Below are 111493 nucleotides of genomic sequence, written 5' to 3'. Positions count from 1 at the left end.
ATCGTGTTGTCGAGCCCGACGATGAACAGGCTCAGGCAGCAGATCGCGAGGACCGCCCGCCGTCGTACCGGCTGTCGCACGGCCGTCGTCAGGCCGGGAACAGCTCGGTGAGCCGCGCGAGGGTCTTCTCGATGCCCTCGGCGTTCTTGCGCGGGAACGGGCTGAGGCTGATCGCGAGCGGGAACTTCGCCGTCGACCAGTCGAACGTCTCGGTGACCTCGGTGCGGCCGTCCTCGAGCGGCTCGAGGCGCCAGCGCCAGCGGTGGCCGTTGAAGTGCCGCCAGGCGATGAGCCGGCCCTCTTCGAACTCGACGACGGTGTTGAGGATCTTGTACGGCGCGCCGATCTTCATGTCCATGCCGAACCGCGCGCCGAGCGTGAGCCGGTCCGGGCCGCCGGACTGGGCGGCCCGGACCGTGCCGGATCCGTCGATGAGCGGGTGCTGGGCCGGATCGGCGAGGAGCCCGAAGATCTTCTCGGGCGGCGCGGCGACGATCGCGGTGCGTGAGACCTGGCGGCTTCCCATCACCCGAGCCTAGGGCAGGGTGATCACTTCGGCGGCGTGGTCTTCAGCACGACCGTGCGCTGGTCCAGCGGCGCGGCCACGGCGACCGAGATCACCGGGTAGCGGATGTCCATGGTGCACATCTGGCCGGTCTGGGCCTTGGTCTCGCTCAGGTTGACGACGACGCGGTCGCCCGCCTGCTCGGTCGCCTCGCCGAGGGCGTGGCCGCAGCCGCCCTCCTGGGCGCGGATGTTGAGGATCGTGCCGCCGTTGGCCGTCCACACCTCGTGCGGGTAGTTCTGGGGCAGGGCCGTGGCGTCGATCTTGTCGGGCGGCACCGGCGCGCTGCCTTCGGGCACGGTGAGCCGCGGTTTGCCGGGCGGGTTGGCCGACGGCGACGTCGGCAGCACCGACTCGGTCGGCGACGTCGAAACGCTCCCGGTGGGGGCGGCGGAGTCACCTCCGGCCGCGGGCTGGCTGGTGGGCATGTCCTGGCCGGCGCAAGCCGTCGCCATCAGCAGGAACGCGCCTGTCCCGACCACCTTCGCTGAGTACCTCATACCCCGAAGACGGAACGGACGGCGCTCGGGTTGCACGGAAGATCGACTGGTTCGTGCTTTTCCCACGAAGCCCCCGGACGTGGTCTGGGAGGGCGACCCCGGGCATCCCGGGGCGGCCCTCCCAGCGTCCGCGGGAGCTCCTCAGCCCTGGCGGAGCACCACCGTGCGCGTGCCCAGCGGCTCGGCGAGGGTCAGCGGGAGGGTGATCTCCTTGATGTAGTCCGGGCACATCTGGCCCTTCTTCGCCGCGCTGACGGCGACCAGCACGACGACCTGCTGCGGCGTCTGGTCACCGACGTGCGCCGAAACGTGCCGGCAGCCGCCCTCCTCCGCCTGGAGGATCAGCGTCTTGCCGTCGAGGCTGCGGGTGAGGCTCCGGGGGTAGCCCTCGGGCAGCCCGCGCGCGTCGATCTGGGACTCCGCGATCACGTCGTCGCCCGGGGCGATGCCCTGCGTCGGGCGGCCGACCGTCTGCGACGGCGGTGGCGCGACCGTCGGCGAACCCGGCACCGAGGACGAAGCCGACGTCGTGGGGGTCTCCGGTCCGGTGCTGCCCGGAGCGCCCGCGGTACCCGCCGCCCCGCACGCCGTCAGCGTGAGGAGCAGCAGGCCCGTACCCAGCAGTGTGCGCATATCTGCCAGACGGAGCGGACGCCGATTCGGTTGCACCTACCGGTGCGCCGCCCGGCCGCGGACCAGGCCCAGCAGCACCACCCCCGCGAGGGTGACCCCGAGCAGCACGACCGTCGCCGCCGAGGCGAGGAACACCTGGCCGCGGTCGGTCAGCGCGAAGATGCTCGCCGGCAGCGTGCGCCAGTCCGGCGGGTACAGCATCATCGTCGCGCCCAGCTCGCCCATCGACATCGCCAGCGCCAGGCTCGCCGACGCCGTCATCGCCGGGAGCAGCACCGGGACGCGCACCCGCAGCAGCACCCGCACCGGGGACGCCCCGAGCGACGCCGCCGCCCGCGCGAGCAGCGGGTCGACGCGGGCGAGCGCCGCCGAGACCGTGCTGTAGGCGAACGGCAGCAGGATCAGCAGGTGCCCGAGCAGCACGATCCAGCGGGTGCCGTTGAACGCCAGCGGCGGCCGGCTGAACGCCACCAGCAGCGCCAGCCCCAGCACCACCGACGGCACCGCGATCGGCAGGTGGAACAGCGTGTCGGCGAACTGCCGCAGCCGCCGCGGCGCGGTTTCGGCCGCCAGCGCCGCCCCCGTGCCGAGCAGGACGGCCGCCGCGCCCGCGATGACACCCGTCTGGACACTCACCGAGAGACTCGCGAACGTCTCCCCCGACACCGCGTCGGCGTAGTGGGCGAAGGTCAGCCCGCCCGGCAGCACACCCGTCCAGTGCCCGGCGAACGACGCGAGCACGATCATCACCAGCGGCGCCGCCACCACGACGGCGAACACCACGCCGAACACCAGCCACAGCAGCACCTTGCTACGCCGCGTCCACAGCAGCACCGCGACCCCTTCCCGCGAGAACCCGGTAACTCCCGTACAGCAGCAGCGAAATCGCGACGTCGACCAGCGCGACGACGCTCGCCGCCGGGAAGTCGAACGTGACGATCCCCTTGCCGTACACCAGCATCGGCAGCGTCGTGACGCCCTTCGCGCCGAGGAACAGCACGATGCCGAACTCGTTCAGCGCCAGCAACAGCGTCAAGCACGCCCCGGACGCCAGCGACGGCAGCGCCGCCGGCAGCACGACCCGCCACAGCACCCGCCCCGGCCGCGCGCCCAGCGACGCCGCGACGTCCAGGTGCACGCCCGGGACCTGGCCGAACGCCGCCAGCGCCGGCCGCATCACGAACGGCGTGTAGAACGTGATCTCGGCGAGCAGCACGCCCCACGGCGAGTAGAGGAAACCGCCGGCGCCGAAGACACCCGCGCTGCCGTAGAGGAACGTGAACGCCAGCGCGATGAGGAACGACGGGAACGCGAGCACGGTGTCGACCAGCCGCGACAGCGTCCGCGCGCCCGGGAACGGGACGAACGCGACGACCAGCGCGAGGAACGTCCCGAGCAGCACGCAACCGGTCGTCGCGCCCAGCGCGAGCACCACGGTCTGCCCGGCCGCGTCCCGGAACTCGGCCGAGCCCAGCACGTCGGCCCAGACGCCCAGGCCGAAGCCCGTGTTCGTGGTCAGCGACTGCCCGGCCACCAGGACCAGCGGGTAGCCGAAGAACACCGCGACGACCACCAGCGGCGGCAGCAGCCACACCCAACCCCGTCGTGAGCGGGAAACAGGGTGGGAACGCTGTTTCCCGCTCACGAGGGCCACCGCGGTCATGTACCGACCCCGACCAGCGGGCAGCCGTCGGGGATCGAGACACCGACCGCCGACCCGACGGGGAACGCCTCGGGCACCTCGGCCCGGATCGTCTCGCCGGTCGCCAGGACCAGGTCCAAGCGGTAGCCGGTGCCGCGCCACTGCACGGCCCGGACCAGCGCCGGGAGCGTGCCGGCACCGGGTTCGCCGACGCCGACGCGGTGCGGGCGGACGCCGAGGGCCACCGGGCCGGGCCCGAGGGCGCCGGTCGGCTCGGCGGTCAGCACGCGCTCGCCGAGCCGGACCGTCGCCGGCGTGCCGTCGCTGACGAGGTCGACCGGGATGAGGTTGGCCGCGCCGAGGAAGCTCGCGGTGAACTCCGAGGCGGGCCGTCGGTAGAGCTGTTCGCACGGACCCGTCTCGACCAGCCGCGAGTCGCGCATGACGGCGATGCGGTCGGCCAGCGCGAGGGCCTCGCCCTGGTCGTGGGTGACGTAGACGAGCGTGGTGTCCGGGAGCTCGGCGCGCAGCCGCAGCAGTTCGGCGAGCATGTCCTCGCGCAGGGTGGCGTCCAGCGCGGACAGCGGTTCGTCCAGCAGCAGCACGTCCGGCCGGATGGCCAGCGCCCGCGCGAGCGCGACGCGCTGCTGCTGCCCGCCGGACAGCTCCCGCGGGAACCGCCGGGCGTACGTCCCCATGCCGACGAGGTCGAGGACTTCGGCGACGCGCCGGGTGACTTCGCCGCGCGGCGCCCGTCGCGCCTTGAGCCCGAAGGCGACGTTGGCGTCGACGCGCAGGTGCGGGAACAGCGCGTAGCTCTGCACGACCACGCCGAGGCCGCGCCGGTGCGGCGGCCGGTCGGTGACGTCCTCGCCGCCGAGGAACACCCGGCCCGCGCCGGGCCGGACGAACCCGGCGAGGGCCTTGAGCGCCGTCGACTTGCCCGAGCCGGACGGCCCGAGCAGCGCCAGGGTTTCGCCGCGGCCGACCGTCAGGTCGAGGGAGTCGAGCGCGGTGGTGCGTCCGAAGTGGACGGACACGCCACGCCACTCGACGGCCGGGGTCATCGGCCGACGGCCTTCTTGTACGCGGCCAGGTCGGCGTCGAGCTTGCCGAGCACGGCGGCCCAGTCCGGGTGCCAGATCTCGACGCCGTCGAGCGCGGCCTTGATCTTCGCGGCGTTCGCGCCGGTGGCCGTGACGTCGGCACGGGCCGGGATGCCGTACGCGTCGGCGGCCTTCGCCTGGACCTCGGGCGAGAACAGGAAGTCGAGGAGCTTCTTCGCGTCCTCGGCGTGCGGCGCGTTCGCCACGAGCCCGGCGTAGTACGGCAGCGCGAACGTCGAGCGCTTGCCCTGGGCGTCGGCCGGGAAGAAGACGTCGAAGCCGCCGCTCTTGGCGATCTCGGCGAGGTTCATCTGGACGTCGCCGTTGGCCACCAGCAGCTCGCCCTTGGCCACCTTCGGCTGCAGCTTGCCGGTGGACGACGACGGCCCGGCGTTGTTCGCCTCCAGCTTGCCGAGGTAGCCGAGCGCGCCCTGCTCGCCGAGGACGTGCTGCAGCTGCAGCAGGACGGCGGTGCCGTCGCCGGCCTCGCCGGGCGTCGAGTACTGGACCTTGCCCTTGAGCTTCGGGTCGAGCAGGTCGTCCCAGGTCTTCGCGCTGGACTGCGGGTTGCGGATGAAGCTGAGGTAGTTGTCCATCATGGCGAAGTAGCGGCCTTGCGGGTCCTTTTCGGACACCTGGCCGGCGCCCTGCGGTGAGTACGGCTGCAGCAGGCCGGCGACGCGCTGGATGAACGGCGGGAGCGTGACGAGGACGTCGGCCTGGGTGTTCGCCTTCTCCTTCTCGACGCGGGAGGCGACCTCGCCGGACCCGGCCGTCACGGCCTGGACGGTGATGCCGGTCTGCTGCTTGAACTCGGCGAAGCGAGCGGTGTACCAGTCTTCGAGGCCGTCCACTGTGTACACGGTGACGGTCTTGCCGCCGGCGCTCGCGGCGCCGGTGCCGCCGCAGGCGGACAGGACGGCGGTCAGCGCGACCGCGAGGACGGTGGCCAGGGTCTTCTTCATTTCGTTCCTTCGAGCAGGGTGGGGAGGTCACGGACGGAGTCGAGGACGTGGGTGGCTTCGAGGAGGTCTTCGCGGCGGCCGGCGCCGGTGAGGACGCCGGCGACGACGGACGCGCCGGCGCGGAGTCCGCAACGGACGTCGGACGCGGTGTCGCCGACGACGGCGGTGCGCCGCACGTCGGTGACTTCGAGCCGCAGCGCGGCGGCGAGGACGAGATCGGGGAAGGGTCGGCCGCGGACGCCGTCGCCGGGCGCGAGCGCGAGGTCGGCCAGGTCGCGCCAGCCGAGCGCGTCGAGGATGGCCTGCTGGGTGGCGGGCGCGAAGCCGGTGGTGAAGGCGACTTTGACGCCGTCTCCGCGCAGGCCGCGGATGACGTCTTCGGCGCCCGGGATCGGCTGGCACTCCCCCGCTCGCACCAGGTCGCCGTACGCGGCTTCGAAGGCGGAATTGGCTTGCTGCGCCCGGGTGTCTTCCCGCAGGAGAGCCCGGAAGACCGTGATCTTCGACTGGCCCATGGTGTCGACGACGTACTGGAGCATTTCCGGGTACTTCTCTTCGGGCACGCCGATGGTTTCGATGGCGGCGGTGAAGGCCTTCACGACGAGTCCGTCGTCGGCGACGGTCGTGCCCGCCATGTCCAGGACGACGAGTTCGGGGGTCACAGGCCCAGCTCCTCGGCGGTGTCTTCGGCGATGGCGGGTGCGCAGGTCATGCCGCGGCCGCCCGGCCCGGTGACGAGCCAGGCGTTGCCGGCGACGCGGGCGCGGTGCACGATCCGGCCGGGGTCGGCGGTCTGCGCGTAGACCCCGGCCCAGCGGCGCCGGATCCGCGGCAGCGGGCGCCCGAGCAGGGCGCCGGCGACGGTTTCCAGGTGGTCGTAGGGGTCTTCGGTGACGTCGAAGGCGAAGGGCTCGTCGTACTCGTGGGTGTCGCCGATGGTGAGGGAGCCGTCGAGCCGCTGGACGAGCAGGAGCTGCATCCGGTGCGCCCGGGCGGTTTCGGTTTGCGGCTGCGTCTTTTCGAGGGTGTCGAGGGCTTCGCCGCGGTAGGCGGGGTAGTAGCGGAAGCTGTCCCCGTCGGCGACGCTGGTGGTGAGCGTTTCGCCGAGGGGCTCGGTCTGGGCCATCTGGAGCCGGACCCTTCTCACCGGCGGTTCCCCAGCGAGCTCCCGCACGAGCCCGCCGGTCCAGGCGCCGGTGCAGAAGAGGACGAGGTCGCCGTCGTGGCGCTCACCGCGGTCGTCGACGACGCCCGTGCCGGTGAGGTGGCGGACTTCGCGGCCGGGACGCCAGGTGTAGCGGCCGGTCCCGGCGAGTTCCGCACGCAGGGCCGGTTGCGCGGTGCGCGGTTCGACGGCGGCGTCGCGTTCGCACCAGAGGGCGCCTCGGAACTCGCCGCGGAGAGCCGGGTTGAGTTCGCGGGTCTCGGTGGCGTCGAGGAGCTTGTAGCCGCGGTCGGCTCCGGCTTTGACGGCTTCCTCGGCGACGGCGAGTTCGGCGCCGGTCCGGGCGACGGTCAGCGAGCCGTTGGGCCGGAAGCCGAGCCCGGGGACGCGCGCGCCGATCCGCTCCCAGAGGTGCCGGGCCCGCAGCGCGGTCGCCAGCTCGGCCCCGGCGGCCCGGCCGCCGACCCAGACCAGGCCGAAGTTGCGGACGGACGCGCCGCGGGCCTCGGGTTCGCGTTCGAGCTGGACGACGTCGTGGCCGCGCTCGACGGCCTGCCAGGCGTGCAGCGTGCCGAGCACGCCACCGCCCACGATGAGGATTCGCACGCGGCCCACGCTGTCGGCCGCGCGCCAACGGGCGCTGGCCCCTCGGCGAACGCGGAGTGAAGCGCCTTCGAATATTGGACCGGATGAGTTACCGTCTCGTTATATTCATGGTCGGCCGGCGGCGACGAACATGCAGGTGGGGGACTGGCAGTCCCGGCCGTGGCTCGCGCCGGAAGGGACTCTTCAGCCGGTGAAACTCAGGACCGCGACCGCGGCAAGCTCGTCAGGCGCGGCCCAGCCGGGTCATGAAGCTCAACCGGTCACCCCGGTACAGCGACCGCACCCGTTCGAACGGCGCCCCGTCCGGACCCCACGAGATCCGGTGCATCAGCAGCATCGGCAACGCCGGGTTCGTCCCGATCAGCAACGCCTCGCGCGGCGTCGCCAGCACCGTCTCGACGCGCTCTTCGGCGCCGTCGAACACCACCCCGAGCTTCTCGCTCAAGCACGCGTACAGCGACTGCTCGGGGTTGAACACCTCCAGCAGCGTCGGGAACCGCTCCGCCAGGAGATATGTCGACTCCAGCCCGACGCGCTCCTCGTCGGCCAGCAGCACGCGCTCGATGTGGATCACCTCGGCGTCCGACGTGACCTGCAGGTCCGCCGCCAGCGCGCTGCCCGCCACGCGCCGCTCCAGGGTGATCACCGTGCGGCCGGGCCGGATCCCCTGGCGGCGCAACCCTTCGGTGTAGCTCACCAGGGCCAGCGGCTGCACCAGCTTCGGCCCCGCGACGAACGTGCCGCTCCCCTGCCGCCGGCTCAGCCTGCCCTCGAGCACCAGCTCGCCGACCGCCTGCCGCACCGTCGCCCTCGACACCTCGAACCGCTCGCACAGTTCCCGTTCCGTGGGCAGCACCGATCCTTCGCCGAGTTCCGCGATCACCGCCAGCAGCTCGACCTTCACCGCGTAGTAGCGCGGGACGCGGCCGTGCTCGGGAATCCCGTCCAGGACGGGACCGTCGGCGGACAGGCGGGAATGGCGCGAAGGGGCGGGCACGGAATCGACCCTATTCGGTTCCCGGTGCGCGGTGGTTCGCTGTGGCGCGCAACACGGCCGTAACAGCGAGGATCACCCGGATGCACCCGACGCCGCCGGGCCGGATTTACGACCGGGAAAAGGCCTGGTGAACTCCGCTCGTCGGCACTGGGCGCATCGGCCTACGGCGTTCGCCGGTCCGGCGGTGAGAAATCACCCAACCGCCCGAAAGATCCGAAGAAAGTCGGTTGTCCGGGTATGCGACCACCTGGTGTAGTCGTGGGGCCGCCCTCGGCAACGGCTTCCACTGTGGACACTGGAAGGACTGATCCCCTTGGCTCCCAAGCGCTGGTTCACCCTGCTCAGAAACGCCACCACCGCACTGGCCGCGGTCGCCGCGGCCGCGGCGTTCGCCACCCCGGCGGTCGCCGCGCAGCCGCCGTCCACCGACGTCGTCGGCGGGACCCGGGCCGCCCAGGGCGAGTTCCCGTTCATGGTGCGGCTGTCCATGGGCTGCGGTGGCGCGCTCTACACCAGCCAGATCGTGCTGACCGCCGCGCACTGCGTCAGCCGGACGGGGTCGAACACCTCGATCACGGCGACCGTCGGCGTGGTCGACCTGCAGAGCACGAGCGCCAAGAAGATCAAGTCGACCTACGTCTACCAGTCCCCCACCTACGGCACCTCGACCGGCGGCGACTGGGCGCTGATCAAGCTCGCGAGCCCGGTCACCGGCCTCTCGACGCTGCCGATCGCGACGACGACCACGTACAACACCGGCACGTTCACCGTCGCCGGCTGGGGTGCGGCGACCGAGGGCGGCTCCCAGCAGCGCTACCTGCTGAAGGCGACCGTCCCGTTCGTCTCGGACAGCACCTGCCAGGCCCAGGGCGGCAGCTACCCCGACCTCATCCCGAGCGCCGAGATCTGCGCCGGCAACCTGACCGCCGGCGGGGTCGACACCTGCCAGGGCGACTCGGGTGGCCCGATGTTCCGCCGGGACAACGCGAACGCGTGGATCCAGGTCGGCATCGTCAGCTGGGGTGACGGCTGCGCGCGGCCGCACGCCCCCGGCGTCTACACCGAGGTGAGCACGTTCGCGTCGAAGATCGCCGCGGCCGCCGCTTCGCTGTAACCGCTTCCGCGAAGAGGGGGCCCGCCGCGGCGGGCCCCCTTCAGCGCGTCTTGTCCAATCGCGACAGTGCTTCTTCGTAGCCGTTCACCAGGTCCGCGACGACGTCGGCGACCGGCCGCACCGCGTTCATCCGGCCGACGATCTGCCCGACCGGCATCGACACGACGCTCGGGTCGTTCGCCGCGTGGATCCGGTTGTGGGCGTGGGAAACCAGCAGGTTCTGCAGCGGCATCGGCAACGGCTCGGGCGCGTCCGCCGCGGCCCACGCCTCGGTCCAGCGGGTCTTGAGCAGCCGCGCGGGCTTGCCGGTGTAGATCCGCGTCCGCACGGTGTCCGACGACGTCGCGCCGACGAGCGCCTGCTGCATCGCCACCGACTCGCCCATCGTCTGCAGGTACTCCTCGGTGGCCAGCCACATCGAGCCCATCCAGACGCCGGACGCGCCGAGCGCCAGCGCCGCGGCCACCTGCCGGCCGGAACCGATCCCGCCGGCGGCGAGCACCGGGACGTCGACCGCGTCGACGATCTCCGGCACCAGCACCATGGACGCGATCTCGCCGGTGTGGCCGCCGGCTTCGTAGCCCTGGGCCACCACGAAGTCGACACCGTTCTCGACGTGCCGCACGGCGTGCTCGGCCTTCCCGGCGAGCGCCGCCACGGGCACCCCGCGATCGTGGCACTGGGCGATGACGTCGGCCGGCGGCGAGCCGAGCGCGTTGGCGATCAGCTTGATCGGGTGGTTGAGCGCGACCTCGACGTGCGAGCGCGCGACCGAGTGCAGCCAGCCGAGCACCCCCGCGCGTTCGTCGGTGTCGTCCGGCAGCGGCGGCACCGACAGGTCGCGCAGCACCTTGTCGACGAACGCGCGGTGGCCGTCCGGGATGTGCTTCGAGAGGTCGACCTGGGTGCCCTCGGCGGGGATCTTCGCCGGCATCACGATGTCGACGCCGTAGGGCTTGCCGCCGGTGTTCTCGTCCATCCAGGTCAGCACCCGGTCGAGCTCGGCGGCGTCGTTGAACCGGACGCAGCCGAGCACGCCGAGCCCGCCGGCGCGGCTGAGCGCCGCGGCGACGTGCTCCGAGGGCGTGAACCCGATGATCGGCAGGTCGATGCCGAGCCGGTCGCACAGGGGTGTCCGCACTTGCGATGTCCTCTCAGACGGGCTGGGCCGTGGCCGGTTCGTGCTCGGCCGCGTAGCGCTGGGCCCACGGGTAGTCCGGCTTGCCGCTGGGCGACCGGCCGATCTCGCCGGCCAGCCAGATCGTGCGCGGCACCTTGTACCCGGCGATCTCGCCGCGGACGTGCTCCTCGAGCGAGGAGAAGTCCGGTGAAGCGCCTTCGCGCAGCTGGACGACAGCCGCGACGCGCTGGCCGAGCCGGTCGTCCGGGACTCCGATGACGAGCGCGTCGAAGACGTCGGGGTGCGACTTCAGCGCGCCTTCGACCTCTTCCGGGTAGACCTTCTCGCCGCCGGTGTTGACGCACTGCGAGCCGCGGCCGAGCAGCGTGACGGTGCCGTCCTCCTCGTAGCGGGCGTAGTCGCCCGGGACGACGTACCGGACGCCGTCGACCTCGACGAAGATCTTCTTGCTCTTCTCGGGATCGCCGTAGTAGCCGAGCGGGACGTGCCCGCGGCGGGCGATCAGGCCGACCGCGCCGGGCTTCTTCTCGACGAGGTTGCCGTCGTCGTCGACCAGGATCGCGTCCTTGCCGAAGCTGACCCGCGGGCCGGCGCTGTGGTCGGAGTCCTTGCCGACCATGCCGATCCCGGTGAAGCCGCTTTCCGACGAGCCGATCGCGTCGGTGATCACGGCGTTCGGCACGAGCTCGACGAACTCCTGCTTCACCGACTGCGAGAACAGCGCGGCGTGGCTGGAGACGGCGACGACCGACGAAGCGTCGTAGTCGCCCTCCCGGAAGGCCTCGATCAGCGGCCGCGCCATCGCGTCGCCGACGATCGTGAGGACCTGGACCTTGTGCTCCTGGACGGCCTTCCAGATCTCGTGGGCGTCGAAGCGCGGCACGAAGACCACCGGGCTGCCGGTGAACAGCGCGCCGAACGCGGCCCACTGCGCGGCGCCGTGGATGAGCGGCGCGGCGGGCAGCCGGGTCAGGCTCCCGGCCTTGCCCTGCTCGGCGAGCGTCCACTCGTCCGGGATGTACTCGCCGGTGACGAAGTTGATGCCGCCGCCGAGCGCGCGCCAGACGTCCTCCTGCCGCCAGAGCACGCCCTTCGGGTAGCCCGTGGTGCCGCCGGTGTAGAGGATGTACAGGTCGTCGCCCGAGCGCTCCTCGAAATCGCGCTCCGGGCTTTGCGCCTCGAGCGCGGCTTCGTAGTCGACGCCGCCGTAGCTCGCGTAGTCACCGTCGCTGCCGTCGTCGATGACGACAACGTGTTTCAGTTTCGGCGTCTCGGGCAGGACGGCGGCGACCTTGTCGGCGTAACTTCTCTCGTGCACGAGGGCGACGAGCTCGGCGTCGGTGAAGAGGTAGACGAGCTCGCCGTGCACGTAGCGGTAGTTGACGTTGACGGCGATCGCGCGCAGCTTGTACGCCGCGATCATCGCCTCCAAGGCCTCGATCGAGTTGCGGGAATAGACCCCGATGTGGGACCCGCGTCCCACGCCGTGCGCGGCGAGGTGGTGGGCGAGCCGGTTGGCCCGCGCCTCCAGTTCGGCGAAGGTGACCCGCCGGTCGCCGCACACGACCGCGACGCGCTCCGGCACGGCGTCGACGGCGTGCTCCAGAAGATCCGCGATGTTGAGTGCCACGCCCTCAAAGTAGAACATGTTATCGTTCTGGGCAATGGCACTGCTCCTTCAGGAGGTCTCCCGTGGGTGAACCGCACGCGCTGGTTTCGCAAGAGGGGCAGACCCTCGTCGTCACGATGAACCGGCCCGAGGCGCGCAACGCGATCACCGGCGAGATGATGTCGATCATGGTCGAGGCCTGGGACCGCGTGGACTCCGACGACTCGATCCGCAGCTGCGTCCTGACCGGGGCCGGCGGCGCGTTCTGCGCGGGCGCGGACCTGAAGTCGATGTCCCGCAACTCCCCGTCGGAGTCGTTCGCCTCGGGCAAGTTCGACCCTTCGCGCATCCCGGGCCTGCTGAAGGGCCGCCGCCTGACGAAGCCGCTGATCGCGGCGGTCGAAGGGCCGGCGATCGCAGGCGGGACGGAGATCCTCCAGGGAACGGACATCCGGGTGGCCGGTTCTTCCGCCCGGTTCGGGGTCTCGGAGGCCCGGTGGGGACTGTTCCCGATGGGCGGCTCGGCGGTGCGGCTACCGCGTCAGATCCCGTACACGGTGGCCGCGGACATCCTGCTGACCGGGCGCCACTTGAGCGCTTCGGAGGCGTTGGCGATCGGCTTGATCGGGCACGTGGTCCCGGACGGGACCGCGCTCGAGAAGGCCCTGGAGCTGGCTTCGCTGGTGAACGCGAACGGGCCGGTCGCCGTGCGGGCCATCCTGCGGACGATCCGCGACACCGAGGGCCTGCACGAGGAAGAGGCCTTCAAGCTCGACTCGCAGTACGGCATCGAGGTCTTCGCTTCCGCGGACGCCAAGGAGGGGCCGCGGGCGTTCTCGGAGAAGCGGAAGCCGGAGTTCAAGGGCCGCTGACATAGAACGCGTTCCACTGATATCGGACCGCTCTGCGGAGGAACCTTGTCGACAGAACAAGAACATGTTTCACTCATGGATGTGACCGAGACACCACTGGCGGCGCCCCTCAACGTCGGCTTCGACTACACGCGGTCCACCGGGCCCGTGCTCGGCCGGTTCGTCACCTCCCTGCGCGACCGCCGGATCGAAGGCGTCCGGGGCAGTGACGGCCGCGTGCACGTCCCGCCCGTCGAGTACGACCCCGGTACCGCCGACCAGCTCGGCGAGTTCGTCCCGGTGGCCGAAGAGGGCACCGTCGTCTCGTGGTCGTGGTGTCCCGAACCCTTCGACGGGCAGCCACTCAGCCGGCCGTTCGCCTGGGCGCTCGTCAAGCTGGACGGCGCCGACACCGCCATGCTCCACGCCGTCGACGCCGGCTCGCCCGGGAACATCCACAGTGGACAGCGCGTGCGCGTCAAGTGGGCCGATGACACCGTCGGGCACATCCGGGACATCGCCTACTTCCTGCCCGTCGACGCCGAGGACACCGCGCCGACCGAAGCCGCTCCCCCGGTCGCCGAGCGCGAAGAAGGCGCCCCGGTCAGCGTCGTCATCACCCCCGTGCACCTGAAGTACATGCACTCGGCGTCGCCCGAGGAGAGCCGGTACCTGCGCGGCCTCGCCGAAGGCAAGCTCATCGGCCAGCGGTGCCCGAAGTGCGAGAAGGTCTACATCCCGCCGCGCGGCGCGTGCCCGACCGACGGCGTCCCCACCACCGACGAGGTCGAACTGCCCGACACCGGCATCGTGACGACGTTCTGCATCGTCAACGTCCCGTTCCTCGGCCAGCGCCTCAAGCCGCCGTACGTCGCCGCGTACATCCTGCTCGACGGCGCCGACATCGCCTTCCTGCACCTCGTCCTCGGCTGCGACGCCCAGGACGTCAAGATGGGCATGCGCGTGCGCGCCGCGTGGAAACCGCGCGACGAGTGGTGGACGTCGCTGGAGAACATCAGCCACTTCGAGCCGACCGGCGAGCCGGACGCGGCCTACGAAACCTTCGCCCACCACCTGTGAGGTCCTGATGCCAGACGTCGCGATCGCGGGCTTCGCGAAGGCCCCCAACGTCCGCGAGACCCCGGGCACCACCAACGGCGTGGAGATGCTCGTCCCGATCTTCGCCGAAGTCTTCGAGAAGACCGGCTTGTCCAAACAGGACATCGGTTTCTGGTGCTCCGGCTCGTCGGACTACCTGGCCGGACGCGCCTTCAGCTTCATCGCCGCCGTCGACGCGATCGGCGCGTTCCCGCCGATCCACGAGTCGCACGTCGAGATGGACGCGGCCTGGGCGCTCTACGAGGCCTGGCTGAAGATCAAGATGGGCGAGGTCGAGACCGCGCTCGTCTACGGCTTCGGCAAGTCCAGCGCCGGGCAGCTGAGCCGGGTGCTCGCCCTGCAGCTCGACCCGTACGTCGTCGCCCCGCTGTGGCCGGACTCGGTCTCGATCGCCGGGATCCAGGCGCGCCTGGGCCTCGAAGCCGGGCTCTGGTCCGAAAAGGACCTCGCCGAGGTCGCCGCGCGCGGCACCGGCAAGGACGTCGCCGAGCTCCTCGACACGCCCTACTACGCGGACCCGCTGCGGCGCCACGACATCGCGCCGATCACCGACGGGGCCGCGGTCGTCATCCTGTCCACTGTGGACCGCGCGCGCGACATCGTCGACCGGCCCGCCGTGATCACCGGCATCGAGCACTGCGTCGACTCCCCCGTCCTCGGCGCCCGCGACCTGACGCGGTCGCCGTCCACCGAGGCCGCGGCGAGCGCCTTGGACCTCGACGGCGCCGACCTCGCCGAGCTGCACGCGCCCTTCACCCACCAGGAGCTCATCCTGCGGACGGCGCTGAAGCTCGACGACGGCGTCAAGATCAACCCGTCGGGGGGCGCGCTCGCCGCGAACCCGATGTTCTCCGCCGGCCTCGCCCGCATCGGCGAGGCGGCGGCCCGGATCCACAGCGGCGAATCCCGCAAGGCCGTGGCGCACGCGACGAGTGGCCCGGTCCTGCAACAGAACCTGGTGACCGTGCTGGAGGCCCGATGACCAAGCAGCTCACCGCCGTGCTCGGCACCGGCCAGACGCACCACCGCGCCAAGCGCCAGGACGTCTCGATGCCGGGCCTGCTGCGCGAGGCGATCGACCGCGCGATGGCCGACGCCCAGGTCGGGTGGAACGACATCGACGCCGTCGTCCTCGGCAAGGCACCGGACCTGTTCGAGGGCGTCATGATGCCCGAGCTGTTCCTCGCCGACGCGCTGGGCGCGACCGGGAAACCGCTGCTGCGCGTGCACACCGCCGGCTCGGTCGGCGGGTCGACGGCGCTGGTCGCCGCGTCGCTGGTCCAGTCCGGCGTGCACCGCCGGGTGCTGACCGTGGCGTACGAGAAGCAGTCCGAGTCGAACGCGATGTGGGGCCTGTCGATCCTGCCGCCGTTCCAGATGCCGGTCGGCGCCGGCGCGGGCGGCTACTTCGCGCCGCACGTGCGCTCTTACATCCGCCGGTCGGGCGCGCCCGAGCACGTCGGCGCGATCGTCGCGGCCAAGGACCGCCGCAATGGCGCCCTGAACCCCTACGCGCACCTGCAGCAGGCCGACATCACCGTCGAATCGGTGCAGAAGTCGCAGATGCTGTGGGACCCGATCCGCTACGACGAGACGTGCCCGTCGTCCGACGGCGCGTGCGCGATGGTGCTCGGCGACGAGGCCGCCGGGGACGCCGTCGAGGGCGGCGCCGCCTGGATCCACGCGACGGCGATGCGCACCGAGCCGACGACGTTCGCCGGCCGCGACCAGGTCAACCCCCAGGCCGGGCGGGACGCCGCGGCCGCGTTGTGGGCCGAAGCCGGGATCAAGGACCCGATGTCCGAAGTGGACGTCGCCGAGATCTACGTGCCGTTCTCGTGGTTCGAGCCGATGTGGCTGGAGAACCTCGGGTTCGCGCCCGAAGGCGAAGGCTGGAAGGTCACCGAGGCCGGCGAGACCGCGATCGGCGGCCGGCTGCCGTGCAACCCGTCCGGCGGGGTGCTCTCGTCCAACCCGATCGGCGCGTCCGGCATGCTCCGCTTCTCCGAAGCCGCGAAGCAGGTGATGGGCCGGGCCGGGGACTACCAGGTCGACGGCGCGCGGATCGGGCTCGGGCACGCCTACGGCGGCGGGTCGCAGTACTTCTCGATGTGGGTCGTCGGCGCGGACAAGCCGCGTTGATACGCTCGACCCACCATGCCGAGACTCGCCGACCACGAGCAACGCCGCCGCCAGATCGCCGAAGCCGTCTGGCGGATCGCGAGCGCGCGCGGCCTCGAAGACGTGTCGCTGCGCAAGGTCGCGGCCGAGGCCGGCGTCTCGCTGCGGCTGGTCCAGTACTACTTCGGGACGCGGGACGACCTGCTGCTCGGCGCGCTGGAGATCCTCAACGCCGACGCCGGGGAGAGCATCCGCGCGGAGCTCGGCCCGGAGGAGGACGCGACGCCGCGCGAGGTGCTGCGCGCCATGCTCGTCGGGATGCTGCCGGTCGGTGACGAACGGCGCACGCGCTACCTCGTGCACCTCGCCTACTTCGTCCGCTCCCTTTCGGACCCCGGGCTGGCGTCGGCGTTCAGCGGCGCGCCGCCCGAGCTGGAACGGCTGACCGCGGACCTGCTGGCGTGGGGCCGCGACCGCGGGGAGGTCGCGCCGGATCTGGAGCTGATGCCGGAGGCCGAGCTGCTGCTGTCGAGCGTCGACGGCTTGCAGACAAGCATCATCCTGGGCCAGCGAACGCCGGAAGCGGCGATCGCGCTGATCGACCACCAGCTGGACCGGCTGTTCCCCATCCGGCCGAAAGCAGGCGGATACGGCCCGCAGGCGATCAGCGCAAGCCGCCCGTTTCCGCCGTGACTGCTGCCGGATCGGGAACGAACAGCACCGTCAGCCTCGCGAACGTCGCCACTTGAGCGCCAGCAGCGTCCCGATCACCCCGGTCACGACGCCGACGGTGGCCGGCACCGCGACCGGCGGGTCCACCACGACCACCGGGTTCAGCACCACCGGCGCCGGCGGCTGGACCGGCTTCGGCGGCGCGTCGGAGCCGGTCGCCGTCCACGCCGTGACGTAGACGAGCAGCCGCGCGACGAGCGAGATGAAGAAGATCAGGCCGATGACCGAGCCGAACGCGATGCCGGTCGGCGAGTCGCCGATCAGGCGCAGGTAGAAGCCGCCGGCCAGCTTGAGCGCCTCGAACCCGACGGCCAGCGCGATGGCGCCGCGCACCGCGCTGCGCACGCCGACCTTCTGCCGCGGCAGCCGCGTGAGCACCCACAGGAACACCAGCCAGTCGGCGGCCAGCGACAGCGGCACCGAGGACGCGGAGACGAGCTGGTGGCCCCAGCTCGTGTCGTCGAGCCCGGCCAGCCGCAGCAGGTAGCCGCCGAGCGCGGTGCCGGAGATGGTGAGCGTGAACGACACGAGCAGCGCGGCGCTGAGGCCGAGCAGCGCGAGCAGGTCGACGGCGATGAGCCGCGGGAGCGACTGGTCGGACCGGTTCTGCCCCCACAGCGCCGTCAGCGAGTCCCGCAGCGCGTTCATCCAGTTCCAGCCCGAGTAGAGGCCGATGGCCAGGCCGAACACCCCGACGCTCGTGCGCTGCTCGACGAAGCCGGTGAGCAGCTTGGTGGCCTTGTCGCCGAGCCCGCCCGGCAGCGTGGACACGATCGCGTGGACCATCGTGTCGAGCAGGTGCGGCTGGCTGGCCAGCACGAACCCCGCGACCGACGACGCCACCATCAGCAGCGGCACCAGCGAGAGCAGGCTGAAGTAGGTGATGGAGGCGATGTAGTGGTAGCCGCCGGCGTCGATGTAGCGGTCGGCGGCGCGGGCGATGTGGTCCAGCCACCGGTACCGGGCGCGGGCCCGGGCCCAGGGGCTCGGGGCCTTGGGGGAACTCTTCACGCACTCTGTCTACCCAGCCGGAGGCCACTTCGCGCAGGCAACACGCGGTCGGACCATCAGCTCAGGACGACGAGCCCGGTGCCGTCGTCCACGGGGAGCGCCGCGTCCGTCGTCGCGAAGACCGTGCTGCCGAGGAAGTCGAGCTCGCAGCCGAGGGTGGCGAGGAAGGACGTGTCCGCGGCGTCGCGGCCGGTGGAGATCCGCAGCATGGTCTGCCGCGGCGCGAGGCGGGTGGCGTCGAAGACGTACCAGTGGCCGTCGATCGCGGCCTCGAAGACGGCGTGGAAGTCCATCGGGGAGAGGCCGGGCGCGTAGACGCCGACGTAGCGGGCGGGGATGTCGAGGGACCGGCAGAGCGTGACGCAGACGTGCGCGAAGTCGCGGCAGACGCCTTCGCCGGCCAGGAGCGTGTCGATCGCGTCGTCGGTGGGCCGGCTCGAACCGACCACATAGGACAGTCGCTCGTGGACGTTGCGGACGATGGCGTCAACTTTCGCCTTGGTGTCCTTGGCTTTGATCGCCGCGGGCGGGACGAGCCCGGCGACGCGGTCGGACGGGCAGTACCGGCTCGGCCGGGTGAAGACCGCGACGTCGGCGAGCGTGACGGGCTCGGGTTCGGGGTCGGCCAGCGCGCGTTCGGCGTGGTAGGTGACGCGGTGTTCGCCCTTGGGCAGCGTGAAGACCTCGGCGCGGGTGCCGTGGTCGAACTCGGCGAGCTCGCTGTCGCCGTGCCAGGAAACGGTGAGCTCTTCGGTATCGGCGTGCGCCGCGGCGACGGAGATCGCCGCGAGCCCGGGTTCGGTGACGTGGATCGAGAACTCGACGTCGACGGTCGCTCGCGGGGCCATCGCCTCATGATGTCACCCTTTGGCAGAATCGCCGCGCGGCCGAAATCGTGGTGTTCCACCCGGCGCTGGGGCTCCGGCCCGTCGAACTCGGCTTCGCCGGCCGCCGATGCCCGGGTGCACACCTACCCGGGCATCGGCCACTTCTACACCGACGCCGACGGCCACGACTTCGACGAGCGCGCGGCCGCGCTCACCTGGGACCGCGTCGCGGAGTTCCTCAGGCGTACCGGACCGGGTAGTGCTTGATCCCGTTCAGCCAGCTGGACCGCAGCCGCACCGGGGGCGCCGCCTCGGTGATGGCCGGCATCACGTCCGCGATCGCGTTGAAGATCAGGTCGATCTCCAGCCGGGCCAGGTTCGCGCCGATGCAGTAGTGCGACCCCGTGCCGCCGAAGCCCACGTGCGGGTTGTCCTCGCGGAGGACGTCGAACTTCTCCGGGTCCTCGAACACCTCGTGGTCGAAGTTGGCCGAGCTGTAGAACATCCCGACGCGGTCGCCCTTGCGGATGTGCGCGCCGCCCAGTTCGGTGTCGCGGGTGGCCGTGCGCTGGAACGCCACCACCGGGGTCGCCCAGCGGACGATCTCGTCGGGCGCGGTCTTCGGCCGCTGTTCCTTGAACAGCTCCCACTGGTCGCGGTGGTCGAGGAACGCCTTCATGCCGTGGCTGATCGCGTTGCGCGTCGTCTCGTTGCCGGCGACCGCGAGCAGGATGACGAAGAAGCCGAACTCGTCGGAGCCGAGCGACTCGCCGTCGACGTCGGCGTGGATCAGCTTCGTGACGATGTCGTCCATCGGGCACTTGCGCCGGTCCTCGGCCATGTTCCACGCGTAGCCGATGAGCTGCGCGGACGCTTCGAGCGGCTCCACCTCGTACTCGGGGTCGTCGTAGGCGACCATCTGGTTCGACCAGTCGAAGATCTTGAGCCGGTCCTCCTGCGGGATGCCGATCAGCTCGGCGATCGCCTGCAGCGGCAGCTCGCACGCGACGTCGGTGACGAAGTCGCCCGACCCCTTCTTGCGCGCCTCCGCGGCGATCCGCTCGGCGCGGTCGCGCAGGGTGTCCTCCAGCTTCGCGATGGACCGCGGGGTGAAGCCCTTCGACACGATCCGCCGCAGCTTGGTGTGCTGCGGCGCGTCCATGTTGAGCAGCACCAGGCGGTTCGCGTTGAGGTTGTCCTCGGTCATGCTCTCGTCGAAGCGGATGATCGCCGTCTTCTCGCTCGACGAGTACAGCGTGCTGTCGCGGGACACCTCCTTGACGTCCGCGTGACGCGAGACGACCCAGTAGCCGTCGTCGCGGAAGCCCGCGGTGTTGTGCTTCTGGGGGTTCCACCACACGGGGGCGGTTCGCCGGAGCTCGGCGAACTCGTCCACGGGCAGCCGTTGGGCGTAGAGGTCCGGGTCCGTGAAGTCGAAACCGGCGGGGATGAGCGGAGCGGCCACGGTGCCTCCCACGTTTCGCCTTTGAAACACGTTCTAACGGCGATTGAAGCATACGGTGTTAACTTGCGGAAGACCGTTCAGTGAAACCCGTTAACTTGACCGATGAGGCCAGGTGAGCGAGCGCTCACTCGACGTAGATCAAGTTCGGCCCGACCCTGCGGACGCTTGCCTCAAACGATAACTTGTTCTAGTTTTTGAGGTACAGGACAGCGTTTCCCGACGAAAGGGACGACATGGGCGGGCCGGTCATCGTCGAAGCCGTGCGGACCCCGATCGGCAAGCGGGGCGGGCTGCTGGCTGGCCTGCACGCCGCCGAGCTGCTGGGCGCCGCGCAGCAGGCCCTGCTCGACCGCGCCGGGATCGACCCCGCGCTGGTCGAGCAGCTGATCGGCGGCTGCGTCACGCAGGCGGGCGAGCAGTCCAACAACGTGACGCGCACGGCGTGGCTGCACGCGGGCCTCCCGGAGACGGCGGGCGCGACGACGATCGACGCCCAGTGCGGCTCGGCGCAGCAGGCGACCCACCTGGTCGCGGGGCTGATCGCGGCGGGGGCCATCGAGGTCGGCGTCGCGTGCGGCGTCGAGGCGATGAGCCGGGTGCCGCTGGGTGCCAACCGGGCCGGCGCGTCGCCGCGGCCGGCGTCGTGGTCGATCGACCTGCCCAACCAGTACGGCGCGGCGGAGCGGATCGCGGTCCGGCGCGGGCTGACGCGCGCCGACGTCGACGCGTTCGGCGCTTCGTCGCAGCAGAAGGCCGCGGCGGCGTGGGACGCGGGGCACTTCGACCGCGAAGTCGTGCCGGTGAAGGCACCGGTGCTGGCCGAGGACGGCTCCGCGACCGGCGAAACGCGCCTGGTCAGCCGTGACCAGGGCTTGCGCGAGACGACCGTCGAAGGCTTGGCGCGGCTGAAGCCGGTGGTCGAGGACGGGATCCACACGGCGGGGACGTCGTCGCAGATCTCCGACGGCGCGGCGGCGTTGCTGCTGATGGACTCCGCCCGGGCGTCGGAGCTGGGACTGCGGCCCCGGGCGCGGATCGTGGCGCAGGCGCTGGTCGGCGCGGAGCCGTACTACCACCTGGACGGCCCGATCCGCGCGACGGAACGGGTGCTGTCCCGGACCGGGATGACGGTGGGTGACGTGGACCTGTTCGAGGTGAACGAGGCGTTCGCGTCGGTGGCGCTGTCGTGGCAGCAGGTTCTGTCGCCGGATCCGGCGCGGGTGAACGTCAACGGCGGCGCGATCGCGCTGGGGCACCCGGTGGGCAGCACGGGCGCGAGGCTGCTGACGACGGCGTTGCACGAGCTGGAGCGCCGCGACGCGTCGACGGCCTTGGTGACGATGTGCGCCGGCGGCGCACTGGCGACGGCGACGGTCATCGAACGGCTCTAGCCGGCCAGCGCGCCGGGCCTGCGCGTCATCTCGACGAAACCGGCGGCCAGCGCCTGGGCCGCCGCTTCGGCGGAGAACGACCAATGCACGGCGAACCCCTGCCCGGTCGAGAGGCTCACTTCGCCGTAGCGCATGACCGGCAACCGGCGGTTGTTCTTGAACCGCCGGTCCGGGCCACCCCGCTTGTTCACGTACTGCCAGGTCGTGTCCACCTGGACCGCATCGGGTGGCACCGCCCCGTCCTCGATGAACCGGGTGGTTCCCGGAACGACGGAAACGGATGGGTAAGCCAGCTCCGCGTAGGTGTTCCGATCGCGGACCAGGATGCGATCCGGGAGGAAGTAGACCGACCTCGAAGCAGACTGCAAGGACGGAACGGCGATGTTCGACTTCAGGTGAGCCGAACCTTCCAGACCTCGGCGCAGCGCCTCACGCCGCACCAGTGAACCCGCACCCGCGTTCACCTTGCGCTGGTAGGTCGTCTGCAGGTCTCCGCGCGCGAGTGTGCTCCACGCGCTGTGCGACCGGCAAACATCGTCAAAAGATCCGAGGAGGCGTTCGAACTGCGCCTGAGCCGGGCCGTCCACCTCGTAGAAGGCCACCACAGTCCGGCGGATCCGGTCTCGCCAGCCGATCCAGAGAGTGAGCGGAAGACCGGCCAAGAGGATCCACGGAGTCACGGCGACGAGGAGGAGGCTCACCACGAGCACCCAGGGCCAGATCCGGTGCGCTCCGGCCGCGGCGTTGAGTTGCGCGACGAGCGTGCTGGGGGATGCCGGCAGGAGCTCCTCCGCGCGTTTCCCGGTTACGTCGGACAGCACGACGTCGCCGGGATCCGGCAGAGCCGAAGCCGGGGTCGGCACCGGTCCGCCGGCGGCGGGACGCTCGGCACGGCGCACGCCCCCGGTCGCTCGGTACGACACCCCGGCGACACCGACCCGCACGTAGCTCCCGCGCGGTCCGGCACCCACGCGCAGCCCCGGGATCCCCGCCGAAACTCCGATGCCCGACTTCGAAACGCCCACCCGGACCGGCCCCAGCCGGATGCTGGTGCGAAGGTACATCGACATGCGTCCCCTTCCGTCGGACACCGAGTCGCACCGGAAGCCGGGATCGCTACGGACGAGTGCCGACCGCAATCGGGCCGAGACCCGCGCGAGACTGAAACCCGCTGCGAAGTCAGCTCGGCAAGTGGCCGCGTTCTCGGCAACGTCGTCCGCGGTCGTCAACGTCGTGCACTCGAAGCCGAGCGGCCATGCCGCGCATGTCAGGGATCGACCACCACGCCGTCGGGTGAAGCGGCTGTGCTTGACTTCGGTGCATGATCTCGGAAAGCCGTTGCCCGGTGGAGAACGGTGAGCTCCTGGTCCGCCGCGGCGGCGAGGGTCCGGCGCTGCTGCTGATCGCGGGCGGCACCGGGTCGGGTGACTCCTACCGAGCGCTGGCGAAGCAGCTGTACGCGGACTACACGGTGATCACGTACGACCGCCGCGGCCACTTCGGCAGCACGGACTCGACGACGGGCCCGGTCCCGGTGTCGCTGCAAGCGGACGACGCGCGGGCGGTCCTGGACCACACGGGCCTCGGCCCGGCGATGGTGTTCGGCTCGAGCGCGGGCGCGCTGATCGGGCTGGACCTGGTGGCCCGGCATCCGGCCCACGTGACGACGCTGGTGGCGCACGAACCCCCGGCGGTCCACTTGATGCCGGACGCGGGCGCGTGGCTCGAGGCGGCGGCGGAGCAGGTCCGGCTGGCCCGATCGGGCGAGCTGATGACGGCGGTGACCCGTTTCGCGGACGCGATCGCCGGTGCGGCGCTGCCGGATTTGCCGAACCTGCGGCTTCCGCACGAGGTCGACTGGATCCGGCTGTTCGACCGGGAGCTGACGGAGTTCTTCGATTACTTGCCGGACTTGCGGGCGTTGCGGAAGGCGAGCACGGAGATCATCCCGGTGGCGGGCGAGGGCAGCCGCGGGCGGTACCACTACCAGCCGGCGAAGATCTTGGCTTTGGAGCTGGGGTTGCCGTTCACGGAGATGCCGGGGGCCCACCTGGCTCCGCAGCGGAACCCGGCGAAGTTCGCGGTGGCGTTGAAGGAACTGCTGAGCCCGGAGCTTTGATCGGCCCACGCAGCACCCCGCCCTTCCCTGGGGGCGTGCCCATGCCCAGTTTACCGGCGGACCACGACAAACCACCCGAGCCGAGCCTCCGCAGCCGCACTTGTCCACATCCGGCTGGGGATGTGCACAACTGGTCGTGCGCCGGTCGGCAGGCGTACGTGCGGACCCGGTACCGGCGGGAGACGGGCTGGTTCGGGGACGCGCTGAGATCACGCCGGGTGCGGATCCGCGTGCCGGGCTTGCAAGCCGAAGTCACCATCGAGGACATCGGCGCTGAGGTCACGGCGGAAGTCGACGCCGCTTACCGAACCAAGTAGAGCGGCGGCGGCACGGACGCCATGGTGACGCCCGAGGCCGCGGCAACCACCCTGCGGCTCGACCCGCGGTAGCTCAGGCAGGAAGCCTGCGCGGCGGGGGGCGGCCGGCAGCCGCGGCCGAAGGCGGCGCAGGGGCGATGACCCGGCTCACACCACCCGGACCCCGTCCTTCCAAACCTCCCGGATGTTCCCCGCCAACCCCGGGAAGTCATAAGGATCACCGGCCACCACGACCAAATCCGCCCGCAGCCCGGCCTCCACCCGCCCCAGCTCCCCGTCCAAGCCCATCAACCGCGCAGCGGACGACGTGGCCGCCTCCAGGACGTCCCCCGGCGTCATCCCGCAAGCCGCCATCAAAGCCAGCTCCTCGAGGTTCGTCCCGTGCGGCCCGACCCCGCTGTCCGTCCCCATCGCGATCCGGACCCCCGCCGCATACGCGCGGCGGACCGAATCCCGGTGCACCTCCACCACTTCACGCGCCTTGGCCACCACCGCGGCGGGCAGATCCACCCCCGCGTCCGCCGCGCGCACGACGTTCACCGGGGCGATCAACGTCGGGACCAGCCACGTCCCGTGGCCCAGCATCAGCTCGATCGCCTCGTCGTCCAGGTAGATGCCGTGCTCGATCGAGCGCACCCCCGCGCGGACCGCGTTCTTGATGCCCGCCGCGCCCTGGGCGTGGGCCATCACCGGGCGGCCCTGGGCCGCCGCCTCGGCCACCAGGACCTCCAGCTCCTCCGGCGTGTACTGCGAATGCCGCGGGTCGTCGCGCGGGGACAGCACGCCGCCCGTCGTGCACACCTTCAGCACGTCCGCGCCCGCTCGCAGCAGCGTCCTGGCCACCCGGCGCATCTCGTCGGGGCCGTCGGCCGTCGCGTCCGGGCGGCCCGGGTGCGGGACCAGCAGGGGCACGCACAGACCCGACGGGTTCCAGCTGTCGCCGTGGCCGCCCGTCTGGCTGATCAGCCCGATCGAAATCTGCAGCCGCGGCCCCGGGATCAGGCCGTCGTCCACCGCCTGCTTGATGCCCAGGTCCGCGCCCGACGCGTCACGGACCGTGGTGATGCCCAGGCCGAGCGTCGCCCACAGGTTCCGCGCCGCTTCGTAGAACTGGTAGGAAAACGGCTTCTGCACGCGGGCCAGCAGCCCGATGTCCGACACCGTGACGTGCACGTGGCAGTCGAAGAGCCCCGGCAGCAGCACCGCGCCCGAACAGTCGACGCCCTCGTCGCCGTCGAGGTCCGTGCCGACGTCGACGATCCGGCCGTGCTCGACGACGACGTCGGCCGGCGCCGGGTCCGCGCCCGTGCCGTCGAACACCGAGCCGCCGGTGAAAACCGTGCGCGTCACGCCGCCTCCACGAGAGAAGTCCGTCGCGGCGCCACCACCGCGGCCAGGGCGAGGACGACGACGTTGACGCCGAGCCCGACCAGTCCCACGTTGACCGTGCCGACGAGATGGGTGTCCACAAAGGTCAGCCAGACGACCACCAGCTCGCCCGCGATCAGGCCGGCGAACACCGGTCCCTTGCCGACCGGCACGCGCCGCAGGAAGCCCAGCAGGTTGGCCGGGGCCAGCTGGACCGACCCCGAATAGGTGAGCAACAGCAGGTTGGCCAGCAGGTCCGGCCGGAAGATGCCGAGCACGAGGGCAAGAGTACTCGCGAGCACAACCGTGCCGTGGTTGATCCAGAACTGCTTGCGGCCACTGCGGACGCGGACGATGTTGCGCGCCACCAGTGACGAGATGCCGATCAGGATCCCGGCCGCGGGGACCATCGCGGTGGCCGTCGCGGCGACCACGATGATGCCGGTCACCCAGGGCGGCAACGCGTCTTTCGACAGCGTCAGCAATACGCCGTTCGGGTCACTCTTCTTGGGCACCACGATGATCGCGGCGAACCCCACGATCATCGGCAGCAGCAGGCACAGCTCGTAGATCGGCATCCAGGTGTAGTTGCGCCGCAGCACCTTCGGGTCGCGCGCGGACATCAGCGCCGGCCACGAGTGCGGCAGCGTCATCAGCCCGACGCCGATCGCGCTGACCAGCATGCTCGTCACGAACCACACGTGGTCGTTTGGTCCACTGTGGACGATCAGCTTCTCCGGGTGCAGCTGCTCGATCTTGTGGAACACCCCGCCGATCCCGCCGGCGAAGTGCGTCGGCACGGCGATGATCAGCACCACCAGCGCGACCAGCATGATCCCGTCCTTGAAGTAGGACGTCGCCGCGACGCCGCGCAGCCCGGCCCACAGCACGAACGCGACCACCAGCACGCTGCCGGTGACCATGCTCAGCGTGCCGGACGCGCTGTCGCCGGTGACCAGCCGGACGATCAGGCCGAGCCCGGTGATCTGCAGCTGCAGGTACGGCAGCACGAAGATCACGCCGAGCACCGCCGACAGCGTCCCGAGCGCCCGGCTGGAGTAGCGGTCCTCCAGGAAGTCGCCCTGGGTGAGGTAGCCGCGCTCCTTGCCCATCGTCCAAAGGCGTTTCGCGAGGAAGAACAGCACGACGTAGGCGATCGGCACGTACGGCAGCGCGTACATCGCCGCGACGCCGCCGGAGAACGCGAGGCCGGCCATGCCGAGGAAGGTGAAGGTGGTGAACACCTCGCCCGCCTGCAGGAACCACATGGTGAGCGCGCCGAAGCGGCGGCCGCCGACGGTCCACTCGGCCAGGTCGGCGACGGGCTTGCGCCGGCCGAGGAAGCCGAGGACACCGATCAGGACGATGCCCACGAGGGTGAAGGTGAGGATCACGACTCGTCCTCCCGCCCGCGCATCAGACGCTCCGACAGCAGCAGCGCCGGGGTGAACATGAGGCACCAGAACGCACCCCACACGACCATCCGCGGCAGCCCGAGCCACAGCCCGGTGGTGTTGACGAACGGCAGGAACGGCATCAGGACCAGCGCGACGACCGGGAGCACCGGGGGCCAGTGGTAGCTGCGCACGCCCGTCACCCGGCCAGGAGCCCGAGGCGGCGGACGGCGAGCTCGGCCAGCAACGCGGCGCCGTCGCCGAGGACGCTGTCGTCGAAGCGGGCGCGCGGCGAATGGTTGTCCGGTGCGGACTCCGGGTCCGTCGGGCAGGCGCCGAGGAACAGGTACGCGCCGGGAACGCGGTCGAGCACGCGGGAAAAGTCCTCCGAGCCGGTGATCGGATCGGCCATCTCGGTGAACCGCTCTTCGCCGAAGACGTCACGGATCGTGTCGGCGACGAAGTCGTACGCCGCGGCGTCGTTGACCGTCGCCGGGTACTCCGGCTCGTAGGTGACCTCGATGTCGAGACCGTGCGCCTGGGCGATGCCGCGGCAGACCTGGACGGCGCGCTCCCCCACCCGCGCCGCGACCTCCGGGGAGAACGACCGCAGCGTCGCCTCGAACTTCGCGTCGTCCGGGATGATGTTGCGCCGGGTGCCGGCGTGGAACTGGCCGACGGTGATCACGACCGGGTCGAAGACGTCGAAGGTGCGCGTCACCATCGTCTGCAGGGCGGTCACCATCTCGCAGGCCGCGGGGATCGGGTCACGCGCGTCGTGGGGCGAGGAGCCGTGGCCGCCGTCGCCGAGGACGCGGACTTCGAGGGCGCCCGAGGCCGCCATCAGCGTGCCGGGCCGGGCGGCGAAGTGGCCCTTCGCGTAGGTGGCGGCCGAAACGTGCAGGCCGTAGGCGGCGTCGACGTGCTTGCCGGACGCGGTCAGCACGCCTTCCTCGATCATGTGACCGGCGCCGTCCCAGCCTTCTTCGCCGGGCTGGAACATGAAGACGACGTCTCCGGGGAGTTCTTCGCGGCGGGCGGCGAGCAGGCGGGCCGTACCGACCAGGCCCGCGGTGTGCAGGTCGTGGCCGCAGGCGTGCATGGCGCCGTCGAGGGTCGAGCTGAACTCCTCGCCGCTGGCTTCGGTCACCGGGAGGGCGTCCATGTCGCCGCGCAGGAGCACGGTGCCGCCGGGTTTGCCGCCGCGGAGGACTCCCGTGATCGACGAGAGGTTCTTGCCGAGGCTGATTTCGAGGGGCAGGCCGTCCAGCGCGGCGAGCACCCGCTCCTGGGTGCGCGGGAGGTGCAGGCCGATCTCGGGGATGCGGTGCAGGTCGCGGCGGAGGGCGACCAGGTCGGCGAGGAGGGCGGCGGCGTCCGAACGCAGGGTCATCCGCAGATCATGCAAGTGTCGAGCACAATGGCCGCAGGAATTCCCCGAAACCACCGCTGCGAGTGCCGATGAGCGAAGAATCCGCCATGTTGACCGAGCAGGACCTCAAACTGGTCGACGCGCTGCAGGCGGCGCCGCGGGCGTCGTGGTCGACGCTCGGCCGCGCGCTCGGGCTCGGCGCGGTGACCGTCGCCCGGCACTGGGACACGCTGGTCGAGCGCGGGGACGCGTGGCTCACCGCGTACGTCGGCGGCGAGCTGAGCGCGCGGCTGACCCTGGCGTTCGTCGAGATCGACTGCGTGCCCGGGACCGCGCTGGCCGTCGCGGGCGCGCTGGCCGCGGACCCGCACGTGGTCACCGTCGAGTACGTGGCCGGGCCGTGCGACCTGCTCGTCCACGTCGTCGCGCCGACGCTGCGCGAGCTGGGGGCGCACGTGCAGGACCGGGTGGCGGCGGTGCCCGGGGTGGCGCGGGTGCGGACGGTGCTGTCGCCGCGGATGTTCACCGAGGGCAGCCGGTGGCGGGTGCGGGCGATCTCGCCGGGGCAGCGGGAGGCGTTGTCGGCCAAGCCGGCGAAGAACCGCGCGCCGCTGCGGTTCGACGACGCCGACCGCGCGCTGGTCCTGGCCCTCGGCGTGGACGCGCGGGCGTCGGCGGCGGCGCTGGCGACCGAGCTGGGCGTCGGGGCGACGACGGTCCGGCGCCGGCTGGACGCGTTGCTGGCCCGGGGCGCGATCCGCGTCCGGTGCGAGATCGCGCGGTCGGTGTCGCCGGCGCCGGTCACGGTGACGCTGTGGCTGCGGGTGCCGCCGGACAAGCTGGAGACGACCGCGCGGTCGCTGGCGATGCTGCCGGAGGTGCGGATGTGCGCGGCGCTGACGGGGGCGGCGAACCTGATGCTGGTGGTGTGGCTGCCTTCGCAGCACGAGACGCTGGGTCTGGAGGCGGTGCTGGCGGCGAAGCTGCCGTGGCTGGAGGTGGCTGCCCGAGCGGTGACGCTGCGGAGCGTGAAGCTGATGGGCCGCCTGCTCGACGCGGCGGGGCGCGGGGTGGGCCGGGTGCCGCTGGACTTCTGGGCCGCGGTCCCCGTGCCGGAGCACGGGGACCGCGGCGTAGGCCGGTCCGGGGGATGAGGGGGGTGAGGTGGAGGGAAGCATCCACCGGACCGGGTCTTCGGGGCCGGCTTCGGCGCGCTGTGCTCGAGTGCGGTGCCTTCGGGGCACGGGCTTCGGGACGCTGGCTCCAAGGCTGAGGCCTCAGGGCAGGCTCCGAGGCTGAGACTTCGGACCGTCTGGCTCGGGTGGCAGTTTTCGGCCGCCTCCCGAGGGTGGGCGCCGGGCCGGGAAGTTAGGGAGCGGATCTCATCTGATCGGAGCCGTAGCTCGCGTGGTCGGAGGCGAGTCTCGCCCGGGCTGGAACGGCTCTGACTCGATCGGCTCGGGAGACCCGAGGCTGGACTCGTCGGCGGTGCGGGGAGGAGTTCCGGCTCGGTGGACTCGGGGGGTGAGGTGGAGGGAAGAACGTCCACCGGCCGGAACTCGCGGGGCGGGAACTGCTCCCGCCGTCTTCCTCCTTCGCTGATCCGGCGAACCGGATCGGTGTGGGGTGAGGAATCCCGGCCCGGGGGACATGGGGGGTGAGGTGGAGGGAAGTGTCCACCCGGGCCGGGGCTCGGGGCGCGGGACGGGGGTCCCGCGGTTCTTTCGGGTGGTGCGACCGGCCCGGCGGACTCGGGGGGTGAGGTGGAGGGAAGTGTCCGCCGGGCCGGGGTTCGTGGGGCGGGTCAGTACCCGCCGGTCGCCGCTGCCGGCCGGCGCGACGGGTCCACCTTGCAGCCGTTGGGTTCCATGGCGTACCAGGTGTTCCCGGCGCCGTGGCCGGTCGCCTCGCCGGGCGCGCCGTCCTTGGCGTAGGTGTAGACCGGCCAGCCGCCGACCGTCACCTGCTCGCGGCCGTCGGCTCTCGTGATCCGGCCGACCAGGCCGGTGTCGATGTCCTGGGCGACGGTGATCCGGCCGTCGACGAGCAGCGGTGGCCACGTCTTCGCGCAGCTACCGTCGCAAGTGGACTGTCCGGAGCCCTTGCCGTCCTTGGTGAACAGGTAGAGCGTGCGGCCGGCCTGGTCGGTCAGGACCGGGCCGAGGCCGCCGATTTCGGTGGTGCCGAGGGTGGTCGCGGCAGCCGCCTTGACCTTCTCCCCCGTCGGCGTGATCGCCGCCCAGTCGTCGCTGACGTTCTGGCCGAGCGCGACGCCGGTGCCGGTGTCCTTGGCGTAGGTGTACACGGGCCAGCCGGCGACCGTCACCTGCCGCCGCCCGTCGGGCCGGGTGACCTCGCCGATGAGCTGAACGTCCACACCGGACGCCGTCACCGGGGTGTCGGAGACCACCGGCGGCCACGCCTGCTCGCAGGCGCCGACGCAGGCGGTCCGCGACGGCTTCGCGGAATCCTTGGCGTAGCGGTAAAGCGTGTGGCCCGCCGCGTCGGTGAGGACCGCGCCGAGACCCTCCACTGTGGACGTGCTCAGCTGCGCCGAGCCGGTGGCGGGAGCCGCCTGAACCGTGCTCGCCGAGAGCTGCTGCGCGGCCGGCTGGACCGCACCGGACGTGGCGTACGGGTTGGTCCCGCAGGCCGCGACCAGCGCGAGACCGGCGACGGCGGCCACGGCAGCGGCACTCGGACGAGCACGGTTCATCGGACGTTCTCCCTCCTGGTGTGGAGTGACCGGACGGGTGGAGCTACTCCGCGCAAGCCTTTCCGGAGTTGATGCAGTTGACCAGGCGGCCCATGATCCTGCGGCTCATCACGTTCGCGAAGTCGTCGTGGTCGGACCGCGGGTTGTGCTTCTCCTGGGCGAAGGCGTCCACTTTGTACTGGCCCTTCTGCTGGACGTCCTGCGGGACGTCGTAGACCAGCGTCACCTGCAGCTGCGGCACGTTCTTGAAGCCCTGCGGGCACTTGCCCTGCTGGTTCGCGAACACGATGTGCGTGCGGTGGTTGGCGCTGTCGGTGTTCTTGCCGTCCCAGCAGTTCGGGAAGGCGTGGATGCGCTCGACCTTGCTGCCGGCCGGGCAGATCGGGTAGAGGTCGGTCAGCCGGTCCTCGAACCCGGTGCAGGTCCAGCTCGGCCGGGCGTTGGCCGGGCCGTTGGTGCTCTGCTTGGCGTCGCCGTAGAGGATCTTCAGGCCGAGCGGCATCGCGACGACGTTCTGCGCGCCGCCGCCGATGAACTTCAGCGTCGCGGACTCCGGCTCGATGATCTGGCCGTCGTTGTCGCCGACCTCTTCGTTCGCGCCCTGCGGGCCGCCGAGCTCGGTGGCCGGCGGTGCGGCGGCGGAGCTGCTCTGGTTGTTCTGGCCGCCGTTCTGGTTGTTCTGGCCGCCGTTCTTCCCGCCACGACGGCGGTCCTGGGCCTGCTGCTGGTTCTGCTGGTTCTGGCCGTCCTGCTGCTGGGCACTCTGGTTACCGCCGCGGGCCGCGCCGCCACCGGTGCCACGCTGCTTCTGCTGCTGGCCGTTCTGCTGCTGCGCATTCGGATCCTGCGCGTTCGGGTCCTGCGCCGCGTTCGGGTCCTGCGCGTTCTGGGCGTCCTGCTGGCCCTGACCGGCGTCCTTGGCGGCCTGCGCGTCCTTGGCGCTCTGGTCCTGCTGGACGTCACCGGTCTTGCCCTGCTGGGCCTGCTGGGCCTGCTGGTTCTTGCTCGCCGCGGCCGCGTTGTCTTCGCGGTCGATGCGGATCACCGGCCAGAAGTACGCCGACTTGTCACCGTTCTTGCAGGTGGTGCCGCCGGCGAGGAGGCTCTTGAGGCTCGAGTCGGCGTCGGTGGTCACGTTGCCGACGTAGTCGTGCAGGTGCTGAGCACCGTTCTTGATCCCCGGCTGAGCGATGAAGTTGTCCGGGTTGTGGTGCGCGCCGTCCGCGTTCGTTCCGCAGTTGACGGTGAAGGAACCCTGCGCACCCTTCTTCTGCAAGGCCGCGTTGACGTTGTTGCCGGCGGGAACCTTGTTGATGTCGATGAAGAACGACGGGTCCGCGGGGTCCGCGCTGGCCTCGCCCGTGCGGCCCGCGGTGACCGCGACGGCGAGCGCGCCGACGGCGATCGCCAGGCCGATCGCGCCCATGGCGATCTTGGTACGGCGGGCGACGCGATGCTTGCCCGTCACGGGGGACCGAGAATTCCGGGCCATAGACTAGTTCACCTCGTTCGTTATTCCGGGCACGCCGATTACCGCGGTGGCCCGGGCAAGAACTCCGTTGGTTTGAGGTCGAGATCGCACGGAACCCGGGGGATGCTTGCGGTTCCGGCTGTCGGGATGCATCGGGGGATGCATTGGGGGATACGGACGCCGACGCGGCGAGGTTCAAAAGCGACCAGCCCGTTATCTGTTCGTTATCAAGTGGAACGCAACCGCGCGCCATTGACCCAGGTCAAAGCGGTGCGCGAGAAAAAAGAAGGCGATGAACCGCGGCGAAGACACAGCCGTGGTTCAGACCAGCAGGAGAAAAGGAGTCAGCGCTGCACGACGACGAGCACCGTGCCGTCGTCGCCGCGGACCTCGAAGCGGCTGATCTGCTCCACCGCCAGCGAGGTGGAACCCTGCAGCCGCAACGGGTCCGGCGAGCCGGGGATGCCGAACCCCTTGGGCGGCACCGACCAGCCGGACACGACGCGGTCGTCGCCCGTGGTCGAGATGGCGACCAGCTGGCACTTGAGCGGTCCGACGATCCCGCGCAGCTCGAGGTCGACGCGGCTGCCCCACTCCACCGGGGACACCGTGACGACGGCGCTCACGGCCGACCCGCCGCTGCCGCGGCCGTAGGTCTGGCCGCCGCCGGGCTGGTTCGGCGCGCCGGTGGACGGCGGGGGCACGGACGTCGCCAGGACGCTCGTCGCGGGCGGGGGCTGCTTGCCGGACGGCGCGGCGAGGGAAGCGGGCGGGACGGCATCGGCCGGCTGGACCGCGAGGGTCACCAGCGGGCCCGCGATCACCGCGGCGGCGGCCGCGGCACCGGCGAGGAGGCCGATCCGCTTGCGGCGGCGGCGCTTGACGGCGGCCTCTTCCATCAGGCCGCGCAGCACGCGGGGCCCGGGCGCGAGGGTGCGCGGGCCGGGCGCCGGCATCGGCGGCTCCGGCCAGCTGCGCTTGACCAGGTCGAGGACGTCCGGCAGCTGGTAGAGCTCGATCAGGTCGAGCTGGCAGTGCGGGCAGTTCATCAGGTGGGCTTCGAACTGCGTGCTCTCGGCCTCGCTGAGGACGCCGAGCACGTACGCGGCGACGTCGGTGTGTGCGGACCCGGCCACCCTCACCTCACCCCCGCTCCCGGAGAGCCCGGCGCAGGGCGCGGACGGCGTGGTGGATGCGGGACTTGATGGTGCCCGGGGGCACGCCGAGGGTCGCCGCGACCTCGTTCACGGTGCGATCGCGCAGGTAGGTCTGCTGGATGGCTTCCCGCTGCTCGGGCGAAAGGCCCTGCAGCGCCTCGTAAACGATCATCGCGGCGAGCGTCCGGTCCGATTCGTCGGACACCGCGATCGCGTCGGATTCGATCTCTTCGAGCTCCTGGGGCCGGACACTGCGGCTGCGCCAGCCGTCGATGACGGTCCGCCGGGCGACGGTGAACAGCCACGCGCGCAGCATCTCCGGCTGGCGGTCGAGCTTGTCCGCGTTCCGCCACGCCTTGATCAGGGTCTCCTGCACGACGTCTTCGGCCCACTGCCGGTCGTGGCCGGTCAGCCGCAGCGCGAACGCCATGAGGGACCCGCCGAACTCCTGGTAAAGCGCCTTCGCCAAGTCATCGGAGGCGTCGTTCGGCTCGACAACGACTTCCTGATCTTGAACGGGTCTCAGCGCTCGGGTGTGCCGTCCCACGCGGGACATCCTGGTGCTCCGAAGGGGCTACGTCCAGTACCAAACGGTCCCGAAACTTTTTTGAACCGTTTCCGGACCGTGTCCGTATCCCCTACCGAAGACCCCGACAAAGCGTTGTCCCCCGCAACGCTCCGCATCCACTCCGGACCGATTGTCCACTGTGGATCATTCGCGCGCATTTTCGCCTCACCCCAGGCTACTGCGCGTAGTCATGCCCTCGGAGGAGCAGTGATACGCATTCCCCGTACGGTGGTCCCCGCCGCCGTGTGCCTCACCGCACTCGCCCTGCTCACCGCCTGTACCGCCGGCGCGGCCACCACCTCGGGCGGCTACGCCGCGGGTGGCGGTGCCGGGATGCAGATGCCCGGTATGCAGCAGCAGGCCCCGATGACGATCGCGATGCCGCAACCCATCACGGCCAACCCGAACGACCCGCTGAAGAGCCAGCTCAGGGCCGCGAAGACGTTCGACCTCGGCCTGATGCTCGTCGACGGGACCGGTTACACGCTCTACCGCTACGACCGCGACTCGACCGACCCGTCCCGCTCGAACTGCAACGACGCGTGCGCGACCAAGTGGATCCCGGTCAAGGCCGGCGGCAACCTGGCCCCGATCGACGTCGACCGGTCGCTGATCGGCCAGATCACCCGCGACGACGGCACCCAGCAGGCCACCCTCGCCGGCTGGCCGCTGTACCACTTCACCGGCGACAGCGAACCGGCCGACACGTCCGGCCAGGGCGCTGACCAGGCGTGGTACCCGATCGCGCCGGACGGCAAGAAGATCACGATGACCCAGGACCAGTGGAGGGAAAATGCTTTCGGCCTCTGAGCTCGCGGGGCTGGAGCTCGCTCCGCCGTCCCCGCTCGAGCGGTCACGCCCGCTGGTCCGGATCCTGTTCGTGCTGGTCGCGGTGCTGACGCTGCTCGCGTCGGTGTCCCCGGCCTCGATCGCCCAGACCACCGCGGTCTCGCCCGAAGACGCCGTGCTGCTGACCAAGGTCCGCCAGGCGGGCCTGTGGGAGATGCCCTCGGGCATGATGGCGATGCAGAAGGGCAGCCCGAAGGTCCAGGCCGTCGGCTTCGCGATCATGATGGACCACGGCCGGCTCGACGTCGCGACGCGCGCGCTGTCGCAGAAGCTGAACTCGCCGGTCCCGGACCAGCCCTCGGCCGAACAGATGGGCTGGCTGGCCGAAGAGATGGCGGCGCCCCCCGGGGCGTCGTTCGACAGCGTCTTCGCCAACCGGTTGCGCGCGGCGCACGGCCAGGTCTTCGCGATCCTCGCGCAGCTGCGCGCCGGCACCCGCAACGACGACGTGCGGGCGTTCGCGACCGTCGGCAACCAGGCCGTCATGCGGCACATGACGATGCTCGAGAGCACGGGCATGGTCGACTACACCGCGCTGCCGACGCCGGCCGTCTCCACGACCGCCGCGCCCGTCGGGCAGCCGCTGGGCCTCGACTCGTCCCAGATCGCCGTGGTGGGAGCGCTGTTCCTGCTGGTCGGCGGCGGCCTGTTCTACGTGCTGCGCCAGATCAAGGGCAACCGCGGCCGGGGCTCGCGCCGGCCGGCCACCGTCAGAACCGGGGGCAGCCATGGTTGAGACCTGGCACGACGCGACGATCTTCCTCACGCAGCAGTTCCAGCCCAAGACCGACCCGGCAGCCCGCGGTCTCGCGGCCTTCGCCGCCCGGGCGTCCTACGCGGCGATGATGCTGACGCTCACCTGGGGCGTGCTCACCGCCACCGGCTGGGTGCGGTCGGTCACCGGCCGCAAGGCACTCCGCAGCTCCCACATGGTGCTGGCCACCGCCACGCTGATCTTCGGCGGCATCCACGCACTGGGCTTCTTCTACCTGACGATCCAGCCCTACAGCCTGCAGTACCTGTTCCTCCCCTTCCTGTCGGGCCAGGAGACCCGGCACAGCATCGGCATCGTCGGCTTCGAGGTCATGCTGGCCATCGCGCTCACCGCGGGCCTGCAGCGGTTCACCTCCTACCGCCGCTGGCTGTGGCTGCACCGCTGCGCGTACCCGGCGGTCGCGCTGACCGCGCTGCACGCGTGGTTCGGCTCGATCGCCAACGGCCACCTCGCGGTCGTCTGGCTGGGCGGCATCACGCTGCTCGTCCCGGCGGTCACGACGTCGCTGCTGCGGTTCATGCCCGCGCGGACCCTCGAACGCATCGGACTCGTGGAAGAGCAGGTGGCCTGACATGCCCTTCCGTTTGCCCGGTGGCGGGCCCCGGATCAGCGTCGACAACGACCGGTGCGAGCTCTACGGCATCTGCGCGATGGAGGCCCCGGACGTGTTCGACCTCGGCCAGGACGGCCGCCTGCGCTTCCACACGCGGCTGCTGGACGAAACCACGATTGAACAGGCGAAGATGGCGGCCCGCTGCTGCCCGATGCAGGCGGTCGTGATGAGAGGAGAGCTCGATGGCTGACGGCGACCGGATCGTCATCGTCGGCGCGGGCGTCGCCGGGCTGCGCGCGGCGGAGCGCCTGCGCGAGCAGAAGTTCGACGGCGAGATCGTCCTCATCGGCGACGAGGCGCGGCGCCCCTACCACCGGCCGATGGTCTCCAAGGCGCTGGTGATGGGCACCGAACGGCCCAGCGACGTGGGCCTTTCGCACTACCTGCCGGACCTCGACGTGCACTGGCGCCTCGGCGCCCGGGTCACGCACCTCGACACCACCGAGCGGGTCGTGCACCTGCCCGGCGGCGAGTCCCTCTGGTACGACGGCCTGATCGCCGCGACCGGCGTCTACCCGCGGCACCTGCCCGGGGCCCCGCGGCACGACCCGCGGGTGCGGATCCTGCGCACGGTCGAGGATTCGATGGCCGTGCGGCGCTGCCTGCACGCCAGCAAGAAGCCGGCCGTCGTGATCGGCGCCGGCCTGATCGGCAACGAGTTCGCGGCGAGCATGCGGCACATCGGCCGGGACGTCACGCTGGTCGGGCACGCCAAGGCGCCGCTGCACCGCTTCGGCGACCGCGTCTCGAGCGGCATCGTCGAGGCGCACCACGAGCACCGCGCGAAGCTCGCGATGAAGAGCGAAGTGCGGCACTGGATCAGCACGAAGGACACCGTCGGCCTGCACCTGACGAACAACCAGCTGCTGGTCGCCAGCGTCGTCGTGCTCGCCATCGGCAGCGTCCCGTCGGTCGACTGGATGCGCGGCTCCGGCCTCGACATCAGCGACGGCGTGCTCTGCGACTCGAAGCTGTTCGCCGAGGGCGCTTCCGACGTCGTCATCGCCGGCGACATCGCGCGCTGGCCGAACCTGCGGTTCGACGAGACCCCGCGGCGGGTCGAGCACTGGATCAACGCCGTCGAGTCGGCCCGGCACGCGGCGGACAACCTGCTGATGGGCCAGTCCAGCGCGAAGCCGTTCACCCCGCTCCCCCGCGCGTGGTCGACGCTGTACGACACGCGGCTGCAGATGTGCGGCATGCCGTCGCTGGCCGAGGACACGGTGACCCTGGCCGACGGCATCACCGGCTTCATCCGCGACGGGCGGCTCGTCGGCATCTCCTCGTGGGACAAGCCGCGGGCGATGCTGGACTGGATGGCCGAGCTCGACCGCCGGCTGCCCGCGCCCGACTACGTGCCGGAGCCGGAGCCCGCTCCCGCCCCGGAGGTCGCGGAGGTCCCGACCGTCGACCCGGCGATCGCCGCGCTGGCGGCCGACGTGCCGACGGAGTTCGACAGCGGCTTCGACCACCAGGCTTTCGAGCGCGAGTTCGAGAGCGAGTTCGCCAACGACATCCCCACGACGGCGTTCCCCGCGCTGGCGGCCCCGCCGACCACGGCGTTCGCCGCACAGCCCGGGGCCGCGGCGCCGCCGACCATGGCCATCCCGATGGGGAGGTAGTGAAGCCGGGACGTGGCTGCGCGCGGCGGCCATCGTCCCTTCGCCGGTCACCACGCCCCCTCCGCGGCTGGGCGGTGTGGTGACCGGCCCCCTGCGACAACCGGGGCTCCGCCACCCGGAGCCCCCGAACGAAGAACGTCCCCCTGCCCGCCTCGCGTCCGGAACGGACCGAGCGCCCGGCGGGCCAGGAGAGGGCCATCCCGAGGGAACCCGACGCCCCCGGGGTGGCCTTCTTCCGGCGCACCGGGCGGGGGCCCGGGGTCGAGCGCCGCGGCGGTCTCCGCCGCCACGGCGTGCACGTCCGTACCGGCCTTTCCCGGGGGAAGGGTATGCCGCCGGGAAGGCCGGTACGGGCGAACAGTCGGGTTCGGGGTTGCACCGGCGAAGGCCGTCTCGAGGGAAACGGGAACCCTCGAGGCGGCCTTCACCTCGTCCGCCGCCAGGACTCCCCCACGACCAGCGCGCCGAGCACCAGCACCACCACGCCGACCACGCGCAGCCCGGTGTCCGCGCCTTCGACGAACGCCGTCACGGCGTCGGACCCGCGGCTCGTCGCGGTCATGACCGTGCCGATGACGGCGACGCCGAGCGCGCTGCCGAACTCGCGGGTGGTGGCCTGCAGCCCGGTGCCGACACCCGCCTGCTCGGGCGGCAGGGAACCGGTGATGACCCCCGACAGCGCCGGCAGCGCGAGGGTCACGCCGATCCCGGTGACCACGAGCCAGGCCGCGTAAGCCGCGTACGGCGTCCGGGCGTCGCTTGTGGACAGTCCGAGCAGGCCGCCGCCGACGGACGCGAAGGCGAGCGCGACCGTGGCGTCGAGGCCGATGCGCCGGGTCAGCCGGCCGACGTGACGGCCGCCGAGGATGATCGGGACGGTCAGCGGGACGATGCCGAGCCCGGTGCCCAGCACGCCGAACCCCTTGGCGTACTGGAGGAAAGACGCGTTGACGTAGAACAGCGCGAACATGCCGAAGAAGACCGTCGTCAGGCCGAGGCAGGCACTGCGCAGGCCCGGGATCCGGAACAGCCGCGGGTCCAGCAGCGGGTGTTCGGCCTTCAGCTCCCGGAGGACCCAGGCCGTGAACAGCACGGCGGCGCCGGCGAACCCGGTCACGACGACCACGCTCCCCCAGCCCGCCTCCGGGCCCTGCACGATCCCGACGAGCAGGGCGACCGACGCGCCGACGAGCAGCAGCGCGGCGACGGGGTCGAGCCGGCGGTCGTGCCGCGACGACACCGGGGCGGTCCGCGCGACCAGCGCGGCTTCGGCGAGCGCGATCGGCACCGCGGCGGCGAACAGCCAGCGCCACGACCCGGTCGTCAGGACGAGCCCACCGCCGACGTTGCCGAGGACGCCACCGATGCCGGTCATCGACGCCCAGGTGGCGATCGTCGCGCCCTTCTTCTCCGGCGGGACGGCGTGCAGCAGGACGGCGAGCGAGTTCGGCAGCACCGCGGCCGCCCCGACGCCGGTGAGCGCGCGGCCGGCGAGCAGGAGGACGACGTCCGGGGCCAGCGCCGACAGCAGCGCGCCGGCGGCGAAGAGCCCGAGCCCGGCCAGCAGGACGCCCTTGCGGCCGTACCGGTCGCCCGCGGCGCCGCCGGGGATCACCAGGCAGGCGAACACGATGACGTAGGTGTCGACGATCCAGACCAGCGTGGCCGCCGACGGGTGCAGCTCGCCCGCGGCGAGCATCGGGACGGCGAGGTTGACCGCCGCGACCATGCCGACGACGAGCGCGACGCAGGCGCACATCAGCGTCAGCAGGCCGCCGGTCCGTTGCTTGAGGTGCATGGGACCGACGGTAGGAAGCCGCGGCTGTGGCGCGCCACGCAACTTCGGCAAAGGTGAGTTGCGTACGCTGCAACCATGGCGGACCAGCTGGATCTGAACCTGTTGCGCGTGTTCGACGCGCTGCTGCGGGAAGGCAGCGTGACGGCGGCGGCCGAGCGCCTCCACCTGTCCATCCCGGCGGCGAGCCGCGCGCTGGGCCGGCTGCGGCGGGCGATGGGCGACCCGATCCTGGTGCGGGCCGGGCGCGGGATGGCGCCGACGCCGTTCGCGCTCCGCACGGCACCGCGGGTGCGGTCGCTGCTGGAGGAGGCGGCGTCGCTGGTCAACGCGGACTTCTCGGTCGCGGGTCTGGAGCGCACGTTCACGATCCGCATCAACGACGGCGTGGCGGCGACCTTGGCGACGGCGGCGGTCGAGGCGACGACGGCGGCCGCCCCGGGCGTCACGCTGCGCTTCGTCGCGGAGGGTACCGAGAGCACGGAGGCGCTGCGCGACGGCTCGGTCGACCTCGACATCGGCGCGGGCGACGTCCCGGCGCCGGACATCCGCACGGCGGTGCTGTACCGCGAACGGCTGGTCGGCATCGTCCGCGCGGACAGCCCGCTGGGCCGCGCCCGCCGCCCGACGCTGGCGCAGCTGTGCCGCCACCCGCACGTGTCGGCGTCCCGCCGCGGCCGGGCGCGCGGTCCGCTGGACGACGTCTTGGCGGCGGCGGGCCTGCAGCGCCACGTGGCGGCGGTGGTGCCGACGTCCGCGCTGGCACTGCTGCTGGTGGCCTCGAGCGCGCACGTCGGGCTGGTGCCGGAGCGGCTGGCCGAGCAGCACGGCCCGGCGCTGGGCCTGCGCTGGTTCCCGATCCCGGCGGAGCTGCCGGAGGTCGAGGTGGGCTTGTTCTGGCACGCGCGCCTCGACGCGGACCCGGCCCAGCGCTGGCTGCGCGACACGCTCCGCACAGCGCTGCGCTGACCCGATGCGTGCCGCGGAAGCCGTCCGGTGTGGCACGATCGTCGGCGTGAGCAGCACGTCCGCCTCCGAGCAGTACCTGCGCGACCTCGCGCTGCTGCGTCGCGTCAAGGACCGGATCGACCGGGAGTACGCGCAGCCGCTGGACGTCGAGGCGCTCGCCAAGGGTGCCGGCATGTCCGCCGGGCACCTCAGCCGCCAGTTCCGCAAGGCCTACGGAGAGTCACCGTATTCGTACCTCATGACCCGGCGGATCGAACGCGCGATGGCACTGCTGCGCAAGGGCGAGCTGAGCGTCACCGAGGTCTGCTTCACCGTCGGCTTCTCGTCGCTGGGCACCTTCAGCACCCGGTTCGCCGAGCTGGTCGGCGCGCCGCCGAGCGTCTACCGCGAAGAGCAGGCCCAGGCGACCGTCGGCATGCCGCCGTGCGTGGCCAAACAGGTCACCAGACCGATCAGGAATCGAGAAGCGCGGCCCTCGACGGCCACCTAGGGTGACGACCATGGACGTCACCATTCACTCGAGCTTCCTCCCGCACACCGACCCGGAAGCCTCGCTCGCCTTCTACCGCGACCTGCTCGGCTTCGAGGTCCGGATGAACGTCAAGTACGGCGACATGGCCTGGATCACCGTGGGGCCGCCGAACCAGCCCGACACCGCGATCGTGCTGGCGCCGGCGACCGCGACGCCCGGCCTCACCGACGACGAGCGCCGCACCATCAACGAGATGATGGCCAAGGGCACCTACGCCGGCATCAACCTCGCCACCCGGGACCTCGACGCCCTCTTCGCCAAGCTCGAAGCGGGCAACGCCGAGGTCGTCCAGGAGCCGGTCGAGCAGCCCTACGGCGTCCGCGACTGCTCCTTCCGCGACCCCGCCGGGAACCTCCTGCGCATCCAGGAGCTCCGCTGACCGAGGTCGCGGCCCGGTCCTACCGCCAGGTCCTGCGCGACCGGCGCGTGGCCGGGCTGCTGCTGGGGGACCTGCTGGCCAACGTCGGCACCGGCATGATCATCGTCGCGATGCCCGTGCAGACGCTGTCCCTGCACGGGAACGTCCCGAAGGCGATCGCGATCGGGCTGGTCGAGGCGGCGCCGTTCGTGCTGTCGACCGTCCTCGCGCTGGCCATCGGGCTGGGCCGGGTGCGCGTCCCGCCGCGCACGCTCCTGGTCGCCGACTGCGTGCTGCGGTCGCTCACCTTCACCGCGCTCGGCGTCCTGGCCGTCACCGGGCGGCTCACGCTGCCCGTGCTGATCGCCGGGCTCCTCTTCGGCGCGACGGGCAAGCTGGCCGGGTCGAGCAGCCGCCGCCTGCTGGCGACCGAAGCCGCGGGCGAGGCCGGGCGGTTCTCGGTCAACGGCCTGCTCGGGCTCAACACGACGTTCGCGCTCTACATCGCCGGACCGGTGCTGGGCGGGCTGGTCGTGGCGACGGCGGGCGCGGGCTACGCGCTCTTCTTCGACGCGGGCGGCGCGCTGATCCTGCTCGCGGCCACGGCGGTGTTCGTGCCCCGCGCGGCCGCGGGCCGGGACGCCCTGCGCGAGCCGAAGACGTCCGGCTGGCGGATCCTGCGGCGCCGCCCGGTGGCCGCGCGGCTGCTGGTCGTCGAGTTCTTCTTCAACTTCCTCTACATGCCCATCGAAGTGGCGCTCCCGCTCTACGTGAGCGGGACGCTGCACGCGGGCGCGTCCGGCCTGGGGCTGCTGTGGGGCGCGCTGGGGGTCGGCGCGTTCCTCGGCTCCGCGCTGGTCAACCAGCTGCGGAACCTGCCGCAGCGGCCGCTGCTGGTCGCGATCATCGGCCTGTGGGCGCTGTGCCCCATCGCGCTCGCGTTCGCCGGGAACCTCCCGCTCGCGCTGGTCGTCTTCGGCCTCGGCGGCCTGGTGTACGCGCCGTTCACGCCGGTCGCCTACAGCTTCCTGCAGTCGGGGCTGGCGCCGGGTGAACAACAGCAGGTCGTCACGCTGTGGACGACCGGCGCCACCGTGGCCGCGCCGCTGGGCCTGGCCCTCGGCGGCCCGCTGATCGAACTGGCCGGCAGCACCGGCGGGCTCGTGCTGTCCGGCGTGCTGACCTTGCTGCTGCTCCCGATCGCGGCCCGGGCCGTGCTCACCCGAGAAAGGGAACCGATATGTGTCTCGGCCTGACCGCCGCCGCGCACGAGCACTTCCGCGAACTGGCGCTGCTGCGCCGAGTCCGCGACCGCATCGGCCGCGAAGCGACCCTCGACCTCGAAGCGCTCGCTCGCGAGGCCGGCATGACGACCGAACACCTGACCCACCGGTTCCGCCAGGCCTACGGCGAAACCCCGCACGGCTACCAGCGTGCGGCGCACGCCGGCCGAACCCCCACCTTCGAACGAGTGCTGGAGACCCGATGACCAAGCCCGCGAGGAAGTCCGCGTCGCACGTCGCCGACAGCCACGACCTGATCCGCGTCCACGGCGCCCGCGTGAACAACCTCAAGGATGTCAGCGTCGAGCTGCCGAAGCGGCGGCTGACGGTCTTCACCGGGGTTTCCGGCTCCGGCAAGAGCTCGCTGGTGTTCAGCACGATCGCCGCGGAGTCGCAGCGGCTGATCAACGAGACCTACAGCACCTTCGTGCAGGGGTTCATGCCGACGCTGGCCCGCCCCGACGTCGACGTGCTGGACGGGATCACCACGGCGATCATCGTCGACCAGGAGCGGATGGGCGCCAACCCGCACTCCACGGTCGGCACCGCGACCGACGCGAACGCGATGCTGCGCATCCTGTTCAGCCGGCTCGGGCAGCCGCACATCGGTTCGCCGCAGGCGTTTTCCTTCAACGTCGCCTCGATCAGCGGCGCCGGCGCGGTCACCATCGAAAAGGCCGGGCGCCAGGTCAAGGAGCGCCGCAGCTTCAGCATCACCGGCGGCATGTGCCCGCGCTGCGAGGGCCGCGGCAAGGTCAACGACATCGACCTGACCGCGCTGTTCGACGAGAACAAGTCGCTCAACGAAGGCGCGATCACGATCCCGGGCTACAGCATGGAGGGCTGGTTCGGCCGCATCTTCCGCGGCTCCGGCTTCTTCGACCCGGACAAGCCGATCAAGAAGTTCACCAAGAAGCAGTTCAACGACCTGGTCTACAAGGAACCGACCAAGATCAAGGTCGAGGGCATCAACCTGACGTACTCGGGGCTGGTGCCGGCGATCCAGAAGTCGTTCCTGTCCAAGGACGTCGACGCGATGCAGCCGCACATCCGCGCGTTCGTCGAGCGGGCCGTCACGTTCACGACGTGCCCGGACTGCGACGGCACGCGGCTGTCGGCGGAGGCCCGGTCGTCGAAGATCGACGGGATCAGCATCGCCGACGCGTGCGCGATGCAGATCAGCGACCTCGCCGCGTGGGTCGGGAAACTCGCGGAGCCGACGGTCGCGCCGCTGCTGGACGCGCTGAAGCACACGCTGGACTCGTTCGTCGAGATCGGGCTCGGCTACCTCTCGCTCGACCGTCCATCCGGGACGCTCTCGGGCGGGGAAGCCCAGCGCACCAAGATGATCCGGCACCTGGGGTCGTCGCTCACCGACGTCACCTACGTCTTCGACGAGCCGACGATCGGCCTGCACCCGCACGACATCCAGCGCATGAACGACCTGCTGCTGCAGCTGCGGGACAAGGGCAACACGGTGCTGGTCGTCGAGCACAAGCCGGAGGTGATCGCGATCGCCGACCACGTCGTCGACCTCGGCCCGCACGCCGGTTCCGCCGGCGGCGAGGTCGTCTTCGAGGGCACGGTCGCCGGGCTGCGCAAGAGCAAGACGCTGACCGGGCGGCACCTGGACGACCGGGCGTCGCTGAAGCCGTCGGTGCGCTCGCCGTCGGGGGTGCTGGAGGTGCGCGGCGCTTCGACGCACAACCTGCAGGACGTCGACGTGGACATCCCGCTGGGTGTGCTGGTGGTCGTGACCGGGGTGGCGGGCTCGGGCAAGAGCTCGCTGATCCACGGTTCGGTGTCGGGCGGCGAGGGGGTCGTGACGGTCGACCAGACCGGGATCCGCGGTTCGCGGCGGAGCAACCCGGCGACGTACACGGGGTTGCTGGAGCCGATCCGCAAGGCGTTCGCCAAGGTCAACGGCGTCAAGCCGGCGCTGTTCAGCGCGAACTCCGAAGGCGCGTGCCCGAACTGCAACGGCGCCGGCGTCGTCTACACCGACCTGGGGATCATGGCCGGCACCGCGACGCCGTGCGAGGTGTGCGAGGGCAAGCGGTTCAACGCGGAAGTCCTGGAGTACACCTTCGGCAGCCGGGACATCAGCGAGGTGCTCGGGATGTCGGTGGCCGCGGCGAAGGAGTTCTTCGCGTCCGGTGACGCCGCATTGCCGGCGGCGCACAAGATCCTGACGCACCTGTCCGACGTCGGCCTGGGGTACCTGACGCTCGGCCAGCCGCTGACGACGCTGTCCGGCGGCGAGCGGCAGCGGATCAAGCTGGCGACGCACATGGCGGAGAAGGGCGGGGTGTACGTCCTCGACGAGCCGACGGCGGGCCTGCACCTCGCCGACGTGGAGCAGCTGCTGGGCCTGCTGGACCGGCTGGTGGAGGCGGGCAAGTCGGTGATCGTCATCGAGCACCACCAGGCGGTGATGGCCCACGCGGACTGGATCATCGACCTGGGCCCGGGAGCAGGCCACGACGGCGGCCGGGTGGTGTTCGAGGGAACCCCGGCGGAGCTGGTGAAGGCGAGGAAGAAGACGCTGACCGGCGAGCACCTCGCGGAGTACGTCGGCTGACGCCTCGTGAGTGGGAAACAGGGTTGGAACCCTGTTTCCCACTCACGACCGGCCGGGCGTATACCAGAGTCCGCGGTAGGGCGGGCCCCCCGAAATTGCCTGGTGCCGTCCGGGTTCCGGTGCGGGCCCCCTACCGCGAACACTCGGGGTGTGACCACGACAGAGATCAGCACCGGCAGCGACTTCGCCCGGCTGAGCCACCGCATCTCCGCCGCCGGCCTGATGGTGCGGCGGCCCGGCTACTACACCGCCCGGTTCACCGTCGTCGGCGGGCTGTTCGCGGCCGGGTGGGTCGCCTTCGCGCTGCTCGGGAACTCGTGGTGGCAGCTGGCCGTCGCCGCTTTCCAGGCGGTCATGTTCGCGCAGATCGCCCTGCTCTCGCACGACCTCGCGCACAAGCAGGTGTTCCGGCGCCGGCGGCCCACCGAGATCGCCGGGATGCTCGCCGGCAACCTCGGCATCGGGATGAGCTACGGCTGGTGGATGGACAAGCACACCCGCCACCACGCCAACCCCAACCACGAGGAGCTCGACCCGGACGTCGATCCCGACATCCTCGTGTGGTCGAAGGACCAGGCGCGCAACGCGAGCGGCGTCGCGAAGTTCATCGGGCGGTACCAGGCTTTCCTGTTCTTCCCGCTGCTGACGCTCGAAGGCCTGAACCTGCACGTTTCGGGGATCCGCGCGGTGCGCAAGCCGGGCCTGCGCCGCCGCGGGGTCGAAGCCGCGTTGCTCGCCACGCACTTCGTCGTCTACCTCACCGCGTTGTTCACGGTGCTCTCCCCCGGCATGGCGCTGCTGTTCTTCGCCGTCCACCAAGGACTCTGGGGTGTCTACATGGGATCGATCTTCGCCCCCAACCACAAGGGCATGCCGACGCTGACCGGGCGCCCCGAGCTGGACTTCCTCCGCAAGCAGGTCCTCACGTCGCGCAACGTCCGCGGCGGCGTCGTCACCGATGTCGCCCTCGGCGGCCTCAACTACCAGATCGAGCACCACCTGTTCCCGAGCATGCCGTCGCGGCACCTGCGGCTGGCGCAGCCGATCGTCCAGGGCTACTGCGCCGAGCTGGGCATCCCCTACCTGCAGACGAGCCTGGTCGAGTCCTACCGGCAGGCCCTCACCCACCTGCATGAAGCTGGGGCGCCTCTCAGGAACCGTTCGTAGACTCGGGGCATGAGGAAGACGATCGCGGCTTTGCGGGACCTGCCGGCGGCGTTCGGCGCGAAAGCCACCGGCGCGCGGGCCGAGCGGGTCCGCGCGTCGCCGCAGTTCGACGGCAAGGTGTTCCGCAACGCCGCGCCGCGGCACCCGATGACCGCGGCGTCGATGCGGACCATCTTCCGCGAGATGTTCTTCGGCGAGCACCGCGAGCTGCGCAAACCCGCCGGGGCGGTGCCGCTGGTCGCGTCGGCGCCGGTCGACGCGGCCGAGGGCCTGCACCTGACCTGGTACGGCCACGCGTCGGCACTGGTCGAGCTGGACGGCGCGCGCATCCTGCTCGACCCGGTGTGGAGCGACCGCGTGTCGCCCGCGGCGTTCGCCGGCCCCCGGCGGCTGCACGAGCCGCCGGTCCCGCTGTCCGGCCTCGGCCGGGTCGACGCGGTGGTGATCTCGCACGACCACTACGACCACCTGGACCTGGCCACCGTCCGCGAGCTGGTGGCGGCGTCGGAAGCGCCGTTCCTGGTCCCGCTCGGGGTGGGCGCGCACCTGGAACGCTGGCACGTCCCGGCGTCCCGGATCATCGAGCTGGACTGGCACGACGAGGCGACGGTCGCGGGCGTCCGGTTCGTGGCGACCCCGGCCCAGCACTTCTCCGGCCGCGGCATCACCAACGACGACACGCTGTGGACGTCGTGGGCGCTCCTCGGGCCGGCGCACCGGGTGTTCTACAGCGGCGACACGGGCTACTTCGACGGGTTCGCCGCGATCGGCGAGGCGCACGGCCCGTTCGACGCGGCCCTGATCCAGATCGGCGCGTACGCCCCGCAGTGGCCGGACATCCACATGACCCCGGAGGAAGGCGTCGCGGCGGGCATCGACGTCCGGGCGAAGCTGCTGGTCCCGGTCCACTGGGCGACGTTCCAGCTGGCGATGCACCCGTGGGGCGAGCCGGCGGACCGGGTGTGGCGCGAGGCGAAGGCGGCGGACCTGCCGCTGGCGATCCCCCGCCCGGGCGAGCGCATCGACGTGAGCGAGCCCCCAGCGGTCGACGGCTGGTGGCAGGCGCTGTGAAGCTGAAGCTGGACCTCCACGACATCTACAACCGAGGCGGCGAGATCGACCGAGCGCTGCGCGCGATCATCGACGAGGCGGTCGCCAAGAAGGCACCGCTGGTCGAGATCATCCCCGGCAAGGGGTCAGGTCAGCTGAAGAAGCACGTGCTGCGGTTCCTGGAGCGCAAGGACGTGAAGGCGCTCTACCACCGGGTCGAGAAGGACAAGGACAACTTCGGCCGGGTGTTCGTGCACTTCCGCTGGAAGTGAGGTCAGCCGCCCTCGGGCTGCGACGCGAGGCACTCGCAGTCGCGGACGACCTCACGGCTGCGGATTTCGATGCCGACGATCCGGCCGGTCCGCTGGCGCACCCACATCGAGAGCCCTTGCCGAAGGTGGTCGATCATCGACGGGTTGTCCGAATTGAGCAGCACTCGCCGAAAAACGTGCTCCGGCGAGCTGGCAGCCCACTTTCGGCACGCTTTGAAGTGCCGCTGCGCCGCGGCGTCCAGGGCGGTCGGGCTCGTCGACCGGAAGTAGGTGACGTAGATCCGCCGCCGGGCGCTTTCAGTGGCCTTGCGGGTGGCCTCGTACACCCGAGCGGCGGATCGCTCGGGCAAGCGCCGCTCGATCCGGGCGAGAATGGTCAGCACGAACAAGAGGGCCGTGAGGATCAGCGGGCGTTCGTTACGGAAGTCGGACGCTCAGCGCATCAGGACGGATTCGTCAGAACCGGCTGTCGTGGCGGGCTTCGGCCCAAGCTCGGTCCCACGCCGATGCGTGGAGGCGGCCTACGGCGAACCTGCCGATTCCGTACAAACCGGCCAGCGTGCCCGTGATCGCCACCCACAGGAGGATTGCCGCGAAGACCCCGTCGGCCGCCGACGTCGACGGCGACAGCGGCTCGTTCGTCAGCTCGCCACGCTGGTCCAGCCACACTGACACGTGCGTTCCCGCCGGGCTGCCCGCGTCCGCCAGGACGTCGCCCGTGTGGCGGGCTCCGCGCGCGTCGAACCAGGCCGCCTGGACCGTTGTCTGGTCGGCCGGGGCGCCCGCGCCGTCGGTGCTGTACGTCTGGTTGGGCGCCGCCGCCAGGGACACCGCCGTCGCCGGGTGGCGGGTCGTGCGCTCCTGCTCGGCGCGGGCCGTCTGCGCGGCGTAGGTCTCGGAGCCGAACGCCGCCGCGAACGGCAGCGCCAGCAGCGCGCCCGCGAAGACCAGCACCAGCAGGGCGGCCTCGAAGCGGTCGCCGAACCTGGTCAGCGGGTTGCGGCCGGGGTGCAACCGGCGCCGGAACCGGGCAATCCGTCCGCTGGGCCCACGCATGCGCGACACACTCCTCCCAGGAAAAGCATCAACTGGGTACCAGTGTGCCCGCGAAGGCTCGGCTTACTCTCGTGAATGGGACGCGGCCCACCTGTGAACCCCTGCACAACCACCCGATCGATCAACTCGCCGCGATCGCCGACGACAGCGCGTGAGCGATCTGCGGCCCGCATACGTCCGTGTGGCCGCGGACGAACCGATCCGCCAGCAGGTTGTGCGGGACGCCCGGCCGCCACCGGTACGTCCCGCTCACCGGCAACAGCTCCGCCGCGACGGCCTCGGCGGTCCGCTGCGCGCCGTGGCGGCCGATCGCGCCGTAGCTGCCGGACCCGGCGTCGGCGATCCGGGACGCGATCGCGAACGCGAGGTCGACGGCGGCGTCGCGCGCCGAGTGCGTGACGAGGATCGGCCCGGTCACGACGCCCTCGGCCACGACGCGGCGGAACGACCCGGCGAAGCCGTCGTGCGGGAACGCCGCCTGCAGCAGGGTCAGCGTGGCCAGGGACCCCGCCGGGCACGCGTTCGCGGCCGCCGTGACGAGCCGGCCGCCGAAGCTGTGGCCGACGAGGTGAACCCTCGGCCCGGCGAAGGCCGCCAGCAGCGGCGCCAGGCCGCGGACGCCCACCGAACCCGCGCGGGCCTTCATCTCGTAGTAGGCGAGGAAGTCCAGCAGGTGCGCGGCCGCGTCGGCACCGAGGCGGTCCATCACCGTGCCGCCGGGGAGGGTGAACAGCTGCGTCGACGCGTCTTCGTGGTCGTCCGCGCCGCGGGCCGCGGCCGAAAGCAGGGCCGCGGCGAACGCCGTGCGCGCGGTCGCGCGGGCGGCCAGCGCCGGCACGAGGTCGGCCGCGGCGTCGATGGTGAGCCGCTGCCCGGGCACCAGGTCCCGCAGCAGGTCCAGCCGCTCCGCCAAACCGCCCTCGGCGAGCTTGCGCGACGGCCACAGCACGCACGCGAACGCGAGCCGGCGGCCCGGCGGATCGCCCGAAACCGCGCGCAGCGACCCCGCCAGCGCCGAATACAGCAGCCGCGCGACGAGGTGGTCGTCGTTCCAGCCGTGGGTCAGGACGACGAGGTCCGTGACCGCCGGGTCGGCCGCGAGCGCCCGGACGGCTTCACCCCGGTCGCCGACGAGCTCGCCGGTCCGGTCGAACTCCACCTCGGCGGCCGGGAAACCGGACAGCTGCACGGAAATCCTCCTCGGGCGACGACTTCCCGGGAAGTCGCCCGCGGCCCCGCACCCGTTACGTCAGAGCCAGTCGTCCGGCCGTGGCCAGGGCATCAGCGCCGTCAGCGGGTCCCGCACCGGTTCGGTGACCGAGTACCGGCCGCGGTGGAACAGCAGCGGCCGGGCGTCCGAAGGCGCGCCCAGCGCGGTCACGCGGCCGATCACGACGTAGTGGTCGCCGGCCTCGTGGACCGCTTCCAGCGCGCAGTCGATCCACGTCAGCGCGCCGTCGAGCAGCGGCGCCCCGGACGGCGCGGGCGTCCAGCCGACGCGGGCGAACTTGTCCTCGCCGCGGGCGCCGAACACCGCGCTGACCTCCTGCTGGTCCTCGGCCAGCACGTTGACCGCGAACCGGCCCGCCGCCGCGAGCACCGGCCAGGTTCGCGAGGTCCGGGCCGGGCAGAACAGCACCAGCGGCGGGTCCAGCGACAGCGCCGCGAACGACTGGCAGGCGAACCCGGCGAGGGTGTCGCCGTCGCGGCCGGTGACCACCGTGACGCCCGTGCAGAAGTGCCCGAGCACACTGCGGAACTCGGTCTGGTCGACCGCCACCGACGTCATGAGCCGGGCGGCCGCGCGCCGACCGAGAAGTCGTGGCCCCACAAGGAGACCGCGGTGCTCTCGCGGGCGATCCAGTTGTCGTCGTCGACCTGCCGGCCCTCGCAGCCGAACTCGACGTCGAAGCCGCCGGGGGTCTTCATGTAGAACGACAGCATCAGGTCGTTGACGTGCCGGCCGAGCGTGGCCGACATCGGCACCTTCCGCCGGATCGCGCGGTCGAGGCACAGGCCGACGTCGTCGGTGTTCTCGACCTCGACCATCAGGTGCACGATCCCGGACGGCGTCGGCATCGGCAGGAACGCCAGGCTGTGGTGGCGGGGATTGCAGCCGAAGAACCGCAGCCACGCGGGCGGCCCGTCGGCGGGCCGGCCGAGCATCTGCGGCGGCAGGCGCATCGAGTCGCGCAGCCGGAAGCCGAGGACGTCCCGGTAGAACCGCAGCGACGCCTCGTCGTCCTTTGTGGACAAAACGACGTGGCCGAGGCCCTGCTCGCCGGTGACGAACTTGTGGCCGTACGGGCTCACCACCCGCCGGTGCTGCAGCGCGACGCCGTGGAACACCTCCTGGGTGTTCCCGGACGGGTCGTCGAAGCTGATCAGCTCGTCGACGCGCCGGTCGGCCAGCTCCTCCGGCGTGCCTTCCTTGTACGGCACCGAGGCACTGTCCAAACGCGACCGGATCTCGGCCAGCTCGGCGGCGTTGGCCGCCTCCCAGCCGGTGACGGCCAGCCGGTCCGCGGACCCGGGTGAGATGACCAGGCGCGCCGGGAAGTCGTCCATGCGCAGGTAGAGCGCGTCCGGGTTGGTACCGCTGCCTTCGACCATGCCGAGCACCTTGAGCCCGTACTCGCGCCACGCGGCCATGTCGGTGGCTTCGACGCGGAGGTAGCCCAGTGACCGGATGCCCATCAGGAACTCCCGAGGAAGTCGAGGGCCAGCCGGTTGAACTCGTCGAACTTCTCCAGCTGGGCCCAGTGCCCGCAGCCGCCGAACACGTGCAGCTGCGCGCGCGGAATCGTCTTCAAGGCCACCAAGGCGCCGTCCAACGGGTTGACGCGGTCCTCGCGGCCCCAGATCAGGAGCACGCGCTGGCGCAGCCGGTGGGCTTCGCGCCAGAGCATGCCTTCTTCGTAGGTTTCGGGGTGGGCGAACGACATGCCCATCGCGCGCATCGCGGCCAGGGACTCCGGGGTGTTCGCCGCGGCGAAGCGTTCGTCGATCAGCTCGTCGGTGATCAGCGCCTGGTCGTGGACCATGATGCGCAGGAACGCTTCCATGCGCTCGCGACTCGGCTTGGCGCCGAACTTGCCGAGGTTCTTGACGCCCTCGGTGGGGTCGGGCGCGAAGAGGTTGACGCTCAGCCCGCCCGGGCCCATCAGCACCAGCCGCCCGGCGCGTTTGCCGTGGTCGAGCGCGAACCGCACCGCGGCTCCCCCACCCAGGGAGTTGCCGACGAAGTGCGCGCGTTCGATGCCGAGGGCGTCCATCAGGCCGGCGACGGCGTCCGCGCTGTGGCGGAAGTACTGCGGGTGTTCGGCCGGCTTGTCCGACCGGCCGAAGCCGGGCTGGTCGACGGCGATCGTCCGGTAGTGCTTGGCGAACTCGGGCAGGTTGCGCCCGAAGTTGCTCCACGCCGACGCGCCGGGCCCGCCGCCGTGCAGCAGGATGACCGTCTCGGCGTGTTCCGCGCCGGCTTCGTGGTAGTGCAGGTTCAGCGACCCGGCCTGGACGTACTTGCCTTCCGGTGCGGCCATCAGTACATCGCGTTCTCGACGGGGAGCCCGAAGGCACCGGTGCCGAACATGACGTACGCGCGCTCGGCGTCGTTGGCCGCGTGGACGCGTCCCGCGTGCGCGTCGCGCCAGAAGCGCTGGATCGGCGTGCCGCGCTGGATCGCGCGGCCGCCGGAGTTCTCGAAGAGCCGGTCGATCGCGGAGATCGCGCGTTCGGTGCCGCGCACCTGGTCGCGCCGGACGCGCAGCCGCAGGTCCGCGGGCAGCCGTTCCTCGCGCTTGGCGAGCTCGTACAGCTCCTCGATGTTGCGGGTCAGCTGCAGCCAGGCGGCGTCGATCTCGCTGGCCGCCTCGGCGATCCGCACCTTGGCGAACGGGTCCTCTTTGGACTGTTCACCGGCGTACGCGGCCCGCACGCGCTTGCGCTGGTGCTCGACGTGCGCGTCGTAGGCGCCCTGGGCCATGCCGATGATCGGCGCGGTGATCGTGGACGGGTGCACCGAGCCGTACGGCAGCCGGTACAGCGGACCGGGGTTGACCGCCTGGCCCGGCACCTTGCACTTCGACGTCGCGATGAAGCTCAGCGCCCGGTGCTGGGGAATGAAGACGTCTTCGACGACGATGTCGTTCGAGCCGGTGCCGCGCAGGCCCACGGTGTCCCAGACGTCGACGATGGTGTAGTCCGCGATGGGCAGCAGGTACGTGCAGAAGTCGACGGGTTTCCCGTCCTTGAACGCGGGTCCCCCGAGCAGCACCCACGTGCAGTGGCCGGAACCGGAGGAGAAGCTCCAGCGGCCGGACAGCCGGTAGCCGCCGTCGACGACCTCCGCCTTGCCCATCGGCGCGTACGACGAGGAGATCCGGACGTCCTCGTCCTCGCCCCAGACCTCCTGCTGCGCCTGCTGGTCGAACAGCGCCACGTGCCACGGGTGGACGCCGAGGATGGAGGCGACCCAGCCGGTGGACCCGCACGCGCTCGCGATCAGCTTGACCGCGGTGTAGAAGCTCACCGGGTCGGTTTCGAGCCCGCCGAACGGCTTCGGCTGCAGCATCTTGAAGAACCCGGTCTCCTGCAGGGCCTTGACGGACTCCTCGGGCACGTTCCGCGCGTCCTCGGTGTCCTGGGCCCGTTCCCGCAGGACCGGCAGGAGGTCCCGGACCCCGGCGATCACCTGCTCGCTCATGCGCAGTTCCTCTCTCTCACCCGCTTTGGGGGGGTCCAGGGGGCTCGCCCCCGGCGGGGTCTGGGGTTCGACCCCAGAAGATGCTGCGCCAAGACTAGAACACGTTCTCGTTTTTGTCGAGAACACCCTGCGCCAGGGCACTGTTGATCCCCGCCCTGCGGCCGGAAAACACGCAGTCGGCCAGCGAGAGGCCGCTCACGTACGACCTGGAACAGATTCCCACCGCGGTGCGCCCGGCCGCGTACAGCCCGGCGATCGGCTCCCCCGCCGCGTTCCGCACCGCGCCGGTGTCCTCGTCGACGACCAGGCCGCCGAGGGTCAGCATCGGCGTGGGATACCCCAGGTTGGGCCGGACCGAGATGTCGATGAGCGAGAACGGCGGGTTCTCGAGCCGCCGCGCGAACTCGGCCGGCTTGCCCATCGGGTCCTCGGCCCCGTGGTACGCCTCGACGCTCGCGCGCAGCCCCTGCGGGTCGACGCCGGCCTTGCGCGCCGCCTCCTCGACCGTCGCACCGATGACCCGGCCGCGACGCAGCAGGTAGCGCAGCTGGAGCCATTGGAACCACTGGCTTTGCTTCCGGCCGTCCCGCCGCGCCTCGGCGACGATCGGCGCGTCGACGAGCAGCCAGCCTTTGCTCTCGTGCTCTTCGATCAGCTTTTCGCCGACGGCGGCGCCGTACCGGGACTCGTCGATGACCCGCCGTCCCCCGGCGTCGACGATGATCCCGCCGAGGAACGCGCTCGGCGGCGTGACGAACCGCCAGGCCGAGATCCGGCCCAGCTCGCCGGTCGCGCCCCCGGCCTCGACGCCGAGCCGGATGCCCGACCCGTTGTCGGCGGACGTGCCGAGCGCGAGGCCGCCGCGGTACTTCGGCGCGTGCTCGCGCACCATCTCGCGGTTCGCGATGAAGCCGCCCGCGGCGAGCACGACCCCGCGCCGGGCGGTGATCCGCAGCTCACGGCCGTGCGCGCGCTCGAGGCGTTCGACGCGCCGGTGCAGCGACTTGCGCAGCGAGGGCACGTAGATCCCGGGCTTCGCGGCATATTGGGCGAGCCGCTGGTGCCGGGCGCGCACCCGCGCGGGCGCGTCGTTGAGCGAGTCGGCGACGAGCCCGGTGACGCGGCCGTCCTCTTGCACCAGGCTCCGGACGTGCGTCTGCGTCAGCACCCGGATCCCGCGTTCGCGCACGGCCTCCTTGAGGCGGATCATCAGCGTCTTCCCCGAGGTCCCGGGCCCCTTGACCCGGTGTCCGCGCGGGGCGGGCTTCGCCGCGTCGCGGAACCCGCCCGCGGCCTCGCTGCCGGAGTAGTACAGGTAGTGGGCGTCGCTGGGGTACGACGTCTTGTACGGGCAGAGGCTGCCTTCGAACGGCACGCCGTTGGCCTCCAGCCAGGTGATCATTTCGCGGCTGCCCTCGCAGAACCGGCGGAGCGTCCGTTCCGAGACGACGTCCCCGGCCTCGAGCCGCAGGTAGGCGTACATCGCGTCGACGGAGTCGTCGACGCCCGCGTCGCGCTGCTGGGCGGTGCCGCCGCCCGCGTAGACCACGCCGCCGCTGACCGCGCTCGCGCCGCCGCCGGCGAACCGTTCGACGATGATGACCTCGGCGCCCGCGTCGGCCGCTTCGAGGGCGGCGCAGGCGCCGGCCGCCCCGAACCCCACGATGACCACGTCCGCGAAGAGCTCGTCCATGGTCGGTACCCTAGAACTGAAACACGTTCTCGTCTATGGTTGCCGAAGCGGCTCCCAACTGGATACTCATTTCGTGGAACACGTTACAAGTGAGGTGGCATGACGGAGCAGTTCGACGTCGTCGTGGTCGGCAGCGGCGCCGCCGGGATGACCGCCGCGCTGGCCGCGGCGAAAGCCGGCCTGAGCGTCGTCGTCCTGGAGAAGGCGGCCTGCTTCGGCGGCTCGACCGCGCGCTCCGGCGGCGGGGTCTGGCTGCCGGGCAACCACGCGCTGCGCGCCGCCGGCATCGACGAACCACCCGAGCGGGCGCGCGAGTACCTGGCCTCGATCGTCGGCGACGTCGTCCCGGCCGTCCGGCGCGACACGTTCCTCGCCCACGGCCCCGAGGTGCTGAAGTTCGTCTGCGACCACACGCCGCTGAAGTTCCGGTGGGTCCGCGACTACAGCGACTACCACCCCGAAGCGCCCGGCGGGCGGCCCGGCGGCCGGTCGGTCGAGCCGATGGCCTTCGACGGCAAGCTGCTCGGCGACGAGCTGGCCCACCTCGAACCGCCGTACAGCGCTCCCCCGCTCGGTGTGCCGATCACCCAGGCCGACTACCGCTGGCTGAGCCTCCTCGCGCGGCACCCGCGCGGCGCCGTCCGGCTGCTGTCGCTGGGCGTCCAGTGGCTGGTCGGACGCCTGCGCGGGCAGCGGCTGCTGAGCATGGGGCAAGCGCTTGCGGCCGGGCTGCGGGTGGGCCTGACCAGGGCCGGAGTCGACGTCCGGCTGAACACGCCGCTGGTCGACCTGCGGGTCGAAGGCGACCGCGTCACCGGCGTCGTCACCGCGGACGGGGTCGTCGGGGCCCGGCGCGGGGTCATCCTCGCCAGCGGCGGCTTCGAGCAGAACCTCGAGATGCGCGAGAAGTACCAGCGCGCGCCCATCGGCATCGACTGGACCGTCGGCGCGGCCGCCAACACCGGCGACGGCATCACCGCCGGCCTCAAGCTCGGCGCCGCCCTCGACCTGATGGACGACGCCTGGTGGGGGCCGTCGCTGCCGCTCACCGGCGGGCCGTGGTTCGCCCTGGCCGAGCGGTCGCGGCCGCGCTGCATCATGGTCGACGCGCGCGGGCAGCGGTTCGTCAACGAGTCGGCGCCCTACGTCGAGGCGGTGCACGCGATGTACGGCTCCGGAGACGGCCCGGGCGAGCACATCCCGACCTGGCTGGTGTTCGACCAGCGCTACAAGGACCGGTACATGTTCACCGGCGTCGGGCCGCGCCAGCCGCTGCCCGGCCGCTGGTTCAAGGCCGGGATCGCGGTGAAGTCGGGCTCCCTGGAAGGCCTGGCCGCGAAGATGGACGTTCCACCGGAAGGCCTCGCCGCGACGGTCGAGCGCTTCAACGGCTTCGCGCGCAACGGCGTCGACGAAGACTTCCAGCGCGGCGTCAGCAAGTACGACCACTACTACGGCGACCCGCGCAACAAGCCCAACCCCAGCCTCGGCCCGCTCGACAAAGCGCCGTACTACGCGGTGAAGATCGTGCCGGGCGACCTCGGCACCAAGGGCGGGCTGCGGACCGACGAACAAGCACGAGTCCTGCGCGAGGACGGCTCGGTCGTACCGGGCCTCTACGCCGCGGGCAACGTCAGCGCGGCCGTGATGGGCCGGACGTACGCCGGGCCGGGCGCGACCATCGGCCCGGCCATGGTGTTCGGCTACCTTGCGGCGACGCGGCTGGCGCACGAAGATCAAGGGACCACGGGAGGCGAGCGATGACGCAGGAGTCAGTACGCACGATCTACGCCGGTGAGCCGCCGACCCGGTTCGCGCGCGGCTGGCACTGCCTCGGCCTGGCCGAGCGCTTCCGCGACGGGAAACCCCACGCCATCACGGCGTTCGGCACGAAGCTCGTCGTGTTCGCCGACTCGAAGGGCGCGCTGAACGTCCTCGACGGCTACTGCCGGCACATGGGCGGGGACCTCACCCAGGGCAGCGTCAAGGGTGACGAGGTCGCGTGCCCGTTCCACGACTGGCGCTGGAACGGCAAGGGCAAGTGCGTCTCGATCCCCTACGCCAAGCGGGTTCCGCTGCGCGCGCGGACGCGGTCGTGGACGGTGTCGGAGCAGAACGGCCAGCTGATGGTCTGGCACGACCCGGAAGGCAACCCGCCGCCGGAAGAGCTGGCCATCCCGCGGATCGAGGCCGCCGACAGCGCCGAGTGGAGCAACTGGACCTGGGACGAGATCTTCATCGACGGCTCGAACTGCCGGGAGATCATCGACAACGTCGTCGACATGGCCCACTTCTTCTACATCCACTACGCCTACCCGACGTACTTCAAGAACGTTTTCGAAGGCCACATCGCGACGCAGTACCTCAACACCAAGGGCCGCCCGGACATGGGCATGGCGTCGAACTACGGCGGCGAGGACAACCTGCTGCGTTCGGAGGCGTCGTACTTCGGGCCGTCCTACATGATCAACAAGCTGGTGAACTCGTTCCAGGGCTACGAGATCGAGAGCGTGCTCATCAACTGCCACTACCCCGTGACGCCGACGTCGTTCGTGCTGCAGTACGGCATGAAGGTCAAGAAGCAGCACGGCCTCACCGACGAGCACGCGGACAAGATCGCGGCGAAGCTGGCCCGCGGGATCGGCGCGGGGTTCCTGCAGGACGTCGAGATCTGGAAGCACAAGACGCAGATCGACAACCCGCTGCTGTGCGAAGAGGACGGTCCCGTCTACCAGCTTCGCCGGTGGTACCAGCAGTTCTACGTCGACGCGGCCGACGTCACCGAGGACATGACCCGGCGTTTCGAGTTCGAAGTGGACACTTCGAAGGCCAACGAGGCGTGGGCGGCCGAGGTGGCGGAGAACCTGGCCCGCCAGAAGACCGAGGCGGAAGTGTGACCACCGCCGAGCAGACCGAGTTCCTGTCGGGCGGGCTGCGGCCGCACGAGTGCCGCAGCTGCGGGACGTGCGTGCTGGTGAAGAAGAACAGCATCCAGCACACGAGCATCCAGTGGACGTCCCGGCCCGCCGAGACGTGCCCGGTGTTCGCGGACGCGGACGGCCCGTCGGCGCTGCTCGACACGTGCCCGAAGCTGGCCGACAGCATCGGCGACGCGGTGCGCGACGGCTCGCTGGCGGTGGCCGATGGGTGAGCGGGTCTACACGCTGACGGTCGCCGACGTCGTCGTCGAGACGCCGGACGCGCGGTCGGTGGTCTTCGAGATCCCGCCCGAGCACGCTTCGGCGTTCACTTACACGGCCGGCCAGTTCTTGACGTTGAAGATCCCCAGCGACCGGACCGGTTCGGTGGCGCGGTGCTACTCGCTGTCGAGCGCGCCGCACGAGAACCGCGTGCAGGTGACGGTCAAGCGCACCGACGGCGGGTACGGGTCGAGCTGGGTGTGCTCGTCGCTTCGCCCGGGGATGCAGGTCGACGTGCTCGCGCCGGCGGGCGTGTTCTGCCCGGCGTCGGTGGACGAGGACTTCCTGCTGTTCGCCGGCGGCAGCGGCATCACGCCGGTGATGGCGATCCTCAAGACGGCGCTGGAAACCGGGTCCGGCCGGGTCGTCCTGGTCTACGCGAACCGCGACGAGAACTCGGTGATCTTCGCGGGCGAGCTGGCGTCGCTGGCCAAGCGGTACGGCGACCGCCTGGTCGTCGTGCACTGGCTGGAGAGCGTCCAGGGGCTGCCGGACGTCGCGCAGCTGCGCGGGCTGGCTTCGGCGTATACGTCTCATGAGGCGTTCCTGTGCGGTCCGGCGCCGTTCATGGCCGCCGTGCGCGAGGCGCTCGGGCAGCTCGGCGTGCCGCGCGACCGGGTGCACGTCGAGAAGTTCACGTCGCTGACCGGGAACCCGTTCGAAGCCGTCGCCGAGGAGCCCGTTCCGGAGTCGGATTCGGCTCCGGCGGCATTGACCGTGACTCTCGACGGGGAGACGCGGTCGATGGCGTGGCCGCGGCAGCGGAAGCTGCTGGACCACCTGCTGGACGCGGGTCTCGACGCGCCGTACTCGTGCCGCGAGGGACAATGCAGTGCGTGCGCGTGCCGGATCGTGTCGGGTGAGGTGAAGATGCTGCACAACGAGGTCCTGGACGCCGAGGACATCGCGGACGGCATCGTGCTGGCCTGCCAGTCGCTGCCGGTCACCGACGACGTCTCGATCAGCTACGAATAGGAGCACCCGCGTGCCCATCGACCCCGCGGTCGCCATCGGTGCCGAGATCGGCGAGGTGAACTTCGCCTGGACGTCGTCGGACGTGCTGCTCTACCACCTCGCGCTGGGAGCCGGCCCGGACGAGCTGCGCTACACCTACGAGCAGGACCTGGTGGTGCTGCCGACGTTCGCGACGGTCGCGGCGAACCTGCGCGTCTTCGACCCGCCGGCGGTGTCGTTCCCCGGCGTCGAGATCGACCTGGCGAAGGTCCTGCACGGCAAGCAGGAGATCACCCTGCACCGGCCGATCCCCACGTCGGGCAAGGCGGTGGCCAAGTCTCGGATCGCGGACGTGTACGACAAGGGCAAGGCCGCCGTGGTGATCCAGGAGGTGGCGGTCACGTCGTCGTCGGGCGATCCACTGTGGACGGCCCGGTCGAGCATCTTCGCCCGCGGCGAGGGCGGGTTCGGCGGCTCGCGGGGTCCGTCGGACCGCGTCGAGTGGCCCACGGCCGAGCCGGACTTCGTGTTCGAGACGCCGACGCTGCCGCAGCAGGCGCTGCTGTACCGGCTGTGCGGCGACCGGAACCCGTTGCACGCGGACCCGGCGTTCGCCCGGGCGGCCGGGTTCGACCGGCCGATCCTGCACGGGCTGTGCACGTACGGGGTCGTGGCGCGGGTGCTGGTCAACGAGCTCCTGGACGGCGACCCGGCGCGGGTGGCGTCGTTCTCGGCGAAGTTCGCCGGGGTGGTGTTCCCGGGCGAGACGCTCCGGACGCGGGTGTGGCGCTCGGCCGATCGGCTGCTCGTGACGACGACCGCTCCTGCGCGCGACGACGCGCCGGTGCTGGCGGACACGGTGCTGGTGCCCACTTCGTGAGACCGTCCCGGCCGTCGCCCGCTACCGTGGAGGGGTGACTTCCGAATACTTCGTGGTGCGGGGAACGGTCGAGCACGGCGACGAGCGAGGCCGTGAGCTGGGCTTTCCCACGGCGAACATCGCCCTGCGCGACCAGGCCGGCTCGATCGGCGACGGCGTGTGGGCGGGCTGGGTCCGCCGCGACGACGGGACGCACCTCCCGGCGGCGATCTCGGTCGGCCGCCGCCCGACGTACTACGGAGCGAACGGCTACCGGCTGCTGGAGGCCCACATACTGGACTTCAAGGGCGACTTGTACGACGAGACGCTCGTGGTGTGGCTGGGGTCGCACCTGCGGGAGCAGCAGAGGTACTCGTCGGCGGAGGACTTGATCACGGCTTTGAAGGCCGACATCGCGGCGGCAACCCAGTGGACGGCCGACCACCCGGCGGCTTCCCTCCCGGCCGCGGATGAGAGCCCGCTGGGCGAGGTCCGGCGGGTCGAAGGCTGAGCGGGCGGCCGGTCCAGCCCCAGGGCCGCTGGGCGAGGTCCGGCGGGTTGAAGGCTGAGCTAGCGGCCGGTCCGGCCCCAGGGCCGCTCGGCGAGATCCGCCGGATCGAGGCCCGAGCCCATTCGGCCTCGGGGCGGCCCCTGAGCGAGCGGCTCCGGCGCAGCCGCTGCGGTAGCCGACTCCGGCGAACCACGCTCGCCTCACAAAGCCGCGGCCAGCAGCAGGTAGCCCATCCCCGCCCCCATCGCCGCCCGGCAGACCGCGCGCGAAGCCTGCCCGGCCCGCACCGGCGCGGCACCGGTCACAACTCCCACACCAGCCATCTCACCCGGCGCGGTCCCCGCCGCGCCGCGGAGCACCCCCACCCCCGACCACGCCGCGTCCACCACGAAATACCCGGCCGCCACCACCGCGACCACCGGCAACGCCAGCCGGGAGTCCATTGTGGACATCGTCAGCCACGGGCCGTGGTCCATCCCGCCGTGGGGCATCGCCGTGACCATGTAGAACATCGCCGCCGCGGACAGCGCGTGGTGGGCGCAGCCCCGGCCCCCTCGCCACCACGCCGCCGCGAACCAGCCCGCCGTCAACGCCAGCACCGCCTGCCAGCCGGCCGCCGGGATCGGGCCGCCCACCGGGGACAGCATCGCCACCATCGCGACCACCAGCAGCAGCTCCGCCAGGTCGCCGTGGCGGACCGCCACGCCCAGCCTCGTGTAGTCGAGGCGGACCAGCCGCAGCACGCACGGCAACGCCAGCGCCGCGAACGCCGCCGTCAGCGCCCAGCCCATCGTCAACCGGCGAACCGTGCGCCGGGGATCCGCAAGTCACACATCTCGGGCCTCACTCTGCGTCGCGGGCTGGTCATTCCACCGTGACACCCCGACCCGGCACGCACCAGCCGTCAATGAGGTGAAGCCCGTTGACCCACAAGAGCGACGGCCCGCTACACCCCGCTCGTCAAGACCAGCCCGCTCGTCGGCACCCCGGTACCGGCCGTGACCAGCACCCGCGCCGCGCCGGCGACCTGGTTGGCCGCCGTGCCGCGCAGCTGCCGGACGCCCTCGGCGATGCCGTTCATGCCGTGGATGTAGGCCTCGCCGAGCTGCCCGCCGTGCGGGTTGAGCGGCAGCGCGCCGTCGAGCTCCAGCGTGCCGCCGGCGATGAAGTCCTTCGCCTCGCCGCGCCCGCAGAAGCCCAGCTCCTCCAGCTGCATCAACACGTACGGCGTGAAGTGGTCGTACAGCACCGCCACGTCCACATCGGACGGTCCGAGGCCCGACTGCCCCCACAGCTGCCGCCCGACGACGCCCATCTCCGGCAGCGCGGCCAGGTCGTCGCGGTAGTAGCTGGTCATCACGTACTGGTCCGGCCCGCTCCCCTGCGCCGCCGCGGCGATCACCGCCGGCGGCTGAGCGAGGTCCCGCGCCCGGGCAGCACTCGTCACGACCAGCGCGACCCCGCCGTCGCTTTCCTGGCAGCAGTCGAGCAGGTGCAGCGGCTCGGCCACCCAGCGCGACGCCTGGTGCTCCTCGAGGGTGATCGGCCGTTCGTGGAACCACGCGTTCGGGTTGGTCGCCGCGTGCTTGCGGTCGATCACCGCGATCCGGCCGAAGTCCTCGCTCGTCGCGCCGTAGTCGTGCAGGTACCGCTGGGCGACCATGGCGACGGTGGCCGCCGGGGTCGCGATGCCCATCGGGTAGTGGAACGCGTTGTCCACCCCGGACGAGTTCACCTGGCCGGCCGCGGCCGAGGACACCTGCCCGAACCGCATCCCCGAGCGTTCGTTGAACGCCCGGTAGGCGACGACGACGTCCGCGACGCCGGTCGCCACCGCCATCGCGGCCTGCTGCACCGTGGCCGCCGCCGCGCCGCCGCCGTAGTGGATGCGGCTGAAGAACTTGAGTTCGGGAATCCCCAGTTCCCGCGCGACCGCGATCTCCGCGTTGCCGTCCATGGTGAACGACACCAGGCCGTCCACATCGGACGGCGTCAGCCCCGCGTCCGCCAGTGCGTGCGAAATGCATTCGGCCGCCAGCCGCAGTTCGCTGCGCCCGGAGTCCTTCGAGAACTCCGTCGCGCCGATCCCCACGATGGCCGCCCGACCCGAGAGCGTCACGGCAGCGTCACCTCCACCGTCCCGGCGACGTGCTCGCCGAGACTGTCCACTCCGGACACCGAGACGACGACGTCACGCCCCGAAGCCGACACCACCCGGCCGGTGAACGTCAGCGTGTCGTAGGCGTAGCAGGGCACGCCGAGCCGGATCTTGATCGACCGGATCAGCGCCTCCGGCCCGGCCCAGTCCGACACGAACCGCTGCACCAGGCCGGTGTCGGTGAGGATGTTGAGGAAGATGTCCTTCGAGCCGCGCGCCACCGCGGCGTCGCGGTCGTGGTGCACGTCCTGGAAGTCGCGGGTCGCCAGCGCCGTGCTGACGACGAACGTCGGCGTCGCCTCGATCGTCAGCGGCGGCAGCTCGGTCCCTTCGGCGACGGTCATCGGGCCACCTTCCACGCGGGCAGCGTCAGGTCGTCGTCGACGCGGACGAACGCCGCCACCACCGGCAGTCCGATGTGGACTTCCTCCGGCGCCGCGTCCAGCAGCTCGGCCATCACCCGGACCCCTTCTTCCAGCTCCACCAGGGCCACGACGAACGGCAGCTCCTTACCCGGCACGGGCGGGTGGTGGTGCACGACGTACGAGAACACGGTCCCCCGGCCACTCGCGACGACGTAGTCCGGCTTCGCGTCGAGCGCGCCGTCCGGCGGCATCGGCCCCGGCGGGTGCCGCAGCGTCTCGCCCCAGCGCTGGATGCGCAGCTCCCCCTGGCGGAGGCCTTCCCAGAAGAACTCGGTGTCCTTGCTGATCACCGGCCGCAGCACCGGCGCGGGCGGCGGCTTCGGCGCCGGCGGGCGGAACTTCAGCACGCGGAACATCATCTCCGCGACGGCTTCCTCGCCGACGTACCAGGTCATCCGCGTGGTGACGAACCAGCCCTCGCCGAGCGCGGTCCTCTTCGGACCGACGACGTCCTCCAGCCGGGTCCGCGCCTCGACCTGCTCGCCCGGCCGCAGGTAGCGGTGGTACGTCTGCTCCGAGTTCGTCGCGACGACGGAGGTGAACCCGGCGTCGTCGAGGAGTTCCATCATCAGGCCGAGCGGGTCGTCGCTCCCCCGCGGGACGTTGAGCCCGCCCATCGTCCACACCTGCGCCATCGCCGGCGGCGCGACCAGTCCCTTGTGGACACTGTTCGCGGCGAACTCCGGGTCGGTGTAGACGGGGTTGGTGTCCCCGATCGCCTCGACCCAGTTGTTCACCATGGCCTGGTTGACGGGGTCGCGCGCGAGCCGTGGCGCGCACTCCCCGCGGGCGGCGATCTCCTCGGCGGTCGTCAAGATGTCGGTCATCGCGGCACCCTCGGCAGGCCCAGGCCGATCGAGGCGATCAGCTCCCGTTGGATTTCGCTGACCCCGCCACCGAACGTCAGCACGATGTTGCGCTTGGCGGAGACGTCCAGCCACTCCGCCAGCTCGGCGGTGTCCGGATCGGACAGATCGCCGTGGCGGGCGACCAGTTCTTCGAGGTTCCGGCCGATCCGCTGGATGACCTCGGAGCTGAACACCTTGGTCGCCGACGCGTCCGCGACGGCCACCGGCGCGCTCGCCGAGGACACCGCGACCTGCCAGTTCAGCAGCTCGTTCACCCGCGTCACCGCCAGGGCGTCGGCCAGCACGGCCCGGACGTCGGCGAGGTCGAGCAGGCCGTGGGCGGTGGCCCAGGCGCGCACGCGGTCGTACAGGCCGCCGATCCGCCCGGCCGGGCCGAGCATGACGCGCTCGTGGTTCAGCTGCGTGGTGATCAGCCGCCAGCCCTCGTTCTCCTTGCCCACCAACCGGTTCACCGGCACGCGGACGTCCGAATAGTACGTCGCGTTGACGTGGTGGGCGCCGTCGCACGTGATGATCGGCGTCCACGAATAGCCGGGGTCGCTCGTGTCCATGATGAGGATGGAGATGCCCTTGTGCCGCGGCGCGTCGGGCGCGGTCCGGACGGCGAGCCAGATGTAGTCGGCGTCGTGGCCGCCGGTGGTGAAGATCTTCTGGCCGTTGACGACGTATTCGTCGCCGTCGCGCACCGCGGTCGTCCTCAGCGCCGCGAGGTCGGTGCCCGCTTCCGGCTCGGTGTAGCCGATCGCGAAGTGGATCTCGCCCGCGAGGATCTTCGGGAGGAAGAACGCCTTCTGCTCGTCGGTGCCGAACTGCTGCAGCGTCGGCCCGACGGTCTGCAGCGTCACCGACGGCAGCTGGACGTCGGCGCGCACGGCTTCGTCGACGAACAGGTGCTGTTCGATCTCGCCGAAGCCCTGCCCGCCGTACTCGACCGGCCAGCCGACGCCGAGCCGGCCGTCGCGGCCCATCCGGCGGACGATCTCGCGGAACACCGGCCCGTGCCGCTCGCGCCGCATCGCCTGCCGTTCTTCGGGACTGATCAGCCCGGCGAAGTACGCGCGCAGTTCGGCGCGCAGTTCTTTCTGCGCCGCGGTCAGTTCGACGTGCATCCGCTCACCCCGCCACTCGTTCGCCGAGCCTGCCGAGCCGGTGCGCGGCGCCGCCGAGCGCCCGGCCGAGATCCTTGACCTGCGACGAATACCGGTGCAGTGGATAGGTTTCGTCGACGCCGACGCCGCCGTGCAGGTGGTGGCAAGTCGCCAGCGCCACCGGCGCCTGGGTCGCGAACCAGTACGCGGCGACGTCGAGTTCGGCGTCCGCGTCGAGGCCGGACGCCAGCCGCCACACCGCGGACGTCACGGCCAGGTGGACGGTCCGGGCGGCCACGTAGACGTCGGCGATCTGGCCCGCCACCGCCTGGAAGGTCGCCAGCGGCCGGCCGAACTGGGTGCGTTCGCCCACGTGCTTGACGGTCAGGGCCAGCGCGCCGGCCAGGAGCCCGTCCCCGACCGCGAGCGCGCCGGCGAGCGCGAAGCGGTGCAGGGCCGCGACGGCACCGCGGTCGAACAGCAGGTCGGTCTCCTCGACGGCGACGTCGTCCAGGCGCACGGTGCACTCCGGCGTCCCCGCCGACGTGGCTGTCGGGACGAGCGTGACGCCGTCGGCGCGTGGGTCGACGAGGTAGACGGCGGTGCCGTGCGGGGTCGACACGGGCGTGAGGATCCGGCCGGCTTCGGCGGCGTACGGGACGGCGGTCTTGACGCCGTTGAGCAGCCACTTCCCGTTGGCCGCCCGCGCGGTCGTGGCGGGCTCGCCGGCGAGCGGGGCGGACGGCTCGTTCAGGGCCGCGGTGAGCAGCGCCTCCCCCGCGGCGACCGGCGGGAGGAGCTCCGCGCGCTGCGCCGGGGTGCCGAGCGTCTCGATCGGCAGGACGCCCAGGGCGAGCGTGGCGTAGGCGGGCACCGGCGCGGCGGCGCGGCCGACCTCGGTGAGGACCTGCGCGACCTCGGCGACGCCCAGGCCGTCACCTTCGAGGTCGGGCGGGAGCGCGAGGGCCAGCAGGCCCGAAGACGCCAGGGCACGCCACGGATCGTCCTCGGTGCCCAGGACTTTGGCGGCGAGGGCGGCGATCTCCGTCTGCGTATCGTCAAGGGTGAAGTCCACGCCCGTCCCTCCGGGTTCGGCGCAATACTGAAACCTGTTCTAGTCTTAACCGGAAAAGGTCGGTACGGCAACCCCCGGCGGAGGACCTGGATGGCGGTGACCGAACGCGGCGGCGCGCGCCGCCGACTGATCACCGTGCCGCCGACCGCCGGCGTGCCCGACCCGGTCCCCCTCGACCTGCCCGGGCGCGGCCGGACCGTCGTCACCGACGTCGGGCCGCGGGACGCGCCCGCGCTCGTCCTGCTGCATTCGGTGGCCTGCACGGGCCTGCTGACCTGGTACCCCGCCCTCGACCGGCTGGCGCGCGACCACCGCGTCGTCGTGTTCGACCAGCGCTGGCACGGCCGCGGCATCCGGTCGCCGGAGTTCCGGCTCGGCGACTGCGCCGAGGACGTCACCGCCGTCGCGGACGCGCTCGGCATCGCCCGCTTCGCGCTCGCCGGGTACTCGATGGGCGGGATGGTGGCCCAGCTCGTCGCCCGCGCAGAACCAGAACGTGTTACCGGACTGGTCCTCTGCTCGACCGCGAGCAACTTCCGCCGCGGGCTGCGCCAGCGCGTCGCGCTCGACGTGTTCGGCCGGACGCTGCGGCAGCTGCGCGAGCGCGTGAAGCTCCCGGTGGCGCCCGGGGCACCGCCGCGGCGCGTCGAGGACTACCGATGGGGGCTGCGGGAGTTCCGGTCGACCACGCCGTGGGAGATCGCGGTCGCCGTCGACGAGATCGGCCGGTTCGACTCGACGCCGTGGCTCCCGACGCTGCGGCTGCCCGCGGCCGTCGTCGTGACCACGAAGGACCGGTTCATCTCCCCCGACCACCAGCGGTCGCTGGCCCGCCGGATCCCGGGCGCCGCGACGTACGAGGTCGCGGCCGGGCACGCCGCCTGCGTCCTGGCCGCCGACCGCTGGGTGCCCGCGCTGCTCGCCGCCGTCCACTCCCTGTGAGGAAGGAACATCGATGGGACGCTTCAGCCTGCCCGACGAGAAACCCGGCGGTCTCGACTCGCCCGTGACGGCGAAGGTCATGAAGTACGGCGCGAAAGCCCAGGTCGCGGTCTTCCGGCTGACCGGCGGGCGCGTCGGCAGCACGTGGCGGATCGGGGCGGGGTTCCGCAAGCCGGTGCCGACGCTGCTGCTGGAGCACCGCGGGCGCAAGTCCGGCCGGCTGTTCACCACGCCGTTGCTGTACCTGCGCTCGGGCGAGGACGTCGTCATCGTCGGCTCGCAGGGTGGGCTGCCGAAGCACCCGCAGTGGTACCGCAACCTGCTGGCGCACCCCGAGACCCGCATCCACCTCAAGGGACGGCGGAACGTCGACGTCACGGCGCACGTGGCCGGTCCGGACGAACGCGCGGAGCTGTGGCCTCGGCTGGTCGAGCTCTACGCCGACTTCGCGAAGTACCAGGCGTGGACCGAGCGGGAGATCCCGGTCGTGGTGCTCAGCCCGCGGCCTTGAGCAGCTCGGCCAGCGCCTCCGGGAGCGCGTCGGCCAGCGGCCAGAGGTCCTTGACGAGCTCCCGCGCGCCGAGCAGGCCGACGTGCACCTTGCCGGCGTTGGACAGCACCGTGATGTTCAGCCCGGCGCCGTGGAAGACCGGGCCGAGCGGGTAGAAGCCGGTGATCCGCGCGCCGAGCAGGTAGAGCGGCATCGGCGGGCCGGGCACGTTGGAGACGACCAGGTTGTGCACCACCGGGTGCTTCTCGGCCAGGCGCAGCGCCGAGTACGCGCGCACGGCCAGGCCGAACATCGTGGCCGCGGAGAACTGCGCCCAGTCCTGCAGCATGTCGGCGTCGATGTCGTAGTGGTGGTCCTTGGACAGCCGGTTGGCCTCGGCGAGGAAGAACACGCGCGCGGCCGGGTCGTCGAGGTGCGTCGGGAGCGAGGCGAAGAACGCGGACACCTTGTTGCTGCCGTGGTCGCGTTCGGTCCGGTCGTGCACCGAGACCGGGACGGTCGCCACCAGCGGGTCTTCCGGCAGTTCGCCGCGTGCTTCGAGGAAGTTCCGCAGGGCGCCGGCGACGAGCGCGAGCACGACGTCGTTCACCGTGACGCCGAAGGCGTTCTTGACCGCCTTGACGTCGTCGAGGTCGAGCTGGGCGAAGGCGACGCTGCGGTGGCCGGTGATCGTGCCGTTGAGCGACGTCCGCGGCGCGGTGAACGGGACCGGCATCCCCTTGCCGCGCAAGGCTTTGCCGAGCCACCGCGGAACGAGCCCGAGCAGGTCCGGCAGCAGCCGGGCGACCTCGGCGGGGCGTCGGGCGATGCTCTCGACGCCGGTGCGCAGCAGCTGCACCGGTGACGGCAGCGCGGGGTTGCGCGGCGCCTCGACCTCCGGCATCGGCGCGTCGGGCTCGAGCCCGGCCAGGTAGGTGATCAGGCTCGCGCCGCTCACGCCGTCGACGCTCGCGTGGTGCATCTTCAGCAGCACCGCGAGCTGCCCGTCGGCCAGGCCTTCGATGACGTACAGCTGCCAGAGCGGGAACGCGCGGTCGAGCTGCTGGCCGGCGATGTGCGCGCAGAGCTCGGCCAGCTCGGCGCGGTCGCCGGGGGCCGGGACGCCGATGCGGTGCACGTGGTGGTCGAGGTCGAAGTCCTCGTCTTCGACCCACACGGGATGCCCGATGTTCCAGACCGGATTGTGCAGTTTGCGACGGAACGCCGGGATCACCCTCACCCGCCGGTCGAGCTCGTCCTTGAGCTTGGCGAAGCTGTAGCCGCCGGGGACGGTCGAGCCGTCGAGGACGAGCAGCCCGCAGACGTGCAGGACCTGGGACGACGTCTCGAGGTAGAGGAAGCTCGCGTCGAGGCCGCTCAGTCTCTGCATGGCGATCAGGGTAAGCCACTTCCGGCGAGCGGCGCGTCACCCTACTCGCCGGTATCATCACGCTGGTGCAGCCGAACTTCCTGATCCGTCGCGCGGTCCAGCTCGGTCTCACGGCGAACGCGCTCCGGCCCCTGCGAGCCCGCCGGACGACGATCCCGGCGTTCTTCGCGGGCTGGCTGACCAGCGAGCTGGCGCCCCAGTTCCTGGCGCTGACGGCGGCGGACTCCCTGGTCCACGTGGCCCGCCACGGCGTCCGCGACCGGTCGACGCAGGCGGGGCTGGCGATGGCCGCGGCGTCCGCGGCCGGGCTGGCGGCGCTGGTCCGGACGGGACACGGCGCTCGCGAAGAGATCGAGAACGCGCTGACCGAGGCGCTGGGCGAGGACTACGCGGCCGAGCTGGGCCGCTCCGACCTCGGGCTGCCGTGGGGTGAGCTGGCGCTGCCGTTCCGGATGGGCGCGCCGGACGTGCGGGTCGACCGCAACATCGCCTACGCCCCGGGCGGCAAGCGGTTCCTGCTGGACGTGTACCGCCCGTCTTCGCCGGTCACGGGCGCGCCGGTACTGCTGCAGGTCCACGGCGGCGCGTGGGTGATCGGCAACAAGGAGGAGCAGGGCCGGCCGCTGATGCGCTACCTGGCGCGCCGCGGCTGGGTGTGCGTGGCGATCAACTACCCGCTGTCCCCGACCCACCGCTGGCCGGCGCACATCGTGGCGGCCAAGCAGGCGCTGGCGTGGATCCGTTCTTCGATCGCTTCGTACGGCGGCGACCCGGATTTCGTGGCGGTGACGGGCGGTTCGGCGGGCGGCCACTTGTCGGCACTGCTGGCGTTGTCCCAGAACGACCCGGCGTTGCAGCCCGAGTTCGAGGACGTGGACACGAGCGTGCAGGCGTGCGTGCCGCACTACGGGGTGTACGACTTCGCGGCGACGACGGGGTCGCGAGCCAGCCAGTACCGGCTGGAGAGCTTGATCGCGCGACGGGTGTTCGCGGCGGACCGCGACCCGGTGCAGCATCTCGACGACTACATCGCGGCTTCGCCGTTGGACCGGATTTCTTCGGACGCACCGCCGTTCTTCGTGATCCACGGACGGGACGACTCGCTGGTGCCGGTGCGCGAGGCGAGGGAGTTCGTGCGGCGGTTGCGGGAGAAGTCGCGCCAGCCGGTGGCTTACGCCGAGCTGGCCGGGGCGCAGCACGCGTTCGATGTGTTCACTTCGGTGCGGAGTGCGCACGTGGTGCGCGGGGTGGCGCGGTTCTTGGACTTCACTTACAACGCTTGGAAAACCGAGAACCGCTAGCCGGGGCCGGACTCGCGCGACCGTTGGCCGAGCGGTTGCGCGCTTTCGGCCGCTGGCGGCGGCCACGGCGTCCAGCGGCGGCCGATCAGTAGGCCAAATCCACCGGGCTGGCCGACGGTGGGCCGTCGAGGCGCCACTCCGTGCCTGCGCGGGTGAAGCGATACCAGCGGGCGTCGCGGCCGTAGCGCAGCTGTAAGTCCCCTTGAGTCAGGCGATTTCGCCAGACCTTGGGTGTTCCCGGCAGTCCGGCCTCGGCCAAGATGGCTTCGGCCTCCGCCAAGGGTCCTGGGCCCGGCTGCCACGTCTCCCGCAACGCCGCCAAGCCGTCGCGGCCTGCTTCGCGCCAGGCCTCCGCCCACCTCGTCAAGTCGCGCGGTGGCACTCCCGCCGCCGTTGCCAAGGCGGCCGCCTCCGCGGCCGAGCGCGTCGAGGCTCGGCGGGCCAAGTCTTCCTCGAACGTCAGCTCGGCCGCCGTCGCGCCGGCGACCAGGAGGTCTCGGGCCAGCGACGCCGCGTCGGCCGCCAGGCCGGCCAGCGCTGCCGCCGTCCAGCCCGTGCTCGGTGGGGGATCCAGGTCCAGGACCGCCGGGGGCCCGGCCACCCGCGGCGGCGGGGGCAGCGCCGGGATTGCGGCCGGACGGCGTGCGTAGGCCGCGCGAGGTGTGAGCCCCTCGTCTACGCGCTTCGGCAGCTTCGGTTTCTCGCCGCGCGCCGGGGAGCGGCGGGCCCGCAGCTCGGCCAGGACGTCGGCCCGGGGGCGTCCGCGCAGCAGGAACAGCGTGAACGGGTCGCGGTCCACCTCGTCGGCGACCAGGTAGTACACCGCGGCGACGTGCTTGCACGGGTTCGCCGAGTCCGGGCACGAGCACCGCGGCCGCAGGTCGCCCGGGCCGGGCAGCAGGTCGGCGCCCGCCTCGCGGGCCTGCTCGGCCAGGGCGGCGGGCAGTTCGCCGTCGAGCAGGGCGGCCGCGTGACCGAGCTGCGTGCCGACCACGCCGAGCAGGGTGTCCCACTCGCCGTCGGTGAAGGTGCGCATGGTGATGGTCACCTTGTACGGCTCCGGCCGGCTGCCGCGCACCCGCGCCGTCATCTCCCCGGCGCCGAAGTGCAGCTCGCTGACCGTGCCCTTGCGCGCGTACGTCCGTCCGCGCGGCAGCCGGTTCGGGTCGAGCTTGGCGCGCTGCTCCAGGGCGTCGACCCAGGCGCGGCCCCACCACGTCGTGCCGAAGGTGCGCCTCGGCGGCATCACCCGCTCCCGAGGCGGACGAGGTCGGCGAGCTCGTCGTCGGAGAGCTCGGTGATCCAGTCCTCCCCCGCGCCGACGATCGACTCCGCCAGCCCGCGCTTCTTTTCCAGGACCTGCGCGATCCGCTCTTCGAGGGTGCCTTCGGCGATGAGCCGGTGGACCTGGACCGGCCGGTCTTGCCCGATGCGGTAGGCGCGGTCGGTCGCCTGGTCCTCGACGGCCGGGTTCCACCAGCGGTCGTAGTGGATGACGTGGGTGGCGCGGGTCAGGTTGAGCCCGACGCCGCCCGCCTTGAGCGAGAGCAGGAAGACGGGGATCTCGCCGGCCTGGAACCGGTCGACCATGTCCTGGCGTTTCGCGGGCGAGCTTTCGCCGGAGAGCAGCTCGGTGGGCAGGCCGCGCTCGGTGAGGCGTCGTTCGAGCAGGCGGCAGAGCTGGACGTACTGGCTGAAGACGAGCACGCTCTCGCCCTCGTCGAGGATGACGTCCACCAGTTCTTCGAACGCGGCGAGCTTGCCGGACCGGCCGGTGAGCGCGCCGTGCGGTTCCTTGAGGAACTGGGCCGGGTGGTTGCAGATCTGCTTGAGCTCGGTGAGCAGCCGCAGGACCTGCCCGCGCCGTTCGACGCCCTGCTTCTCGCGGATCTCGGCCAGGTTCTCGCGCACGACGGCTTCGTAGAGCGTGGTCTGCTCGGCGGTGAGCGGGACGAACCGGTCGGTCTCGGTCTTGGGCGGCAGCTCCGGGGCGATGTCCGGATCGGACTTGCGCCGCCGCAGCAGGAACGGCCGCACGGTGGCGGCCAGCCGTTCGGTGACGGCCTTGTCGCGGTCGCGTTCGATGGGGCGCGCGACCGTGCGGCGGAAGCGGTCGAGCGGGCCGAGCAGGCCGGGGGTGGTCCAGTCCACAATGGACCACAGTTCGGTGAGCCGGTTCTCGACGGGAGTGCCGGTGAGGGCGACCTTGGCGCGGGCGGGAATCTTGCGCAGTTCCTTGGCGGTGGCGGAGAGCGGGTTCTTGACGTGCTGCGCCTCATCGGCGGCGACGAGTCCCCAGTCCACTTCGGACAGTGTTTCACGGTCGCGCCGGAGGACGCCGTAGGTGGCGAGGACGACCTCGTCGGGGGCGAGATCGTCGAGGTGGCGGCTGCCGCCGTGGAACCGCCGGACGGGGATGCCGGGGGCGAAGCGGGCGAACTCGCGTTCCCAGTTGCCGAGGAGGGAGGTCGGGCAGAGGACGAGGGTGGGGCCGGCGGTGGTCGTGGTGGCAGCGGGGTCAGCCGACGATTCGACTTCGAGACCATCCGCCAGCACGACCGAAGCTTCATCGAGCACTCCGCGATCGGCGGCCGCCAGCTGTCGGCGGTGCAGGTGCAGCGCGATCAGCTGGATCGTCTTGCCCAGCCCCATGTCGTCGGCCAGGCACGCTCCCAAGCCCAGCCCCGTCATCGTGGCCAGCCACGCGACCCCCGCCTGCTGGTACGGCCGCAACGTCGCCCTCAGCCCGGCCGGTGGCGCCACCTCCTCCGACGCCCGGTCACGGATCCGCGCGACCAAGTCGCCCAGCACCGGCGGGGCGGTGAACTCCACCCGCTCGCCGTCGAGTTCCAGCTCGCCCGTCAGCGCCGCCGCCAGGGCCTCGCCCGCCTCCAGCTTCCGGGTCCGGCCGCGCACGCGAGCCAGCAGCTGCGGGTCCACCCGCACCCATTGGCCACGCAGCCGCACCAACGGCCGCTTCGCTTCGGCCAGCGCCGCGACCTCGGCCGGCGTCAGCTGCTCGCCACCCAGGCTGAGCTGCCAGCGGAACTCCAGCAGGCTCCGCAGCGCGAACTCCGCCTCCGTCACGCTCGCCGGCGCCTGGGTCGCGCTCGCCTTCGCCTTCACCTCGCCCGCGAACAGCCCCTTCGACCACAGCACCTCGATGCCGGCGCCGCCCAGCTCGCGCGCGCCGTCGGTGAGGAGGTCGACGACCTCGTCGTCGGACAGCGCCAGCGACGCCGGCGCCGGCTGGGCCAGCACCCGCTCCAACGGCGCCCACGCCCGCGCGCCGCGGCGGAGGCCGAGCAGCAGCTGGGTCTCCACCTGGTCGCCGAGACGGCTCAGCACCGCGTCCGGCGCGTCCCACAGCGTCGACGCCTCCACCACCAGGCTCGGCTCCGCCATGCTGCGCACCGCCAGCACCCCGGCGAACGAGTCGTCGTCCAGCCCCTCGACGCGCAGCAGCACCTGGACGCCGCGGGGTTCGCGGGCCTCCAGCTCCGCCAGCCAAGCCGCGCCGTCCGGGCCGAGCAGCGCCGGTTCGCGCGCCGCGAACGCCGGGTCGCCCGCGCCGACCGGGGCCGCCGGGCTGCGCGCCAGCAGGTCGGCCGTCGCGTCCCAGAGCGCGCGGACCAGGGAGTCCGGCGAGTGCAGGCGGATGCGTTTCAGCCCGGTCAACGGCAGCGCGTACGCCTCCGGCGGCAAGGCACCGGCGAGACCGCGCAGCAGCTCTTCGTCGGCCGCGTCCAGCGGCCCGATCCGCCACGCCGCCGCCCCGGCCGGGGAGACGGCGGGCCGCAGCCGCCCGCGCGCGACGAGGTTCACCCCCGCGTTGACCGCCGCCGACCACGCCGCGACGGCCGGGCTCGCCTCCTCCCCCACGGACAGGAGCCGGGGCAGGGCGCGTTCGAGCGGCACCAGCTCCGCCTCGACCTTCGTCCGCGCGAACTTGGCGCCCCGGGGCAGCACGAGCTCGATCGTGGTCCCGCCGGCCACGTCGTCGCCCCACAAGGCCAGCACGCCGTCCCGCGGGGGATCCGCGGGAAGGTAGGTGGCCCGGGTGTCTGCGCTGAACTCCACGACGGCAACGCTAGAACACGCCCCCGACAGTTTCGGGACCGACGGCGCGAACGGTCCTTTCGCGCCCTCCGAAGCTCACGCGGAGATCACCCCGAGATCACCGCGGCAGCCCCAGGAGCCGTTCCGCCGTCAACGACCGCAGCACCTGCGTCGTGCCGCCCGCGATGGACAGACACCGCGTCAGCAGGAACTCGTGCTGCGCCGGGCCGTCCGCGACCAGTGCCCCCGCCCCCGCCAGCTCCAGCGCGAATTCCGCGACGTCCTGCCGGTGCGACACCCCGAGCAGCTTCCGCACGCTCGACTCCGCGCCCGGGTCCTGCCCCTCCAGCCGGCGCAGGGCCGCCCGCAGGTCGAGCACGGATCCGGCGACGCCATCGGCCACCAAGGAGCCGAGCCGGTCCAGGGCGACGTCGTCCAACGCCGAAGCGTCCACTGTGGACACCAGCGACTGGACGCTCTCCCCCACCGCCGAGCCGCTCCCGATGGCCACCCGCTCGTTGGCCAGCGTCGTGCGCGCCAGCCGCCAGCCGCCACCCGGCGTGCCGACCACGTCGGCGTCCGGGACGAACACGTCGTCGAGGAACACCTCGTTGAACACGGCCTCCCCGGTGATCTCCCGCAGCGGCCGCGTCGTGATGCCCTCGGCACGCATGTCGACCAGGAAGTACGTGATCCCCTGGTGCTTGGGCGCGTCCGGATCGGTCCGCGCGAGGCAGATCCCCCAGTCGGCTTCGCGCGCCAACGACGTCCACACCTTCTGCCCGGTCAGTCGCCAGCCGCCGTCGACGCGCCGCGCCGCCGTCCGCAGCGACGCCAGGTCCGACCCCGCGCCGGGCTCGCTGAACAGCTGGCACCACGTGAGCTCGCCCCGCAGGGTCGGCCGGGCGAACCGGGCGCGCTGCTCGTCGCTGCCGTGCTCGAGGATCGTCGGCACCGCCCACGCCCCGATCACCAGGTCCGGGCGGTGCACCCCGGCCGCGGCGAGCGCGCCGTCGATCCGCAGCTGCTCCGCGGCGTCGGCGCCCCGGCCGTAGGGGGCGGGCCAGTGCGGCGTCAGCAGCCCGGCGTCGGCCAAGGCAACCCGTTGCGACGACGCGGGCAGCGCCGCGATCCGCGCCACTTCCTCCGCCAGCGCGGGGTCTTCTCCGACGTTGACGCCCAAAGTCCGTTCGGTCCCGGCCAAAGCCAGCGAAGCCGCCTGACGGCGCCACGGACCCGAGCCGCCGAGCCACTGCCGCAGCGCCACGGCCCGGCGCAGGTAGAGGTGCGCGTCGTGCTCCCAGGTGAACCCGATCCCGCCGAGCACCTGGACGCAGTCCTTGGCGTTGGCGACGGCCGCGTCGAGGGCGACGGCGGCCGCACTGGCGACCGAAAGCGGGTGCTGCCCGGAAGCCGCGTCCCAGGCCAGCGCTTCGGCCGCTTCGGCGCGGCACAGCATCTCCGCGCACAGGTGCTTGACCGCCTGGAACCCGCCGATCGGCCGGCCGAACTGCTCGCGGACCTTGGCGTACTCGACGGCGATGGTCAGGCACCGCCGCGCCACTCCCGCCGCCTCGGCCGCAGCCACCGTGGCCGCCAACGGAAGCACCGGCGGCAGCGTCAGGACGTCGCCGTGGATCCCGGAGAGCCGGATCCGCGCGAGCGGACGCGAGAAGTCGAACGGCGGCAGCGGCTCGACGGTCACCCCGGGCGTCCCGGGCGCGAGCAGCACGTGGCCGCCGTCGACCGGCACGAGCAGCCAGGACTCCGGACCGGCGCCGGGGACGGGCCCGCTGACGCCGTCCTCGAGCGGGTCCAGCACCACGGCGATCGTGGCGTCGCCCTCGGCGACCGCTTCGAGGAGCTCTTTCGCCGCCGGGATCTCCGCGAGCAGGAGACCACCCAACGCGGTACCGAGCACCGGACCGGGAACGAGTTCTTCCGCCGCCGCGGCCAGCCCGGCGGCCAGATCGGCGATACTCCCCTCGGCGCCGCCGACCGCCGCCGGCAGGGCGACGCCGAACAGGCCGAGCCCGGCGAAGCCCGCCGGAACCCCGGCCGCCGGCGGAGTTTCCGCCGCCCGCACCGCCTCTCGCGGGTGGTGCGCGGCGGACCAGGCGTGGATCGCCTCGGCCAGCGCGGCCTGTTCCTCGGTGAGCGCGACCGGCATGGGGCCTCCTCGCGGGACTAGACACTACTCGCGAGTGTAGAACGTGTTACAGTTTTTCGGCCAGTGGGTCAATTGTTGAACGTTTCGCCAGGCGAGGTACGCTACGTCGTGAACTGGAACAAGTTCCGAAGGACGGGGGAACTCCGATGCCCGGCAAGACCAAGGCGCGCGGCAACGGCCTGAGCGCGATCGGGGCCGACGAGCTCGGCTCGGCCGCCCAGCGCGACCGCCGTCGCCGGATCATCGACGCCACCCTCGCCCTGGCCTCCAAGGGCGGCTACGACGCCGTCCAGATGCGGGCCGTCGCCGAGAAGGCCGACGTCGCGCTCGGCACGCTGTACCGGTACTTCCCGTCGAAGATCCACCTGCTCGTCTCCGGCCTCGCCCGCGAGTTCGAGCGCGCGCAGGAGAAGCTGGAGCGGCAGGCGATCCCCGGCGAGACGCCGGCCGAGCGGCTGATGTTCGTGCTCGGCCGCAACACCCGGCTGATGCAGCGCGACCCGCACCTGACCGAGGCGATGGTGCGGGCGTTCATGTTCGCCGACACCTCCGCCGCGGCCGAGGTGGAGCAGGTCGGACGGCTGATGGAGAACATGTTCGCCCAGGCCATGGGCATCTCCGAGCCGACCGAGGCCGACCGCGACATCTTCCACGTCGTCGCGGACGTCTGGATGGCGAACCTGGTGGCCTGGGTGACGCGCCGCGCATCGGCCGCCGACGTCGCCAACCGCCTCGAGCTGTCGGTCCACCTGCTGCTCGACAAGTAGCCGCCGGTCAGCGGTGCGCGGCGGCCACCCCCGCCAGCTCGTCGAGCGCCTTGAGCGTCTCCGCCTCCGGCAGCGTGTCCAGCAGGAACGTGTACCGCTCGACGCCGGCCTCGCGGAAGCCGTCGATCACCTTCGGCGTCGTCGGGCCGCCGAACACCGCGAACCGGACGTCGTCGCGGCCCTGATCGGCCAGCCAGCCGCGGACGCGCTGCGCCTCCTGGTACTTCGTGTAACCCCGGAGCAGCCAGCCGTCGCCGTACTTGGCGAGCCGCTTGAGCGCCGCTTCGCTCTCGCCGCCGATGTAGATCGGCACGTGCGGCTTCTGCACCGGCTTCGGCCAGCTGAAGATCGGGTCGAGGTCGATGTGCTCGCCGTGGAACTCGGCCTCGTCCTTCGTCCAGATCTCCTTGAGCGCGGCCAGCTGCTCGTCGATCAGCGCGCCGCGGGTCTTCGGGTCGGTGCCGTGGTTGCGCATCTCCTCGCGGTTCCAGCCGACGCCGACGCCGAACAGCGCGCGGCCGTCGGAGATGACGTCCAGCGACGCGACCTCCTTGGCGGTGTGGATCAGGTCGCGCTGGGGCAGCAGCGCGATCCCGGTGCCGAGCAGCAGCTCCGACGTCGCCACGGCCGCCGCGCTGAGCGCCACGAACGGGTCGAGCGTGCGGTAGTACACGCGCGGCAGGTCGCCCCCGCCGGGGTAGGGGCTTTCCCGGCTGACGGGGATGTGCGAATGCTCGGCCAGGAACAGCGAGTCGAAGCCGCGCTCCTCGAGGGCCGCGCCCAGCACGTCCGGCCGGATGCCTTCGTCGGTCACGAACGTCGAAATCCCGAATTTCATACTCAACGACTACCACCGGGTTGACAGCGGGTGCAGGATGAAGTGATCTCATCACACGTTGAATAAGGGGGTAGTCATGGACGTCCGGGACATCGACTTCGAAGAGCTCTACCAGGGCACCACCCCGATGGGCCGCAAGATGCCGTGGGACCTCGGCGCGCCGCAGCCCGCGGTCGTCGCGCTGGCCGACGCCGGCGAGTTCACCGGCGACGTGCTCGACATCGGGTGCGGCCTCGGCGACAACAGCGCGTTCCTCGCCTCGCGCGGCCTGCGGGTCACGGGGCTGGACGGCGCGCCGTCGGCGATCGAGCAGGCCCGGACGCGCGCGCCGGGCGTCACCTTCGCGGTGGCGGACGCGACCAAGCTCGAAGGCTACGAAGGACGTTTCGACACGGTCCTCGACAGCGCGCTGTACCACTGCCTGAGCGAGGACGAGCGGCGTGAGTACCTCGCGGCGCTGACCCGCGCGGCACGCCCGGGCGCGACGCTGCACCTGTTCGCGTTCTCACCGGAGGTGCCGGACGCGTTCCCGGCGCCGTACCTGATCAGCGAGGCGAACCTGCGCGAGACGGTCGGCAAGGACTGGACGATCGAGCGCCTCGAGCCGACGGTCTACACGACGTCGATGACGGCGGAGGAGCTGCGCCAGAGCGTCCGCGCGATCCTGGACCACGACCCGGCCCAGCTGGACCGCCTGGACACCGACGCCGACGGGCGGGTACTGGTGCCGGTCTGGCAGCTGAAGGCCGTGCGGCAATCGAGTTGACCGAAGCCGGCCGGGCTGTCCGGAGTGATCCCTCGTGGACACCCCGGCCGAGCTTCCGGGAAGACGACGACCTCCAGCTGCGGTGGCCCGACATGCCCGGCGCAACGTCCGCTTGGCCGCCCCGGATGAACCACTCGACGACGGCTGGCGGCTCATCGACCTCGCCGTCGACCACTTCGAGCCCCGGGGCGTCGCCGAGGCCCCGGGGCCGGCCGATCCGACGGCGCTCTACTGGTGGCGGCCGACCTTCTGGCGCCGCCGCTAGACGTTGCGCCGGTACTGGCCGCCGACCTCGAAGAACGCCTCCGTGATCTGGCCCAGCGTGCACACCCGCGCCGCGTCCATCAGCACCCCGAACAGGTTGCCGCCGCGGGTGGCCGCCTCGCGCAGCGCCTTCAGGGCCTGCTGGGCCTCCTCGTGGTGGCGGTGCTGGAAGTCCGCGAGCCGGTCCAGCTGGGACTTCTTCTCGTCCTCCGTCGCCCGGGCCAGCTCGACCTCGACCTCGTCCTCCCCCGCGCGCGGGTTGCGGAAGGTGTTGACGCCGATGATCGGCAGCGAGCCGTCGTGCTTCTTGCGCTCGTACAGGATGGACTCGTCCTGGATCTTGCCGCGCTGGTAGCCCGTCTCCATCGCGCCCAGCACGCCGCCGCGCTCGCTGATCCGGTCGAACTCGGCCAGCACGGCCTCCTCGACCAGGTCGGTCAGCTCGTCGATGACGAACGAGCCCTGCAGCGGGTTCTCGTTCTTCGACAGGCCCCACTCCTTGTTGATGATCATCTGGATGGCCATCGCGCGGCGCACCGACGACTCCGACGGCGTCGTGATCGCCTCGTCGAACGCGTTGGTGTGCAAGGAGTTCGCGTTGTCGTACAGCGCGCACAGCGCCTGCAGCGTCGTGCGGATGTCGTTGAAGCTCATCTCCTGCGCGTGCAGCGACCGCCCGGACGTCTGCACGTGGTACTTGAGCTTCTGCGACCGCTCGTTCGCGCCGTAGCGCTCGCGCATGGCCACGGCCCAGATCCGCCGCGCGACCCGGCCGAGCACCGAGTACTCGGCGTCCATGCCGTTGGAGAAGAAGAACGACAGGTTCGGCGCGAAGTCGTCGATGTCCATGCCGCGCGCGAGGTACGACTCGACGTAGGTGAAGCCGTTCGACAGCGTGAAAGCCAGCTGCGAGATCGGGTTCGCCCCGGCTTCGGCGATGTGGTAGCCCGAAATGGACACCGAGTAGAAGTTGCGGACGCCGTGCTCGATGAACCACTCCTGGATGTCGGCCATCATCCGGAGGCTGAACTCGGTGGAGAAGATGCAGGTGTTCTGGCCCTGGTCCTCCTTGAGGATGTCGGCCTGCACCGTGCCGCGGACGTTCTTCAACGCCCACTCGCGCAGCTCGGCGGCCTCGGCGTCGGACGGCTCGCGGCCGTGCTCGTCGCGGAACGCCGTCAGCTTCTGGTCGATCGCGGTGTTGAGGAAGAAGGCCAGGATCGTCGGCGCCGGGCCGTTGATCGTCATCGACACCGAGGTGTTCGGCGCGGTCAGGTCGAAGCCGTCGTAGAGGACCTTCATGTCCTCGAGCGACGCGATCGAGACGCCTGACGTGCCGACCTTGCCGTAGATGTCCGGGCGCGTGTCGGGGTCGTGGCCGTAGAGCGTCACGGAGTCGAACGCCGTCGAGAGCCGCTTGGCCTCGGAGTCGGCCGAGAGCAGCTTGAACCGGCGGTTGGTGCGGAACGCGTCACCCTCGCCGGCGAACATGCGCGCCGGGTCCTCGCCCTCGCGCTTGAAGGGGAAAACGCCTGCGGTGTAGGGGAAGTAGCCCGGCAGGTTCTCGCGGCGCAGGAACGACAGCAGCTCACCGGACTCGGCGTAGCGCGGCAGGGCGACGCGCGGGATCCGGTTGCCGGACAGCGTGTCGCGCCACAGCTGCGTGCGCAGCTCCTTGTCGCGGATCTTGACGACCAGCTCGTCCTGGCGGTACTCCGCGGCCAGCTCGCGGAACCGCTCGAGGAGCTTTGTCGACTCGCCGTCCACATCGGACTCGGCGGCGGCGAGCAGCCCGTCGAGCGCGTCGGTGGAAGCGTCCACCTTGGACAGTTCGGCACGCGCCAGCGCCAGTGCCTCGTGCTTGCGGATCGCGGCGACCTGCGCTTGCGTCTTCGCGTGGTAGCCGCGGACGGTCTCGGAGATCTCCGCCAGGTAGCGGGTCCGGTTGCCCGGGATGATCGTCGACGCGTCCGTCGACACCTTGCCCTCGACCTTCGGCAGCGTGCCGGCCGAGACGGTCAGGCCGCGCTCGGCGAGCATGCCGCGCAGGTGCTGGTACAGCGCGGTGACGCCGTCGTCGTTGAACTTCGCCGCGCTCGTGCCGTACACCGGCATGTCCTCCGGGCCCGACGAGAAGGCCTCGCGGTTGCGCACCAGCTGGCGCGCGACGTCGCGGCGGGCGTCCTCGGCGCCGCGGCGCTCGAACTTGTTGATCGCGACGACGTCGGCGAAGTCGAGCATGTCGATCTTCTCCAGCTGCGACGCGGCGCCGAACTCCGGCGTCATCACGTACAGCGACTCGTCCACGAAGTCGACGATGCCGGCGTCGCCCTGGCCGATGCCCGGCGTCTCGACGATCACCAGGTCGTACCCGGCGGCCTTGCACGCGAGGATCGACTCGCTCAGCCCGGCCGGGATCTCGCCGGACGTCGTGCGCGTCGCCAGGGAGCGGAAGTACACCGGCGAGCCGTCGAGGCAGTTCATCCGGATGCGGTCGCCGAGCAGCGCACCGCCGCCCTTGCGCCGCGACGGGTCGACGGCGAGCACCGCGATCCGCAGCTTGTCCTCCTGGTCGAGGCGGAAGCGGCGGATCAGCTCGTCGGTGAGCGACGACTTGCCCGAGCCGCCGGTGCCGGTGATGCCGAGCACCGGCACCTCCCGCTTGCCCGCGGCCTCCGCGAGACCGCTCAGCAGGTCCCCGGGCAGCTTCTCGGCCTGCAGCTGGGTGATGACCCGCGACAGCGAAGCGACGTCGCCGGAGAGCACCTTGTCCAGCGAAGGCGCCTCGGCCGCGAGGTCGACGTCGCAGGCCTTGATCATCATGTTGATCATGCCCGGCAGGCCCATCTCGTAGCCGTCCTCGGGCGAGAAGATGCGGGCGACGCCACGCGAGTGCAGCAGTTCGATCTCCTCGCGCACGATCACCCCGCCCCCGCCGCCGAAGACCTTGATGTGCCCGGCGCCGCGCTCGCGCAGCAGCTCCACCAGGTAGGAGAAGTACTCGACGTGGCCGCCCTGGTAAGCAGAGATGGCGACACCCTGGACGTCCTCGGCGATGGCCGCGGTGGCGACCTCGTCGACCGACCGGTTGTGGCCGAGGTGGACGACCTCCGCGCCCTGCGACTGCAGGATCCGCCGCATGATGTTGATCGACGCGTCGTGACCGTCGAAGAGGCTCGACGCCGTGACGAACCGGACGGGGTGCACGGGGCGGTACAGCTCGCTGCTCATCCCTCCAAAATACTTTGGCTTCCTACTATTGGAAACCCGAGGACCCGTGACGCGGATCTCACGGCTCACCGGGAGAACTTGACAGTCCCCTGTTCGGCGCTATGTTTAACGAGTCCGTTAATTAACAAGGTGCTGAAATGACGACTGACCAGCTGAGCCGCACGTTCTCCGCCCTCGCCGACCCGACCCGGCGCGCCATCCTCGCCCGGCTTTCGGCGGGCGAAGCGACGGTCAACGAGCTCGCCGAACCGTTCACGATGAGCCTGCCCGCCGTTTCGCGGCACCTGAAGGTGCTCGAACAGGCCGGGCTGATCACCCGCGGCCGCACGCGCCAGTGGCGGCCCTGCCGGCTGGAGGCGAAACCCCTGGAAGACGTCGCCGACTGGGTCGCGACCTACCGGCAGTTCTGGGAGGGCGGCTTCGACCGCCTCGAGGACCACCTGCGGAGGCTGACCGGAGATGCCTGACCTCACCATCACCCGCGTCTTCGACGCCCCGCGCGAACTCGTCTACGCCGCCTGGACCGAACCGGACCACCTGGCGAGCTGGTTCGGTCCGCAGGGCTTCACCTGCTCCGCCGTCACCGTCGACCCACGCCCCGGCGGCCGCTGGCGGGCCTGCATCCACTCCCCCGAAGGCGAAGACCACTGGATGCACGGCGTCTACCGCGAGGTCGGCGCCCCGGAACGGCTCGTGTTCACCTTCGCCTGGGAAGCCCAGGGGCAGGAGACGCTCGTGACGATCGGTTTCGCCGACCTCGGGGGCAAGACCGAGATGACGTTCACCCAGACCGGCTTCCCGACCGCCGCCGAACGCGACGGCCACGAGGAAGGCTGGCTCTCCGCGTTCGAAGACCTGACCGGCCACCTCCGAGGAAAGGACGCCCGATGACCGCCACCCTGCCCGAGATCGTCTCGCCGGAGGAATGGCAGGCCGCGCGCGACGCGCTGCTGGCCCGGGAGAAGGCCCACATGAAGGCGGGCGACCACCTCGCCGCCGAGCGCCGCCGGCTGCCGATGGTCCGCTTCGACGCGAAGTACCAGTTCGAAAGCGCCGGCGGGCCGGTCAGCCTGCTCGACCTGTTCGACGGCCGCCGCCAGCTGATCGTCTACCACTTCATGCTGCACCCCGGCGACGAGGCGGGCTGCCCCGGCTGCTCCCTGATCGTCGACAACCTGCCGCACCTGGCCCACCTGCACGCCCGCGACGTCACCCTGAAGGTCGTCGCGCCGGCGACGCTGCCGGAGATCGAGCGGTACCGGACGCGGATGGGCTGGGACGTGCCGTGGGTGTCCGCGCACGGCACCGGCTTCACCGAGGACTGCGGCGTCGGCATGGGCTTCGGCGTCAGCGTGTTCCTGCGCGACGGCGAGGACGTCTACCGGACGTACTTCACCTCCGGCCGCGGCGGCGAGGCGTTCCTCGCCTCGCACCGCTACCTCGACATCACGCCGCTGGGGCGTCAGGAGGCGTGGGAGGAGGAGAGCCGCGGCGACGACGCGCCGAGCTCCTGGTGGCGCCGCCACGACGAGTACTGACCGCCTCGCGACGGCGTTCCGGCGTGCTCGACCGGCACCGGGCGATCCCGCGCTTCCCCACGCGCGATCGCCCCGGTGCTCGCCCGAGGCGGCCGGTTAGCGGGACTTGGCCGCCCGCAGCGCGATCCACTGGCGCATGGCGTACTCGACCAGCGTGATCAGCGTCTGCTTCGTCGACTCGCGGTCCCGGGCGTCGCAGCGGACGATCGGGATGTTCGGGTCGATCGACAGGGCCTCGCGCACGTCGTTGATGTCGTGCTCCAGCACGCCGTCGAACGTGTTGACGCCGACGATGTACGGCAGGCCGCGGTCCTCGAAGAAGTCGATCGGGGCGAACGAGTCGGCCAGCCGGCGCGTGTCGGCCAGCACCACCGCGCCGATCGCGCCGCGGACCAGGTCGTCCCACATGAACCAGAACCGCTGCTGCCCGGGCGTGCCGAACAGGTAGAGGATCAGGTCCGCGTCCAGCGACACCCGGCCGAAGTCCATCGCCACCGTGGTCGTCGACTTGCTCGGGGTGTGGTCGAGGTTGTCGACGCCGACGCTGGCGTCGGTCATCATCGCCTCGGTGGTGAGCGGCACGATCTCCGACACCGACCCGACGAAGGTCGTCTTCCCCGCACCGAAGCCGCCCGCCACCACGATCTTGGCGGATGTCATGGTCGGGGGCGCGGTGTCCCGCGGTGCCTTAAAGCCGACGGAGTCCACTCAAAACCCTTTCCATCAACACCAGATGTGCCTCGGCGCCGTCATTGCCCGTTATCGTCTTGTGCACCGTGACCAGCCCAGCGTCCGCCGCGTCGCTGATCAGCACCCGGGCCACGCCCAGAGGCACCCGCAAGGCCGACACGATCTCGGCGACCGAACGGGGGGTCCGGCACTCTTCCATGATCGAGATGCACTCGATCTGCTCCGCGGCCACCTCGGGGAAGCCACCGGTGGCAGCGTAGTCCTTCGCGGAGATCAGTGTCTCCAGCTCCAGGGCGTAGTTCGCCCGGGTGCGGCCGCCGGTCAAAGCGTAGGGCCGGACGATCGCCGTCATGTCCTCGGGCGCGGAAGGCTGCTCGAACACCGCGGGCATGATGAACTCGCCGCTGGGCGGGCCCGGGTCGAACAGCCCACCCGGCCTGGGACTGTCCCCGTCGGTACTGCCGGGGGGCGAGACTAAAGAGGTCACACGATCTCCTTGGTCGGCCGACGGCGCGGGCGCCGGCGGATCCGCGGCCGCGTGCGCACCGGCGGCCGGGGGTGGTGGGGACTCCTTGCTCTTCTTGCGCTTCCGGCGGGCACGGCCGGAATCCAGGGTGAACCCGTTCAGGACGTCGGCGAAGGTGCCGTCGTCCTGTCGCCCGGCGGGGTAGCGCCCGTCGGGAGGTTCGCCGTCGAATCCGGACCCCGTGCTCATCGCGCCATCATCCCACCGGTTCGCCGATCAGCGACCCCCCGGAGCCCTGGAGCTGGGCGCGCAGTTCCGGGGTGAGGATCTGACCGACGCGGTCGACGAGCATGGTCATTTCGTACGCGACCTGCCCGATGTCGCAGTTGGGGGCGGCGAGGACGGCGAGGCAGGACCCGTCGCTGATCGACATCAGCACCATGATCCCCAGCTCCATCTCGACGACGGTCTCGTTGACCGCCCCGGCCTCGAAGCACCGGGCGGCGCCCTGGGTGAGGCTGACCAGGCCGGACGCGACCGCGGCGAGCTGGTCGGCCCGGTCGAGCGGGAGCCGGTTCGACGCGGTCAGCAGCAGGCCGTCCGCCGAGACGACCACGGCGTGCGCCACGCCGGGCACCCGCTCCGCGAAGTCGTTCACCAGCCAGCCGAACTGATTCTGCGTCGGCTGCGCGCTACTCGGCGAGGTCATTCACCCTCCAGTGTCTCGTGGTTGGTCTCGGTCGCCCGAGCGGTGCGGTGGCGCCCGCGCTCGATGCCCTGCTGGAAGCTGCGCAGGCGGCCGCGCACGTCGTGTGCGTCCCGTTGTGGTCGGGGGGCCGTGGCCCCGGTGGGCGGTCCGGCGCTGCCCGGGAGCAGCTGCTCCCCGCGACGGCGCCGGGGCAATCCTGCCGAAGTGAACGTGGCGGGTGTCGACTGGGACACCGCTTGCACCGCCCGCCAGCCGTCATCGGTCCCGAAGTTCCACTCGGCGGTGGCCTCGACGGCGCTCTCTTCCCGGCGCGGCGCCGGGGTTTCGGGGGTGGGCGCGGCGCCCCGGCGGGAGGGCAGGGCCGACGGAGCGGCGGCGGGCCGCCCGGCGGTCCCGACGGCGGGTGGCTGCTGGTCCGCCGGCTGCGCAGGCGCCTGGAAGGCGGTGGCCTGCTCAGGGGACGCCGGCTCTTGGAAAGCCGTGCGCTGGTCCACCTGCTCGCCGGGCGCCAACCGCGACGCGATCGGCTGCTGCGAAGACGACTCCTGCTGGTCCGCCTGCTCACGAGACGCCACCGACTGCTGCGGCGCCTCTTGGAACGCCGAGCGCTGCTCAGTCTGCTCTCCGGGCGCCGCCGATTGCCGCGGAGCCGCCTCCTGGAAAGCGGTGCGCTGGTCGGCCTGCCCAGGGGGCACCACCGGCTGCTGCGGAGCCGCCTCCTGGAAGGGCGCCTGCTCGCCGAGCGTCGATCGCGGCTGGCGGCTCGGCAGCCGACCGGCTTCCTGAGCAACCGCCTCGCCTGCCTCAGGCGAGGCCGAAGCCGGCTGTCCCGGCTGGTGGAGGGCGTTCGGCTGGGCCGAGGCGCCCTGGCGTCCCCGCTGCGGGAGCTCGTTCGGGGCGGCCGGCGGCCGACTCGGCTGCGGCAAGGCGCCCGAGTGGGAGCCCTGCGCGAACGGCTCCTGCCGCGACGCGGTTCCGGCTTCCGGTTGCCCGGCCGCTTGCGCCGCCTGGCGGGCCTGCTGGCGGCCGCGCGTCACGCCCTGCTGGAAGCTGCTCAGCCGCCCGCGGACGTCCGCCGGGTCGCGGACCGGGAGGTCCGGCCGCGCCGGGGCCGGGGCGGGCACCGCCCGGGCCGGCGTCGCGCTGCCCGGCAGCAGCTGCTCGCCGCGCCTGCGGCGGGGCAGCCCCTTCTCGGTGAACGCCGTCGGTTCCGACTTCGTGACCGCCTGGACCGTGCGGAAGTTCTCGTCGCTCGCGAAGTCCCAGCTGCGCACCTCTTCCGCGGCGGCGGGCTTCTCCGGCGCCGCTTCCTCCGCGGCCGGCTCTTCGGCAGCGGCGGCCGGCTTGTCCTCGCGGAACCACGCCGACAGCATCTCGTCGAAGATCGGCGTCGTCTCCGAGAGGTCCGGCGCCGGTGCGGGCTTCGGCGCCGGGGCGGGCTCCGGCTTCGCGGTCGCCTGGCGCCACCAGTCGCTGAGCGTCGTTTCGTTGGCGGAGAACAGGTCCTTGCCCGACGGCAGGTCACCGGCCCGCGGCGGGTCCGGCACCGGCAGCACGGCCGGAACCTGCGGCAGCGTCGGACGCGGCGGCGGGACGTCGTCGTCCTTCGGCAGCGGGGCGAACAGGTCGGTCCCGGAGATCTCCAGGTCCGACGGCGGGCGCGGGGCCGTGGGCCCGTGGCCGTTCGTCAGCCCGGCGAGATCGCTCGCCGACGGCCAGCGCTCCTCCCCCATCGCCGGCTGCTGCGGGACCACCGGCCGCGGCCGGGAGTGGCCGTTGACCTGGCGGCGCGGCAGCTGGTTGCCTGCCGCGGGGCTCGCCGGGTGCTGCTGCAGGGAGCCGATCGGGCCGGTCAGCGGGCCGTCGGTCACCGGCATCACCAGGTCCGGCGGGACGACGACCGTCGCGCGGACGCCGACGATGTCCTTGCCGCCGTGCAGCGACACCCCGATCCGGTGCCGGCTGGCCAGCCGGCCGACGACGAACAGGCCCATCCGGCGCGAGGTGGCCAGGTCGACCGACCCGGCCTCGGTCAGCCGGGTGTTGGCCTCGGCGACCTCGGCCTCGTTCATGCCGATGCCCTTGTCGAGGATGTCGACGTTGAGCGAGCCGTCCTCGCCCAGCCGCGAAGCGACGGTCACCGACGTCTCCGGCGCGGAGAACGCCGTGGCGTTGTCCAGCAGCTCGGCGACCAGGCGCATCAGGTCGCTCGCGGCGTACCCGACGATCCGGGCCGGGGGCGGCGGCTGCACCTGGACCCGCTGGTACTGCTCGATTTCCGAGACCGCGGCGCGGAGCATGTCGGTGGTGCCGACCGGCTTGCCGGACCGGCGGCCGGGCTCGGCGCCGGAGAGCACCATCAGGTTCTCGTTGTTGCGCCGCATCCGGGTGGCGAGGTGGTCGAGCTGGAACAGCGTGGCGAGCTGGTCGGCGTCCTCCTCGTCGCGCTCGAGCTGCTCGATCAGCTGCAGCTGCCGCTGCACCAGGCTCTGGCTGCGCCGCGACAGGTTGACGAAGACGCTGCCGAAGCCGGTGCGCATCGCGGCCTGCTCGGTCGCCAGCCGCAGCGCCTGGTGGTGCACCTTGTCGAAGGCCCGCGCCACCTCGCCGACCTCGTCGTCGGTCCGCACCGGCACCGGCACGATGTCCGTGCCCTGCGCGCGGCCCTCCTGGATGTTGCGGACCGCTTCGGGCAGCGCGGTCTCGGCGACGTCGAGGGCGCTGCGCCGCAACGCTTTCAGCGACCGCAGCAGCTGGCGGGTGATGAGGAAGACGACCGCGACGGCGAGCACCATGGCGGCGAACAGCAGCACCGCGAGCAGGCCCGCGCCGCTGCTGGCGTCGTCGACCAGCTGCGCCGACGTCGCCGACGCCGACGCGCCGAGGCGGTCGGCGACCTGGCTGATCTCCGTCCGCATCGCGGTGGACGCGGCGTTCCAGTCGGCCGCCGACAGGGCGCGGAAGGCGTCGTCGACCGCGTTGGGCTGTGCGTTCAGCACGGTCTCGACCATCCGGGCCCGGCTCTGCGCCTGCTTGCCCTCGGCGATCGCCGCGAAGTCGCGCTGCAGCGTGTCGCCCGCGGCGGACCGGAAGTCGACGAGCCGGTCGGCGAGCCGCAGCTCGGCGGCGCGCAGCGTGGCCAGCTCGCTCGGCGACAGCGAAGCGCGGGCGATGCCGTAGGAGACCAGTGCCTGGCTGAGCGAAACCTGCTCGCCCGCGACGAGCAGCTCGTGCAGCCCGGCGGGCGTACCGCCCAGGGTGCCGTCGCCCTCGCCCGCGGTCGCCGCGGTGTCGAGGCTGATCAGCGATCCGGTGATGCCGGAGTACGCGGTGACGGCCTGGGCCGGGTCGAGCTGGCCGCCGTCGACCTGGCGGCGGAGGAAGCCGAGGTTGTTGACCTGCGCGGTGGCCGCGCCGGCGGCGCCGGCCACGCCGGGCTCGATCTCGGACGCGCGGGCCTGCGCCGCGGTGAACGGCCCGGTCGCGGCGTCGGTGGCCTTGCGGGCCGCGGCCAGCTCGGGCGTGCCGCCGACGGTGCCCTCGGTCAGCATCGCCGCGGTGACCGTGCGCTCCTGCTGCAGCGCGCCGGTGAGCGCCCGCGTCTGGCCGCCGAGCGCGACGAGCCGGTCGAGCCGCTGGTACTCGTCCGAGCGGCCGACCTGGGCCGCGATCGTCGTGACGCCGAGGACCAGCGCGAGGACGATGGGGACCACGGTGACGGCCGACAGCTTGACGGGCAGGCTCCAATCGCGCCAGCGCACGAGGGCGCGCCACGCGTCCTTCCCCTTGGACCGCCGGGGTGCTCGGCCGAGCAGCTCCCCCACGGGCACCTGACCTTCTCCTGCAACGGTCACGTGAGTGACTCCCTGTCCGGCGTCATGGATCCGCGTCGACGGCGCGGCGTCCCGGCTCGCGGCGTGCGTCCGGACGGCCGTGCCGCCCGCGCCCTGCCGCGTCCCCGGTACCCTCGCTCGTCCCCGGCCGCCCGGCCACCCGCGCGCCCGTCGCCGGGCAGGCACCGCCCCGATGTCCCGTGCAAGGGACTGTGCACGTGCACGCCGCAAGTTGCGTTCTGCACGGTCGTCGAGATCAACTTTATCGGTGCCAATCGATCGCTGTGGTCAGCTGGGCCAAAGAATCGTACCCCCGATGCCCGGCCGGTCAATTTTGTTCCCCGTTCGGGCGCTGACCTGCGAAAAGTGCTTTCCGGGCCGGGAACTGCCCTCGACATTCGACCTCACTGCCCCCGAAGAGGGAATTCCGGTTACCGGACGCGTCTCACCCAGGCATCCGGCCGTCACCCGATTAGCCCATGCAGAGCAGCATAGTACCTCGGACGATCTACACTCAGTACCCCCATCGGGTGGGTCAAGTCTCAAGATGTGCCCGATGTTGTGGCGTTCCGCGCTCCCGTACCCCGACCTGGTGATTTCTTTCGAGACTGCGGGCTGACCTGTGGATCTTCGCCGCCACGCCCACCCGCGGGCGACACTCTCCGGCACGACGGCGACCCCTTCCGCCACTCTGCGTGGTCAATTTGGACGATCGTCCAGGACGATTAACCCGTTCGCCGCAGCCTGGGCCGGACGCGACAACGTCGAGTCACAATTCTTTTCATCATGACGGGTGATCTGCCCGTGATCTTGCAGCGAACGGGTATTCGACGCTTTCGACGGGAAAACGAATACCCCGCCTTCCGAACCCGGAGATCGACCGGCCGCCTCCCGTGTCCGCCGGACGGCCTAGTTACGATGTTCGCCTCGCAGTCCGCAAGGGCGGCCCGGCACCCCGCCCGCAGGGCGCCCGCCGGGCCCGCCGCCACGGAGGCACTCTGCCGGAGGCACCCATGTACGACGTCGCGCGTCCCGCGGCGGGCAACCCGATGGAGGAGACCGGCCAGATGCCGGCCCTGTTCACCGGAGACCGCCCGCCCGGCGCCCAGCACCGACGGCCCGCTCCCCCGACCGGTCCCGACTACCCCGGGATCCAGGCCAGCCCCGAGTTCGTCACGCTGCGGCGGCGGTTCCGGGCCTTCGTCTTCCCGATGAGCGTCGCCTTCTTCGCCTGGTACATGACGTACGTGCTGCTGGCCGCGTACGCCCACGACTTCATGAGCCGCAAGGTGTTCGGCCAGGTCAACGTCGGCATCGTGCTCGGCATCGGCCAGTTCGCCAGCACGGCGCTGGTCACGTGGCTCTACCTCCGCTACGCGCGCCGCCACGTCGACCCGCGCGTCGCCGAGCTGCGGGCCCGCGCGGGCCTGCCGGAAGGGACCCGCCGATGACCGCGCTCGCCGCCGAAGGCACGCCGGCCAGCAACCCCCTCGTCAACACGGTCGTGTTCGCCCTGTTCGTGGCGATCACGCTCTACGTCGTCTACCGGGCCAGCTCCCGGAACTCCTCGACGGCCGACTACTACGCCGCGGGCAGCGCGTTCACCGGCCGCCAGAACGGCATCGCGCTCTCCGGCGACTTCCTGTCGGCCGCGTCGTTCCTCGGCATCGCCGGCGCCATCGCGATGCACGGCTACGACGGCTTCCTCTACTCGATCGGCTTCCTCGTCGCCTGGCTGGTCGACCTGCTGCTGATCGCCGAGCTGCTGCGCAACACCGGCCGGTTCACGATGGGCGACGTCCTGAGCTTCCGGATGAAGCAGCGCCCGGTCCGCGCGGCGGCGGCGACGTCGACGCTGGTCATCTCCTTCTTCTACATGCTGGCGCAGATGGCCGGCGCCGGCGGCCTGGTCGCGCTGCTGCTGAACGTCCACTCCAAGCTCGGCCAGGCGCTGGTGATCGGCGTCGTCGGGCTGGTCATGGTGCTGTACGTGCTGGTCGGCGGGATGAAGGGCACCACCTGGGTGCAGATCATCAAGGCGACCATCCTGCTGCTGTGCGGCGCGCTGCTGACGGTGTTCCTCTTCGGCAAGTTCGGCTTCTCGTTCTCGAACCTGCTCTCCGCGGCGGCCGAGAACAGCCCGCTGGGCGACAAGCTCCTCGAGCCGGGCGGCTCGTACGGCAAGAACGGCACCACCAAGCTCGACTTCGTGTCTCTGGCCCTGGCGCTGGTGCTCGGCGCGGCGGCCCTGCCGCACGTGCTGATGCGCTTCTACACGGTGCCGAACTCCCGCGAGGCGCGGCGAAGCGTCGTCTGGGCGACGGCGTGCATGTTCCTCTTCTACCTGTGCACGCTGGTGATCGGCTTCGGCGCGGCCGCGCTCGTCGGCGCGGACGAGATCAAGGCCGCGCCCGGCGGGGAGAACTCGGCGGCGCCGCTGCTGGCCCTGCACGTCGGCGGGACGCTGCTGCTCGGCATCATCGCCGCGGTGGCCTTCGCGACGATCCTCGCGGTCGTGGCCGGGCTGACGATCACCGCGTCGGCGTCGTTCGCCCACGACGTCTACGCGAACATCTTCAAGCAGGGCAAGGCGGAACCGGCCGACGAGGTCCGCGTGGCGCGGCTGACCGCGATCGTGGTCGGGGCGCTGGCCATCGTCGGCGGCGTGCTGGCCAACGGGCAGAACATCGCGTTCCTGGTGGCGCTGGCCTTCGCGGTGGCGGCGTCGGCGAACCTCTCGACGCTGCTGTACTCGCTGTTCTGGAAGCGGTTCAACACCACCGGCACGCTGTGGGGCATCTACGGCGGCCTGATCGCGTGCCTGGTGCTGGTGCTGTTCTCGCCGGTCGTCTCCGGCTCGCCGGACTCGATCTTCAAGGGCATCGACTTCGCCTGGTTCCCGCTGAAGAACCCGGGCCTGGTGTCGATCCCGTTCTCGTTCCTCTGCGGCTTCGTCGGCACCCTCGTCGGCAAGCCGAAGGCGGACGCGGACAAGCACGCCGAGATGGAGGTCCGGTCCCTGACCGGGATCGGCAGCTAGTCCCCCTGGACGGCCTGCGTCACGCGCGCAGGCCGTCCAGGATCACGGTCAGCACGCGCTTGCCCTCCTCCGGGCTGCAGTTGCGCACCGCCATCCCGGCCCCGTGCGCCAGCCGGAGCACGTCGGGCCCCCCGACGTCGGGTCGGATCAGCCCCTCGGCCGCGTCGACCAGCACCCCGACCGCCTCGCGCAGCCGGACCTGGCAGTACCGGAACGTCTCCGACCCCGCGTCGATCGACTCCTTGAGGATCGTGGCGAGCTTGTGCCGCTCCACGACCCAGGCGACCTGCTCCCCCAGCCAGGCCTCGAGGGCCTCCCACGGCGGCAGCTCGTCGTGCAGGACGTACGCTCGGTCCGCGAGCACCTCGATCTCGTCGCGGTAGACCGCTTCGAACAGCTTCTCCCGCGTCGGGAAGTGCCGGTACAGGGTGCCCGCGCCGACGCCCGCCTTCTTCGCGATGTCGTCGAGCGGCACGTCGGCGCCCTGCGCGGTGAAGAGGTCCTTCGCCGTCGCGACGATGCGCTCGTAGTTGCGCCGCGCGTCCGCCCGCATCGGACGCTCCGAGTCCGCACCCGGCATCCCGGCCTCCTCGCCACTCAACCGGAGAGATTCTCCGAATTCACTTGCGCATCCGGAGACGCTCTCCATATTATCGGATCGCACGCAAGTGGAGAACATCTCCGCTTCTTCTCTTACTCCTCGGGGGAGTATCCCTTGTCCCAGCAGACGATCCACCGTGCGGTCGAGCCTGCCCCGGCCCGCCGCAGCGGGCTGGTCCTGGCCATCATCCTGACCTGCCAGCTCATGCTCATCCTCGACGCGACCGTCATGAACGTCGCGCTCCCGCGCATCCAGGCCGACCTCGGGTTCACCCCCACCGGCCTGTCCTGGGTGATGACGGCCTACAGCCTCGTCTTCGGCGGCCTGCTGCTGCTCGGCGGCCGGGCGGGCGACCTGTTCGGCCGGCGGCGGATGTTCGTCGCGGGCACCGCCTTGTTCACCGTCGCCTCGCTGGCCGGCGGCCTCGCCGGCTCGGCCGCGCTGCTCATCGCCGCCCGCGTCCTGCAGGGCGTCGGCGCCGCGATGGCGGGCCCGAGCACCTTGGCGCTGGTCACGACGACGTTCACCGAAGCCAAGGCCCGCGTCCGGGCGCTCTCCCTGTTCTCCGCCATGTCCAGCGGCGGCTTCGCCATCGGCCTGATCGTCGGCGGCCTGCTCACCGAGTGGATCTCGTGGCGCGCGGCGCTGTTCATCAACGTCCCGTTCGGCCTGGCGATCGTGCTGCTCGCCCCGCGGTTCGTGCCGGAGCCCGAACGCCGGCGGGCCCACCTCGACCTGCCCGGCGCGATCACCGGCACCCTCGGCGTCGGCTCGCTCGTGTTCGCCTTCACCCACGCCGCGTCCGACGGCTGGGGCAACCCGGTGACGCTCGGCTCGCTCGCCGGCGGCCTCGCGCTGCTGGCCGGCTTCGTCGCGATCGAGGCCCGCACGGCGATGCCGCTGGTCCCGCTGCGGCTGTTCGCCGACCGCAACCGCAGCGCGGCCTACGTCAACTTCTTCCTCGGGCCGATGGCGATGATGTCGATGTTCTTCTTCCTGACCCAGTTCATGCAGGACATCCGGCACTTCGCCGCGCTGGCCACCGGGTTCGCGTTCCTGCCGATGGCGGCGCTGATCTTCACGATGAGCCGGCTCGTGCCGCGGCTGCTCCCCCGCTACGGCCCGAAGCCGCTGGCGATCGCGGGATCGCTGCTCATGGTCTCCGGCGTCCTCTGGCTCGCCCAGCTCACCACGGACAGCACGTACTTCCCGGCGTTGCTGGGACCGCTGCTGCTGATGGGCCTCGGCGGCGGGCTCGCGTTCGCGCCGCTCAACGTGATCGTGATGGCGACCGTGCCCACCGAGGACGCGGGCGCGGCGGGCGGCGTGCTGCAGACGATGCAGCAGGTCGGCAGCACGCTCGGGCTGGGCGTCCTGATCACGGTGTTCGGGTCGGTGACCCGCACGTCGACCGCGACGGGACCTCAGCTGGTGGTCGACGGCATGACGTCGGCGTTCGCGACGGCCGCGGTGTTCGCGGCGTGCACCTTCGCGGTGGCGCTGACGTTCCGGCGGGCTACAGCTTCTGCCCGGCCTTGACCTTGTGCGTCACCCGGCGCTCGACGAGGAACGAGACGAACGGGACGCACCCGGCGAGCAGCACCAGCACGGTGCCCTTGATCGACCAGCGGGCCTTGATCGCCAGGTCGATGGTCAGCACCAGGTAGATCATGTAGAGGACGCCGTGGATCGGCGAGTACACCGCGGACGGCGTCGGGTTGTCGAAGCCGTACCGCAGCACCATCACGAAGCACAGGCCGAGCAGGCCGACGCCGGTGACGTAGGCGGCGGTGCGGAACCGGACCAGGGGGCCGGAGAGCGGCACCGCGGTCTGCGCGGCACCTTCGGTGCTGGTGGTCATCGGGTCGTCCTCACTGTGCGGGCCTCACTCGGCGGCCTGCTGGTCGCGGGCGTTCAGCTCGCGTAGGTACCGGTTGTACGCGGCCAGCTCTTCGTCCTCGTCCGTCGGGCGCACGTCGGGACGGGGACGGGGAGCGGGCACCTCGGCGACGGGGGCCGGCTTCGGCTGCTCGTCCGCCGTGCCGTCGGCTTCGGCCCGCTGCCGGAGCTTGCGGATCCGCCAGAACATGAAGGCGGGGAACAGCCCGAACAACGGCCACTGCAGGACGTAGCCGAGGTTCTGGAAGGTGCCGTTCGCGGAGGTGAAGCGGTCCCACTGCCACCAGGCGAGCCCGCAGCAGACGAGCAGGCTCACCAGGCAGGTCGCGACGATCGCGATCCGCCGTCCCCAGGGGGATGCGGCCGGTGGCGGGGAAGCTGGCACGGTTCGAAAGTAGCACTGGGCGGCTGAGGGGTGACGGCCGACCGCGACCGGGGTGGCCCGGCTCTCAGCCCTGCTTGCGCACCGACTGGGCCGCCTTCGCGTACCCGTCCGCCAGGCCGAACACCTTCTGCGCGTACTCCGTCGAGTTGTTGTACGACAGGATCCCGGCCCACCACCCGCTCGGGCTCGCCATGTCCCGGCCGCCCGCGCACAGGTACCGCGCCGCCGCCAAGGCCGCGTCGTCGATCTGCTGGGGGTCGCCGAGGCCGTCGCCGTTGCCGTCGGAGGCCCACTTGCGCCACGTGCTCGGGATGAACTGCATCGGGCCGACCGCGCGGTCGACGGTCGGGTCGCCGTCGTAGCGGCCGCCGTCGGTGTCGCCGATCGCCTGGACGCCCGACGAGCCGTCGAGCGGGACGCCGATGATCGGCTTGGACGGGCGGCCGTCCGCGCCCAGGACCGCGCCCGCGTACTGGCCGTGGTTGGACTCGATGCGGCCGATGCCGGCCAGGGTCGCCCAGGAGATCCGGCACTTCGGCTGGTCCGCGCGCATCGCCAGCTCGGCGTTGCCGTACGCCTGCAACGCCCGCGCCGGGACGCCGGACGCCGCCGCGACCTGGCTCGCCCACTGGGCCAGCGTCGCCGGGCCGGTGCTGCGGGCCTGCTGGGGTGACGTCTGCTGCTCGGCCCCGCCCGCGACCGCGCCGCCGGCCGGTGCGACCGACCCCGGGCGGACGTCGGCCGCCTTGACCTGCAGGGCGGGGATTTCGGTGGTGAGGGGGCTCGCTTCCGGCGTCGACGCGCGGGTGACCAGCCAGACCCCGCCGCCGGCCACGGCCAGCACGGCGAGGACCACGACCAGCCGGGTGAGCACGGCCACCCCGGAGGAGCGCGGCGCCGGTGCCGGTGCGGCGGGGGCGGCTTCCTCGACGCTCGCGTCGATCGGGTCGTCCTCGTTCTTTCCGGTCCTGGTGCGCACGAAACTCCGGTCCTCCAGCGTGGTGTCGACGAAGTGTCAACGAGCCCGCGCAGGTTAGCGTTACGCGGGTCGTCGCCATCGTCTCACCGCACCGGTTCACCCGGCCGAGTGGAAGCGTCTCGTCAGGCGGACTTCTGCTGCCGCGCGAGCCGCGCGACGCACCAGGCCGGGGCGCTGCCGCGGCGCAGGTGCTGCAGGACGGTCATCGGCCCGAGCCGGCGGCTCAGGTCGGACGGCGCGAGCCCGGCCGCCCGGTAGTCGAGGGCCCGCTGGTCGAGCGGGCTGAGACCGGCGTCCCACCACTCCTCGGCCTCGGCGACGCCGCCGACCATCTGCCACCAGCCCGCGGCGGCGGTGAGGAGCTCTTCGGGCACGTCCGGCAGGCGGCTGCGCATCGCCGCGAGGTAGCCGGGGTCGGCCGACTCGACGGGGACGAACCGGGACTGCCCGGTCCGGGCGCGCTGACCGGGGATGCCCGGAGCCGGCGCCGGCGCGTCGGCCAGCCACGCGGACGCGATGCGGTCGACCTCCTGCTCTTCGGGGGTCTGCTCGCGCTCGGCGGCCCACTGCCGGATCAGCGCGTCCACTCCGGGATCTCCGGTCATCCCTGCCTCCTTGTAGGTCCCCGACGGACAGGCCCTGACGCCTGTCCCACGCGGTGGTGCCGCACGCACCAACCTGCACCTTGCTGAGTGGAAACTGCCTGCGTACCGGGGGTCTCCGGGGGGAGGGCGAACCACCCGATCACGCAATGTGAGCACCGTAGGGCCGGGGTGGTCTCCTTCGCCAGACCCCGGCAGGCACGAATTCGCCGACCTGCGCGTTTTCGGCCGCAATCCACCCGGATGGTCGAGTGCTGGGGTCCGAAATCCGAGATTGGTGACACTCAGTGATTTACCGTCCGCTAACACACAGGGTGACGACCGGCGCCGCGGTTCGCGGGGCCGGTGAGCGGTGCGCGGAGATCAGGAGAAGAGCGACCGGAAGAACGTGACGATGGCTTCGGCGCCGTCCTTCAGCCAGCCGAGGACGCGGTGCACGAAGTCGGCGGACTGGTTGGGCTGGGTGATCAGGAAGAAGAGCACGAGCGCGACGACGCCCACGATGAGAACCTTCTTCATGCCGCTCGACATGGGCTTCCTCCCCGGCTCGCCGCGCCCGTCCTGGGAGTGGCCACGCCAATACTCTAGGCAAGGCGTGCCCCGAAGACACCCCGACGAACCCCGAGGAGCGGCGATGACCCGGAACGTGCTGGTCGAGCGCGACGGCGAAGTGACGACGGTCACCATCGACCGCCCGGCCGCCCGCAACGCCGTCGACGGGCCGACCGCGGCCGAGCTGGCCGAAGCGTTCCGCGAGTTCGACGCGGACCCCGGCGCAGCGGTCGCGGTGCTCACCGGATCGGGTGGCGCGTTCTGCGCGGGCGCGGACCTCAAGGCGATCGGCACCGACCGGATGAACCGCACTCACCCGGACGGGGACGGCCCGATGGGCCCGACCCGGCTGCGGCTCGGCAAGCCGGTGATCGCGGCGGTGCACGGGCACGCCGTGGCGGGCGGGCTGGAGCTGGCGTTGTGGTGCGACCTGCGGGTCGCGGACGCGACGGCGGTGTTCGGGGTGTTCTGCCGTCGCTGGGGCGTGCCGCTGATCGACGGCGGGACGGTGCGGCTGCCGCGGCTGATCGGCCAGTCCCGGGCGATGGACCTGATCCTGACGGGCCGGGCGGTCTCGGCGGAGGAGGCGTTTTCGATCGGGTTGGCGAACCGCCTGGTGCCGGCGGGCGAAGCGGTCTCGGCGGCGCAGGAGCTGGCGCGGCAGCTCGCGGCGTTCCCGCAGGCGTGTCTGAGGGGTGACCGGTCGTCGGCGCTGGAGCAGTGGGGGAAGTCCGAAGAGGACGCGTTGACGGCGGAGTTCGGCGCGGCGATGGGCGCGGGAGTACTGGCGGCCGAGGCGGTAGACGGCGCGGCCCGTTTCGCGGGCGGCGAGGGGCGGCACGGCAGCTTCGGCTGAGCCGAAGGGCGCGCCCGGCTCACGCCCGCTCGGCTACGCCCGCCACAGCAGCTTCGGCCGAGCCGAAAGGCGCGCTCGGCTCACACCGGCCGGCCACGCACGCCGGCAACCGAGGCGGACGCGCGCCGACCACCCTCCGCAACCCCGGTTCACCGGACCGGCTGGATCGCGCGCCGTCCCCTCTGTTCCGGTCAAGTGGCCGATAAGGTCGTCCGATGGACGACGATGTCGACAGAGTCGTGCTCCGGCCCGTGGCCGAAGGCGATCTCGACCTGCTGGAACGTCTGACCAACGATCCCGTCGGCGCCGGGGAGCACCAGTGGTTCGGCTGGCACGATCCCGGCTACCTGCGCCGCCGGTGGCTGGAGACCGGCATGCTCACCGCCGAGACCGGCATGCTCGTGCCGACGCTCGGCGGCCGCGTCCTCGGGCTCGTCTCCTGGCACCGCAGCCGGACCGGGCCCGCGGCCTACTGCTGGAACGCCGGTCTCGTCCTGGCGCCGGAAGCACGCGGCCACGGCTACGGCACGCAAGCCCAGCGCCTGCTCGTCGAGTACCTCTTCGCCCACACCCAGCTCAACCGGGTCGAAGCGACGACCGAGATCGGCAACCGCGCCGAACAGCGCTCGCTCGAGAAAGCCGGCTTCACCCGCGAAGGAGTCCTTCGCGGCTTCGACTTCCGGGACGGCGAGTGGCGCGACCACGTCATCTACTCGGTCGTGCGCTCCGACCTGGCCAAGAATCGAGCGCAGACCTAGGCGATCGCGCCCGCCGAACGCAGGGCGCCGAGGTCCGTGACGCCCAGTTCGGCGAGCACGGCTTCGGTGTCGGATCCCTTGGCACGCGGTGCTTCCGGCGTCGACGGCGGGGTGCGGTCGAACCGCGGCGCCGGGGCCGGCTGGACCATCCCGCCGATCTCGACGAACGTCCCGCGCGCCGCGTTGTGCGGGTGCGACGCGGCTTCGCCCGGGGCCAGCACCGGTGTCAGGCACGCGTCCGTCCCGGACGCGCGGGCCACGAGGTCGTCACGCGTGTACTTGCCGATCGCCGCCGCGAGGATTTCGCGGAGGCGGGGCCACTGCGTCTTGTCCACGTGCAGGGGCAGCGAATCCGGGTCCAGTTCGAGGACCTTCACCAGGTCGCCCCAGAACCGCATCTCGATCGCGCCGACGGCGACGTACTTGCCGTCCGCGGTCTCGTAGGTGTCGTAGAACGGGGCCCCGCCGTCGAGCATGTTGTCGCCGCGTTCGCCACCCCAGAGCCCGGCGGCGGCCATGCCGTGCAGGCTCGTGGTGAGCAGTGCCGCGCCGTCGACCATCGACGCGTCGACGACCTGCCCGCGACCGGAGGTGTTCCGTTCGTACAGCGCGGCCAGGATGCCCATCGCCAGCAGCAGCCCGCCGCCGCCGAAGTCGCCGACGAGGTTGAGCGGCGGCACCGGCCGCTCGCCCGCGCGCCCGATCGGCTCGAGCGCGCCGGCGATGCCGATGTAGTTGATGTCGTGGCCGGCCGCCGTGGCCAGCGGGCCGTCCTGGCCCCAGCCGGTCATCCGGCCGTAGACCAGCCGCGGGTTGCGGGCGTGCACGACGTCCGGGCCGAGGCCGATCCGCTCGGCGACGCCGGGGCGGAAGGGCTCGATGAGGACGTCGGCGGTGTCGCACAGCTTCAGCACCAGTTCGACGCCTTCGGGCGTCTTGGTGTTGATGCCGACCGTCCGGCGGCCGCGGGCGAGCGGGTCGGTCGGGATGCCGAGCACGTCCTCCCCCGGCCGGGCGCGGTCGACGCGGACGACGTCGGCGCCGAGGTCGGAGAGGATCATCGTGGCGAACGGCCCGGGCGCGAGGCCGGCGAGCTCCACCACCTTCAGGCCGCTGAGCGGACCTGCCTTCATGTCGGGTCCTTTCAGAGCGAGCGGGAGATGATTTCCTTCATGATCTCGCTGGTGCCGCCGAAGATCCGGGAGATGCGGACGTCGGCCCACGCGCGCGCGATCGGGTACTCGGTCATGTAGCCGTAGCCGCCGAAGAGCTGGACGCAGTCGTCGATCACCTTGTTGACGCGCTCGGTCGTCCACAGCTTCGCCATCGCCGCGCCCTGCACGTCGAGCTCGCCCTTGAGGTGGCGTTCGATGCACTGGTCGAGGAACGCCCGCGCCACCGCGGCCTCGGTGGCCGCCTCGGCGAGCTTGAACTTGGTGTTCTGGAAGGAGAACAGGGGACGGCCGAACGCCGTGCGCTCCTTGGTGTACTCGAGCGTGAGGTCGACGGCGGCCTCCAGCCCGGCCACCGCGGTGACGGCGATGATCAGCCGCTCCTGCGGCAGCTGCAGCATCAGCTGGAAGAAGCCCTGGCCCTCGGCGTCGCCGAGGAGGTTGGCGGCGGGCACGCGGACGTCGTCGAAGAACAGCTCGGCGGTGTCCTGGCCCTTGAGGCCGACCTTGTCGAGGACGCGGCCGCGGCGGAAGCCGGGCGTGTCGGTCTCGACCACGATCAGCGAGACGCCCTGCGCGCCCGCGTCCGGGTCGGTCTTCACCGCGACGACGACCAGGTCGGCGTGGAAGCCGTTGGTGATGAAGGTCTTCGCGCCGTTGATGACGTAGTGGTCGCCGTCGCGCACCGCCCGGGTCTTGATGCCCTGCAGGTCGGAGCCGGTGCCCGGTTCGGTCATCGCGATCGCGCCGACGAACTCGCCGGTGGCCAGCTTCGGCAGCCACTCGCGCTTCTTCTCTTCCGAGGCGTAGGCGAGCAGGTAGTGCGCGACGATTCCGTTGTGGACGGTCACGCCCCAGGCGCTGTCGCCGGCCCGGGCCTGCTCTTCGTAGAGCACGGTCTCGTGGGCGAACGTGCCGCCGCCCCCGCCGTACTCCTCGGGGATGGACAGGCAGAGCAGCCCGACCTCGCCGGCCTTGGTCCAGAACTCGCGGTCGACCTTCTTCTCGGCCGCCCAGCGCTCCTGGTGCGGCACGGCCTCCTTCTGCAGGAACGACCGCGACAGCTCGCGGAGGTCTTCGAGCTCGGTGGTGCTCCAGGAGCTCTTCGGGAGTTGAAGCGGCACGGGACCCTCCTGCTGGAAAACATGACGATCAGCATGTAAGTTCTCTGCGGAATGTACATCCGTACCGGCCTGTAGGTAAAGCAGGGAGGCCGCGGTGACCGAGACGGCGCACCGGACCCAGGCGCAGCGGCGCGAGCAGACCCGCACCGCGCTGCTCGACGCGACCATCGACTGCCTGGTCGACCTCGGCTACGCGCGCACGTCGGTGCAGGAGATCTGCGCCCGGGCGGGCGTGTCGAAGGGTGCCGTGCAGCACCACTTCACCGCGAAGGCCGAGCTGATGGCGGCCGCCGTCGAGCACCTGACGACGAAGCTGCGACGCCGGCTCGCGGCCTCCTTGGACGAGCTGCCCGGCGGCGGCACCGGAGTCGCCGCGGCGATCGACCTGCTCTGGACCGGCTACTCGGGCACGCTCTCGACCGCCGTCACCGAGCTGTGGGTCGCCGCCCGCACCGACCCCGAGCTGCGCGCGGCCATCCACCCGGTCGACCGCGCGCTCGGACGCGCGACGCTCGAACACGTCACCCAGGTCGCCGGGGAGCTGCCGCCCGAACGCGCGGAAATGCTGTTCTGGCTCACCGTGAACCTGACCCGCGGGCTGGCACTGGACGCCGAGCTCGGCGGCGACCCGAACCGGCGGCGGCAGCTGCTGGCGGAGTGGAAGCGGATCGCGGTCCTGCTCTACGAGGACGCAGCCACTGGGCCAAGCTGACCAGCGGGGCACCGCAAGGGCTGGAATACCCCTTATCCGCCCGGCGGATTCGTGGTCCAATCCCCCCGAAAGAGGGGAGCTTCCATGACCGCCACGCCGTACCAGAACCCCTACGGCCCTCCCCCAGGCCCGCCGCCGCCGCAGCCGCCGCGGCCGGCCGCCGACCCCGGCGCGCGCCTGCGGCTGATCGCCGCGATCGTCGGTGCCGTCGCCGCGGTGGTCGTGCTGGCCGGGTCGTTCTTGCCCCAGACCAAGTTCGAGCAGATCGTCAGCGGCAAGACCGAGAGCAGCCAGACGGTCAGCGCCTGGACGCGCTCGTTCGACGTCGAGCCCAGCGACGAGGCGAAGAAGTTCTACGAGAGCACCCACGTCGCGCGCTACGGGATCCCGCTCTCGGCCGGCGCGCTGGTGCTGCTGGCCGGAGCCGGCCTGGCGTTCGCGGGCGCGCGGCGCTCGGCGGGCAACGGCGTGCGCTCGGGCGCCCGGACGGCGCTGGTCGCGGGCGGCGCGGGCGTGGCCGCGGCGGTGTGGATGCTCGGCATGGACGTCTCGGCGACGTTGAGCTACGGGTCCGACGACCAGACGATCAAGTCGGTCTACTCGACCGGCCTCGGGTTCTGGGTCCTGCTCGGCGGCGGCGCGCTGGCCGCGGTGACGCTGGTCCTCGCGGTGCTGGCCGGCCGGCAGGCGCCGGCCACCGCGCCGACCGGACCCGCCGGGCCGGGTGGGCCGGGTGGACCGGGTGGACCGCCGCCGGGGCCGTACGGCGGGCCGTACCAGCAGCAGTCGAGGCCGTACCCGGGGCCGCCGCAGCAGTTCGGGCAGCCCTACCCCGGCGCGCAGCCGCCCCCACCGCAGCAGCCTTACCCCGGCACGCCGTCGTCGCAACCGTTCCCGGCGCAGAGCGGGCCGGCTTCGCAGCCCTTCCCCGCGCAGAGCGGACCGCCTTCACAGCCCTTCCCCGCGCAGTCCGGGGAGCCGTCGCCGCCGTTCCCCGCGCAGTCCGGCGGGCTGTCGGCGCGGCTCGAAGACCCCTACGGTGGCGCGACGCAGGCCCACCCGCCGCCGAAGCAGGAACCGACCGAGCCGAACTACCAGCTCCCGCCGCTCAACCCGCCCAATACGTGAAAGATATTCATATCAGGCTGGACATCTGACGTACCGACGGTATGGTGTACTCGTCGGTAACCCCTGCGCGGCGTCGCGCCCGGACCTCCGGACGCCGCGGAACGGAGACGTCATGACCAGCACGACCCCCGCGAACGCGCTCGAAGACACCACCCTGCCGGCGACCGTCGGCGGGGTCGCCGGGGCGCCCGGCTCGGCGCGGGCCGCGCAGCTCGTCGCCCGCGTGGCCGGGGGCGCCGACTCGGCGCCGATCCGCATGAACGCGCCCTTCACCGGGCAGCCGATCGCGACGCTGCCCCAGGCCACCGACGCCGACGTCCGCGCGGTGTTCGACAGCGCTCGCACCGCCCAGCGCGCCTGGGCGGACCGCTCCCCCGCCGAGCGCGCCCGCGTCCTCACCCGGCTGCACGACCTCGTGCTCGCCCGGCAGGACGAGGTCCTCGACCTGGTCCAGGTCGAGGCGGGCAAGGCCCGGCTCGACGCATTCGACGAGGTCAGCGCGACGGCGCTGGTCGCGGCCTACTACGGCAAGCACGCGGCGAAGATCCTCGCCCCGCGCCGGGTCGCGGGCGTCATCCCCGGCCTGACCCGCGCGGGCGAGATCCGCCACCCCAAGGGCGTCGTCGGCGTCATCTCGCCGTGGAACTACCCCTTGGCGCTCACCGCGATGGACGTCCTGCCGGCGCTGGCCGCGGGCAACGCCGTGGTGCAGAAGCCGGACAACCAGACCGCGCTCTCGGCGCTGTGGCTGCACGAGCTCGCCGAGGAGGCCGGGCTGCCGGCCGGGACGTGGCAGATCGTGCTCGGCCGCGGCTCGAAGATCGGCACCGCGCTGGTCGAGGAGTCGGACTACCTGTGCTTCACCGGCTCCACGCCGACCGGCAAGGAGCTGGCCGGGCAGGTGGCGAAGCGGCTGACGTCGTACTCGCTGGAGCTCGGCGGCAAGAACCCGATGATCGTGCTGCCCGACGCCGACGTCGCGAAAGCCGCGACGGGCGCGGTGACCGCGTGCTTCTCCTCGGCGGGCCAGCTGTGCGTGTCGGTCGAGCGGATCTACGTCCACGAGGACATCCGCGACGAGTTCACCCGCGCGTTCGTCGCGCGGACCGCCGCCCTCAAGCTCGGCGGCGCGCTGGACTACCACGCCCAGATGGGGTCGCTGACGTCGGAAGAGCAGCTCGCCGCGGTGTCGGCGCACGTCGAGGACGCCCGCGCGAAGGGCGCGTCGGTGCTCACCGGCGGCCGCGCGCGGCCCGACCTCGGCCCGCTGTTCTACGAGCCGACCGTGCTTTCCGGCGTCACCCCGGACATGCTGCCGTTCGCGGAGGAGACGTTCGGGCCGGTCGTCTCGATCTACGGCTACACCGACGTCACCGAGGCCATCGACCGCGCCAACGACACGCCGTTCGGGCTCAACGCCAGCGTCTGGTCGCGCAACGGCCGTGCGGGCTGGGAGGTCGCGGCGCGGCTGAAGGCGGGGACGGTCAACGTCAACGAGGGCTACGCGGCGACGTTCGGCAGCGTCGGCGTGCCGATGGGCGGCATGAAGGACTCGGGCGTCGGCCGCCGCAACGGTGCCGAAGGCCTGCTGAAGTACACCGAGTCCCAGTCGATCGCGCTGCAGCGCGGACTGGCGCTGCGGCCGCCGAAGCGGGTCCCGGGTTCGCTGTGGTCGCGCGGCATGACGGTCGGCCTCAAGGCCCTGCGCCGCCTGCCGCGCTGACGCCCCTCACGCGTGTTCGGCCGTGGGCGCCGTGAGGAGCCCACGGTCGTACGCGATCGCCACCGCCTCCGCGCGGCGGCTCGCGCCGAGCTTCGCCATCACGCGGGACAGGTGCACGCTGACCGTCTTCTCGCTGATGTACAGCTCTTCGCCGACTTGCCGGTTCGTGCGGCCCAGGGCCACGCGCTCGAGGACGTCGCGCTCGCGGTCGGTCAGCGGGTCCGCCACCGTGCGCGCCGGCGCCAGGGGTTCGGCGCCGGCCAGCTCGACGCGGGCGCGGTGGGCCAGGTCGCGGACGGCGTCGCGCAGCGGGATCGCGCCGAGCCGGACCGCCACCGCGTGGGCCGCTTCGAGCGAAGGGCCGGCGTCGCCGTCCGCCGCCAGCAGCGCTTCCGCTTCGTGCCAGCGGCAGACCGCCTGCTCGTAGACGGCGCCGTAGCCGAACGCCTCCGCCGCGGCCGCCCACTTCCGGGCGTCGCCCCGGCCGGTCAGGCAGGTCGCCGCGGCCTCCAGCCGGGCCAGCCAGGCCCGGCCCTCCGGCCCGAGCGTCCCCGACCGCGGCTGCCCGACGACCGAGCACATCCGGCCGTGCGCCAGCAGCCGCTCGCCCGCCGCCACCGCGGCGCCGGCCGCGGCCTGGTCGCCGTGGACCCGGGCGGCGGCGGCCTGCGCGGCCGCGGCGGACACGCCGAGGGCGGCCATCCGGATGCCCGCGAGCAAGCCGGGTTCGATCCGCTCCAGCCAGCCGATGGTGTCTTCGGCCTGGCGCATCGCCTCGGCGTGGTCGCCGCGCCAGTACGCCAGCTCGATCCCGGCGGCCCCGGCCGACAGCGGGATCTGGATGTCCGCGGTCCAGTGCTGCCGCAGCCCGGTGATCAGCTTCGCGGCGACGTCGAACCGGCCGCGGGCCACGACGAACTGGGCCCAGATGGCCTGGATCCGCGCGGCGACCGCGCTGGACACCCCGCGGCCGGTCCGGCCGGCGCTCTCGTCCGGCCAGTCGCCCATGACGTACCGCAGGACCAGCTGCCCCGCCCGCAGTTCGAGCCCGAAGGTGCTCCAGCTCAGCCCGGCTTCTTCCGCGCGCGCGACACCGCGTGAAGAATGCTCCAGCGCTTCGGCGAACTCGGCCTGGTCGAGGTAGCTCAACGCGTGGAAGTAGGTCGCGCGGATCTCGGTGTTCGGGGCCCCGGCGTCGCGGGCCTTCCGCTCGGCCTTGCGCAGCCACTCGCGGGCCTCGGCGGCGTCGCCGCGTGAATCGGCCAGCGTGCCCAGCGTGACCAGGGCCGACGCCTCCGCACCCGCCGCCCCGACCGCCTGCGCGTCGGCGACCGCGGCGCGCGCGCTGTCCAGCGCCGCCTCCGGCTGTTCGAGGATCCGGAGGAACCCGGCCCGGCTGGCCAGCACCCAGGCGCGCGTCCCGCTCGGCTCGGTGTCCTTCACCAGGTCCCACGCCCGGTCGATCGCCTCGACCGCCTCGTCCAGGGTGCCTTCCAGCGCCAGCAGTGCTTCCGCCAGCCGCCGCCACGTCTTCGCGGCGCGGTCGGCCGAGGTGTCCGGGGTCAGCGCCTGGGTGGCCGAGCGCGCGAACGCGGCCGCCCGCTCGGGCTCGCCGGACGTGCCCGCGAAGTAGGACGCCTCGTGCAGCAGCCGCAGCTCGTCGAAACCCTCGGGCCGGTCGGCGGCCGGCACGGCGTCCCAGATGGACAGTGCCTGCTCGACGTGCCGCAGCGCCGACCCGGGCGCGCCGAGCTTCTCGGCCTCGTCCATCGCGCGCAGCAACGCCGGCAGCGCGGTGACCAGGTCGCTGCTCTGCATCGAGTGGTAGGCCAGCTTCGCGTCGTGCCCGCGGCCCTGCGGCCGCGCCGCGATCCGGGCGGCGTACCCGGCGTGCGTGCGCGACCGCTCCCCCGGCAGCAGGTCGCCGTACACCGCTTCCTGCAGCAACGCGTGCCGGAACGTGTAGGAGCCGTCGGCGAGGACCACCAGGACGTGGTGCTGGACGGCTTCGCGCAGGGCCTCGTCGAGCTCCAGCTCCCCCAGCCCGGAGACCTCGGCGAGCGCCGCGTGCATCACCGGCTCGTTGGCCACCGAGATCACCCGGGCGACCCGGCGGGTGTCCGGCGACAGCCGCTCGAGCCGGGACAGCAGCACCTCGGCCAGCCCGGCGGGCAGGTCGCTGCACTCGGTCTGGGTGGCGAGGAGCTCCTCGGCGAAGAACGGGTTGCCCTCGGAGCGGGCGACGATGTCGGCCACGATGTCGGTGGAAAGCGGCTCGTCGGCCAGCGCCTCGACGAACTTGCGCGCGTCGGCGGCCCCGAACGGGTGCAGGTCGACGCGTTCGACGGTGGCGAGCCGGAACAGCTCGGACAGCAGGCCGCGCAGCGGGTGGCGCCGGTGCACGTCCTCCTCGCGGTAGCTGCCCACGACCAGCAGCCGCTGCGCCCGCAGCCGGCTGAGCAGGAAGGACAGCAGGTTGCGGGTCGAGGCGTCGGCCCAGTGGAGATCCTCGAGCAGGATCACCACCGGGCGCGACTCCGAGATCTCGGTCAGCACCCCCAGTACCGCGTCGAACAACTGCAGCTGACCGAGATCCTGCTCGGGCCGGGGACGCACCATCGTCTCCCGGTCGGTCGAGGTCATCGGCGAGTGTTCGGCCGGGCGCGGTTCCTCCACGCCCTGGCCCTGCGGCAGGAGCCGCCCGAGCGCGGGGCGCAGGCGCACCGCGGCGGCCACCGCCGGGTCCGCCGAGCTGCCCAGCGGGGCGAGCGCTTCGGCGAACGGAAGATAAGGAAGACCGCCTTCGCGGACGTCGATGCAGCGGCCGGTGAGCACCAGCCCACCGCACGCCTCGACGTGCTCGGCGAGCGCGGTCAGCAGCCGGGTCTTGCCGACCCCGGCGTCCCCCGAGAGCAGCACCGCGCCGGCCTCGCCTCGTTCAGCACGGGCGAAGGCGGCGCGGAGCCGCCGCATCTCGTGGGTACGGGCGACGAGCGGGATTCCGGAGCCGAGTCGGGGCACGAGGAGCATTCTTGCCTACCCCACCGACAGTTTCCGACCGCTTATCGCCTTCGACACCATCTCGCCGCCCCTTACCGGGCGGTTTCGACGCCGGCGGTCTCCCGCGCGGCCTCGCGGCGCTGCTGCGCCGGTACCTCGACGTCCGTCCTCGTGGCCCTGAAGTGCCGGGCGGCGCGACGGGCGCGGGCGGCCCAGGCGCTGCGCCCGGCCTTCCGCAGTTCCTCGGCCCGGTAGGCGGCTTCGGCTCGGACCGCGTCCAGAAGCAGATCGCTGTGCATCGTGTTCCCCTGTCCCTGAGTTCTCCGGTTTGGTAGTACTCAGGTTCGTCCTGAGGGGGCACCTCAGGCATCGGGTGATCACGTGGCCCTGGTCGCGAAAAGACCCCTTACTCCCGGCCGAGCCCAGCTCGACGGGGGTAAGGGGTCTTCGAAACGCCTCAGTCGTGCGCCGGGCCGCCGGTCCGCACCGCGGCCAGCAGCCCCCGCCAGCCCGACGCGGGCAGGCGGAACGCACCACCTTCGGGGTCCTTCGAGTCGCGCAGCGCGGCTCCGCCGTCGACGAACGCGACCTCGACGCAGTCGTTCCCGCCACCGCTGTGGCTGCTCTTGCGCCACCGCGCCCCGGAGAATCCGTCTTCCATCGTCCCCACTCCTTACTGTGTCCTCGGTTCCAGTTGCTGCACCGGAGCCGGTACGGCCGCCTGTTCGGCGAACCGTCCGGCGGCCTCGGCGATCAGGTCCACCGAGTCGTCCGGCTTCAGTGCGGCCGCGCGCAGATGGTCGAACATCAGCCCGTAGCGCCGGACGTCTGTGGGTTCCTCCAGGTAGAGGCCGCTCGACGTGCTGTCGTCGACGTAGACGACGTCCGGGTCGGCCTGCTCCGGGAAACCCATGATCAGGAAGGGGCCTTCCATACCCGGGTGCGCGCCCGCCCCGAACGGCACCACCTGGATGGTCACGTTCGGCTTCTCGGCGACGGCGACCATGCGGTAGAGCTGCTCGGCCATCACCTCGGGACCGTCGACGACCCGGCGCAGCACGGCTTCGTCCATCACGGCCCAGTACTCCGGCGGCGGTGTGTCGGAGAGCAGCTCCTGGCGGGCCATCCGGGCGGCGACGCGGCGGCGGATCTCGGCGTCCTCGGCGTCCGGCCGCAGCGCCCGGATCACCGCCCGGGCGTAGCGCTCGGTCTGCAGCAGCCCGGGCACCAGCAGCGCCTGGAACGCGCGCAGCGAGCTGGCGTCGGCCTCGAGCCCGACGAACGTCCCGGTGAAGACCTCGTTGTAGGCGTGCCACCAGCCGCGCTTGCGGGCTTCCCTGGCCAGCTGGACGAGCGCTTCCTGCTCGTCGCCGGTGATGCCGTAGAGCGCCAGCATGTCGCGGGCGTCGCGCGGGGTGACCCCGACGTGGCCGGTCTCGATGCGGCTGATCTTCGACGCCGAACACTCGAGCTTTTCGCCCACCTCGTCGATCGTGAGGTCGGCGGCTTCGCGCAGGCGGCGCAGCTCGCCCGCGAGCCTCCGGCGGCGAACCGTGGGGCTCTGTCCCCTTGCCATGGCGCACCTCCGGGATGTCGTCGGCGTCGTAGCCGAACGCTCGCTGCCAGTATCCAACATGAACGGTCGAGTAATCGCACGGCACCGATTACCGGACCCGGTCCCGCGTCGTCTCTGCAATTTGCAAAATGCTTCTGTATGCTCGCACCCTGCGCGATGACAGGACGCGACAAGGGCCCGGCGGGCTTCTCCCCCAGCCCCTCGCTGAGCCTGTGATCAGCGTAGACGATGACCGGGCGGTACGCCGCGCGGTCAACGGCGGAAGAGGCCCGGGGCCGTCCCCCGATCGGTCCCGGACCTCTTCTCGGCCTTGATGCCCTATTGACAGAATGATTATTCCGCCCATTTGTCGCCCGTAAGGGTGATTTCCCGACGGGCGTCAGAGGACGCGCAGGAGTCCTTCTTGGACGACCGTCGCGATGAGCGTGCCGTCCTCGGCGAAGAACCGTCCCGTGGCCAGGCCCCGGGCGCCGGACGCCGTCGGCGAGACGCTGTCGTAGAGGAACCACTCGTCGGCGCGGAAGGGCCGGTGGAACCAGAGCGCGTGGTCGAGGCTCGCGCCGAGCACCTTGTCGGTGTCCCAGTAGACGCCGTGGCGCGCGAGCACGGAGTCCAGCAGCGTCATGTCCGAGGCGTAGGTCAGCACGCAGACGTGCAGCAGCTGCTGGTCGGGCAGCTTGCCGTCGGCGCGCATCCAGACCTGGTTGCGCGCGGGCAGCTCCCCGGTCTCCCGGGTGACCCACGGCGGCTCGTTGACGTAGCGCAGGTCGATCGGGCGCGGCCGGCTGTGCGCGCCGATCGCGTAGCCCTCGGCGCGTTCCATCAGCGTCGGCAGCGTCTCGGGCGCGGGCACGCCCTCCGGCATCGTCTCGGCGTGCTCGATGCCCGGTTCGTCCTTCTGGAACGACGCCGAGAGCGAGAAGATCGCCTTGCCGTGCTGGATCGCGACGACCCGGCGGGTGGTGAACGACCGGCCGTCCCGGATGCGGTCGACCTCGTAGATGATCGGGACGCTGGGGTCGCCGCCGCGGATGAAGTACGCGTGCAGCGAGTGGACCCGGCGCTCCTCGGGGACCGTCCGCCCGGCCGCGACCAGCGCCTGGCCGGCGACCTGCCCGCCGAACACCCGCACCGGCGAGTGGGCGGGCGAGACGCCGCGGAAGATGTTCTCCTCGATCTTCTCGAGGTCGAGCAGCGCGATCAGGCGGTCCAGCACCGGCTGGCCGCCACCCGGGATCTCCAGTTCGGTGGCGGCCGTCCTGGCCATTTCAGTCATGGCCAGACCCTATGTGCTGCGGGGGCGGGACGTCCCTTATGCGTGGTCGTCTTCACCGAGGCGGTGCACGTGGATCAGGTTGGTCGAGCCCACGGTGCCCGGCGGGGAGCCGGCGACGATGACGACCAGGTCGCCCTTCTGGTACTTGCCCATGT

Annotated in this window: 112 protein-coding genes (2 of these 112 cut by a window edge); 48 read left to right on the top strand and 64 right to left on the bottom strand. The window is 71.8% G+C overall.

Annotated features, from left to right (window positions below):
* The 11 genes from ACIRSS_RS02225 to ACIRSS_RS02175 form a co-directional block, all read right to left on the bottom strand.
* Positions 1–80: the beginning of an MFS transporter gene (locus ACIRSS_RS02225; RefSeq protein ID WP_400889641.1), read on the bottom strand. 1324 nt of this gene lie to the left of the window's left edge; 80 of the gene's 1404 nt are visible here — the first part of the coding sequence; its start codon is at positions 78–80; its stop codon lies beyond the left edge, outside the window.
* 8 nt (positions 81–88) lie between these two features.
* Entirely contained in the window at positions 89–526 is a 438-nt protein-coding gene (locus ACIRSS_RS02220) for an SRPBCC family protein (protein WP_400889639.1), read from the bottom strand.
* Between the two features lie 23 nt (positions 527–549).
* Positions 550–1065: a hypothetical protein gene (locus tag ACIRSS_RS02215; protein WP_400889637.1), complete on the bottom strand. Its 516-nt coding sequence runs from the start codon at positions 1063–1065 to the stop codon at positions 550–552.
* Positions 1066–1206: 141 nt separating this feature from the next.
* The gene (locus ACIRSS_RS02210; RefSeq protein WP_400889635.1) at positions 1207–1698 is read right to left on the bottom strand and encodes a hypothetical protein; all 492 of its coding nucleotides are present in this window, start codon (positions 1696–1698) and stop codon (positions 1207–1209) included.
* Positions 1699–1734: 36 nt separating this feature from the next.
* The gene (locus ACIRSS_RS02205; protein ID WP_400889633.1) at positions 1735–2532 is read right to left on the bottom strand and encodes an ABC transporter permease; all 798 of its coding nucleotides are present in this window, start codon (positions 2530–2532) and stop codon (positions 1735–1737) included.
* On the bottom strand, positions 2510–3361 hold the full coding sequence (locus tag ACIRSS_RS02200) for a 2-aminoethylphosphonate ABC transporter permease subunit (RefSeq protein ID WP_400889631.1): 852 nt from the start codon (positions 3359–3361) through the stop codon (positions 2510–2512). Before ACIRSS_RS02200 ends, ACIRSS_RS02205 begins: the two co-directional genes overlap by 23 nt.
* Positions 3358–4407, bottom strand: a complete 1050-nt coding sequence (locus tag ACIRSS_RS02195; protein ID WP_400889629.1) for an ABC transporter ATP-binding protein — start codon at positions 4405–4407, stop codon at positions 3358–3360. The genes ACIRSS_RS02200 and ACIRSS_RS02195 overlap by 4 nt, the downstream gene beginning before the upstream one ends.
* Entirely contained in the window at positions 4404–5411 is a 1008-nt protein-coding gene (locus ACIRSS_RS02190; RefSeq protein ID WP_400889627.1) for a 2-aminoethylphosphonate ABC transporter substrate-binding protein, read from the bottom strand. Before ACIRSS_RS02190 ends, ACIRSS_RS02195 begins: the two co-directional genes overlap by 4 nt.
* Positions 5408–6073, bottom strand: a complete 666-nt coding sequence (locus ACIRSS_RS02185) for a phosphonatase-like hydrolase (RefSeq protein WP_400889625.1) — start codon at positions 6071–6073, stop codon at positions 5408–5410. Before ACIRSS_RS02185 ends, ACIRSS_RS02190 begins: the two co-directional genes overlap by 4 nt.
* On the bottom strand, positions 6070–7182 hold the full coding sequence (locus ACIRSS_RS02180) for a TIGR03364 family FAD-dependent oxidoreductase (protein WP_400889623.1): 1113 nt from the start codon (positions 7180–7182) through the stop codon (positions 6070–6072). Before ACIRSS_RS02180 ends, ACIRSS_RS02185 begins: the two co-directional genes overlap by 4 nt.
* Positions 7183–7405: 223 nt before the next feature.
* Complete coding sequence (locus ACIRSS_RS02175; protein ID WP_400889621.1) at positions 7406–8179, bottom strand: GntR family transcriptional regulator; 774 nt, start codon at positions 8177–8179, stop codon at positions 7406–7408.
* A gap of 313 nt (positions 8180–8492) precedes the next feature.
* Between ACIRSS_RS02175 and ACIRSS_RS02170 the strand changes: the two genes are divergently transcribed.
* Entirely contained in the window at positions 8493–9293 is an 801-nt protein-coding gene (locus tag ACIRSS_RS02170) for a S1 family peptidase (protein WP_400889619.1), read from the top strand.
* A 40-nt stretch (positions 9294–9333) separates the two neighbouring features.
* Here ACIRSS_RS02170 and ACIRSS_RS02165 read toward each other — a convergent pair whose 3' ends face one another.
* Positions 9334–10434 carry an NAD(P)H-dependent flavin oxidoreductase gene (locus ACIRSS_RS02165; RefSeq protein WP_400889617.1) on the bottom strand — a complete coding sequence of 367 codons (1101 nt, stop codon included), beginning with the start codon at positions 10432–10434 and terminating at the stop codon, positions 9334–9336.
* A gap of 13 nt (positions 10435–10447) precedes the next feature.
* The gene (locus ACIRSS_RS02160; protein WP_400889615.1) at positions 10448–12064 is read right to left on the bottom strand and encodes an acyl-CoA synthetase; all 1617 of its coding nucleotides are present in this window, start codon (positions 12062–12064) and stop codon (positions 10448–10450) included.
* Positions 12065–12126: 62 nt separating this feature from the next.
* On the opposite strand from ACIRSS_RS02160, the gene ACIRSS_RS02155 reads away from it, so the two are divergent.
* The 5 genes from ACIRSS_RS02155 (at position 12127) to ACIRSS_RS02135 (ending at position 16827) form a co-directional block, all read left to right on the top strand.
* The gene (locus ACIRSS_RS02155; RefSeq protein WP_400889613.1) at positions 12127–12915 is read left to right on the top strand and encodes a crotonase/enoyl-CoA hydratase family protein; all 789 of its coding nucleotides are present in this window, start codon (positions 12127–12129) and stop codon (positions 12913–12915) included.
* Positions 12916–12990: 75 nt separating this feature from the next.
* Positions 12991–13974, top strand: a complete 984-nt coding sequence (locus ACIRSS_RS02150; RefSeq protein WP_400889611.1) for a Zn-ribbon domain-containing OB-fold protein — start codon at positions 12991–12993, stop codon at positions 13972–13974.
* A gap of 7 nt (positions 13975–13981) precedes the next feature.
* Positions 13982–14995 carry a thiolase domain-containing protein gene (locus ACIRSS_RS02145; protein WP_400889609.1) on the top strand — a complete coding sequence of 338 codons (1014 nt, stop codon included), beginning with the start codon at positions 13982–13984 and terminating at the stop codon, positions 14993–14995.
* Entirely contained in the window at positions 14992–16155 is a 1164-nt protein-coding gene (locus ACIRSS_RS02140; protein WP_400889607.1) for a thiolase domain-containing protein, read from the top strand. Before ACIRSS_RS02145 ends, ACIRSS_RS02140 begins: the two co-directional genes overlap by 4 nt.
* A gap of 15 nt (positions 16156–16170) precedes the next feature.
* Positions 16171–16827 carry a TetR/AcrR family transcriptional regulator gene (locus ACIRSS_RS02135; protein WP_400889605.1) on the top strand — a complete coding sequence of 219 codons (657 nt, stop codon included), beginning with the start codon at positions 16171–16173 and terminating at the stop codon, positions 16825–16827.
* A 30-nt stretch (positions 16828–16857) separates the two neighbouring features.
* On the opposite strand, the gene ACIRSS_RS02130 is transcribed toward ACIRSS_RS02135, so the two are convergent.
* The gene (locus ACIRSS_RS02130) at positions 16858–17877 is read right to left on the bottom strand and encodes a YhjD/YihY/BrkB family envelope integrity protein (RefSeq protein ID WP_400889603.1); all 1020 of its coding nucleotides are present in this window, start codon (positions 17875–17877) and stop codon (positions 16858–16860) included.
* Positions 17878–17933: 56 nt separating this feature from the next.
* The gene (locus ACIRSS_RS02125) at positions 17934–18725 is read right to left on the bottom strand and encodes a transglutaminase family protein (RefSeq protein WP_400889601.1); all 792 of its coding nucleotides are present in this window, start codon (positions 18723–18725) and stop codon (positions 17934–17936) included.
* A 114-nt stretch (positions 18726–18839) separates the two neighbouring features.
* On the opposite strand from ACIRSS_RS02125, the gene ACIRSS_RS02120 reads away from it, so the two are divergent.
* On the top strand, positions 18840–18971 hold the full coding sequence (locus ACIRSS_RS02120; RefSeq protein ID WP_400889599.1) for a hypothetical protein: 132 nt from the start codon (positions 18840–18842) through the stop codon (positions 18969–18971).
* Here ACIRSS_RS02120 and ACIRSS_RS02115 read toward each other — a convergent pair.
* Positions 18943–20169, bottom strand: coding sequence for a cytochrome P450 (locus ACIRSS_RS02115; RefSeq protein ID WP_400889597.1), 1227 nt, complete (start codon positions 20167–20169; stop codon positions 18943–18945). The two genes, ACIRSS_RS02120 and ACIRSS_RS02115, sit on opposite strands and share 29 nt — an antisense overlap.
* 233 nt (positions 20170–20402) lie before the next feature.
* Between ACIRSS_RS02115 and ACIRSS_RS02110 the strand changes: the two genes are divergently transcribed.
* Entirely contained in the window at positions 20403–21560 is a 1158-nt protein-coding gene (locus ACIRSS_RS02110) for a steroid 3-ketoacyl-CoA thiolase (RefSeq protein WP_400889595.1), read from the top strand.
* On the opposite strand, the gene ACIRSS_RS02105 is transcribed toward ACIRSS_RS02110, so the two are convergent.
* Positions 21557–22630: a DUF4236 domain-containing protein gene (locus ACIRSS_RS02105; RefSeq protein WP_400889593.1), complete on the bottom strand. Its 1074-nt coding sequence runs from the start codon at positions 22628–22630 to the stop codon at positions 21557–21559. The two genes, ACIRSS_RS02110 and ACIRSS_RS02105, sit on opposite strands and share 4 nt — an antisense overlap.
* 251 nt (positions 22631–22881) lie before the next feature.
* Here ACIRSS_RS02105 and ACIRSS_RS02100 point away from each other — a divergent pair, with 251 nt between their 5' ends.
* Both ACIRSS_RS02100 and ACIRSS_RS02095 read left to right on the top strand, forming a co-directional pair.
* Positions 22882–23679: an alpha/beta fold hydrolase gene (locus tag ACIRSS_RS02100; protein ID WP_400889591.1), complete on the top strand. Its 798-nt coding sequence runs from the start codon at positions 22882–22884 to the stop codon at positions 23677–23679.
* Between the two features lie 41 nt (positions 23680–23720).
* Complete coding sequence (locus ACIRSS_RS02095; protein WP_400889589.1) at positions 23721–23996, top strand: DUF2255 family protein; 276 nt, start codon at positions 23721–23723, stop codon at positions 23994–23996.
* A gap of 147 nt (positions 23997–24143) precedes the next feature.
* On the opposite strand, the gene ACIRSS_RS02090 is transcribed toward ACIRSS_RS02095, so the two are convergent.
* The 4 genes from ACIRSS_RS02090 to ACIRSS_RS02075 are packed head-to-tail and all read right to left on the bottom strand — an operon-like array spanning position 24144 to position 28151.
* Positions 24144–25346 carry an amidohydrolase family protein gene (locus ACIRSS_RS02090; RefSeq protein WP_400889587.1) on the bottom strand — a complete coding sequence of 401 codons (1203 nt, stop codon included), beginning with the start codon at positions 25344–25346 and terminating at the stop codon, positions 24144–24146.
* On the bottom strand, positions 25343–26758 hold the full coding sequence (locus tag ACIRSS_RS02085; protein WP_400889585.1) for a sodium:solute symporter: 1416 nt from the start codon (positions 26756–26758) through the stop codon (positions 25343–25345). The genes ACIRSS_RS02090 and ACIRSS_RS02085 overlap by 4 nt, the downstream gene beginning before the upstream one ends.
* Entirely contained in the window at positions 26755–26952 is a 198-nt protein-coding gene (locus ACIRSS_RS02080; protein ID WP_400889583.1) for a hypothetical protein, read from the bottom strand. Before ACIRSS_RS02080 ends, ACIRSS_RS02085 begins: the two co-directional genes overlap by 4 nt.
* A gap of 5 nt (positions 26953–26957) precedes the next feature.
* Positions 26958–28151, bottom strand: coding sequence for a M20 family metallopeptidase (locus ACIRSS_RS02075; RefSeq protein ID WP_400889581.1), 1194 nt, complete (start codon positions 28149–28151; stop codon positions 26958–26960).
* Positions 28152–28219: 68 nt separating this feature from the next.
* Here ACIRSS_RS02075 and ACIRSS_RS02070 point away from each other — a divergent pair, with 68 nt between their 5' ends.
* Positions 28220–29284 (top strand): Lrp/AsnC family transcriptional regulator, encoded by a 1065-nt coding sequence (locus tag ACIRSS_RS02070; protein ID WP_400889579.1) that lies wholly within the window; start codon positions 28220–28222, stop codon positions 29282–29284.
* Positions 29285–29934: 650 nt separating this feature from the next.
* Here ACIRSS_RS02070 and ACIRSS_RS02065 read toward each other — a convergent pair.
* The 4 genes from ACIRSS_RS02065 to ACIRSS_RS02050 all read right to left on the bottom strand — a co-directional run bounded on the left by ACIRSS_RS02065 (position 29935) and on the right by ACIRSS_RS02050 (position 34021).
* The gene (locus ACIRSS_RS02065) at positions 29935–30846 is read right to left on the bottom strand and encodes an SCO0930 family lipoprotein (RefSeq protein WP_400889577.1); all 912 of its coding nucleotides are present in this window, start codon (positions 30844–30846) and stop codon (positions 29935–29937) included.
* A gap of 43 nt (positions 30847–30889) precedes the next feature.
* Positions 30890–32338 (bottom strand): DUF1996 domain-containing protein, encoded by a 1449-nt coding sequence (locus ACIRSS_RS02060; RefSeq protein ID WP_400889575.1) that lies wholly within the window; start codon positions 32336–32338, stop codon positions 30890–30892.
* Positions 32339–32661: 323 nt separating this feature from the next.
* Positions 32662–33453: a zf-HC2 domain-containing protein gene (locus tag ACIRSS_RS02055; protein ID WP_400889573.1), complete on the bottom strand. Its 792-nt coding sequence runs from the start codon at positions 33451–33453 to the stop codon at positions 32662–32664.
* A 7-nt stretch (positions 33454–33460) separates the two neighbouring features.
* A complete protein-coding gene (locus ACIRSS_RS02050; protein WP_400880671.1) occupies positions 33461–34021 on the bottom strand; it encodes a sigma-70 family RNA polymerase sigma factor in 561 nt (186 codons plus the stop codon).
* A 264-nt stretch (positions 34022–34285) separates the two neighbouring features.
* Between ACIRSS_RS02050 and ACIRSS_RS02045 the strand changes: the two genes are divergently transcribed.
* Genes ACIRSS_RS02045 through ACIRSS_RS02025 form a run of 5 tightly spaced genes read left to right on the top strand, consistent with a single transcriptional unit; the run spans position 34286 to position 37901 of the window.
* A complete protein-coding gene (locus ACIRSS_RS02045) occupies positions 34286–34852 on the top strand; it encodes a hypothetical protein (RefSeq protein WP_400889571.1) in 567 nt (188 codons plus the stop codon).
* Positions 34836–35627 carry a DUF4142 domain-containing protein gene (locus ACIRSS_RS02040; protein ID WP_400889569.1) on the top strand — a complete coding sequence of 264 codons (792 nt, stop codon included), beginning with the start codon at positions 34836–34838 and terminating at the stop codon, positions 35625–35627. The genes ACIRSS_RS02045 and ACIRSS_RS02040 overlap by 17 nt, the downstream gene beginning before the upstream one ends.
* Positions 35620–36237, top strand: coding sequence for a ferric reductase-like transmembrane domain-containing protein (locus tag ACIRSS_RS02035; protein ID WP_400889567.1), 618 nt, complete (start codon positions 35620–35622; stop codon positions 36235–36237). Before ACIRSS_RS02040 ends, ACIRSS_RS02035 begins: the two co-directional genes overlap by 8 nt.
* Position 36238: 1 nt before the next feature.
* Entirely contained in the window at positions 36239–36469 is a 231-nt protein-coding gene (locus tag ACIRSS_RS02030; RefSeq protein WP_086675010.1) for a ferredoxin, read from the top strand.
* Complete coding sequence (locus ACIRSS_RS02025; RefSeq protein ID WP_400889565.1) at positions 36462–37901, top strand: NAD(P)/FAD-dependent oxidoreductase; 1440 nt, start codon at positions 36462–36464, stop codon at positions 37899–37901. The genes ACIRSS_RS02030 and ACIRSS_RS02025 overlap by 8 nt, the downstream gene beginning before the upstream one ends.
* A 424-nt stretch (positions 37902–38325) precedes the next feature.
* On the opposite strand, the gene ACIRSS_RS02020 is transcribed toward ACIRSS_RS02025, so the two are convergent.
* Positions 38326–39660, bottom strand: coding sequence for an MFS transporter (locus ACIRSS_RS02020; RefSeq protein ID WP_400893344.1), 1335 nt, complete (start codon positions 39658–39660; stop codon positions 38326–38328).
* Positions 39661–39774: 114 nt separating this feature from the next.
* On the opposite strand from ACIRSS_RS02020, the gene ACIRSS_RS02015 reads away from it, so the two are divergent.
* The 9 genes from ACIRSS_RS02015 to ACIRSS_RS01975 all read left to right on the top strand — a co-directional run bounded on the left by ACIRSS_RS02015 (position 39775) and on the right by ACIRSS_RS01975 (position 47908).
* Entirely contained in the window at positions 39775–40665 is an 891-nt protein-coding gene (locus ACIRSS_RS02015) for a LysR family transcriptional regulator (RefSeq protein ID WP_400889563.1), read from the top strand.
* 46 nt (positions 40666–40711) lie between these two features.
* The gene (locus ACIRSS_RS02010; protein ID WP_400889561.1) at positions 40712–41155 is read left to right on the top strand and encodes a helix-turn-helix transcriptional regulator; all 444 of its coding nucleotides are present in this window, start codon (positions 40712–40714) and stop codon (positions 41153–41155) included.
* Positions 41156–41165: 10 nt separating this feature from the next.
* Positions 41166–41576 (top strand): VOC family protein, encoded by a 411-nt coding sequence (locus tag ACIRSS_RS02005; RefSeq protein ID WP_400889559.1) that lies wholly within the window; start codon positions 41166–41168, stop codon positions 41574–41576.
* Positions 41577–41623: 47 nt separating this feature from the next.
* Positions 41624–42811, top strand: a complete 1188-nt coding sequence (locus ACIRSS_RS02000) for an MFS transporter (protein ID WP_400889557.1) — start codon at positions 41624–41626, stop codon at positions 42809–42811.
* On the top strand, positions 42796–43044 hold the full coding sequence (locus ACIRSS_RS01995; RefSeq protein ID WP_400889555.1) for an AraC family transcriptional regulator: 249 nt from the start codon (positions 42796–42798) through the stop codon (positions 43042–43044). The genes ACIRSS_RS02000 and ACIRSS_RS01995 overlap by 16 nt, the downstream gene beginning before the upstream one ends.
* Positions 43041–45419 (top strand): ATP-binding cassette domain-containing protein, encoded by a 2379-nt coding sequence (locus tag ACIRSS_RS01990; RefSeq protein WP_400889553.1) that lies wholly within the window; start codon positions 43041–43043, stop codon positions 45417–45419. Before ACIRSS_RS01995 ends, ACIRSS_RS01990 begins: the two co-directional genes overlap by 4 nt.
* A 150-nt stretch (positions 45420–45569) precedes the next feature.
* Positions 45570–46586 (top strand): fatty acid desaturase family protein, encoded by a 1017-nt coding sequence (locus ACIRSS_RS01985; protein WP_400889551.1) that lies wholly within the window; start codon positions 45570–45572, stop codon positions 46584–46586.
* 9 nt (positions 46587–46595) lie between these two features.
* A complete protein-coding gene (locus tag ACIRSS_RS01980; protein WP_400889549.1) occupies positions 46596–47657 on the top strand; it encodes an MBL fold metallo-hydrolase in 1062 nt (353 codons plus the stop codon).
* Complete coding sequence (locus ACIRSS_RS01975) at positions 47654–47908, top strand: Smr/MutS family protein (RefSeq protein WP_003092780.1); 255 nt, start codon at positions 47654–47656, stop codon at positions 47906–47908. Before ACIRSS_RS01980 ends, ACIRSS_RS01975 begins: the two co-directional genes overlap by 4 nt.
* 2 nt (positions 47909–47910) lie before the next feature.
* On the opposite strand, the gene ACIRSS_RS01970 is transcribed toward ACIRSS_RS01975, so the two are convergent.
* From ACIRSS_RS01970 to ACIRSS_RS01935, 8 genes are all read right to left on the bottom strand, one after another.
* Positions 47911–48291 carry a hypothetical protein gene (locus tag ACIRSS_RS01970; protein WP_400889547.1) on the bottom strand — a complete coding sequence of 127 codons (381 nt, stop codon included), beginning with the start codon at positions 48289–48291 and terminating at the stop codon, positions 47911–47913.
* A gap of 73 nt (positions 48292–48364) precedes the next feature.
* Positions 48365–48964 carry a hypothetical protein gene (locus tag ACIRSS_RS01965; protein ID WP_400889545.1) on the bottom strand — a complete coding sequence of 200 codons (600 nt, stop codon included), beginning with the start codon at positions 48962–48964 and terminating at the stop codon, positions 48365–48367.
* 121 nt (positions 48965–49085) lie between these two features.
* Complete coding sequence (locus ACIRSS_RS01960; protein WP_400889543.1) at positions 49086–50153, bottom strand: alpha/beta fold hydrolase; 1068 nt, start codon at positions 50151–50153, stop codon at positions 49086–49088.
* Positions 50154–50213: 60 nt separating this feature from the next.
* Positions 50214–50753 carry a 3-hydroxy-9,10-secoandrosta-1,3,5(10)-triene-9,17-dione monooxygenase reductase subunit gene (gene hsaB, locus ACIRSS_RS01955; RefSeq protein WP_400889541.1) on the bottom strand — a complete coding sequence of 180 codons (540 nt, stop codon included), beginning with the start codon at positions 50751–50753 and terminating at the stop codon, positions 50214–50216.
* Positions 50750–51661: an iron-dependent extradiol dioxygenase HsaC gene (hsaC, locus tag ACIRSS_RS01950; RefSeq protein ID WP_400889539.1), complete on the bottom strand. Its 912-nt coding sequence runs from the start codon at positions 51659–51661 to the stop codon at positions 50750–50752. Before hsaC ends, hsaB begins: the two co-directional genes overlap by 4 nt.
* Positions 51661–52506, bottom strand: coding sequence for a 4,5:9,10-diseco-3-hydroxy-5,9,17-trioxoandrosta-1(10),2-diene-4-oate hydrolase (gene hsaD, locus ACIRSS_RS01945; RefSeq protein WP_400889537.1), 846 nt, complete (start codon positions 52504–52506; stop codon positions 51661–51663). Before hsaD ends, hsaC begins: the two co-directional genes overlap by 1 nt.
* On the bottom strand, positions 52506–53669 hold the full coding sequence (gene hsaA, locus ACIRSS_RS01940; RefSeq protein WP_400889535.1) for a 3-hydroxy-9,10-secoandrosta-1,3,5(10)-triene-9,17-dione monooxygenase oxygenase subunit: 1164 nt from the start codon (positions 53667–53669) through the stop codon (positions 52506–52508). The genes hsaD and hsaA overlap by 1 nt, the downstream gene beginning before the upstream one ends.
* Before the next feature lie 94 nt (positions 53670–53763).
* Positions 53764–55362 carry an FAD-binding protein gene (locus ACIRSS_RS01935; RefSeq protein ID WP_400889533.1) on the bottom strand — a complete coding sequence of 533 codons (1599 nt, stop codon included), beginning with the start codon at positions 55360–55362 and terminating at the stop codon, positions 53764–53766.
* Between the two features lie 99 nt (positions 55363–55461).
* Here ACIRSS_RS01935 and kstD point away from each other — a divergent pair, with 99 nt between their 5' ends.
* Genes kstD through ACIRSS_RS01905 form a run of 6 tightly spaced genes read left to right on the top strand, consistent with a single transcriptional unit; the run spans position 55462 to position 60886 of the window.
* On the top strand, positions 55462–57126 hold the full coding sequence (gene kstD, locus ACIRSS_RS01930) for a 3-oxosteroid 1-dehydrogenase (RefSeq protein ID WP_400889531.1): 1665 nt from the start codon (positions 55462–55464) through the stop codon (positions 57124–57126).
* On the top strand, positions 57123–58259 hold the full coding sequence (locus ACIRSS_RS01925) for a Rieske 2Fe-2S domain-containing protein (protein WP_400889529.1): 1137 nt from the start codon (positions 57123–57125) through the stop codon (positions 58257–58259). Before kstD ends, ACIRSS_RS01925 begins: the two co-directional genes overlap by 4 nt.
* The gene (locus tag ACIRSS_RS01920; RefSeq protein ID WP_400889527.1) at positions 58256–58513 is read left to right on the top strand and encodes a hypothetical protein; all 258 of its coding nucleotides are present in this window, start codon (positions 58256–58258) and stop codon (positions 58511–58513) included. The genes ACIRSS_RS01925 and ACIRSS_RS01920 overlap by 4 nt, the downstream gene beginning before the upstream one ends.
* Positions 58506–59537 (top strand): 2Fe-2S iron-sulfur cluster-binding protein, encoded by a 1032-nt coding sequence (locus ACIRSS_RS01915; protein ID WP_400889525.1) that lies wholly within the window; start codon positions 58506–58508, stop codon positions 59535–59537. Before ACIRSS_RS01920 ends, ACIRSS_RS01915 begins: the two co-directional genes overlap by 8 nt.
* Positions 59538–59547: 10 nt before the next feature.
* A complete protein-coding gene (locus tag ACIRSS_RS01910; protein ID WP_400889523.1) occupies positions 59548–60396 on the top strand; it encodes a MaoC/PaaZ C-terminal domain-containing protein in 849 nt (282 codons plus the stop codon).
* A 34-nt stretch (positions 60397–60430) separates the two neighbouring features.
* Entirely contained in the window at positions 60431–60886 is a 456-nt protein-coding gene (locus ACIRSS_RS01905; protein ID WP_400889521.1) for a riboflavin kinase, read from the top strand.
* A gap of 200 nt (positions 60887–61086) precedes the next feature.
* Here the strand turns inward: ACIRSS_RS01905 and ACIRSS_RS01900 are convergent, their stop codons facing one another.
* From ACIRSS_RS01900 to ACIRSS_RS01875, 6 genes are all read right to left on the bottom strand, one after another.
* Positions 61087–61677: a DUF5134 domain-containing protein gene (locus ACIRSS_RS01900; RefSeq protein WP_400893342.1), complete on the bottom strand. Its 591-nt coding sequence runs from the start codon at positions 61675–61677 to the stop codon at positions 61087–61089.
* 155 nt (positions 61678–61832) lie between these two features.
* Positions 61833–63005, bottom strand: coding sequence for a lipid-transfer protein (locus ACIRSS_RS01895; RefSeq protein ID WP_400889519.1), 1173 nt, complete (start codon positions 63003–63005; stop codon positions 61833–61835).
* Complete coding sequence (locus ACIRSS_RS01890) at positions 63002–63388, bottom strand: MaoC family dehydratase (protein ID WP_400889517.1); 387 nt, start codon at positions 63386–63388, stop codon at positions 63002–63004. Before ACIRSS_RS01890 ends, ACIRSS_RS01895 begins: the two co-directional genes overlap by 4 nt.
* Complete coding sequence (locus ACIRSS_RS01885; protein ID WP_400889515.1) at positions 63385–64296, bottom strand: bifunctional MaoC family dehydratase N-terminal/OB-fold nucleic acid binding domain-containing protein; 912 nt, start codon at positions 64294–64296, stop codon at positions 63385–63387. The genes ACIRSS_RS01890 and ACIRSS_RS01885 overlap by 4 nt, the downstream gene beginning before the upstream one ends.
* Positions 64293–65447: an acyl-CoA dehydrogenase family protein gene (locus ACIRSS_RS01880; protein ID WP_400889513.1), complete on the bottom strand. Its 1155-nt coding sequence runs from the start codon at positions 65445–65447 to the stop codon at positions 64293–64295. Before ACIRSS_RS01880 ends, ACIRSS_RS01885 begins: the two co-directional genes overlap by 4 nt.
* Positions 65448–65451: 4 nt before the next feature.
* A complete protein-coding gene (locus tag ACIRSS_RS01875; RefSeq protein WP_400889511.1) occupies positions 65452–66501 on the bottom strand; it encodes an acyl-CoA dehydrogenase family protein in 1050 nt (349 codons plus the stop codon).
* 90 nt (positions 66502–66591) lie between these two features.
* On the opposite strand from ACIRSS_RS01875, the gene ACIRSS_RS01870 reads away from it, so the two are divergent.
* Both ACIRSS_RS01870 and ACIRSS_RS01865 read left to right on the top strand, forming a co-directional pair.
* A complete protein-coding gene (locus ACIRSS_RS01870; RefSeq protein WP_400889509.1) occupies positions 66592–67443 on the top strand; it encodes an alpha/beta fold hydrolase in 852 nt (283 codons plus the stop codon).
* Between the two features lie 13 nt (positions 67444–67456).
* Positions 67457–67954: a nitroreductase family deazaflavin-dependent oxidoreductase gene (locus ACIRSS_RS01865; protein ID WP_400889507.1), complete on the top strand. Its 498-nt coding sequence runs from the start codon at positions 67457–67459 to the stop codon at positions 67952–67954.
* Here ACIRSS_RS01865 and ACIRSS_RS01860 read toward each other — a convergent pair.
* Positions 67938–69323, bottom strand: a complete 1386-nt coding sequence (locus tag ACIRSS_RS01860) for a wax ester/triacylglycerol synthase family O-acyltransferase (protein WP_400889505.1) — start codon at positions 69321–69323, stop codon at positions 67938–67940. The genes ACIRSS_RS01865 and ACIRSS_RS01860 overlap by 17 nt on opposite strands.
* Before the next feature lie 65 nt (positions 69324–69388).
* Here ACIRSS_RS01860 and ACIRSS_RS01855 point away from each other — a divergent pair, with 65 nt between their 5' ends.
* Positions 69389–70624, top strand: coding sequence for an alpha/beta hydrolase (locus ACIRSS_RS01855; RefSeq protein ID WP_400889503.1), 1236 nt, complete (start codon positions 69389–69391; stop codon positions 70622–70624).
* Between the two features lie 85 nt (positions 70625–70709).
* On the opposite strand, the gene ACIRSS_RS01850 is transcribed toward ACIRSS_RS01855, so the two are convergent.
* From ACIRSS_RS01850 to ACIRSS_RS01840, 3 genes are all read right to left on the bottom strand, one after another.
* On the bottom strand, positions 70710–71870 hold the full coding sequence (locus tag ACIRSS_RS01850) for an SWIM zinc finger family protein (protein ID WP_400889501.1): 1161 nt from the start codon (positions 71868–71870) through the stop codon (positions 70710–70712).
* On the bottom strand, positions 71870–74704 hold the full coding sequence (locus ACIRSS_RS01845) for a DEAD/DEAH box helicase (RefSeq protein ID WP_400889499.1): 2835 nt from the start codon (positions 74702–74704) through the stop codon (positions 71870–71872). The genes ACIRSS_RS01850 and ACIRSS_RS01845 overlap by 1 nt, the downstream gene beginning before the upstream one ends.
* Before the next feature lie 97 nt (positions 74705–74801).
* Entirely contained in the window at positions 74802–76853 is a 2052-nt protein-coding gene (locus ACIRSS_RS01840; RefSeq protein WP_400889497.1) for an acyl-CoA dehydrogenase family protein, read from the bottom strand.
* Between the two features lie 146 nt (positions 76854–76999).
* Here ACIRSS_RS01840 and kstR point away from each other — a divergent pair, with 146 nt between their 5' ends.
* Positions 77000–77620 carry a cholesterol catabolism transcriptional regulator KstR gene (gene kstR / locus ACIRSS_RS01835; RefSeq protein ID WP_400889495.1) on the top strand — a complete coding sequence of 207 codons (621 nt, stop codon included), beginning with the start codon at positions 77000–77002 and terminating at the stop codon, positions 77618–77620.
* A gap of 7 nt (positions 77621–77627) precedes the next feature.
* On the opposite strand, the gene ACIRSS_RS01830 is transcribed toward kstR, so the two are convergent.
* Positions 77628–78458 (bottom strand): LLM class F420-dependent oxidoreductase, encoded by an 831-nt coding sequence (locus ACIRSS_RS01830; RefSeq protein WP_400889493.1) that lies wholly within the window; start codon positions 78456–78458, stop codon positions 77628–77630.
* A gap of 76 nt (positions 78459–78534) precedes the next feature.
* On the opposite strand from ACIRSS_RS01830, the gene ACIRSS_RS01825 reads away from it, so the two are divergent.
* The gene (locus ACIRSS_RS01825; RefSeq protein WP_400889491.1) at positions 78535–79224 is read left to right on the top strand and encodes a class I SAM-dependent methyltransferase; all 690 of its coding nucleotides are present in this window, start codon (positions 78535–78537) and stop codon (positions 79222–79224) included.
* Between the two features lie 82 nt (positions 79225–79306).
* Positions 79307–79489, top strand: a complete 183-nt coding sequence (locus ACIRSS_RS01820) for a hypothetical protein (protein WP_400889489.1) — start codon at positions 79307–79309, stop codon at positions 79487–79489.
* Here the strand turns inward: ACIRSS_RS01820 and icmF are convergent.
* Positions 79486–82719 carry a fused isobutyryl-CoA mutase/GTPase IcmF gene (gene icmF / locus ACIRSS_RS01815; protein ID WP_400889487.1) on the bottom strand — a complete coding sequence of 1078 codons (3234 nt, stop codon included), beginning with the start codon at positions 82717–82719 and terminating at the stop codon, positions 79486–79488. The two genes, ACIRSS_RS01820 and icmF, sit on opposite strands and share 4 nt — an antisense overlap.
* Before the next feature lie 137 nt (positions 82720–82856).
* On the opposite strand from icmF, the gene ACIRSS_RS01810 reads away from it, so the two are divergent.
* From ACIRSS_RS01810 to ACIRSS_RS01800, 3 genes are read left to right on the top strand one after another with little or no spacing between them, the layout of a single operon-like run.
* Entirely contained in the window at positions 82857–83186 is a 330-nt protein-coding gene (locus ACIRSS_RS01810) for an ArsR/SmtB family transcription factor (RefSeq protein WP_400880801.1), read from the top strand.
* Positions 83179–83610 carry an SRPBCC domain-containing protein gene (locus ACIRSS_RS01805; protein WP_400889485.1) on the top strand — a complete coding sequence of 144 codons (432 nt, stop codon included), beginning with the start codon at positions 83179–83181 and terminating at the stop codon, positions 83608–83610. The genes ACIRSS_RS01810 and ACIRSS_RS01805 overlap by 8 nt, the downstream gene beginning before the upstream one ends.
* A complete protein-coding gene (locus ACIRSS_RS01800; protein WP_400889483.1) occupies positions 83607–84257 on the top strand; it encodes a DUF899 domain-containing protein in 651 nt (216 codons plus the stop codon). The genes ACIRSS_RS01805 and ACIRSS_RS01800 overlap by 4 nt, the downstream gene beginning before the upstream one ends.
* Positions 84258–84353: 96 nt before the next feature.
* Here ACIRSS_RS01800 and ACIRSS_RS01795 read toward each other — a convergent pair whose 3' ends face one another.
* The 4 genes from ACIRSS_RS01795 to ACIRSS_RS01780 are packed head-to-tail and all read right to left on the bottom strand — an operon-like array spanning position 84354 to position 89952.
* Positions 84354–84917 (bottom strand): ATP/GTP-binding protein, encoded by a 564-nt coding sequence (locus ACIRSS_RS01795; RefSeq protein WP_091389756.1) that lies wholly within the window; start codon positions 84915–84917, stop codon positions 84354–84356.
* A gap of 28 nt (positions 84918–84945) precedes the next feature.
* Positions 84946–85662: a DUF742 domain-containing protein gene (locus tag ACIRSS_RS01790; RefSeq protein WP_400889481.1), complete on the bottom strand. Its 717-nt coding sequence runs from the start codon at positions 85660–85662 to the stop codon at positions 84946–84948.
* 7 nt (positions 85663–85669) lie between these two features.
* The gene (locus ACIRSS_RS01785) at positions 85670–86122 is read right to left on the bottom strand and encodes a roadblock/LC7 domain-containing protein (protein ID WP_004561253.1); all 453 of its coding nucleotides are present in this window, start codon (positions 86120–86122) and stop codon (positions 85670–85672) included.
* Positions 86119–89952, bottom strand: coding sequence for a nitrate- and nitrite sensing domain-containing protein (locus ACIRSS_RS01780; RefSeq protein WP_400893340.1), 3834 nt, complete (start codon positions 89950–89952; stop codon positions 86119–86121). The genes ACIRSS_RS01785 and ACIRSS_RS01780 overlap by 4 nt, the downstream gene beginning before the upstream one ends.
* A 1016-nt stretch (positions 89953–90968) precedes the next feature.
* On the opposite strand from ACIRSS_RS01780, the gene ACIRSS_RS01775 reads away from it, so the two are divergent.
* Positions 90969–91406, top strand: coding sequence for a DUF485 domain-containing protein (locus tag ACIRSS_RS01775; protein ID WP_400889479.1), 438 nt, complete (start codon positions 90969–90971; stop codon positions 91404–91406).
* On the top strand, positions 91403–92995 hold the full coding sequence (locus tag ACIRSS_RS01770; protein WP_400889477.1) for a cation acetate symporter: 1593 nt from the start codon (positions 91403–91405) through the stop codon (positions 92993–92995). The genes ACIRSS_RS01775 and ACIRSS_RS01770 overlap by 4 nt, the downstream gene beginning before the upstream one ends.
* Before the next feature lie 19 nt (positions 92996–93014).
* On the opposite strand, the gene ACIRSS_RS01765 is transcribed toward ACIRSS_RS01770, so the two are convergent.
* Complete coding sequence (locus tag ACIRSS_RS01765; RefSeq protein WP_400889475.1) at positions 93015–93575, bottom strand: TetR/AcrR family transcriptional regulator; 561 nt, start codon at positions 93573–93575, stop codon at positions 93015–93017.
* A 135-nt stretch (positions 93576–93710) separates the two neighbouring features.
* Here ACIRSS_RS01765 and ACIRSS_RS01760 point away from each other — a divergent pair, with 135 nt between their 5' ends.
* On the top strand, positions 93711–95135 hold the full coding sequence (locus ACIRSS_RS01760; protein ID WP_400889473.1) for an MFS transporter: 1425 nt from the start codon (positions 93711–93713) through the stop codon (positions 95133–95135).
* Here ACIRSS_RS01760 and ACIRSS_RS01755 read toward each other — a convergent pair.
* The 5 genes from ACIRSS_RS01755 to ACIRSS_RS01735 form a co-directional block, all read right to left on the bottom strand.
* A complete protein-coding gene (locus ACIRSS_RS01755; protein WP_364385790.1) occupies positions 95113–95457 on the bottom strand; it encodes a DUF3817 domain-containing protein in 345 nt (114 codons plus the stop codon). The two genes, ACIRSS_RS01760 and ACIRSS_RS01755, sit on opposite strands and share 23 nt — an antisense overlap.
* A 24-nt stretch (positions 95458–95481) precedes the next feature.
* Positions 95482–95880 (bottom strand): hypothetical protein, encoded by a 399-nt coding sequence (locus tag ACIRSS_RS01750; RefSeq protein WP_400889471.1) that lies wholly within the window; start codon positions 95878–95880, stop codon positions 95482–95484.
* Positions 95881–95944: 64 nt separating this feature from the next.
* Positions 95945–96859, bottom strand: coding sequence for a lytic transglycosylase domain-containing protein (locus tag ACIRSS_RS01745; protein ID WP_400889469.1), 915 nt, complete (start codon positions 96857–96859; stop codon positions 95945–95947).
* Positions 96860–96981: 122 nt separating this feature from the next.
* Positions 96982–97464 carry a helix-turn-helix transcriptional regulator gene (locus ACIRSS_RS01740; RefSeq protein ID WP_400889467.1) on the bottom strand — a complete coding sequence of 161 codons (483 nt, stop codon included), beginning with the start codon at positions 97462–97464 and terminating at the stop codon, positions 96982–96984.
* Positions 97465–97824: 360 nt separating this feature from the next.
* Positions 97825–97992, bottom strand: a complete 168-nt coding sequence (locus tag ACIRSS_RS01735; protein WP_400889465.1) for a hypothetical protein — start codon at positions 97990–97992, stop codon at positions 97825–97827.
* 103 nt (positions 97993–98095) lie between these two features.
* Between ACIRSS_RS01735 and ACIRSS_RS01730 the strand changes: the two genes are divergently transcribed.
* Positions 98096–98869 (top strand): crotonase/enoyl-CoA hydratase family protein, encoded by a 774-nt coding sequence (locus ACIRSS_RS01730; RefSeq protein WP_400889464.1) that lies wholly within the window; start codon positions 98096–98098, stop codon positions 98867–98869.
* A 215-nt stretch (positions 98870–99084) separates the two neighbouring features.
* Positions 99085–99627 carry a GNAT family N-acetyltransferase gene (locus ACIRSS_RS01725; protein WP_400889462.1) on the top strand — a complete coding sequence of 181 codons (543 nt, stop codon included), beginning with the start codon at positions 99085–99087 and terminating at the stop codon, positions 99625–99627.
* Here the strand turns inward: ACIRSS_RS01725 and ACIRSS_RS01720 are convergent.
* Together ACIRSS_RS01720 and ACIRSS_RS01715 are read right to left on the bottom strand one after the other, a co-directional pair.
* On the bottom strand, positions 99624–100760 hold the full coding sequence (locus ACIRSS_RS01720; protein ID WP_400889460.1) for a CaiB/BaiF CoA transferase family protein: 1137 nt from the start codon (positions 100758–100760) through the stop codon (positions 99624–99626). The genes ACIRSS_RS01725 and ACIRSS_RS01720 overlap by 4 nt on opposite strands.
* 11 nt (positions 100761–100771) lie before the next feature.
* On the bottom strand, positions 100772–101923 hold the full coding sequence (locus ACIRSS_RS01715) for an acyl-CoA dehydrogenase family protein (RefSeq protein WP_400889458.1): 1152 nt from the start codon (positions 101921–101923) through the stop codon (positions 100772–100774).
* Positions 101924–102017: 94 nt separating this feature from the next.
* On the opposite strand from ACIRSS_RS01715, the gene ACIRSS_RS01710 reads away from it, so the two are divergent.
* The 3 genes from ACIRSS_RS01710 (at position 102018) to ACIRSS_RS01700 (ending at position 105486) form a co-directional block, all read left to right on the top strand.
* Positions 102018–102635, top strand: coding sequence for a TetR/AcrR family transcriptional regulator (locus ACIRSS_RS01710; protein ID WP_400889456.1), 618 nt, complete (start codon positions 102018–102020; stop codon positions 102633–102635).
* 84 nt (positions 102636–102719) lie between these two features.
* Positions 102720–103763: a hypothetical protein gene (locus ACIRSS_RS01705; RefSeq protein ID WP_400889454.1), complete on the top strand. Its 1044-nt coding sequence runs from the start codon at positions 102720–102722 to the stop codon at positions 103761–103763.
* Positions 103764–103875: 112 nt separating this feature from the next.
* Positions 103876–105486 (top strand): succinic semialdehyde dehydrogenase, encoded by a 1611-nt coding sequence (locus ACIRSS_RS01700; RefSeq protein ID WP_400889452.1) that lies wholly within the window; start codon positions 103876–103878, stop codon positions 105484–105486.
* Between the two features lie 6 nt (positions 105487–105492).
* On the opposite strand, the gene ACIRSS_RS01695 is transcribed toward ACIRSS_RS01700, so the two are convergent.
* From ACIRSS_RS01695 to pyk, 6 genes are all read right to left on the bottom strand, one after another.
* Complete coding sequence (locus ACIRSS_RS01695; RefSeq protein ID WP_400889450.1) at positions 105493–108516, bottom strand: helix-turn-helix transcriptional regulator; 3024 nt, start codon at positions 108514–108516, stop codon at positions 105493–105495.
* 62 nt (positions 108517–108578) lie between these two features.
* Positions 108579–108785, bottom strand: coding sequence for a hypothetical protein (locus ACIRSS_RS01690; RefSeq protein WP_372668430.1), 207 nt, complete (start codon positions 108783–108785; stop codon positions 108579–108581).
* Between the two features lie 158 nt (positions 108786–108943).
* Complete coding sequence (locus ACIRSS_RS01685; RefSeq protein WP_372668432.1) at positions 108944–109147, bottom strand: DUF397 domain-containing protein; 204 nt, start codon at positions 109145–109147, stop codon at positions 108944–108946.
* A gap of 12 nt (positions 109148–109159) precedes the next feature.
* Entirely contained in the window at positions 109160–110062 is a 903-nt protein-coding gene (locus tag ACIRSS_RS01680; protein ID WP_400889447.1) for a helix-turn-helix domain-containing protein, read from the bottom strand.
* Positions 110063–110441: 379 nt separating this feature from the next.
* Complete coding sequence (gene tesB, locus ACIRSS_RS01675) at positions 110442–111338, bottom strand: acyl-CoA thioesterase II (RefSeq protein ID WP_372668434.1); 897 nt, start codon at positions 111336–111338, stop codon at positions 110442–110444.
* A 36-nt stretch (positions 111339–111374) separates the two neighbouring features.
* Positions 111375–111493 carry the 3' portion of a pyruvate kinase gene (gene pyk, locus ACIRSS_RS01670; protein WP_400889445.1) on the bottom strand. The gene runs 1306 nt beyond the window's last position, so 119 of the gene's 1425 nt are visible here — the last part of the coding sequence; its start codon lies off the right edge, out of view — the gene reads right to left on this strand; the stop codon is at positions 111375–111377.

This window comes from Amycolatopsis sp. NPDC101161, assembly GCF_044768185.1.
Lineage (GTDB): Bacteria > Actinomycetota > Actinomycetes > Mycobacteriales > Pseudonocardiaceae > Amycolatopsis.
Note: the sequence above shows the minus strand (reverse complement) of the source record. Positions and strands in the feature narration are given on the sequence as shown.

Bases quoted from the DNA above. Each gene is read 5' to 3' on its own strand.
- ACIRSS_RS01830 (WP_400889493.1), bottom strand. From the start codon at position 78,458: ATGAAATTCGGGATTTCGACGTTCGTGACCGACGAAGGCATCCGGCCG.
- ACIRSS_RS02140 (WP_400889607.1), top strand. From the start codon at position 14,992: ATGACCAAGCAGCTCACCGCCGTGCTCGGCACCGGCCAGACGCACCAC.
- ACIRSS_RS02060 (WP_400889575.1), bottom strand. From the start codon at position 32,338: ATGGCCCGGAATTCTCGGTCCCCCGTGACGGGCAAGCATCGCGTCGCC.
- ACIRSS_RS02105 (WP_400889593.1), bottom strand. From the start codon at position 22,630: ATGTCGATGTACCTTCGCACCAGCATCCGGCTGGGGCCGGTCCGGGTG.
- ACIRSS_RS01865 (WP_400889507.1), top strand. From the start codon at position 67,457: ATGGGACGCTTCAGCCTGCCCGACGAGAAACCCGGCGGTCTCGACTCG.
- ACIRSS_RS02215 (WP_400889637.1), bottom strand. From the start codon at position 1,065: ATGAGGTACTCAGCGAAGGTGGTCGGGACAGGCGCGTTCCTGCTGATG.
- ACIRSS_RS01795 (WP_091389756.1), bottom strand. From the start codon at position 84,917: ATGACATCCGCCAAGATCGTGGTGGCGGGCGGCTTCGGTGCGGGGAAG.
- ACIRSS_RS01980 (WP_400889549.1), top strand. From the start codon at position 46,596: ATGAGGAAGACGATCGCGGCTTTGCGGGACCTGCCGGCGGCGTTCGGC.
- ACIRSS_RS01790 (WP_400889481.1), bottom strand. From the start codon at position 85,662: ATGAGCACGGGGTCCGGATTCGACGGCGAACCTCCCGACGGGCGCTAC.
- ACIRSS_RS02040 (WP_400889569.1), top strand. From the start codon at position 34,836: ATGCTTTCGGCCTCTGAGCTCGCGGGGCTGGAGCTCGCTCCGCCGTCC.
- ACIRSS_RS01890 (WP_400889517.1), bottom strand. From the start codon at position 63,388: ATGACCGTCGCCGAAGGGACCGAGCTGCCGCCGCTGACGATCGAGGCG.
- ACIRSS_RS02210 (WP_400889635.1), bottom strand. From the start codon at position 1,698: ATGCGCACACTGCTGGGTACGGGCCTGCTGCTCCTCACGCTGACGGCG.
- ACIRSS_RS01690 (WP_372668430.1), bottom strand. From the start codon at position 108,785: ATGCACAGCGATCTGCTTCTGGACGCGGTCCGAGCCGAAGCCGCCTAC.
- ACIRSS_RS02095 (WP_400889589.1), top strand. From the start codon at position 23,721: ATGCCCAGTTTACCGGCGGACCACGACAAACCACCCGAGCCGAGCCTC.
- ACIRSS_RS02190 (WP_400889627.1), bottom strand. From the start codon at position 5,411: ATGAAGAAGACCCTGGCCACCGTCCTCGCGGTCGCGCTGACCGCCGTC.
- ACIRSS_RS02125 (WP_400889601.1), bottom strand. From the start codon at position 18,725: ATGGCCCCGCGAGCGACCGTCGACGTCGAGTTCTCGATCCACGTCACC.
- ACIRSS_RS02100 (WP_400889591.1), top strand. From the start codon at position 22,882: ATGATCTCGGAAAGCCGTTGCCCGGTGGAGAACGGTGAGCTCCTGGTC.
- ACIRSS_RS01685 (WP_372668432.1), bottom strand. From the start codon at position 109,147: ATGGAAGACGGATTCTCCGGGGCGCGGTGGCGCAAGAGCAGCCACAGC.
- hsaD (WP_400889537.1), bottom strand. From the start codon at position 52,506: ATGGCCGCACCGGAAGGCAAGTACGTCCAGGCCGGGTCGCTGAACCTG.
- ACIRSS_RS02220 (WP_400889639.1), bottom strand. From the start codon at position 526: ATGGGAAGCCGCCAGGTCTCACGCACCGCGATCGTCGCCGCGCCGCCC.
- kstR (WP_400889495.1), top strand. From the start codon at position 77,000: ATGCCCGGCAAGACCAAGGCGCGCGGCAACGGCCTGAGCGCGATCGGG.
- hsaA (WP_400889535.1), bottom strand. From the start codon at position 53,669: ATGAGCGAGCAGGTGATCGCCGGGGTCCGGGACCTCCTGCCGGTCCTG.
- ACIRSS_RS01925 (WP_400889529.1), top strand. From the start codon at position 57,123: ATGACGCAGGAGTCAGTACGCACGATCTACGCCGGTGAGCCGCCGACC.
- ACIRSS_RS01740 (WP_400889467.1), bottom strand. From the start codon at position 97,464: ATGACCGGAGATCCCGGAGTGGACGCGCTGATCCGGCAGTGGGCCGCC.
- ACIRSS_RS01880 (WP_400889513.1), bottom strand. From the start codon at position 65,447: ATGCACGTCGAACTGACCGCGGCGCAGAAAGAACTGCGCGCCGAACTG.
- ACIRSS_RS01680 (WP_400889447.1), bottom strand. From the start codon at position 110,062: ATGGCAAGGGGACAGAGCCCCACGGTTCGCCGCCGGAGGCTCGCGGGC.
- ACIRSS_RS01825 (WP_400889491.1), top strand. From the start codon at position 78,535: ATGGACGTCCGGGACATCGACTTCGAAGAGCTCTACCAGGGCACCACC.
- ACIRSS_RS01755 (WP_364385790.1), bottom strand. From the start codon at position 95,457: ATGACCACCAGCACCGAAGGTGCCGCGCAGACCGCGGTGCCGCTCTCC.
- ACIRSS_RS01810 (WP_400880801.1), top strand. From the start codon at position 82,857: ATGACGACTGACCAGCTGAGCCGCACGTTCTCCGCCCTCGCCGACCCG.
- ACIRSS_RS01700 (WP_400889452.1), top strand. From the start codon at position 103,876: ATGACCAGCACGACCCCCGCGAACGCGCTCGAAGACACCACCCTGCCG.
- kstD (WP_400889531.1), top strand. From the start codon at position 55,462: ATGACGGAGCAGTTCGACGTCGTCGTGGTCGGCAGCGGCGCCGCCGGG.
- ACIRSS_RS01990 (WP_400889553.1), top strand. From the start codon at position 43,041: ATGACCAAGCCCGCGAGGAAGTCCGCGTCGCACGTCGCCGACAGCCAC.
- ACIRSS_RS02195 (WP_400889629.1), bottom strand. From the start codon at position 4,407: ATGACCCCGGCCGTCGAGTGGCGTGGCGTGTCCGTCCACTTCGGACGC.
- ACIRSS_RS02030 (WP_086675010.1), top strand. From the start codon at position 36,239: ATGCCCTTCCGTTTGCCCGGTGGCGGGCCCCGGATCAGCGTCGACAAC.
- hsaB (WP_400889541.1), bottom strand. From the start codon at position 50,753: ATGACGTCGGTGGCGGTCGACCAGACCGAGTTCCGCAGTGTGCTCGGG.
- ACIRSS_RS01805 (WP_400889485.1), top strand. From the start codon at position 83,179: ATGCCTGACCTCACCATCACCCGCGTCTTCGACGCCCCGCGCGAACTC.
- ACIRSS_RS01695 (WP_400889450.1), bottom strand. From the start codon at position 108,516: ATGCTCCTCGTGCCCCGACTCGGCTCCGGAATCCCGCTCGTCGCCCGT.
- ACIRSS_RS01735 (WP_400889465.1), bottom strand. From the start codon at position 97,992: ATGTCGAGCGGCATGAAGAAGGTTCTCATCGTGGGCGTCGTCGCGCTC.
- ACIRSS_RS01900 (WP_400893342.1), bottom strand. From the start codon at position 61,677: ATGGGCTGGGCGCTGACGGCGGCGTTCGCGGCGCTGGCGTTGCCGTGC.
- ACIRSS_RS01725 (WP_400889462.1), top strand. From the start codon at position 99,085: ATGGACGACGATGTCGACAGAGTCGTGCTCCGGCCCGTGGCCGAAGGC.
- ACIRSS_RS02145 (WP_400889609.1), top strand. From the start codon at position 13,982: ATGCCAGACGTCGCGATCGCGGGCTTCGCGAAGGCCCCCAACGTCCGC.
- ACIRSS_RS01730 (WP_400889464.1), top strand. From the start codon at position 98,096: ATGACCCGGAACGTGCTGGTCGAGCGCGACGGCGAAGTGACGACGGTC.
- tesB (WP_372668434.1), bottom strand. From the start codon at position 111,338: ATGACTGAAATGGCCAGGACGGCCGCCACCGAACTGGAGATCCCGGGT.
- ACIRSS_RS01885 (WP_400889515.1), bottom strand. From the start codon at position 64,296: ATGACCGACATCTTGACGACCGCCGAGGAGATCGCCGCCCGCGGGGAG.
- ACIRSS_RS02110 (WP_400889595.1), top strand. From the start codon at position 20,403: ATGGGCGGGCCGGTCATCGTCGAAGCCGTGCGGACCCCGATCGGCAAG.
- ACIRSS_RS02200 (WP_400889631.1), bottom strand. From the start codon at position 3,361: ATGACCGCGGTGGCCCTCGTGAGCGGGAAACAGCGTTCCCACCCTGTT.
- ACIRSS_RS02025 (WP_400889565.1), top strand. From the start codon at position 36,462: ATGGCTGACGGCGACCGGATCGTCATCGTCGGCGCGGGCGTCGCCGGG.
- ACIRSS_RS01765 (WP_400889475.1), bottom strand. From the start codon at position 93,575: ATGCCGGGTGCGGACTCGGAGCGTCCGATGCGGGCGGACGCGCGGCGC.
- ACIRSS_RS01850 (WP_400889501.1), bottom strand. From the start codon at position 71,870: ATGCCGCCGAGGCGCACCTTCGGCACGACGTGGTGGGGCCGCGCCTGG.
- ACIRSS_RS01770 (WP_400889477.1), top strand. From the start codon at position 91,403: ATGACCGCGCTCGCCGCCGAAGGCACGCCGGCCAGCAACCCCCTCGTC.
- ACIRSS_RS02135 (WP_400889605.1), top strand. From the start codon at position 16,171: ATGCCGAGACTCGCCGACCACGAGCAACGCCGCCGCCAGATCGCCGAA.
- ACIRSS_RS01965 (WP_400889545.1), bottom strand. From the start codon at position 48,964: ATGCGTGGGCCCAGCGGACGGATTGCCCGGTTCCGGCGCCGGTTGCAC.
- ACIRSS_RS01840 (WP_400889497.1), bottom strand. From the start codon at position 76,853: ATGCCGGTCGCGCTCACCGAGGAACAGGCCGCGCTGGCCGAGGCGATC.
- ACIRSS_RS02035 (WP_400889567.1), top strand. From the start codon at position 35,620: ATGGTTGAGACCTGGCACGACGCGACGATCTTCCTCACGCAGCAGTTC.
- icmF (WP_400889487.1), bottom strand. From the start codon at position 82,719: ATGAGCAGCGAGCTGTACCGCCCCGTGCACCCCGTCCGGTTCGTCACG.
- ACIRSS_RS02005 (WP_400889559.1), top strand. From the start codon at position 41,166: ATGGACGTCACCATTCACTCGAGCTTCCTCCCGCACACCGACCCGGAA.
- ACIRSS_RS02075 (WP_400889581.1), bottom strand. From the start codon at position 28,151: ATGACCCTGCGTTCGGACGCCGCCGCCCTCCTCGCCGACCTGGTCGCC.
- ACIRSS_RS02015 (WP_400889563.1), top strand. From the start codon at position 39,775: ATGGCGGACCAGCTGGATCTGAACCTGTTGCGCGTGTTCGACGCGCTG.
- ACIRSS_RS01720 (WP_400889460.1), bottom strand. From the start codon at position 100,760: ATGAAGGCAGGTCCGCTCAGCGGCCTGAAGGTGGTGGAGCTCGCCGGC.
- ACIRSS_RS01800 (WP_400889483.1), top strand. From the start codon at position 83,607: ATGACCGCCACCCTGCCCGAGATCGTCTCGCCGGAGGAATGGCAGGCC.
- ACIRSS_RS02070 (WP_400889579.1), top strand. From the start codon at position 28,220: ATGAGCGAAGAATCCGCCATGTTGACCGAGCAGGACCTCAAACTGGTC.
- ACIRSS_RS02065 (WP_400889577.1), bottom strand. From the start codon at position 30,846: ATGAACCGTGCTCGTCCGAGTGCCGCTGCCGTGGCCGCCGTCGCCGGT.
- ACIRSS_RS01995 (WP_400889555.1), top strand. From the start codon at position 42,796: ATGTGTCTCGGCCTGACCGCCGCCGCGCACGAGCACTTCCGCGAACTG.
- ACIRSS_RS02150 (WP_400889611.1), top strand. From the start codon at position 12,991: ATGGATGTGACCGAGACACCACTGGCGGCGCCCCTCAACGTCGGCTTC.
- ACIRSS_RS01785 (WP_004561253.1), bottom strand. From the start codon at position 86,122: ATGACCTCGCCGAGTAGCGCGCAGCCGACGCAGAATCAGTTCGGCTGG.
- ACIRSS_RS01705 (WP_400889454.1), top strand. From the start codon at position 102,720: ATGACCGCCACGCCGTACCAGAACCCCTACGGCCCTCCCCCAGGCCCG.
- hsaC (WP_400889539.1), bottom strand. From the start codon at position 51,661: ATGGGCATCCGGTCACTGGGCTACCTCCGCGTCGAAGCCACCGACATG.
- ACIRSS_RS02020 (WP_400893344.1), bottom strand. From the start codon at position 39,660: ATGTGCGCCTGCGTCGCGCTCGTCGTCGGCATGGTCGCGGCGGTCAAC.
- ACIRSS_RS01775 (WP_400889479.1), top strand. From the start codon at position 90,969: ATGTACGACGTCGCGCGTCCCGCGGCGGGCAACCCGATGGAGGAGACC.
- ACIRSS_RS01870 (WP_400889509.1), top strand. From the start codon at position 66,592: ATGGCGGTGACCGAACGCGGCGGCGCGCGCCGCCGACTGATCACCGTG.
- ACIRSS_RS01860 (WP_400889505.1), bottom strand. From the start codon at position 69,323: ATGCAGAGACTGAGCGGCCTCGACGCGAGCTTCCTCTACCTCGAGACG.
- ACIRSS_RS01915 (WP_400889525.1), top strand. From the start codon at position 58,506: ATGGGTGAGCGGGTCTACACGCTGACGGTCGCCGACGTCGTCGTCGAG.
- ACIRSS_RS01935 (WP_400889533.1), bottom strand. From the start codon at position 55,362: ATGGACGAGCTCTTCGCGGACGTGGTCATCGTGGGGTTCGGGGCGGCC.